The sequence below is a fragment of the Pseudomonas sp. IT-P2 genome, assembly GCF_949767575.1.
Classification (GTDB): domain Bacteria; phylum Pseudomonadota; class Gammaproteobacteria; order Pseudomonadales; family Pseudomonadaceae; genus Aquipseudomonas; species Aquipseudomonas pharyngis.
In genome coordinates this window covers 1-113193 of record NZ_CATKQA010000003.1, presented here as the reverse complement: position 1 = coordinate 113193, position 113193 = coordinate 1, and the positions used below count along the sequence as shown (strand labels likewise).

Genomic DNA, 113193 nt, shown 5'->3' with positions numbered 1-113193 from the left:
TCGCCTGGCGCGACGACATGGCGTTACTCGGTCGCCTGGAACAGGTGCGCGCGCTGCTCGCCGACAGCGACAGCCTCGACGCCCTGCAGGCGCGGCCACGGCTGTACCAGAACATGCTGGGCAACCTCGACAGTCTGCTGCTGGTGCAACGCGCGGACGGCTCGAATGTGATCACGATCAACCCTCGCCAGCGCGCACTGCCGCCCGTGCAGGCCATCCCCCGGGATCAGCCGCCGCAACGCCGTGATGTGCTGACCTGGCAGGCGGCGGACGGTGTCGAGCTGGCCCTGCTGTCAGGTCAGGCCCAAGGGCCGAACGGCGAAGCGCTGACCGTTATCGCCGGCAAGGTCTTGAGCGAGCGCGAGCAGATGCTCGGCAGCTATCGCCTGCGCTTGTACCTGGCCGTCGGCCTTGGTGCCGTGCTCGCTTTCACGCTGGGTCTGGTGCTGTTGCGCCGAGGCTTGCGCCCTCTGCGCAAGCTGAGTGAAGCGCTGCGCGGCATCGACCTGCGCAGCCTCGACCAACGCGTTCCCACCGCCGGCACGCCGGCGGAATTGCTGGAACCGGTGCACGCGCTGAACGGCATGCTGGTGCGGCTGGACGACGGCTTCCAGCGCCTCTCACAGTTTTCCGCCGACCTCGCCCACGAAATCCGCACGCCGTTGCACACCTTGCTCGCCAGCAACGGCCAGGCACTGAATCACCCGCGCAGCAGCGCCGAGTATCAGGAAGTGCTGGCGTCGAATATGGAAGAATTCGAACGGCTCAAGCGCATGGCCGAGAACCTGATGTTTCTCGCTCGCGCCGAGCAGGCTGAGCGAGCGCTCGATCTGCGCACGCTGGAACTGCACGAAATCGGCGATGAGTTGTGCGATTACTTCGAGGCCTTGGCCGATGACCGTGAAATCCGCCTGGAAAACACGCTCAGCGGAGAATTGCTGGCGGATCAGCAACTGCTGCAACGCGCCTTGGGCAACCTGTTGGCCAACGCCGTACGTCATGCCGACGCCGGCTCGGTCATCAGCCTGGGCCGACGCGATGAGCCAGGCCTGTGCTGGCTGCAGGTCCACAACCACGGCCCGGTTATCGCGGATGAGCATCTGGGCAGACTGTTCGACCGCTTCTACCGCGTCGACCCGTCCCGCGCGGAGCCGGGAGATTCCGGTGGGTTGGGGTTGGCGATCGTGCAGTCGATCATGCAGTTGCATGGGGGGCGGGTGCGGGTGAGTAGTGAAGTTAAGGGAACAGTTTTTGAGCTTGGTTTCCCTCTTGATGCACCGAGGAGGGTGAATTCTCATGATTGATTTGATTCGGGGTTTGGAAATCACCGTCGCTGATAGCTCCGTAGGGACACTCGTTCGTGGGCAGTCCGGCATGGAGAGCGTGTTCAGATACTGTGAGGGCGTGAACGCTGAGAATGCTGTTTCGCTAACGATGTCAGCTCGGATGGAAAACTACGGCTGGGAGCGAGGTGTTCATCCGATTTTCGAGATGAATTTGCCAGAAGGGGCATTGCGCGATGAATTGATTCGACGCTTCGGCGAAGCAGTTCGTGACTTCGATGCTTTTGCGTTGCTGGCAATAGTGGGTTCAAGTCAGCTAGGACGGCTGGCAGTAGCCTGCGAATCGTTCACAGATCATCAGCCCGAAACGTTATTGTCCGATCTTTTGATACATGACGGCGTTCATGGTTTGTTTGACGATCTGTTGCACAAACATGGCCAGTATTCCGGTGTTTCAGGCGTGCAGCCTAAGGTGCTGGTACGCGATGGTGTGACAGCCGCTCTTTACCCGATTCACCGAGGCTCCACGCATCTGGTCAAAGCCTTCCGTCCCGAAGAGTTTCCTGAGCTGGCGACCAACGAATACTTCTGTATGCGCGCCGCAGCGCTTAGCGGACTTGAAGTGCCAAAGTTTGAATTGAGTGAGCAGGGCAAGTTTCTGGTGGTCGAGCGTTTTGACCTGACTGAGCATGGCTATCTGGGTTTCGAGGACTTTTGCGTACTCAATGGCTGGCCTTCCAGAGCCAAATACGATGGTTCTTACGAAGGCGCTGCCCGACAGATCAAAGCCTTTGTTTCTCCTGCGCTGTTGAGTCAGGCGCTGGAAGCTTTTTTCAAGATCGTGGCGCTGTCAGCGGGACTGAAAAACGGCGATGCGCATCTGAAGAACTTCGGTGTGCTGTATGACCATTGCGGCGCGCAGGCTTCGATCCGGCTAGCCCCGGCTTACGACATCATCACCACATCGGTTTACATCAGGAACGACAGCCTGGCCTTGCTGTTGGGCGGGTCGAAGGCATGGCCCAAGTACAAGGCGCTGATGCGCTTCGGCCGTACGGCGTGCAATCTCACTGAAGGCCGGTGCAATGAACTACTGCAGCAGGTTGTTCATGGCATGCAGACGGCGATGGCGGAAATGCTTGAGCATTGCCGAACCCATCAGGCGTTCGCCGAGGTAGGTACGGCAATGATCGAGCAGTGGGAATCCGGGATTGAGCGCAGTCTGACCAAGGGTTGAGCGACCCATTTGCGCTCAGCGCAACTGATCCCGAAACTGCCCCGGCGTCATTCCGGTCCAGCGTTTGAACGCACGGCTGAAGCTGCTGGTGTCGGCAAATCCCAACAGGTAACTGACCTCGCTCAGCGAGCATTGCGGATCGCGCAGGTGCAGCAGCGCGAGGTTTTCGCGGCTTTCATTCAGCAGGGTGTCGAAGCGACAACCCTCGTCTGCCAGATGCCGTTGCAGGCTGCGCAGGCTCAGGTGCAGGGCTTGGGCGATGCGTTCGGCGCTGGGTTCGCCTTCGGGCAGTTGTTCTTCGATGGCGTCGCGCACCTTGCGCTCCCAGGTCAGCGGTTTGAGCTGGGCGAGGGTGCGTTTGAGCACCGCTTCGTTGTGCTCGGCCAGTTCCGGGTTGGCGTCGTCCAGGTGGCTGTCGAAGTCGGTGAGGGCGAATTCGATCCGGTCTTCTTCGGCGGAAAAGTGCACCGGCGAGCGGAACACCTTGTGCCATTGATGCGCATCGACCGGTTCCGGACGGCGCAGGTACACCGCCAATGGTGCGTAGTCGCGGCCCAGGCGATTGCGGCAGGTGCGTACGTAGATGGCGGCAAAGGCGTCGATGGCTTCGAAGGCGGGCGCCGGATTGCCGGCCGGGATTTTCAGGCGAAAGCGGTAGCGGTCCTCGGTGCGGGTCAGCTCCAGTTCCAGCGCGTCGCTGACCACCTGGTGATAACGCACGATCCGCTCGAACACTTCCCGCAGGCTGCCGCTGGCCACCAACGCATAGCCCAGTGCGTGAAAGGTGGTGGGGCTGACGAACCGCGACACCCGCAAGCCGATTGCCGGATCGCCGCTGACCTGCACCGCGATTTCCCACAGGCGGGTGGTTGCGGACAACGGATAGCGGGCGTTCGGGTCGTCCATCAGTTGCGGATCGAGCCCGGCCTGCCGGCACAGGGCAGTGCTGTCCAGCCCCAGCGCGTCGAGTTGCTTGCGCAGGGCACGGGTCCAGCTGGCGAGAGAAGTCGGTTCCTTCATGCTGATTGGCGCTTCCGGTCAACAGGTTGGCGTTCTCGGCTACCGCGTTTGGAGTCCGCGCGGGGCAGGATGCGAACATCAATAACCAGAGGATGGAAGCATGGACCGTACTTCTGCAAGCCCCCAGCGACACAATGCTGCCCAGCGATCAGCGCATATTCGCGAAGTGGTGCTGGCCAAGGGCGTGGAGCTGCGCGAGCGCTACCCGATTCTCAAGCATCAGGATGCACTCGGCGCCGGGATTCTCGCCTTTGCCCTGGCCGGAATGATCGGTTCGGCGGCGCTGTATATCAGCGGGCACCTGGCGTGGTGGGCGTGCCTGTTGCTCAACGCGTTCTTCGCTTCGCTGACCCATGAGCTTGAGCACGACCTGATCCACAGCATGTATTTCCGCAAACAGCGGGTGCCGCACAACCTGATGATGGGCCTGGTGTGGCTGGCGCGGCCGAGCACGATCAACCCGTGGATTCGCCGCCATCTGCACCTCAATCATCACAAGGTGTCCGGCACTGAAACCGACATGGAAGAACGGGCAATCACCAACGGCGAACCCTGGGGTTTTGCGCGGTTGCTGATGGTCGGGGACAACGTGATGTCAGCGTTCATCCGCATGCTGCGGGCCAAGACCTGGGCGCACAAGTTCAGCATCATCAAGCGCACGCTGAAGGTCTACGCGCCGCTGGCACTGGTGCATTGGGGGGCGTGGTATGTGTTTCTAGGGTTCCATGCCGCCAACGGGATCGCCTCGTTGATGGGCTCGCCGATTGAATGGTCGGCGACCACGCTTTCAGTGATGCAGGTGATCGATATCGCCGCCGTGGTGATCATTGGCCCGAACGTGTTGCGCACGTTTTGCCTGCACTTCATCAGCTCCAACATGCATTACTACGGGGATGTGGAACCGGGCAATGTGCTGCAGCAATGTCAGGTGCTGAACCCGTGGTGGCTGTGGCCGTTGCAGGCGTTCTGCTTCAACTTCGGCAGCAGTCACGGGATTCATCATTTTGTGGTGAAGGAGCCGTTTTACATTCGCCAGCTGACGGTGCCGGTGGCGCATAAGGTGATGCGGGAGATGGGGGTTCGGTTTAATGATTTCGGGACGTTCGGGCGGGCGAACCGGTTTGTACGCCAAGTGAAGGTATCGGCCGAAGAGGCTCGTACAGCTCAGGCTTGATGGGTGATTGCAACGCTCTCATCGCGAGCAGGCTCGCTCCCACAATTGAATTGTGAATACGATCCAATGTGGGAGCGAGCCTGCTCGCGATGGCAATATTTCAGCCCCCTCAATCCGGCTGAAACGGCGATTCACTCAAAATCACCCCGGTCTCCTCCACATACCGCTGCCAATGCTCGATCAGCGCTTCAAGCCTTTGCGGCTGACTCGACGCCAGGTCATGAATCTCCCCCGGATCACTGCCCAGATCGTAAAGCTGCCAGGTCGCCGGCCCCACCGGCCCGGGAATCCACACCGCCTTCCACTGACCCTGCCGAATCGCCCGGCGCCCGAACAATTCCCAGCCGGTAACGGTGTGTTCGTCATGCACCTGCGCTGTCTCGCCGGACAAAAAGCCCAGCCACGATTTCCCGCGCAACGGCGCCACCGGTTTGCCGTGCCATTGCTTGCCCGGATGGCGCACGCCGGCCAGATCGAGGATGGTCGGCGTGATGTCCATCACCGTGCCGAAACCATGGCTGATCTGTCCCTTCAGCGGCAGTTGCGGATAATGCAGCAGCGCCGGAACGCGAATTCCGCCCTCGGTGGTGAACGCCTTGAACAGGCGTGACGGCGCGGTCGCCACCTGCGCCCAGTTCGGCCCGTACCAGACATAGGAATTGGCGCGGCCGATGTTGTCGAGGCTGTTGTCGTAATGCTGGCTCAGATACGTCATCAGCTCCGGGCCGAATTTCGGAAAGGCTTCCAGCAGCGCACCTTCGGCACCGTTGTCGGACATGAACAGGATGAAGGTGTTGTCGAGCTGGCCCTGCTGACGCAGGTAGTCGACGACGCGGCCGATGTTCCAGTCCATGCGCTCGACCATCGCGGCGTAGACTTCCATCGCCCGGGCGGAAATGCGTTTTTGTTCATCGCTCAGCGCGTCCCATTGCGCGGTCAGCTGGATCAGCGGATGCGGTTCGACATCCGGCTCGATCAGCCCCAGCGACTTGAGTTTTTCCAGACGCTCGAGGCGCAAGACTTCGGGGCCCGCGTCGTAGCGGCCACGGTATTTTTCGACGATGTCGGCGGGCGCCTGCAACGGCCAGTGCGGTGCGGAAAACGGCAGGTAGGCGAAGAACGGCCGGCTCTGATCGCGCTCCTTGAGGTACTGCAACAGCTTGTCGCCGAAGGCGTCGGAGGAATAGAAATCCTTGGGCAATTCGTCAATGAACGTGTCGTCTTCGATGTACAGCGCCGGGGTGGATTTCAGCAGGCCGGGCGTGTGTTCATCGTAGGTGGGTTCGAATCCGTAGTGGTTCGCCGCGCCGGGTAGCAGCGAGAACGAACGCTCGAAGCCTCGGGCGTGGGGCGCCAGTTCGGCGGTCAGGCCCAGGTGCCATTTGCCGCTCATCAAGGTCTGGTAACCCGCTTCGCGCAGCAACTCCGGCAACGCGACGACCCGATCGTTGAGGTAACCCTCGTAGCCTGGTTTGCCGATCAGCTCCGGGGTCAGTGCTTCGGCCATGGTGCCGATGCCGGCGATGTGGTGATCGGTGCCGGTGAGCAGCATCGAGCGGGTCGGCGAACAGGTCGGTGCGGTGTGAAAGTCGGTCAGGCGCAGGCCGTTATTGGCCAGGGCATCGAGGTTCGGCGTGGCGATTTCGCCGCCGAACGCGCCGATGTCAGAGAAGCCGAGATCATCGGCCAGGATCACCAGAAAGTTGGGACGTTGCGGCATCAACAGGCTCCTGTTCAGCAGGCAATGAACGACAGCGGCAGATCGCGGATCTGCACCGGTGCGCTCGGTTGGTAATGATCGTCACTGGTCAGCTCGTGCAGCAGTTCTTCGCGCAGCTGATGGAAGTCGAAACTGCTGCGCTGGCGCGGATGGGGCAGGGCGATGTCCACCACCTGTTTGATCCGGCCGGGGCGCGGTTCCATCACCACCACGCGGTCGGCGAGGAAGATCGCTTCCTCGACATCGTGGGTGACCAGAATCGTGGTGATCTTTGCCCGCTCGCGAATCGCCAGCAATTCGTCCTGCATCTGCTGGCGGGTGAGCGCGTCGAGGGCGCCGAAGGGTTCGTCGAGCAGCAGGATCCGTGGGCTTGCCACCAGCCCGCGAGCAATCGCCACGCGCTGGGCCATGCCGCCGGAGAGTTGATGCGGGTAGGCGCGGGTGAAGTCGCGCAGACCCACAAGCTCGATGAAATCATTGATGCGTTGCTGCTTCTCGGAGGCAGCCAGCGGCTCGTTGACCAGGCCCAGGCCAATGTTGTCCGCCACCGTCAGCCACGGGAACAAACGGTGTTCCTGAAACACGATGCCGCGCTCGCCGCCGATACCGCTGACGGCTTTGCCGTCGACGCTGATCTGCCCGCGAAACTGCGTATCGAGGCCCACCAGCAAACGCAGCAAGGTGGATTTGCCGCAGCCGCTGGAGCCGACGATGGCGACGAATTCGCCCTCGGCGATGTCGAGGTTGAATTCGCGAATCGCCTCCAGTTCGAAACCGTCGACGTCAAAAGATTTGCCTACATGGTTGAAGCTGACAATCGGTGCGTTCATGCGTGTCTCCAGCGGGTGGCGCGGATTTCCAGGCGTTGGCCAATGAGGTTGAGCAGGGCGCCGGTGAGTCCGACCAGCAGCATCCCGGCCATGATCAGGTCCATGCGCAGCAGTTGTTGGGCTCCGATCATCTGGCTACCGATGCCGCCGTTGGACGGCATGAAATATTCGGCGCCGATGGTGCCGAGCCAGGCGTAGATCAGGCTCAGGCGCAGACCGGCGAAAATCCCCGGCGCGGCGCCCGGCAGGACCAGTCGCCGAAGGCGTTGAGCGAGGCTCAGGCGCAGCACCTGCGCGGCTTCGTTGAGTTGTGGCGAGAGGTTGGCGACGCTGCGTTGAGTTGCGACAAACAACGGAAAGAAAGCGGCGAGGGCGACGAACACCCATTTCGCGAGTTCGCCCAGACCGAACCACGCGGTGAGCAGCGGCACCCAGGCGAAAATCGCGATCTGGCGCAGGGCGGCGAAGGTCGGGCCGAGTACGCGTTCGCTGGTGCGCGACAGACCCAGCAATAAACCCAGCCCGAGGCCGAGGCCGCCGCCAATCAACAGGCCACCAAGTGTGCGGCCCAGGCTCAGGGCCATGCCGGAGATCAACGTGCCGTCGAGCAATCCGTTTTTCGTCGCCTCAAGCACCACCCACGGGCTGACCAGAATGTTGGCATCGATCCATTGCTGATCGACCGCCAGTTGCCACAATGCAAACAGCGCCAGCGGCAGCAGCCACGGCTGCACGCGTTGCCAGCCTTCGTAGCGCGGGCCGCGACGAATCTCCGCCGCGGCTGGGTGCGGCCAGTGCACCAGTTTCCTGTCCAGCAGACCGATGCCGCGATCCATCGCCACGCCGATCAGGCCGATCACTACGATGCACACGAAGACAATGTCGAGCATGAACAACTGACGCGCCCAGACCATCAGGTAACCGATGCCTTCGCTGGAGGCCAGCAGCTCGACGGCGAGCAACGAAGTCCAGCCAGCGGCCAGTGCCAGGCGTACGCCGGCCATGAACGCTGGCAGCGCGGCGGGCAGCACCAGTCGGCGGATCAACAGTCGTGGAGGCAAACGTAAAACAGCGGCGGCTTCGCGCAGCTTGGGTTGCGCATCGCGCACGCCGACCAGCGTATGCAAGGTCACCGGAACCACGATGGCCTTGACCAGCACCACCAGTTTCAGCGTTTCGCCGATGCCGAAAAACACCATGAACAACGGAATCCACGCCAGCGTCGGCACCTGGGCCAGGCCGGCGAACGTCGGGAAGATCAGACGTTCGAGGCGACGGCTGAAGCCCAGCGCCGCACCGAGCACTGCGCCGGCGCTAACACCCGCCAGCAGTCCCCAGAACAACCGTTGCAGGCTGATCCACAAGTGACTCCACAATTCGCCCTGGGACAGCTCGATCGCGCTGCTCCACACCAGTGACGGCGCGGGCAGGATCTGTTCGCTCATCCATTGATTGCGCGCCGCCAGCCACCACAGGGCGAACAGGGAGAGGGGCAGCAGCCACGGCAGCACACGCTGGCCAAGGCTTGGCCATGAGCGCAGTGCTTTCAGCGGTGGTGCGGGCAGCGGCAGGCTGAGCAGGGATTGTCGGGCCATGGGTGACCTCCGTTGTCGGGTTGCAGGCAGGCCTGCCTTCATGGAAGTACGGTATGCAAATTTGATATATAAAAATTCAATTCAATGCTATTGGGAGATAAGCCAGACCATTTAAGGCCTCCAGCCCATGCGCATCCAATGCATTCGGAGAATATTTTCGATGCTCTGCATGCATATCGATCTACAGGCCCTGTGCACTCTGGCTTAGCGTTTAAAGCTATAAAAATGTGCTTTTTAAGTATTTAAACGTTGATGCGGAATGTGCCTACTTTCGGCTCCTCAATGCCCGCCGTGATCAGGAGCCGCACCCATGAACCTTCCTTTCAAACGTGTCATCAGTCTGTTTGCCGCGCCGGCGCTGGCGGGGCTGCTGGCGTTCTCTGCCCAGGCCGACGAGCTCAAGGAAATCAGGATTGCCGTGCCTGATCTGAGCGCCGGTACCCAGCACAGCGGCGGGGGCATCGTGGACGTGCTGCGCGATCAGCAGATCTTCGAAAAGGCCTTCGCCGATCAAGGCATCAAGATTCAGTGGAGCTTTTTCAAGGGCGCTGGACCGGTGATCAACGAAGCGTTCGCCAATGGCCAAGTGGACCTGGCCTATCTCGGAGATCTGGCGGCCATCATCGGCAAGTCCAACGGTCTGGATACGCGTCTGCTCAGCGCCAGCGCCCGGGGCGTGAAGCAATACCTGGGCGTGGTGCCGGGTTCGGGGATCAAGACGCTGCAGGATCTCAAAGGCAAGCGCGTAGCGATCTTCCGCGGCACTGCGACCCAGTTGTCGTTCGATGCGGCGCTGGCCAGCGTGGGTTTGAGCGAGAAGGACGTGAAGGTGATCAACCTCGATTTCAACGCAGCGGTAGCGGCGCTGGCGGCGAAGCAGATCGATGCGTCGTGGGGCAGTTCCGGGCTGACCGCGTTGCAGGCCAAAGGCCTGGCCGAGTTGCCTCTGAATACCAAGGATCTCGGTGGCGCCGGCAGTGTGCAGTCGGTGCTGGTGGGAACTGGCAAGTTTGTCGATGGGCATCCGGAAGCCGTGGCAAAACTGCTCAAGGCGCAGCAGCAGGCGGTGGAGTGGTTGACGCAGGACAGCAACAAGGACGCCTATGTGCAGCTTGTGTCGGGGCTGGCGAGCTATCCGCCGGTGATCTTGACCCAGGATCTGAAGGATCAGAACCTGAGCGAAGTGTTCCCGTCGACACTGGATCCGCTGTTCCTTCAGAACCTGCAGGGCAAGGTGGATCTGGCGGCGCAGCAGAAGCTGATTCGCAAGCCGTTCAAGGTGAACGAGTGGGTCGCGCCTGAGCTGGCGGCTGCGAAGCTATGAGTCATGTGGTCATTCCCGCGCAAGGCGTGGGAATGACCCTCATACCGCGATGCTGATCGCCTGTTTATCCACCGCCACCAACGTCTCGATCATCGCCCGCGCTGCCGGTGACAGCCGGAATCCCGTGCGGCTCACGATCCCGCACCGCGCATTCATGCTCTCCAGGTTCTGCGGCAGATTGCGCCAGTGCAGCAGCGCCAGCGAGCCCTGGGCAATGTCCTCGACAAACGCCTCTTCAGTACCGACGCCGATCGCGTTGGATTGCAGCACCACTTTCACCAGCGCCGGAAAGTGCTCGGTCTCGATGGTCGGCGAAAAGTCGATCCGGCCGCTGAGATTCGCCAGCAATTTGCGAATGCCCGGCGGGATCAGCGTGGTCGCCAGCGGGTAGTCGAACATGTCGTTGGTCGACAGGCTTTCCTTGGCCAGCAGCGGATGCCCCGGCCGACAGAAAAACACCCCGCGCTTGGGCGTCAGCGGCTGGGTCTGGAAGTTCGGGTCGGACTCGAAATGGCGGATGTCGGCAATGAAGAATTCGATCTCTTCGCGGCTCAGGGCGCGGCTGAGTTTTTCCCAGTTATCCACCTGAAAACAGGTGCGCACTTTCGGGTGTGCATTGATGAATTGCGCCACCGCGTCCGGCACCAGTTTCACCGCTGGCGCCGGGCCGCAACCGAAGTGCAGTTCGCCGGCGTCGAGCTTGGTCATCTGCGTCACCTCGGCGCTGAGCAACGCCGCGCCTTGCACCAGGGTCAGGGCGTGTTGCAGCACCACCTGGCCTTCGGGCGTGGGGCGCAGATCCTTGTTGCCGCGATCCACCAGCACGCAGCCGAACTCCTGCTCCAGCCCTTGAATGCTGCGGCTGAACGCCGGTTGAGTGATGCCCATGGCGTCGGCCGCGCGGACAAAACTGCGGTGTTCGTTGAGGGCGATGAAGTAGCGCAACTGGCGAAGATCCATATGCTTTTCCGGCATCCTAAAAATAGCTCGAAGGCATTTGCGACGAGGTTGCTTGAGGTTTTAAATGCAAGCTCTTATTCCGTCAACGAAGCATGTGAATATCTATTAGATGTAAATGGAATATAGATAGAGCGTTGTTTCGCTGCCGTCCAACCGCAAGCAGTCGATGAGGGTCTACCCATGAGCAATGCCGCACTCGCTGTAAAACCCGCTGTCCACACGCTGGACATTCATCCGGTGGCCGGCCGTATCGGCGCCGAAATCCGTGGCGTGCAGCTGTCCGGTGAGCTGGATGCCGCGACGGTTGAAGCCATTCAACAGGCGCTGATCCAGTACAAGGTGGTGTTCTTCCGCGAGCAGACCCAGCTCGACGATCAACGTCAGGAAGCCTTTGCGCACCTGCTCGGCGAGCCCGTGGCGCATCCGACCGTGCCGTCCCGCGAGGGTACCCGTTACCTGCTGGAACTGGACGGCGCCGAAGGGCAGCGCGCCAACTCCTGGCACACCGACGTGACCTTCGTCGATGCCTACCCGAAAGCCTCGATCCTGCGCTCGGTGGTGGCCCCGGCGTTCGGCGGCGACACGCTGTGGGCGAACACCGCGACCGCGTACAACGAATTGCCGACCGAGTTGCGCGAGCTGGCGGACAAACTGGTGGCCGTGCACAGCAACGAATACGACTACGCCGCGGTGAAGCCGGACGTGTCGGCGGAGAAGCTCGAGCGCTATCGCAAGATCTTCACCTCGACCGTTTATGAGACTGAACATCCGGTGGTTCGTGTACACCCGATCAGCGGCGAAAAGAGCCTGCTGCTGGGGCATTTCGTCAAACGCATCAAGGGCTATTCCCAGGCCGATTCGGCGCACCTGTTCGGCTTGCTGCAGAGCCATGTGATCCGCCAGGAGAACGTCGTGCGCTGGCGCTGGAAGGCCGGTGATGTGGCGATCTGGGATAACCGTTCGACGCAGCATTATGCGATTGATGATTACGGCACTCAGGATCGTGTGGTGCGTCGGGTGACGCTGAAAGGGGAAGTGCCGGTCGGGGCGAATGGGCAGCGTAGCCAGACCATCAAAGGCGCAGAAATCGTCGGCGTTTGAATGATCGTTCCCACGCTCTGCGTGGGAATGCAGCCCGGGACGCTCCGCGTCCCAAAGCGGACGCAGAGCGTCCATTGAGGCGTTCCCACGCGGAGCGTGGGAACGATCAGCACCTCGGCGGGGGGAGCGATCACTGTCACCAAACGCCGATCTGCACCATCTTCTCGGTCTCCGGCTCCCCATAACGAAACCGCTGCCCGCGCAAATCGATCTCCTGATGACTGATCGTCGTGCGCCGCTTCAACCCGCGCACCCACTCGAACAGATGCCCCGCATGCTCCTCGCGCACCGCCGCATACGCCGGGTCCGCGCCCAGATCCTGCAGCTCCTGCGGGTCATTCAACAGATCGAAAAGCTGCGGCCGGAAGCCGTCATACGCCAGGTATTTCCAGCGCTCGCTGCGCACCATGGTCATGCGGCAACGGTCGATCGGCTGGCCCAGTCGCTCCCGTGCCGGGGCCTGGAAGGCGTAGTCGTATTCGCTGATCGCATAGCGGCGCCAGTCGGGGTTTTCACCGTGCAGCAGCGGAATCAGCGAGCGACCTTCCAGGCGATGCTCGGCGCCCGTCACGCCCAGCGCTTCGAGAAAGGTCGGCACGCCGTCGATGGTTTCCGCCAGGCGTTCGTCCACCGTGCCCCGTGTGATGTCCGCCGCCGCACGCGGGTCGCGCACGATCAATGGAACGCCCACCGCCTGCTCCAGCAAAAACTCCTTCTCACCCAGCCAGTGATCGCCCAGGAAGTCGCCGTGATCGCTGGTGAACACGATCAGCGTGTCCTCCCAGCGGCCGTTGCTTTGCAGGAAATCGAACAGCCGCCCCAACTGATCATCGACCTGTTTGACCAGGCCCATGTACGTCGGGATCACGTTCAGTCGTACCAGATCTTTGGAGAAATTCAGGCTTTCCTCATGCTGGCGAAAGGCCTGATAGACCGGGTGGTCGCTTGGAGAGGCATTACGTACCGGTTCGAGAATCGATTTCGTACTGTACAAAGTGTGGTACGGCGCCGGTACGATGTAGGGCCAGTGGGGTTTGATATAGGACAGGTGTAAAAACCACGGTTTTTCACCTTGCTCACCGATGAAGTCGATGGCTCGATTTGTAGTGTAGACAGTCTCTGAATGTTGCTCGGGAATTCGCGCCGGCAAATGGGCATTGCGCATTTTCCAGCCGCTGAGGATTTCGCCGTTGTCCCCTTCGGCCGCGTTGGCCCAGTCATGCCAGGGGTTACGCCCTTCGAAACCCTGCGCGCGCAGGTAGTGGGTGTATGGCGCGGATTCGCGTTTGTCATCGAACAGCGGGTCGTCGGGAAAGATGCCGTCGTGACGAAAGTACGGCTCGAAGCCGACTTCGTTCAGCACTTCGGCCTGGGCGCTTTCAGGGTTGATCGCCAGCCGCTGCAAGGCATCCACGTTGGCCGTGGCGTGGGTCTTGCCGACCAGCGCGGTACGAATACCGTGGGGGCGCAGGTAGTCGCCGATGGTCAACTCTTCCAGCGGCAGCGGCACGGCGTTCCACGCCACTTGGTGGCTGCTGACATAGCGCCCGGTGTAGGCCGACATCCGCGACGGTCCGCAAATCGTGCCTTGGGTGTAGGCACGGCTAAAGCGCACGCCGGCCGCAGCCAGGCGATCGATGTTTGGCGTGTGCAGGTGCGGGTGGCCGTAGCAGGACAGGTAATCGCGGCGCAGTTGATCGCACATGATGTACAGCACGTTGCGCACGGGGTTTTGCGGGTTGGACATGGGGTTCACCAGTCAGGAAGACAGGCGAGGTTTTTCGCTTTCGGCGAGGGTGTTCGGCAAGTGCATTCGGGGAATGCTTGCCATGCATGAAACGCATGGGCTCAGACGGCGAGGTTCGCCAGTGAACACACTTCTTCATCCACCGCATCAATCGCCTTGATCTGCTCGATCATCGCCTCGGCCAACGGTGACAACCGATATCCGGCGCGGCTGACGATTCCATAACGGGTGTAAAGCTCCTCCAGATCATCCGCCAACCCTTCGACCTTCAAGCACACCAGCTCACCCCGGGCTTGATGCAGTGCATCCGAATAGGCACCGACGATGCCGATCGCATCGGAGCGCAGCACCACGCCGAGCAGGCTGGCGCTGTTCTCGCACTCCACGTTCGGAACGAAATCCGGGCGACCACTGAGGTCGACGATGACCTTGCGCAGATTCGGCGGACGAATGCTCACGGCCAGTGGATAACTCATCAATTGCTCGGCCGTGACCCGATCCGATGCGGCCAGCGGATGCCCGGCGCGGCAGCAGAAATGCCATTTGCGCGGTCGCAACCGGTGGGTCAGATAATCCGGATCTGCCTCGAAGTGCCGAGTATCGGCAACGAAGAATTCGAACTCCTCGCTCAGCAGTCTTTTGCTCAGGCTCTGCCAGTCATCGACCAGGTAATGCACCCGCGCTTTCGGGTAGCGGCCGATGAAGCTGCCGATCGCTCGCGGGATTAATCCCGCCGCCGGCGCCGGGCCGCAACCGAAGCGTAACTCTCCGGCCTCCAGCCCGTTGAACTGGCTGATCTCATTGGCCATCTGCTGCGCACCGCTGACCAGCCGCCGCGCATGTTCAAGCAGCACCTGGCCCTGTTTGGTCGGCGGTAATTCCTTGCGTCCGCGATCCACCAACTGGCAACCGACGCTGTGCTCCAGCGCCTGAATGCTGCGGCTGAACGCCGACTGCGACAGGTTCACCGCCTGCGCGCCGGCGACGAAGCTGCGTTGTTCGGCAAGGGCGATGAAGTGTCTGAGCTGGCGCAAGTCGATATGCATTTTTCACATAAAAAATATCCGGGAAATGCATTGGATATGCATTAGGTCGACTCCTTATAAAGGCAATCTCTTATGCAGTAAATCTTTGTAAAAACATAAATAAATAACTTAAAAGAATATGCGGCACGGAAGATGTCTGCGTGTTTTTTGACCAGGAGCAGTCCCATGAGTCCGTTGAACCTCGCTTCACCGCCGCCGCCACGACGGCTCAAACGCCTGCCTCTGGCCCTGTTGCTGGCGGGGAGTGCCAGTTGGACCCACGGCTACGCCGCTGAGACAGAAACTCCCGCGCCGGCACCGACTGGCAAGACCGCGACCGCCACTTCGCAACTGGAAACCGTGACCGTTACCACCCGCCGTCGCGAAGAAAGTTCTCAGGACGTGCCGACGCCCATGAGCGTGGTCAGCGGCCAGACTCTGGAGACGCAGCGGGTCTACCGGATTCAGGATCTGCAGCAACTGGTGCCCAGCGTCAACGTCGCCTACATGCATGCGCGCCAGTCCAGCGTGTCGATCCGGGGCCTGGGCAACAACCCGGCCAGCGATGGTCTGGAAGGCAGCGTCGGGCTGTACATCGACAACGTTTATCTGGGTCGCCCGGGGATGGCGGTGTTTGACCTGATGGACATCGAACAACTCGAAGTCCTGCGCGGGCCGCAGGGGACGTTGTTCGGCAAGAACACCACCGCCGGCGTGATCAACATCAGCACCCGCGCGCCGAGTTTTACCCCGGAGCGCAGCATCGAGACGTCGGTCGGCGAGGACGGCTATTTCCAGACCAAGGGCACGCTTTCCGGGCCGCTCAACGATGTGCTGGCCGGGCGTTTGTCGGCCTATCGCACCCGCAGCGATGGCGACATCAAGAACGAATTCAACGGCCATGATCTGAACGGCGGCTCCCGCGACGGCTTCCGTGCGCAGTTGCTGTTCAAGCCCAACGAAAACTTCAATCTGCGCTGGATCGGTGACTACAACGAAGAGGATTCCAGCGCCGGCACCCGGGTGCTGTACAACACCGGGCCGACCATCAATGGCGTCAATCTCTACTCGGCCCGCGCCGCCGCTGCCGGCGCGACACTGGTCAACGGCTCGCACCGCAAGGTCAATCTGGACAACGACCAGCACGTCACCGTGCATCAGGGCGGCACATCGGTGGAGGCCAACTGGACCCTGCCGAGCGACTTCACCCTGACCTCGGTCAGCTCCTACCGCTTCTGGAATTTCACCCCGCGCAACGACGATGGCCTCAATGTGCCGGCCACCTACAACGCCGGGGTGTCGGTGGAGGACAAACAGTATTCCCAGGAATTTCGTCTGGCGTCGCCCAAGGGCGAGTTCTTCGATTACGTCCTCGGCGCTTATTACTTCGGCTCGGATCTGGACAACAAATCCTTCGCCTATTACGGCCCGCAGGCAGACATCTGGAACGGCACGCCACGGGGCGCGCTGGCCAACGTCAACAGCGTCGGCCGTGGCCACATAAAGACCGACAGCTTCGCGCTGTTCGCCCAAGGCACCTGGCACCTGACCCCGCGACTGGATTTCACCGCCGGGGTGCGTGGCACCTATGAAGAGAAGAACGCCTGGGTCAATCGTGACGCGCCGGTCGGTGGCGCCGCTGTCACGGGTGCCGCAGCCACTGCGCGACGCGGTCGCACCGGTGCCTACGATTCCGGCGACCTGAATCAGTACAGCTCCAGCCCGTCCGGATTGCTCAACCTCAGCTATCGCTTCACCGATGACCTGCTCGGCTACGCCACTTTGTCTCACGGCGAAAAATCCGGTGGGGTCAACCTTGTGGTCGGCTCGGCCCCGACCGCTGGCGCCGACTCGCTGCTGATCGGCACCGAGCGCGCCAACAACGCTGAACTCGGCTTCAAGAGCACGCTGTGGGATCGGCGTTTGCAGCTCAACGCCAACGTGTTCTGGACTCAGGTCAACGCTTACCAGACCAACGCCTACGACGACGTCAACCGTGTGCAATACCTGACCAACGCCGGCTCGGTGCGCTCGCGCGGGGTGGAATTCGAAAGCACCTTGATCCCGCTGCGCGGCCTGACGCTGAACTTCAACGGCTCGTACAACGACGTCAGCTATCTCTCCTACAAGGACGCGCCGTGCCCGCCTGAAGTCAGCCAGGCACCGGGTGCTCCGGCCTCTTGCGACCTCAGCGGCCATCAGGTGGTCGGCGCCTCGAAATGGATCGGCAATGCCAACGGCAAGTACGAATGGAATCTGGATAACGGTCTGCAACCTTACGTCACCGGCAGCTACGCGTTCCGCTCCAAAGCGGTGGGCACGGTCGAAGATTCCGACTACGGCCAGATCCCGAGTTACGCGGTGGTCAATCTCTCCACCGGCCTGCGCGGCGATTTCAATCAGGGTCAGTGGGACGTCTCGCTGTGGCTGAAAAACGCCTTCGACAAAACCTACTACACGACCCTGTGGACCGGCGGCAACGGCGGCTATGAAGGCCTGCTCGGTACGCCGCGCACCCTCGGCGTCACCGGTCGCTACGACTTCTGATCGATCCTTCAAGGAGCTGCATCATGTTGCGCATCAAAACCGCTTTACCGGTGTTGTTGTCCGGCGCAGTGCTCAGTGCCGGGGCGCTCGCCGCGCCGAGCGTTTATCCCACCGGCGTCACCCGATACGACCCGGCCAAGGCCTTCAATCAGTATGTGATCTTCAGCGGTGCCGACAAGCAGACGCACCTGATCGACATGAACGGCAACGAGGTGAAGAACTGGCCGCAGTCGGGTTTCCCGTCGGCGATCATCGACCCGCAACTGGTCGGTGGCGAGCGTGGCCATGTGTTGTTGCAACTGAGCGAAAAGGATCCGGGCAAGCTCGGTTCCGCTGGCAATGGCCTCGGCAATCAGAGCGTCGGCGAGCTGGACTGGAATGGCAAAGTCGTCTGGCAGTGGGGCGACAAGGCCCCCGGTGGGGCGGCGCAACAGCATCACGATCAGCGTCGCCTGAGCAACGGCAACACCGTGGTGCTGGCGAACAAGGTGCACAAGGTCAAAGGCTTCAAGGTGCCCGAGGTGATCGACGATGTGATCTATGAAGTCAGCCCCGCCGGCGAGGTGAAATGGCAGTGGCTGGCGTCGGATCACTTGAACGAATTCGGCTTCACCGCCGAGCAGTTGAAGCTGGTTCGCGCCAGTGAAAATCCGGATTACCTGCACATCAACAACCTCAGCCTGGTCGGGCCGAACAAGTGGTTCGATGCCGGCGACAAGCGCTTCAATCCGGACAACCTGCTGATCGATTCGCGCAACGCGAACTTCATCGCGATCATCGACAAACACAGCGGCAAGGTGGTCTGGCGCCTGGGGCCGAATCTGCCGTTGGCCAATCCGAAAACCGCGCAGAAAATTCCGCGCCCGGTAGACCAGTTCGTCGGTCAGCATGACGCGCACATCATCCCCGCCGGACTGCCCGGCGCGGGCAATCTGCTGGTGTTCGACAACCAGGGTTCGGCGGGTTACCCGAACGTCACGCTGGGGCTGATTTCCGGTTCGCGGGTGCTGGAGATCGACCCGGTGAAAAATGAAATCGTCTGGCAGTACAGCGCCGCCAATTCAAAGCAGCCGGGGTGGGCGTTTTACAGCTCGTTCATCAGCAGCGCGCGGCGCTTGCCCAACGGCAATACGCTGATCGATGAAGGCATGAACGGGCGGTTTTTCCAGGTGACGGCCAGTGGTGAAAACGTCTGGGAATACGTCAGCCCTTATTTGGGCAAGGCACCGGGCAGCGACGCGATCAGCAACTGGGTCTATCGGGCCCTTCCTGTGAGTTATGACTGGGTGCCGGCAGGAACGCCGCGTTCGGAGACGGCAGTGATTGCGCCGGCCATTGGTGTGCAACAAACCAACGCCAGTCGTTAGTTATTAAGAGTCTTCCGAATCGAAATAAGTTATGAGCGACATGAATAGTGCATATAGCAATTTCGTTGAAAAGTCGCGTGGACAATAAATGAATGTCCAACCATCCTGAGTGTCGTGAGTTTCCAGGAGGAAACTTGCTCTCATCGGAAGACACTTATCCAACGATAAAGGAAATCTCGTTATGTCGAGCATTAATGGCACTTATGTAAATGCCAACTCTGGCGCCAAGCTGGTTATCACCGACGGTAATGATTCCAATGGCAGCTTCAGCGGCACCCTCAGCCAGGGTGGCGTGAATTACGACATCCGTTACGGGAACTATCACTTCCAGAACAGTACCGGCAACCCGACCACAATCGCGGTGCTGGCTCAGAACGGAAATAGTGGTTATCAGACCTGGACGCTGTTTTCGCCTGATCACAACTACGCGAAACTCCGGGCTACCGGCTCCCGCGTGAACTTCGATGGTGAAGTTGTGAACTTGGGTGGTGAGTTTCTGAAGCAATAAGAAATTCCGTAAATCGAAGGCCGATGCATTAAAAATGCATCGGCCTTTTTGTTTGCCTTTTAAAAAGTTCGTCAACTATCACCTTGGTATTAGTTGTCACTGAATCCCGGGTCACCGATAACCCGATGCCTTGGATGAATACTTTTTATGCCGGGAAAGCATGTCGATTCCGGCGAATCGCTGGAAGCCTTGCGGGCCGTGGCTTTGGCGGAAATGACTGTTTTATATATTCCATAAACGTCTATTCATAACATGAAAGATTACTTTCGGAGATAAGCGTCTAGCCCAATGATTGACCCATCGATCACGCCGTGGGGGATTCAACAAGCGGCGAATCGGCTACGCGAAAAAACGCAAAGAGACCGCAGGGAGTAAATCAATGGGCAATGTCCAGACCGCCGCCAGCGCACAGGAGGTGCTGTGGCGCCAGGCGCCGAGCGGCGAGTTGGTCGATCTCGGCCGGCCCCATCGCGTGCCGTTGGGGCAGCTGCGTTTGCAGCGCGCGCCCAAGGGCATTCTGAGCCGCCGCGAAACGATTCTGCTCGGCGTTCTGGCGCTGGTGGTGCACGGCGCGGTGATCTACTGGATCAACCAGCATCCGACACCGGCGCTGCCGATCGTGCCGCCGGAAATTCCGCCGATGACCATCGAGTTTTCGCGCCCGGCGCCACCGGCACCACCTGTAGTTGTGCCGCCGCCACCGGCACCGGTGGTCGAGCCTCCGCCGCCGGTGGAAGACGAATTGGCAACCAAGCCGCCACCGAAGCCGAAGCCGATTGCCAAACCGAAACCGGTCGCCAAACCCGTACCGAAACCAGCGCCAAAAGCCGTCGAGCAACCACCGGCGCCGCCACAACCGGCCGCCCCGGCCGCCCCGGTCGCCGCGCCCGCGCCACCTGCACCACCAGCGCCTGCTCCGGTGACGCCGGCCTCGGCCAACGCCGCGTACCTGAAGAACCCGGCGCCGGAATATCCGTCGCTGGCCCAGCGTCGCGGTTGGGAAGGCACGGTGTTGTTGCGGGTGCACGTGTTGGCCAGCGGCAAACCGGGCGAGATCCAGATTCAGAAAAGCAGTGGCCGGCAACAACTCGACGACGCGGCGCTGGACGCCGTGAAGCGCTGGAGCTTCGTGCCGGCCAAGCAGGGTGATGTCGCCCAGGACGGCTGGGTCAGCGTACCCATCGATTTCAAGATTCATTAAACCGAAACCAATTTCGCGCTAAACGTTTACACGAGGGAACACATCATGACGTTACTGGCATCTCCACTGGAATCCATCGAAAGCGCGGTGATCTGGCTGCTGGTGGTCTTCTCTGTCGCTACCTGGGGCCTGGCATTGCTCAAGGCTGTGCAGTTCGGCCGGTTGAAGGCGCAGGACCGCAAATTTCACAAGCGCTTCTGGGCGGCGTCGAGTCTGGACTCCGCCGCCGAGTTGAGCGAAACCCAGCCCGGCGCGGCAGCGCGGGTGGCACAGGCCGGTTATGCGGCGATACAAGTGGGCGAGGCGCCGCAGGCCAATGACCTGAGCCAGGCGATCAACCATCAAGATCGCCTCGAACGTGCCTTGCGCCAGCAGATCGTCCGCGAGCGTCGTTCGCTGGAGTCCGGTCTGGCAGTGGTCGCGAGTATTGGCAGCACCTCGCCGTTCATTGGTCTGTTCGGTACGGTGTGGGGAATCATGGAAGCGTTGAAAGGCATCAGCGCGGCGGGTTCGGCGAGCCTGGAAACGGTCGCCGGTCCCATCGGTGCAGCTCTGGTCGCCACCGGTGTGGGGATCGCGGTCGCGGTGCCGGCGGTGCTGGTTTACAACTACTTTTTGCGTCGTCTGAAACTGACGGCGGCGGACCTGGACGACTTTGCCCACGACTTCTACAGCCTGGCGCAAAAGAGCTCGTTCCGCGTGCTGATCCACCCGACCGCGCACAAGGCTGCGGCCCACGGCAACGCAACAAAAGTGAAGGAGGCGTCCTGATATGGCCTTCTCCACGCAAGACAGCGACGAGGTGCTGAGCGAGATCAATGTGACGCCGCTGGTGGACGTGATGCTGGTGCTGCTGGTGGTGTTCATCGTCACCGCGCCGCTTTTGACCAACGCAATACCGATCAACCTGCCGAAGACCGAAGCAGTGGCGCCGGTCGAGCAGAAAGACCCGTTGGTGGTGAGCATCGACGGTGCGGGAAAACTGTTTATCAACAAGGACGAAATCCAGCCGGATCTGCTGGAATTCAACCTCAAATCGGCCAAGGCCAAGGACCCGGAAGTGCGCGTGCAATTGCAGGCGGACGACGGGGTGAATTACGGCGAAGTGGCGCGAGCCATGGCTTCGATTGAGCGGGCGGGCATCACCAAGCTGTCGGTGATCACTGCACGATAAGGGTTTCACGTTTTTCCGGGGCCGTCTCCTTGGCAGGGTGCGGCCCCTTTTTTTGCCCAATGCTTGATATTCTTTTCGGGTATTAATAAATAGCTTCTTATTCCTTAACGAATATAAATCCCGTCCCTATACTCGTTCAGGAACAGACACGACGCAGGAGAGCTCCCCCATGCGCAACGAATCAATCCGTTATCTGATTGTGCCGGGCTGGCAAGGATCGCCAGAAGATCATTGGCAAACCCACTGGCAGAACAGCCTGCCCAACAGCGCGCGGGTGGAGCAGGCCGACTGGCTGACGCCGCGTCGTGAAGACTGGGTCGCGGCGCTGGCCGAGGCGATTGCCGCCGACAGCTCGCCGGTGATTCTCATCGCGCACAGCCTGGGCTGCATCACCGTGGCGCACTGGGCGGCCACCGCGCCGCTGCATCACTTGCGTCAGGTGCGCGGGGCGCTGCTGGTTGCGCCGGCGGATGTCGAGCGTCCGGCCTGCGTGCCGGCGCTGCGCAATTTCGCGCCGATCCCGACCGATCTGCTGCCCTTCCCGAGCCAGGTCGTCAGCTCCGACAACGACGCCGCCGTCAGTGCGCCGCGTGCGCTGGAACTGGCGCGCAACTGGGGTGCCGAAGCGGGGATTCTCGCCGGCGCCGGCCATATCAACGTGAAGTCCGGGCATCAACGCTGGGAGCAGGGATTCGCTTATCTGTATCGCCTGCAAAACCGCATGGAACACCACGCCCGGCGCCGTGCCTGACCACTTTTATTTCAACGCCCCCGTCTCCCGGCGATTTGGGGCGGGAGTCTGCCATGAGTTTTGAAACCTTCGGCCAGCCGTTGCTGACCTTTCCCGATGCGGAAAAAAGTCCCCTGAGCATTCGCGCCAAGGCGCTGGTGTTCGTCGATCCACGCTCGCGCCAGTTGCGCGAGGAAATGGCCCAACTCGCACCGCGCTCGATTTCGGTGTTGATTCGCGGCGAGACCGGCACCGGCAAGGAATTGCTCGCCCGCCACATTCACCGTGCCAGTGATCGCAGCGGCTTGTTTGTCTCGGTCAACTGCGGCGCCATCAGCCCGACCTACGCCGATGCCGAATTGTTCGGCTACGCCGCCGGCAGCTACAGCGGATCGGCCAGCAGTCGCGCCGGCTGGTTCGGCTCGGCCAACGGCGGCACCTTGTACCTGGACGAGATCGGCGACCTGCCGCTGCCGATCCAGATCAAATTGCTTTCCGCCCTGGAAAACCACGAAGTCACCCGCGTCGGTGCGCATCAACCGAGCCCGGTGGACGTACGGCTGGTCGCCGCGACCAGCATCGATCTGGCGCAAGCAGTAGCGGCGGGGAAATTCCACGAGCGGCTTTATCACTATCTCAGCGAAGGGCATCTGGAACTGCCGGCGTTGCGTGCACGGGTCGGCGACATTCTGTCGTTGGCCGAGTACTTCCTCGGCATCTACAGCCAGCGCCTGGATCTGCCGGTGCCTTTGATCAGCGAAGCGGCGCAACAGGTGCTCGAGCAACACAGCTGGCCGGGCAACACTCGGGAGCTGGAAAACGTCATTCATTTTGCGTTGCTGGTGAGCACCGGCGACGAAATCCTGCCGGAGCACCTGAACCTGCCCGAGGTGTCTGGGCCGCAGGTTCAGATCGAGCGTCAGGTGGCGAGCGTGAGCCTCAACGGCACCGTCGACGAACGTAAGGCATTGAAAGAATTGCTGTTGAGCCTGAGCGAGGCGTTGTAACCATTTTGTTCAACATGAACAAAATGGAATATGAAGCTGAATAAACGTTATTGTCCGGGAATAAAAAATCCCGGTATTGTCCGCTTCACGCCAGCAGTAGCACATCGCTGGCACACGTATTAATGCCGTCGTCGATGACGACCGATTTTCGATAAGGACACTGCATGAAAAAGGTTCTGTTGTTTACCGCATTGGCGGCTGCTCTGACTGCTTCCCTGGCCCAGGCCGGCGAGAAACTGGTGGTTGCTGCGACGCCGGTACCGCACGCCGAGATCCTCGAACTGATCAAGCCGACCCTTGCCAAAGAAGGTGTGGATCTGGAAATCAAGGTCTTCACCGACTACGTACAGCCGAACGTACAGGTTGGCGAGAAGCGTCTGGACGCCAACTACTTCCAGACCAAGCCTTACCTGGACAGCTTCAACGCCGGCAAATACAAGGACGACAAGGCCAAGTACCTGGTGACCGTGCAAGGCGTGCACGTTGAACCGTTCGGTGGCTACTCGAGCAAGTACAAGACCCTGGCTGAACTGCCGGACGGCGCTACCATCGCCATTCCGAACGAAGGCAGCAACAGCGGTCGCGCACTGATCCTGCTGCAGAAGGCTGGCCTGATCGAGCTGAAAGATCCGAAGAATGCCCTGGCCACGCCAAAAGACATCGCCAAGAACCCGCACAACTTCAAGTTCAAGGAACTGGAGTCGGCCCTGCTGCCGCGTGTTCTGAAAGAAGTCGACCTGGACATGATCAACACCAACTACGCGCTGGAAGCCAAGTTGAACCCGACCAAGGACGCCCTGGTGATCGAAGGCGCGGATTCGCCTTACGTGAACTTCCTGGTCGCCCGTGAAGACAACAAGAACAGCGACGCCATCAAGAAACTGGCCGCTGCCCTGACCAGCCCTGAAGTCAAAGCGTTCATCGAGAAGAAGTACAACGGCGCGGTACTGCCGGCGTTCTGATCCGACGCAACAGCAACCCCCTTCAAGGTTGAAAAAAAACGCCGATGACCAGCGATGGTCATCGGCGTTTTTGTGTGTGCTTCAAAAGCCCCCTCACCCTAACCCTCTCCCGGGGGGAGAGGGGACTGATTGGGGGATGCTGTAGAGGTACGCCGACCTGATTATTCTTCACCGAATCCATAATCGGCTCGGTTTTTCAGGTCGATGTCTGTCGAAAGACAACTCTGTCGGCTCCCTCTCCCAAGGGGAGAGGGCTGGGGTGAGGGGGCTTTTCGCGTTTGATCTACGCGGTGTGTTTCAACGCTCTGCGCAAAGCCACCAGCCATTTCACGAAATCCTGCGGGTCCGGTCGCTGCGGCACTTTTACGTCCATGTTCTCTTCCTTGTTATGGGTTTGGCCGGGGGAGTCTGGCCAAAAGCTGTTCGTCCTTGGAGGGCTTTCATGAAAAAAAGATCCGTCCTACAGCGAAAGGAAAAATAGCCTTCTTATTCTGTCGGGGCAAACCCGCAGGATAGTTTTTTGCGTGATATCAATATGCTTTAACGGTATTTAAATTCTTCTTCTTATGCCTTTAAAGTCGGTGCCTGCCGGACAGTTACCCGCTGTCCATGGACTGCACCACCGTCGCTTACCGAGCGGCGTCAGGATGTTTCATGACCTTCGATTACGCATTTATCCTCAGCACCCTGCCGGCGTTTCTCAAAGCGGTGGGCGTGACGCTGCAGGTCGGTTTGATCGCCATTGGCACCTCACTGCTGGTGGCGTTGCTCAATGCGACGATTCTGGTATTCCGCACGCCTTACCTGCAAAAGCTGGTCGGCCTGTATGTGGAGCTGGCGCGCAACACACCGCTGCTGATCCAGCTGTTCTTCGTCTACTTCGCGCTGCCGGCCCTGGGGATCAAGGTTTCCGGATTCAGCGCCGCGATCATCACCATGACGTTTCTCGGCGGCGCCTACCTCACTGAAGTGCTGCGCGCCGGTGTCGATGCGGTGCCTCAGGCGCAGCTTGAATCGGGCCGCTCCATCGGTTTGTCCCACGGCCAGTTGCTGCGCTACGTGATCCTGCCGCAGGCGGGAATCCTCAGCCTGCCGTCGCTGTTCGCCAATTTCATTTTTCTGCTCAAGGAGACCACCGTGGTCTCGGCCGTGGCGGTGCCGGAAATTCTTTACACCACCAAGAGCTACATCGCGCTCTACTACAAGACCTATGAAATGCTCGCCGTGCTGACGCTGATCTGCGTGCTGCTGTTCCTGCCGCTGTCGCTGCTGTTGAGCCGTCTGGAAAGGAGGCTCCAGCATGGCCAGTTCGGGTCTTGAACTGCTCTGGGTGTCGTTGCCGCAACTGGCCAAAGGCGCCGGGCAAACCCTGTCGATCTCGTTCCTCAGTATCGCCATCAGCACCGTCGGCGGCGTGCTCTACGGCGTGCTGCGCACGCTCAACGTGACGTGGCTGAACGCGCTGCTGCGGATCTATCTGGAGCTGTTCCGGGCGATCCCGGTGCTGGTCTGGTTGTACCTGCTGTTTTTCGGCCTGCCGATTTTCTTCGGTCTGAGCCTGCCGAGCTTCTGGTGTGCGGTGTTGGTGCTGTCGCTGTGGGGCGCCAGCGAGGTTGGCGAAGTGGCGCGCGGTGCGTTGCATTCGTTGCCGCGCGGGCAGCGTGAAGCGGGGCTGTCGATCGGGCTGAACGCGGCGCAGCTCTACGGCTATGTGCTGCTGCCCCAGGCGCTGAAACGCATGACACCTCCGACCATCAACGTCTACACGCGGATCATCAAGACCAGTTCGCTGGCGGTGCTGATTGGCGTGGTGGATGTGATCAAGGTCGGTCAGCAGATCATCGAGCGCACCTACGAATCGGTGCTGATCTACGGCGCGCTGTTTCTGTTTTTCTTTTTTATCTGCTACCCGCTGTCGGCCGCCTCGCGCGTGCTGGAGCGGCGCTGGACGCAAGCATGAGCGCATTGATCGAGTTTCAGGGTTTCAACAAATTCTTCGGCGAACAGCAGGTGCTCAAGGGCATCGACCTGCAAGTGAAATCCGGCGAAGTCATCGTCATCCTCGGCCCCAGCGGCTGCGGCAAAAGCACCTTGCTGCGCTGCCTCAACGGTCTGGAAACCGCCCACAGCGGTCACCTGAAGTTCGCCGGCCGTGAATTGCTGGACAAGGCCACCGACTGGCGCGAAGTGCGTCAGCAGATCGGCATGGTGTTCCAGAGTTATCACCTGTTTCCGCACATGAGCGTGCTCGACAACCTGCTGCTCGGCCCGCTGAAAGTGCAGAAACGCGAACGCCGCGAAGCACAGCAACAAGCCGAAGCGTTGCTCGAACGCGTGGGCCTGGCGGACAAACGCGACGCCTTCCCGCGCCAGCTCTCCGGCGGCCAGCAGCAACGCATCGCCATCGTCCGCTCGTTGTGCATGAACCCGCGGGTCATGCTCTTCGACGAAGTCACCGCCGCCCTTGATCCGGAGATGGTCAAGGAAGTGCTGGAAGTGATTCAGGGCCTGGCCCGCGAAGGCATGACCCTGTTGATCGTCACCCACGAAATGGCCTTCGCCCGCGCGGTGGCCGATCGCATCGTGTTCATGGATGGCGGGCGCATCCTTGAGCAGAACCCGCCCGAGCTTTTCTTTACGAACCCGCAAACCGCACGCGCGCAGCAGTTCCTGGAGAAGTTCTCCTACGTCGAAGCGCTGACTTCAACGACTTCGCCCACAACGTCTCAAACCAAGGAACTGGAACTGCCATGAAAACTGCCAAAGCCTTATTTGCACTACCGCTGATCAGCCTCGCGCTGTTGGCCGGCTGCAACAAGACCGAAGAACCGGCCAAGCCGAAAGTCGCCAGCGAAAGCACCGCGCCGGCCGGTTACCTGGACAAGATCAAGGCCCGCGACAAACTGATCGTCGGCGTGTTCACCGACAAGCCGCCGTTCGGTTTCGTCAACGAAGGGGGGCGTTACGTCGGCTTCGATACCGATATCGGCCGTCAATTCGCCAAGGATCTGCTGGGCGATGAAAACAAGGTCGAGTTCGTGGCCGTGGAGCCGGCGAGCCGCATTCCGTTCCTGCAAAGTGACAAGGTCGACCTGATCCTCGCCAACATGACCGTGACCCCGGAGCGCAAGGAAGCGGTGGAATTCACCAACCCGAACCTGAAGGTCGCGGTGCAGGCGCTGGTGCCCCAGGGCAGCGAGGTGAAAAAACTGGATGACCTGGCGACCCGCACCACCATCGTCACCACCGGCACTACCGCCGATATCTGGCTGACCAAAAACCATCCGGACTGGAAACTGCTGAAGTTCGAGAAAAACTCCGAGTCCCTGCAAGCCCTGGCCAACGGCCGTGGCGATGCCTACGCGCAGGACAATCTGGTGCTGTTCAGCTGGGCCAAGCAGAACCCGGGCTACCGAGTGCTGGATGAAAAACTCGGTGCCGAAGCGCCGATTGCGCCGGCGGTTAAGAAGGGCAACATCGAATTGCGCGATTGGGTGAACGCGGAGTTGGCCAAGCTGGGGGAAGAGAAATACCTGCTCAAGCTGTATGACCAATATGTGCGTAAAGAACTGAGTGATGACACCAAGCCTGAGAGCGTGATTGTCGAAGGCGGGAAGTGGCAGGGTTAACTCCCTGGTAGATGATCGTTGATCGTTCCCACGCTCCGCGTGGGAATGCAGCCCGTGACGCTCCGCGTCACTGGACGCGGAGCGTCCCCAGAGGCATTCCCACGCAGAGCGTGGGAACGATCAGATACGGTGTGGGATCGAGAGTGTGAGACTAATCAGGCCAATTCCACGCCGGCTCATCCAGAACCCTCTGCCCGACGATCCCGGTCTGGCCGAGGGTTTTTTCCAGCACGATGCAATTGCATTCCGGGTCTTCCTGCAACGCCGAAATCAAGCGCCGGGCATGGGACACCACCCACACCTGACACTGCTCCGACACGCGGATGATCAAGCGCGCCAGCGCTGGCAGCAGGTCCGGATGCAGGCTGGTTTCCGGTTCGTTCAGCACCATTAGCGACGGCGGGCGTGGCGTCAGCAGCGCGGCGACCAGCAGCAGATAACGCAACGTGCCATCCGACAGTTCCGCTGCCGACAACGGCCGCAACAACCCTTCCTGAAAGAACTCGATGGCGAAGCGGCCGCCCGCCAGCGGTGCGATGTTCAGCCGCGCGCCGGGAAACGCATCGCTGATTGCCGCCTGCAGCGCCTCGGGATCGCCGATCTCGCGGATGGTCTGCAACGCCGCTGCCAGATCGCGCCCGTCGTGGTGCAGCACCGGCGTGCGCGTGCCCAGTTGCGGCTGGCGCACCGGGGCGTCGGCGTCGCTGCGAAAGTGATCGTAGAAGCGCCAGCGGCGGATGAACTCGCGCATCTGGAACACTTCCGGCGAGGTGCGCAGGCTGCCGACCTGATCGAACAGGCTGTCGAAGTTCGGCGTGTATTGCGCCAGAACATCCCAGCCACGACCTTCACGGGCTCGGATCATCGGCCCGTCGCGATCCACCAGCAGACTGGCCGGACGATAAAGCGGCCCGGCCCAGATGCATTCTTTTTTGATTTCCGGGTCGAGGGAAAAGTACGAGAGGCTTGGCTCCGGCAATCCCAGGGCGATCGAATAGCTGAAATCTTCCCCTGCAAAACCCAGGCGCAGGCGTTTCACGCCCTGGCGCACGGTGGACTGGATCGGCACCTCGCCGTTGCGCATGCGCCGACTGATGGTTTCCGGCCCGGCCCAGAAGGTCGAGTCGAGCCCGCCCTCACGGGCCAGCGCATTGACCACGCCGCCCTGAGCGGTTTCCGCCAACAGCCGCAGCGCCCGGTACAGGTTGGACTTGCCGCTGCCGTTGGGGCCGGTGATCAGGTTCAGACGGCCCAGCGGGATTACCAATTTATTGATCGAGCGGTAATTGGCCACCGCTAGGGTCTTGAGCATGAAAATCCTTCTTGAGTGCCCCGAAATCCGGGTCAGGATACTCGCTGCACAGAAATGCATATATCGCCCGGACGAAGGTTGAACCCTGTTCTAAGCTCACAGTCGTATCGTCACTTGCACGTTCGTACACAGGAAGGAGTCTGCATGGCGAGTCCCGGATTGAAAACAGCGGTCATGCTGAGTCTGTTCGCTTTGTTGAGCGCGTGCGGCGAGAAAAAGGCCCCCGCCGAATACCTGCCCCGGGTCTTCGTGCAGGAGGTCAACCCCGCCAATTACGCCGCCGCCGTGACTCTCACCGGCGACGTCCAGGCCCGCGTGCAGACAGAACTGTCGTTCCGGGTCGGCGGCAAGATCATCCAGCGCATGGTCGATGTCGGTGACCGCGTCTCGGCCAAACAAGTGCTGGCCAAGCTCGATCCGAAGGATTTGCAGACCAACGTCGATTCCGCACAGGCTCAGGTAGTGGCCGAGCAGGCTCGGGTCAAACAGAGCGCCGCCGCGTTCGTCCGCCAGCAGAAACTGTTGCCCAAGGGCTACACCAGCCAGAGCGAATACGATTCCGCGCAGGCTGCATTGCGCAGCAGCCAGAGTGCCTTGAGGGCAGCGCAGGCGCAGTTGGCCAATGCCAAGGATCAATTGAGCTACACCGCGCTGATCGCCGATGCGCCCGGCGTTATAACCGAGCGCCAGGCCGAAGTCGGCCAGGTGGTTCAGGCCACGGCGCCGATATTCAGTCTGGCCCGGGACGGTGACCGCGACGCCGTGTTCAACGTTTACGAATCCCTGCTGGCCGAGCGGCCGGCGGAGCGTTCGATCGTCGTCAGCCTGCTCGACAACCCCGCCATCAAGACCACCGGCACCGTGCGTGAAATCACCCCGGCGGTGTCCGCGCAGTCCGGCACGGTGCAGGTCAAGGTCAGCCTCGACAGCCTGCCGCAGGGGATGCAGCTGGGCTCGGTGGTGAGCGCCACGGCCAAGGGCACCGGCAAGTCGGCCGTTGAATTGCCCTGGTCGGCGCTGACCAAGAACGTCAACGATCCGGCCGTGTGGATGGTCGACGATAAAGGCGAAGCGCAGTTGCACAACGTCACCGTCAGCCGCTACCTGATCGGCAAGGTCATCATCAGCGAGGGCCTCAAGGGCGGGGAAAAAGTCATTGTCGCGGGTGGGCAGTTGCTGCATCCGGGCATGAAGGTCGAAATTGCCGAAAACACCTACAAGGATCTGCAACCGGGAGCACAGCCATGAAGCGTCTGGGGCTGTTATCCATTGGTGTGTTGCTGGCCGCCTGCTCGAAAAGCGAACCACCGCCGGAGCCGGTACGGCCAGTGTTGTCGGTCAAGGTCGAAGCCATGAGCGAGGAAAACCTCGGGCGTTTCGCCGGCAGCATTCAGGCGCGCTATGAAAGCAACACCGGTTTTCGTGTCGGCGGGCGTATTGCCAGCCGTAACGTCGATGTCGGCACCGAGGTGCAGAAGGGCACGCTGCTCGCCACCCTCGATCCGTCCGATCAGCAGAACCAGCTGCGTTCGGCCCAAGGGGACCTGGCCAAGGTTCAGGCTCAACTGATCAACGCCCAGGCCAATGCCCGCCGTCAGCAAGCGCTGTTCGACCGTGGCGTGGGGGCGCAGGCGCAACTGGACATTGCCATGACGGACCTGAAAACCACCCAGGCTTCGCTGGATCAGGCGCGGGCGGCGGTCAACCAGAGCAAGGATCAACTTGATTACACCCAGCTACGCTCCGACCACAAGGCGGTGGTCACCGCGTGGAACGCCGAGGCCGGGCAAGTGGTGACGGCGGGCCAGCAGGTGGTGACCCTGGCGCAACCGGATATCAAGGAAGCGGTGATCGATCTGCCGGACACCCTGGTCGATGAGATCCCGTCCGACGTGGTGTTTCTGGTGGCCGGGCAGCTCGACCCGAGCATCAACACCACGGCCACCCTGCGCGAGATCGAACCCCAGGCACAAAGTGCGACGCGCACCCGCCGCGCACGGTTGACCCTGGCCAATACGCCCGAAGGCTTTCGCCTCGGCACGGCGATCAGCGTCACCCTCAGCTCGGCGATCAAGCCGCGTATCGAATTGCCCGCCACAGCATTGCAGGAGGTCGACGGCAAACCGCGAATCTGGGTCATCGACACCCAAAGCAAAACCGTCAACCCGCGCGACGTCAGCGTGATCAGCCGCACCGACAGCAGTGTTGTACTTGCGGGGGGCGTGAAGAACGGCGAGCGTGTGGTCAGCGCCGGCGTCAACAGTCTCAAACCCGGACAATCCGTGAAACTTGACGAGGACAGTCAATGAAAGGCTCTTTCAATCTCTCCGAATGGGCCCTCAAGCATCAGTCTTTCGTCTGGTATCTGATGTTCGTCGCATTGCTCATGGGTGTGTTCTCCTACTTCAATCTGGGGCGCGAGGAAGACCCGTCGTTCACCATCAAGACCATGGTGATCCAGACCAAATGGCCGGGCGCGACCCAGGAGGAAACCCTCAAGCAGGTCACCGACCGCATCGAGAAAAAACTCGAAGAGCTCGACTCCCTCGACTACGTGAAAAGCTACACGCGCCCCGGCGAATCGACGGTGTACGTGTACCTGCGCGACACCACCAGCGCCAAGGACATTCCGGAAATCTGGTACCAGGTGCGCAAGAAGATCGACGATATCCGCGGGCAGTTTCCTCAAGGGATTCAGGGGCCGGGATTCAACGACGAGTTCGGTGACGTGTTCGGCTCGGTGTACGCCTTCACCGCCGACGGCCTGACCATGCGCCAGTTGCGCGATTACGTGGAACAGGCGCGGGCCGAGATCCGCAATGTCCCGGGGCTGGGCAAGATCGAAATGATCGGCCAGCAGGACGAAGTGATTTACCTGAACTTCTCGACCCGCAAACTCGCAGCGTTGGGCATCGATCAGCGTCAGGTGGTGCAGAGCCTGCAATCGCAGAACGCCGTGACTCCGGCCGGTGTGATCGAGGCGGGTCCGGAGCGGATTTCTGTGCGGACTTCGGGCCAGTTCGCTTCGGAGAAAGACCTGGCCGAGGTCAATCTCAAGCTCAACGACCGCTTCTATCGCCTGGCAGATGTTGCCGACATCACTCGCGGTTACACCGATCCGGCCACGCCGGAATTCCGTTTCGACGGCAAACCGGCGATCGGGCTGGCGATTGCCATGCAGAAGGGCGGCAACGTTCAGGAGTTCGGCAAAGCCCTGCACAAGCGCATCGATGAACTGACCGCGGATCTGCCGGTCGGCGTGGGTGTGCACACGGTGTCCGATCAGGCGGTGGTGGTGGAAGAAGCGGTCGGCGGCTTCACCAGTGCCTTGTTCGAAGCGGTGGTGATCGTGCTGGTGGTCAGCTTCATCAGCCTCGGTGTGCGCGCCGGGCTGGTGGTGGCGTGCTCGATCCCGCTGGTGCTGGCGATGGTGTTTGTGTTCATGGAGTACAGCGGCATCACCATGCAGCGGATTTCCCTTGGCGCTCTGATCATTGCCCTCGGCCTGTTGGTGGACGACGCGATGATCACCGTGGAAATGATGGTCACGCGCCTGGAAATGGGCGAGAGCAAGGAAGAGGCCGCGACATTCGCCTACACCTCGACCGCGTTCCCGATGCTCACCGGTACGCTGGTGACGGTCGCCGGTTTCGTCCCCATCGGCCTCAACGCCAGTTCTGCCGGCGAGTACACCTACACGCTGTTCGCGGTGATTGCCGTGGCGATGATCGTGTCCTGGATTGTGGCGGTGTTTTTCGCCCCGGTGATCGGCGTGCACATTCTCAGCACCAACGTGAAAGCCCATGAGGCTGAGCCGGGACGCGTTGGCCGTGCATTCAACGGCGGTTTGCTGTGGTGCATGCGCAATCGCTGGTGGGCCATCGGCATCACCGTGCTGTTGTTTGTGCTGGCGGTGTTCTGCATGCGATTTGTGCAGAATCAGTTCTTCCCGTCCTCGGATCGACCGGAAATCCTGGTCGACCTCAACCTGCCGCAAAACGCCTCGATCGACGAGACCCGCAAGGCCGTCGACAAGCTCGAGGCCACGCTCAAGGGCGACGCGGACATCGTGCGCTGGAGCACCTACATCGGTCAGGGCGCGATCCGTTTCTACCTGCCACTCGACCAGCAATTGCAGAACCCGTACTACGCGCAACTGGTGATCGTCAGCAAAGACTTTGAAGCCCGCGAGGCTTTGAGCCAACGCCTGCGCGAACGGCTGCACAAGGATTTCGTCGGCATCGGCAGCTACGTGCAGGCGCTGGAAATGGGCCCGCCGGTAGGGCGTCCGATCCAGTACCGGATCAGCGGCAAGGACATCGACCAGGTGCGCAAGCACGCCATCGACCTGGCGACTGAACTGGACAAGAACGAGCACATCGGCGAGATCATTTACGACTGGAACGAGCCGGGCAAGGTCCTGCGCATCGACATCGCTCAGGACAAGGCGCGCCAGCTCGGGCTGTCGTCCGAAGACGTGGCGAACCTGATGAACAGCATCGTCAGTGGTGCGCCGCTGACCCAGGTCAACGACGACATCTACCTGATCAACGTAGTCGGTCGCGCGGTGAGTTCGGAACGTGGTACGCCGGAAACCCTGCAGAACCTGCAGATCGTCACGCCCAACGGCACGTCGATTCCGCTGCTGGCCTTCGCCACGGTTCGTTATGAGCTGGAGCAGCCGCTGGTGTGGCGTCGTGACCGCTTGCCGACCATCACCATCAAGGCGTCGGTGCGTGACGAGATTCAGCCGACCGATCTGGTGAAACTGTTGAAGCCGTCCATCGACGCGTTCGCCGAAAAACTGCCCGTTGGCTACAAGGTCGCCACCGGCGGTACGGTCGAGGAGAGTGGCAAGGCCCAAGGGCCGATTGCGAAAGTGCTGCCGTTGATGCTGTTTTTGATGGCGACGTTCCTGATGATCCAGCTGCACAGCGTGCAGAAGCTGTTTCTGGTGGCCAGTGTCGCGCCGCTGGGACTGATCGGCGTGGTGCTGGCGCTGGTGCCGACCGGCACGCCAATGGGCTTCGTGGCGATCCTCGGGATTCTGGCGCTGATCGGCATCATCATCCGCAACTCGGTGATCCTTGTGACCCAGATCGACGAGTTCGAGCGCAAAGGCTACGCGCCATGGGATGCGGTGGTGGAAGCCACCGAACACCGACGGCGCCCGATCCTGCTCACCGCCGCGGCGGCGAGCATGGGCATGATCCCGATCGCCCGGGAAGTGTTCTGGGGGCCGATGGCCTACGCGATGATCGGCGGGATCGTGATTGCGACCCTGCTGACGCTGCTGTTCCTGCCGGCGCTGTACGTGGCCTGGTACAAGATTCGCGAGCCGAAGAAGGACGCTGCGTCATCGGCACAGTGAGTACGCCTGTTACATATTTGCGAAGGGTCTGACTTACAGCATCGGAGTATTCGGTTACCGTCCCTTCTCCTCCAGGAGAAGGGATGTCTGATGCTTACCGTTACCTTCTGGCTGCGCGTGTTATTGCTGATTGCCGGTTTGAGCCTGCCGTCCCCGTCACAGGCCGATACGGTATTGGAGAACCCGCTTTGGCGCGTGCAACTCGATCCGGCAACGCTGGCTGTTCGTATCACGCCTGCAAACGGTGCGACGGTGCAGGCCTCGGCGGGCGTTGCCGCGCATAAGGTCAGCCACTTGAGCAGACGGGGTGATCACATCGATTGGCAATGGGATGACGGAGCCTGGACCCTCAGTGCCGCGCTCGATCAACGTGATCTGTCCTTCTCGATCACGGCGCGTGAGCCCGCAGAACTGGAATTTTTGCGCCAACCCGCCAGCGCGATGGGCAAGGGACTGATCTGGCCCCTGGCCGAGGGGCACTATGTGCCGCGAGGCGATCGGGTGTGGCAGGCATTCCTTTTGAGTCAGGGCGAATTCAATACCACTCAGGATCTGAGTCTGCCGCTCTGGGGTGTTGAACAGGATGGCTTCAGCCTGCATTGGCTGATGACCAATCCCTTCAACAATCGGCTGTTGTTCAGTGCCCAGGGCAAGGCTTTGGCACTGTCCGCCCGGCATCACTTCACTTCGCTCGATCCGTCCGCGCCATTGACGTTCACGCTGTTTCTCGGGGCGGCGGACCCGCTGGCTGGCGCCAAACGCTACCGGCAATGGCTGATCGATAACGGTCGCTATGAAACGCTGAGCAGCAAATTCGAGAAAACGCCTCAGGCGAAGCGGCTGCCGGGCGCCAGTCATCTGTATCTTTGGGGCAACGATCTGCTGGGGGCCAAGGATGTGCGCAGCTGGCCCGTGCTGCTCGACACGTTGCGCGGCAGCGGCTCACTGGCCCGTGAGCTGAAAACGGGGATGGACCGTGAGGCGTTGCAGATACTTGCCACTGGCGGGGAGTTGAGCGGCTATCAGAAAAAAGTGCTTTTACGCAGTCTCAACCACGCCCTGAATACCCTTGCACGCAAGACCTGGCAGGCCCGAGCGGTGCCGGACATGCAGGCTCTCGTCAAAGGTTACGCTGAAGTACGCGCGAAAGTGGCAGCCGATCTCGGTGACGCATTGATTCCCGAGCCGGAGCGATGGGGCAGCACTCTGTCACTGGACACGATCAAGCAATTGCAGAACGCCGGACTGTCCCGTTTGTGGTTGGGACTTGGTGAGGGCTGGGAAGGCGGCCTCTGGCACCCCGAGACGATCAAGGCGGGCGTGGCGGCGGGCTATCTGATCGCGCCTTACGATTCCTATGAGACGGCGCTGAGCCGCAGTGAAAATCCTGACTGGACCACCGCACACCTGGGGGACAAGGCGAATCTTGAATGCGCAATCGTGAAGAGCGATGGAACGCTGAAAAGCGGCTTCCAGCAATCGGGGCATTACACCGATCCCCGGTGCGTGCGCCCACTGCTTGAGCGACGTGTGACGGCCATTCGGGATGCCGCCGGTTTCAATAGCTGGTTTCTCGATGCCTATGCCACCGGGATGCTGTTCGACAGCTACCGTCCCGGGGCAACGATGACCCAGGCACAGAATGCCGAGGGCAACATCGGAGCATCACGCTGGATCAATGAAGTGCTTAAGCTGCCTGCCGGTTCGGAGGATGGCAACGCAACGACCGCGCAAGGCGTGCTGTTCGCCCATGGAATGCAGACCCCGGTGATCGGTTGGGGCGACGTCGAAATGAGCAAGAACACCAAGTCCAGGTATTTTGCAGGCAAGTGGTATCCGCCTGAGCAGCCAGAGGTTTTCTTCAAACCTGTGCCGATCAAGGAATCTTTGCGGCGTATTCACTTTGATCCGGCCAGTCGTTTGCCGTTGTATCAGGCGGTGTTCCATGGCTCGGTCATCACGTCCCACCATTGGCTGTTCGATAGCCTGAAACTGACCAATGTACGGGCAGATAACGAACTCGCTCAGTTGCTCTACAACGTCGCGCCGCTGTATCACCTCAGTGCCGACACTCTGGCGCAACGAATACCGCTGATTGCCCGTCAGGATGCTTTTTTCCGTCCTTTGCATGAACGTCTGGCGCCACAGGCGCTCACCGGTTTCGAATGGTTGAGCGAAGATCGGCTGGTGCAGCAGACAGCCTTTGAAGACGGCACGCAATTGCTGGCCAATTTTGATGTGCAGGGGCGCGAAGTACAGGGGCTGACATTGCCCGCACGGAGCATCACTGTGCGCTCGCCCGAGCAAGCGCCAGCTTACTTTCAGGTTGAGACAGGGCCCTGAGTCTCAGGTCTTGCGCCAGACACTCGCCAGCCAGGGCTGCTGCTCACGCGGCAGCCCCGCTGGCCGGTAGTAATGCTCCAGCTCGACAAACCCGGCAGCGGTCAACAACCCGCGCCATGCTTGCAGATCGTGATACGAGCCATAACGCGGCCCGTTCCAGCCCTCACGGTTATCCCCGCGCGGATTGGAACTGAACAGCACGCCGCCCGGTTTCAATGTCCCGTGCAGTTGCTTCAAGACCCGGGGCAACTCCTGCAATGGCACATGAAACAGCACCGCGTTGGCGAAGATCCCGTCGAAGCGTTGTGCCGGCAGATCCAGCTTCAGAAAGTCCTGACACCATACTTCACAGCCACTGTCATCCCGCGCCATCTGCGCGAATTTCTCCGCGCCGTCGAGACCGACGGCGACGTGTCCCATCCGGGTGAATGTCTGCAAATCCCGCCCCGGCCCGCAGCCGAAATCGAGGATGGAAAACGGCGCGTCACCCTGGATGTGCCGCAACAGGGCGTCGATGTTCTGGCTGACATCGTGATCGCGGGTGCCTTCACGAAAATCCTCGGCCACCGAATTGTAGTGGCCGAGGGTGGTGGAGGTGATCTGCTCAAGGTCGAGAGGATTCTGTTTCATGGTCGGGCTGCGGTGGCAATCGGGTTATCGGAATATACGCCATGCGTGCGAGGCCTGTGAGACCAGGGATCCGCAATGAGGTCGGTGTCGATGTCATAACTATTTACCGCACGGCGTGTTCGCGCTGCTGCTGAAATAGCGCCCGTGCGATAGATGGCTGTCGCGTTGTCTGCCCTTTTCAATCAGGAGGGACTCACTTGGAAAAACAGGATTTCCCATGATCACGGGTCGCAAAACCACCGTTACCTCACCGCCCCCTCGTTCTGCGACGGACACGACCTTCAACCGCTTGCGGCCTGGCAGGACGCATTCGATCGACGAGCCTGCGGTGAAGGTGTCACGAGTTACACAACCAGTCGCCGACAGTCAGCCCGGGCTCCCGATATTTTCCGATCACATCACGACCAGTCCGCTGCCGCTTGTTGAAAGTGCTTCCATTCAATCGGTGCTGCCATCGCTGAACAACTATCGATTGTCACTTCCAGCTCAATTGCCAGCGGCCGACGCCAAGGGCATCAGGCACTTCAAGGGGCGCCAGTTCGTCGACATCGCACCGGGCGAAGTCGTGCAGATTCGGCAGGACGCGACAACAGGCGAGTATCGCGCCACTTTATCGTCCGAAGGGGTTGCATCAGGACCTGCGCTGGTACTCGATCGTCGGACGATGATCTGGAAGCCGGTGCACGCTTCGATTCTGTCCGACATCAGTAACGTCATGAACACCCGGACAGACGCGCCGGGAAAATTCTACGAGGGCCGCGATGACCGGTTCGAGCAACGGGTTTCCGAGTCCGTAACCATTGTCGCGCGCGGTCTGGGACAGTTTTCCCCCCAGCATTCAGCCATTTTGCGTTCGGAGCTTGGAAGGGCGCAGGGAATGTTCTCCGATGCAAAGGACTGCATCGGGGCGAACTATGTCGAGACCACAGAAGTATTGCAGGGGTACTTCGGTCAGCATTATGAGCTCGTCAGGGAGCGACTCGGCGATTGCCTGTCGCGGGGCGAGGCGCTGTCCAGGGAGTATCAGGGACCGTGGGGGCAGGACAAGTTCGTGGGCGTGGAGTTTGACCCGGATCGCAGGGCCCGGATGTTCACACTCGACTTCCATGGCCGGTTCTTCATCAGCCAGAATCTCATCGAGCCAGGGGGATTTGCGGCTGTTTTGGGCCACGAAATGATGCACACCAACCGGATCAATCGATTCAAGAGCGTAGGGCCCGGTGCAGTGGATTTCTTTTACCTGGATGTCCTGATGGGAAAAGCACTGGATCGTCCCGTCCCTGCCTACGACATTGCCGAGCGCGGTGTGTCCGAGGTCATCATGCAGGGTGGATTGACGGTGGCGTATCTGAACGGCTTCACGAGTGACCATGACAGCTTCATCGCTGGAGTCGCGCAGGCTTTGGGGGTTTCGGATGCGCTGGATGTTCAGAGTGCCGTTGAGCTGTTCAACGCCCATCCGACGGTGCGGACACAGATGGCTTCGAACAATGCCGACAGCATTGTTTATGCTGCGAAAAGCCTGCAGCAATTGCATCTGGCGAGAACGGCCGACAGCCGCTTGATGAGCAGTTTGTTGGTGAGCTGAACCCTTGGCCCGGCAAGGCGCGAAAGCGGACATTTCCGCTTTCGTGCGAGAAATCAGCGCTTGTTCAAACCCCGCGCCAGGCGATCGCCACCCAGCTGAATCACCGCCACCAGTGCCACCAGCAGCACGATCACGGTCAGCATGATCTGGCTGTCGAACCGCTGATAGCCGTAGCGATAGGCGATGTCGCCCAGGCCGCCGGCACCGATCGCCCCGGCCATGGCCGAGGAGTTGATCATCGTCACCAGGGTGATGGTGAAACCGCCGACGATCCCCGGCAGCGCCTCGGGCAGCAGCACATGCCAGACGATGTGCCAGCGCCGACAGCCCATGGCTTGCGCTGCTTCGATCAGGCCGTAGTCGACTTCACGCAGGCTCACTTCGGCGATCCGTGCAAAGAACGGCGTGGCCGCGATGGTCAACGGCACGACTGCCGCCCACACACCGTAGGTGGTGCCGACGATCAGCCGGGTGAACGGAATCAGCGCGACCATCAGGATCAGAAACGGGATCGAGCGAAACAGGTTCACGAACGCACCCAGCGCGCGATTGAGCACTGGCGCTTCGTAAATGCCGCCCTTGTCGCTGGTGACCAGAATCACTGCCATCGGAATCCCGACGAGCAACGCGATCAGCGACGACACGCCAACCATCAGAAACGTGTCGATAAAACCCTGCAGCAAGCGATCAAACCACATAACCCAGCACCTCCGTGCGTTGTGCCCATTGCCCGGCGCGCTCACGCAATTGCTCGGCATTCAGCTGCGAACCCGCGACCGCCAGCAGCAGTTGCCCGAGCGCATGGCCCTGAATCCGTTCCACGCCGCCCTGGAGCAATTTCACCCGGCCACCGAGCGCGGCGAACAGCGCGGCCAGATCCGGTTCGTCCTGTTGGCTGCCAGTGAACTGCAAGCGCAGCACCACGGCCGCATCGGGCGACGACGGTTGCGCCTGCAAACGGCTTTGCAATTCTTCGGGCAAGGCGTGTTGCAGCGGCGCGAGCAAGGTCTGGCTGACCTCGTGCTGTGGGTTGCCGAACACTTCCCAGACCGGGCCCTGCTCGACGATGCGGCCGTGTTCGAGCACGACGACGCGATCGCAGATCTCCCGGATTACTGCCATCTCGTGAGTGATCAGCACGATGGTCAGGCCCAGGCGTTTGTTGATCTCGCGCAGCAGGCCGAGGATCGACTGGGTGGTTTCCGGATCGAGGGCCGAGGTGGCTTCATCACACAACAGAATATCCGGGTCATGCACCAGCGCACGGGCGATGCCGACGCGCTGTTTCTGCCCGCCGGACAGCTGCGCCGGATAAGCCTTGTGCTTGGCTTGCAGGCCCACCAGTTCCAGCAGTTCGCGAACCTTTTTCTCCCGTTGTTCTTTCGGGACACCGGCGACTTTCAGCGGCAGTTCGACGTTCTGCCACACCGTTTTCGCCGACATCAGGTTGAAGTGCTGGAAGATCATGCCGATCCGCCGGCGCAGGGCGACGAGGCGATCCTCGTCGTATTCGCCGATGTCCGCCTGATCAATCAGCACCCGGCCCGAGGTCGGTTGTTCGAGGCGGTTGATGGTGCGGATCAGCGACGATTTGCCGGCGCCGCTGCGGCCGATGATGCCGAACACTTCACCGCGCTGGATCGCCAGGTCGATGCCTTGCAGGGCGGCGACCGGGCCTTGTTTGCCGTCGTAGGTCTTGCCGAGCCCGACGAAGCGCACATGAGCGCGGTTCAGTTCGGGATGCAGTTCGGTGCGCTGTGCCAGCGCGGGTGGCTCTGGAAGATCCAGTCGCCGTTGGATGGCCGCGGTCATCCTCAGCTTTCCCAACCGGCCTGGTAGAGCTTGCCGTGGGCCTTATCCAGTGCGGCGCGAACGGCCGGCGAATGCTGGTAGATGTCGACGAACTTGATCAGGCGCGGGTCGGTCTTGCTCTTCGGCTGGATCACGAACTGAATCACGTATTCCTTGTGGTCGAGGCCGTCGAACAGCAGCGCAGAGCCGGCATCGAAAGTCTTCGCCAGACGGATGTAGGCCGGGTAGCCCTGGACCAGATCGGCGTCATCGTAGGCGCGCACCAGTTGCACGGCTTCGACTTGCAGGATCTTGATCTTCTTCGGGTTGGCGACGATATCGTCTTCGGTGGCCTTGTAGCCGACCCCCGGCTTGAGGGTGATCAGACCGGCCTTGGCCAACAGTTGCAGGCCGCGTCCGCTGTTGATCGGGTCGTTGGCGATGGCGACGCTGGCGCCTTCCGGCAGCTCGTCGAAGCTTTTGTATTTCTTCGAGTACAGGCCGACGTTGTTGATGATCCCTGGCGCGAACGGCACCAGGTCGAAACCGGAGGCGGCCTTGGCGTTTTCCAGGAACGGGATGTGCTGGAAGTAGTTCACGTCAATGTCACCGGCGGCGAGGCTGACGTTCGGTGCGATCCAGTCGGTGAACTCCACCAGTTCGACTTTCAGGCCTTGTTTGGAGGCCTCTTCGACGGCGGCTTCCAGCGGAATCGCGAAGGCGGCGGTGGTGCCGATTTTCAACGGGGCATCTGCGGCGAACACCGCCGAGCTGAACAGGCCGAAGGCCAGGGCCAGTGCTTTGACTGGGTGGGACAGGAGCTTCTTGGTCATGGTGGTTTTCCAGTCAGTGAAATTAGCCTGATTCCCACGCCGAGCGTGGGAACGATGAGTGCCGGGGTTAGTGTCGGTAGTGGGCGCCGGTGTGTTGCTGCGGCAGGTGCGCTTCGCCGTGAAACAGTTTTTCCCGCAGGCTGCCGGTGTCGTACGCGGTCTTGTACGAGCCGCGCCGTTGCAGCTCCGGAATCACCAGATCGATGAAATCCACATAGCTTTCCGGGGTGACGATGCGGGTCAGGTTGAAGCCGTCGAGGCCGGTTTCGGCGATCCACGATTCCAGTTCATCCGCCACTTGCTGCGGTGAGCCGACCACGGTGATGTAGCGCCCGCCCAGAGCGTGCTGGTCGAGCAATTTGCGGCGGGTCCAGTCGTTGTTCTGCAGGTTCTTGGTGGCGGACTGGATCGCGTTGCTCTTCACGTACTGGATCGGTTCGTCGATTTCGTACTGGGAAAAGTCGATGCCAGTGGACGCCGAAAAATGCGCCACGCCCGCTTCGGCGCTGGCGTAGCTCAAGTATTCGGCATGCTTGGCCCAGGCCGCTTCCTCGGTCTCGCCGACGATCACATTGAGGCCCATGAACACCTTGATGTCCTCGGGATTGCGACCCGCTTCGACGGCGCTGGCGCGGACCTTGTCCACCTGCACTTTGGTCGACTGCTTGTTCTGGCCGCTGATGAACACGCACTCGGCATGACGCCCGGCGAACAGCAGACCGCGATCCGAACTGCCGGCCTGGAACAGCACCGGCGTGCGCTGCGGTGACGGTTCGCACAGGTGATAACCCTCGACCTGATAGAACTCGCCCTTGTGTTCGACCTTGTGCACCTTGTCCGGCTGCGCGTAGATCCGCTGCTGCGGATCGTTGAGCACCGCGCCGTTTTCCCAGCTGCCTTCCCAGAGTTTGTAGAGCACTTCGAGGTACTCGTCGGCCTGGTCGTAACGCCGGTCATGTTCGACCTGTTCACTGAGGCCCATGGCCTTGGCGGCGCTGTCCAGATAACCGGTGACGATGTTCCAGCCCACCCGTCCACGGCTCAGGTGATCGAGTGTCGACATGCGTCGGGCGAACAGATACGGCGGCTCGTAGGTGAGGTTGGCGGTCAGGCCGAAACCGAGGTTTTTGGTCACCGCGGACATCGCCGACACCAACAGCAGCGGATCGTTGACCGGTAGCTGAATCGACTCTTTCAGGGTGACGTCTACCGAGTTCTGATAGACGTCGTACACGCCGACGATGTCGGCGATGAACAGCCCGTCGAACAGCCCGCGCTCCAGCAACTGCGCCAGTTCGGTCCAGTATTCGATGGTCTTGTATCGGGTCGAGGTGTCGCGGGGATGGGTCCACAGCCCATGGTTGATGTGGCCGATGCAGTTCATGTTGAACGCATTGAGCAGGATCTTTTTCTTGCTCATCAGATGGTCCCTCGCAGCGGAGGGTTTTCATCGTTGAGGTAGTAATTGCCGACCGCGTGATATTTCCAGCGCACCGGGTCGTGCAGCGTATGTACCCGGGCGTTGCGCCAGTGACGGTCGAGGCCGTGCTCGATCAGGGTGGCCTGGCTGCCGGCCAGTTCGAACAGGGTGCTGCCGGCGGCCAGGGAGATTTCGGTGCTGATCGCCCGTGCTTCGGCGACGGCAATCGAGGCCGCTGCAACCGTCTCTGCGTTGGTCTCGGCCTGGGCAGCGTCGAGGAATTCGCCGGCACGTTCGAGCAGCGCTTCGGTGGCGTGCAGGCGGATGCTCAAGTGGCCGAAGCTCTTGAGGGTCAGCGGGTCTTCGGTGGCCTTGTCGTTGCCCGAATCGATCCATGGCCGGGTCTTGCTGCGCACGAAGTGCAGCGCATCTTCGTAGGCAGCGCGGGCGATGCCGGTGTCGATGGCGGCGTGAAGGATCTGCGCCAGCGGGCCGACCGGGGTCGGGCGCTCGAAAGCGCTCTGGAACGGGATGACATCTTCGGCGGCGACATACACGTCTTCGAACACCACTGAACCGCTGCCGGTGGTGCGCTGGCCGAAGCCGCTCCAGTCGTCGATCACGGTCAGGCCTTTGCTGTCGCGCGGGACGAAGGCCAGTTGCTGCACGCCGTTTTCATCGACCACGGACGTTGGAATGCGTTGGGCGTAAATCGCACCGGTCGCATAGAACTTGCGACCGTTGATGCGATAACCGCTGTCGTCACGTTCGAGGCGGGTGACCCGGTCGTGGGCGGTCCTGGTGCCCAGTTCTGCCAGGGCATTGCCGAAGCGCTGGCCGGCGAGGACTTCGGCGTACAGCCGTTGTTTCTGCTCGTGGCTGCCGTTCACCCGAAGCACTTCGAGGGCATAGAAATGGTTCTGTGGAATCTGCCCCAGCGAGCCATCGGCCCTGGCGATCAAAGCGATGACTTTGGCCAGGGTCACGTTGGACACACCGGCGCCACCGTACTCCTTGGGCACGCTGATGCCCCACAGGCCGGAGCGGGAAAACACGTCGAGTTCCGGCAGCGGCAGCCGGCGTTCGCGGTCGCGCAGGTTGCTGTCGCGCTGGAAATCTTCGGCCAGGTCGCTGGCGACGATCAGGGCTTGCTCGTCGCTGGTGATGAGCGCGACGGGATGGGAAAGAGTCATGTGTTTCTCCAGAGATCTGGTCAAAAGTGTTCGGGTCGTCAGATCCAGGAATGGCGAGCCGGCAACTTGCCGTTGAGGCGATAGGCGCCGACTGCGTGGTACTTCCAGCGCACCGGGTCGTGCAAGGTGTGCACCCGGGCATTGCGCCAGTGACGGTCGAGGTTGAATTCGGCGAGGGTGGCGCGGCTGCCGGCCAGCTCGAAGAGTTTTTCGCTGGCCAGCAGCGAGATCTCGGTGGTCAGCACCTTGGCTTCGGCCACGGCAATCGACGCGCGGGCGGCGGATTCGGCGGTCAGTGGCGAGGCGTGCACCTGATCCAGCACCTGCCCGGCCTTGCGCAACAGCGCTTCGGCAGCGTGCAGTTCGATTTTCAGTTTGCCGATGTCGGCGATCACGTAGAGGTCATCGCTGGCCCGTTCGACGTTGGCGTCGATCCACGGCCGGGCGCGGGTCTTGACGAATTCGATGGCATCATCGATGGCGCCACGGGCGATCCCGGCGTCGATCGCTGCCTGAATCAGCTGCGACACCGCGCCCTGGGTGTTGGGCTTTTCGTTGATCTTCCAGTTGTCCACCACGAGGCCGGCATCGACCCGCACGTTGTTCAACAGGATCGTGCCGCTGGCGGTGGTGCGCTGGCCGAAACCCGACCAGTCATCGACGATGCGCAATCCCGGCGTGCCGCGCCGGACGAAGGCCAGGACTTGCTTGCCGTCATCGTTGAGCGCCTTGACCGCGACCCAGTGGGCGAACAGGGCGCCGGTGGAATAGAACTTCTGGCCGTTGATCACGTAGTCATCGCCGTCAGCGGTGATGCGCGCCTTCAGTTCCAGGGTGTCCTTGGTGCCGCGTTCAGGCCCGGCGTTACCGATGCGCCAGCCTTCGAGCACGCTCTGCAGCAGATGCTTTTTCTGCTGCTCGGTGGCGCTGCCGAGGATCAGGTTGATGATGCCGAACTGGTTCTGCGGGATTTGTCCCAGCGCCGGGTCGGCCGCGGAAATGATCGCGAACACCTCGGCCAAAGTGACGAAGGAAACCTGCGGGCCGCCGTACTCGCGCGGAATCGCGATGCTGCCGAGGCCGCTGCGGGTGAACTGTTCGATTTCCGACCACGGCAGCTTGCGCTGGCGATCACGTTTGGCGGCCTGCACGCGGGCGACCTGCGCCAGCTCATGGGCGGCCTTGATGGCTTGAGCGTCGTTGCGCAGCACTTGCGCGGGCAACAACAGCGGGGCGATGTCCAGGTCACTCTGGACGTTTGCGTCTGCCAGACTGGACATCAGTGCCGCTCCTTGGCTGCACGCAATGCCCTGGCGATCTGCACTGGGGTGATTGTGTTCCGGACCATGCTACCTACCTCACATCTCATGAAAAACGCCGCAAAGGTGCGGCGAACGAAAGAATGTCCGGTGGTCCGGTGCATATACCCTAAGCGCGTATAAAATTTAAATAAACTAACTTTTAGGAATATGTATAGAAGGGGGCGTGGTCTGGCTGGTCAAGCGTGCGGCGACGAGGGACGGCGTCCCTCATCGACCGTTTTGGCTCATTTCTTTTGTGGCTCTGCCGCCTTCAGCGTTTCCTTGAGCGGCACCTTGAGGTAGGGATTCACGCAACCGATCTTCAGCGTTCGCGGCGGTGCCCAGCGCGAGTTGTTGCCGACCCGGTCGAGAATGCAGTAGGTCACGTCCAGCCGCAGATCCTCGCCGGCCTCGGTGATGACTGCCGGCGGCACCCAGACCTGAATCGGCTTGCCGATATCGGCCGGGGTGATGAGTGCCAGATCCATCCGTACATCGCCCCAGCGCAAGGTGATGGCATCGCCTTCGGCCATGTTCAGATACGGCTCGATGGTCAGTGGCACGCCGCGTCTGATCTGGTTTGCGTTGACGCCCTGACGGCGAATGGTCTCGGGCAGGGTCACGGGGGCCAGTTGCTGGTTTTCGTCACCGCACACCGCCGGTGGTTGCCCGCCGGGGCAGTCGAGCTTGGCTGTGACCCGCGCGGCTGCCGACAACGATGGGCCGTGACCTACCCGCATGACCCGATAGTGGATGCATGACGAGCCGCTGGCGATAAAACTCTCCGGCACTCGCAGGCTGACCGGGGTCGCGACGTCCTGCGCTGTCAGCATGTGAGAAGCGACGTAGCAGTTGTTCCAGAACAGTTCGATCAGGTCGCCCGTATCCATGTCCGGGTAGGGCGGCACATTGACCAGCAGCTGAGCCGCTGCCGCGAGGTTGATGCCGTTGTTCTGGGATGGCGCCAGGCTCGGCGCGGCCAGTTCGGGGATAGGCGAAGTGCGGGTCATGAAATCCTCTCCTTGAAGCCTTGCAGCGAAATCCGTTTCTGAAAGTTCAAATGGCCAGAATTGCCCGGTAATAAATACGGGGTCTTTCGGCCAATCGTTATTTGGTCTTTTTGATGTGGCGGGTTGCGATAAGTGACTAGATAAAAGTTCGCCGGAAGTTCTGTCAATGGACGGGGTTGGTTAATTGCAGAATTACGGATTTATCAGAATTCTCCTACAGTGGTAAAGCACTCTACCTATCTGGTATGGCGAATTGAACCACGGTATCTGCCGGGCTTTGCGTGCTCTGGCAGCTATTGGATCGCGCAGTGGGAAATTCGAGGGCGCGCACTTTAATCATGTCGAGTCTGTTGCAGGACGTATATATATATTCTGCAATCGCTTGATCAAGTTTTGTCGGGAGGTGTAAGTAGAACTTCCATCCATGGAAGTTTGTATTCCGGAAAGTTTACAGGTCAGCCGTTATTTCTGAACTTGCTGAGGAACTGTCGAGTGCGTTCTTCTTTCGGATTGGCGAACAACGCTTTCGCTTCACCTTGTTCGACGATCACGCCTTTATCGAAAAACACCACGCGGTTGGCCACATCACGGGCGAACGCCATTTCGTGGGTGACGATCACCATGGTGCGTTTCTCCTCTGCGAGGCCGCGGATGGTCGCCAGCACTTCACCTACCAGCTCCGGATCGAGGGCCGAGGTCGGCTCGTCGAACAGGATCACTTCCGGCTCCATCGCCAGCGCCCGGGCAATCGCCACGCGCTGTTGCTGGCCACCGGACAGGCGCCGTGGGTAGGCGTCTTCCTTGCCCGCCAGGCCAACCTTGGCCAGCAGCTTCTTGCCCAGGGCAATGGCTGCATCGCGGGGCGTCTTCTTGACCACGATCGGGCCTTCGATGACGTTTTCCAGGGCGGTGCGGTGCGGGAACAGGTTGAAGTTCTGGAACACGAAGCCCACATGCTGGCGCAGGTTGCGCACCAGGCTCTGCTGCTGGTTCAACGGGCGGCTGGTATCGATCTCGATCTCGCCGACCTTGATCCGGCCGCTGGTGGGTTCCTCGAGGAAGTTCAGACAGCGCAGGAATGTGGTCTTGCCCGAGCCGCTGGGGCCGATGATTGCCACGACCTCGCCTTCCTTCACCTCCAGATCAATGCCGTTGAGCACGACTTGACCCTTGAACTGCTTTGTCAGTTTTTCCACGACAATCATGGGGTCAGGACTCCTGGTCGTGCCGATTGACCCGCTCTTCCAACTTGTTCTGGAAGTGCGACAGCACCGTGGCCAGAATCCAGTAGATCAGCGCGGCGGCAAGATACATGGTGAAGACTTCGAAAGTCCGGGCGGTAATCAGCTGCGCCTGACGGAACAGCTCCGGCACCTGAATGGTGGCGGCCAGCGCGGTGTCCTTGACCAGCGAAATGAAGCTGTTGCCCAGCGGCGGCAAGGCCGTGCGCATCGCCTGCGGCAGGATGGCCCGGCGCAGGGTCTGCGCGCGGGTCATGCCGATGCTCGCGGCGGCTTCCCACTGGCCGCGTTCGATCGAACCGATCGCGGACCGCAGGATTTCACAGGCGTAGGCGGCCATGTTCAGCGAGAAACCGATCAGCGCCGCCGGCAGCGGGTCGAGTTCCATGCCCAATTGCGGCAAGCCGTAATAGATCACGAACAGTTGCACCAGCAACGGCGTGCCGCGAAAGAACGACACGTAGATGCGGGCCAGCCAGCTGACCGACTTGAAACGCGACAGGCGCATCAACGCCAGGCCAAAGCCCAGCAGCAGGCCGAAAAACATGCCGCCGAGGCTGAGGATTACCGTGTAGTACGCGCCCTTCAACAGGAAGGGCGCGGAGTCCAGTGCGAGTTGGAAAGCTTCTTCCATTATTGGGTGACGTCAGCGTTGAAGTATTTCGTGGACAGCTTCTCAAGGGTGCCGTCGGCACGCAGTTCGTCGAGGGCCTTGTTCACGGCGGCCAGCAGTTCAGGCTCGCCTTTGCGCAGGGCAATACCGGCTTCCTGACGCGAGAAGGCTTCACCGGCGGCGACGGTTTTCGGCGCTTTCTTGGCGTATTCCAGTGCGGCCAGACGGTCGATCAGGATCGCGTCGGTACGGCCGTTGTTCAGGTCGGCGAACTTGGTCGGATCATCGTCGTAGGTGCGCACGTCGGCACCCGGCACGTTGGCGCGGACCCACTGTTCGTAGTTGGTGCCCAGGCCCACGCCGACTTTCTTGCCGGACAGGTCAGCGGCGGATTTGATGTTCAGCGCGGCGGCCTTGTCTTTCAGTACCAGCGCCTGAATCCCGGAAACGGTGTACGGCTCGGAGAAGTCATACTTCTTCTTGCGCTCGTCGGAAATGGTCACCTGATTGACCACGACGTCCAGACGCTTGGATTCCAGGGCCGCGAGGATGCCGTCCCATTTGGTCGGCTGAATCTTGGCCTTCACGCCCAGCTTCTTGGCCAGAGCTTCGGACAGTTCGACTTCGAAACCCGACAGCTTGCCGTCGGCATCGACGAAGCTGAACGGTGGGTAAGTGCCTTCCAGGCCGACGTTGATAACGCCTTTGTCCTTGATCTGTTGCAGTTGTTCACCGGCAACGGCGCTGCTGATCAGACCGGCGCTCAGTGCCAGGCCCAGCGAACCTACCAGCAGATTTCGACGTAGTGCGGAAAGAATCATGACAAGCCCCTGTGTTTTCTTATGGAAGACGCTTAAGGAAAGTTGGCGAATCCGGGAATTGGACGACAGCGCTATCCTGCCTTAAAGCAGCTTATGCGTCTCTCGCGAAATTCGCCTGCGGCGAGACTATATGACGGTTCTTTTAGAATGGAAAATAATGAATTTTCCGTTTGTTATTCATCTGTGGAATATCTGTTTTTCGTATTCCGGGATGCATTCCCACGCAGCGCGTGGGAACGAGCGCGTCAGAGAAAATCCTTGTACGCGAACAACGCCGGGGCGCCGCCGGTGTGCAGGAAGATGATCGGGCCGTCGTCGAAACGCCCGCGACCGATGCCGTCGAGCAACCCGGCCATGGCCTTGCCGGTGTAGACCGGATCGAGCAGCACGGCGTCCTGGCTGGCCAGCAGTTTCACTGCCGACAGCGTTCCGGCATTCGGCTCGCCGTAACGCGGGCCGAAGTATTCGTCCCACAACTCGACCTTGAAGCTGTCCGGCAGCGCCACACCCAACAGATTGGCGGTGCGCTCGGCCAGGCCTTGGACTTTCGGGCGCTGATCTTCTTCGCTGCGCGAGACGGTCACGCCGATCACCGGCAGTTGCGGCAGGGCTTCGCTCAACGCCAGCGCCAGACCGCTGTGGGTACCGGCACTGCCCGAGGCCAGGACCACGGCGGAAAATTGCAGGCCGGTGTCCTTGATCTGCTCTGCCAGCTCCAGACCGGCGCGCACGTAACCCAGCGCGCCGAGGGCGTTGGAGCCGCCGATCGGCACCAGATACGGCTTCTTGCCGTTGCTGCGCAGGCGCACGGCAAGGGCGGCCAGTTGTTCGTCGGCGTTGTCGAGGTTGTCGACCAGCTCGACCTTGGTGTCGAACAGGTCCAGCAGCAGGCGGTTGCCGTTGCCGGTGTAGTTGCTGTCGTCGGTGCCCAGTGGATTTTCCAGCAGCGCTACGCAACCCAGGCCTAGCTTCGCGGCCAGCGCGGCAGTCTGGCGAACGTGGTTCGATTGCAGTGCACCAGCGGTGATCAGGGTATCGGCGCCTTGGGCGAGGGCATCGGCGGCGAGATATTCGAGCTTGCGCAACTTGTTGCCGCCCATGGCCAGCGGCGTCAGGTCGTCGCGTTTGATGTAGACATCGCGGCCGAGCCAGGTGGACAGACGCTCGAGCTTTTCCAGTGGGGTCGGTTGGCCGAGCAGGTCGAGGCGGTTGAAGCGTTGCAGCTGTTGTTTGATCGGTTGTGTGGACATGGTTCCGTACTGGCGGAGGAAGATCACCGGACTATAGGCACGCCGATTTACCGGGGCAACCGTCAATCGCTTATAGCCAAATGTGCTTAGTCCAGCACTATCGGTTCTTAATTCGCCCCGATGGGGTTGCCGTAAAGTAGTCGCCGTTGACGCGGCCAGACAGTCCGGCCGCCCGTGAGGAGTCTTTACCGTGAGCGAGCGTTCCAGCCATTGGCAATTGCAGACCATCGTCAGCCAGCTGCGTACCGCGCGGGATCAGTGGCGGGCACAAAATGGCCGTGCTTCCGGCGAGCAGGGCGGGCGCGAGTTGCCGTCCCGTGACGCGATGGCGCAGATCCTTGAAGCCCTGTGCGGGGCATTGTTCCCGATGCGACTGGGGCCGGTTGATCTGCGTGAGGAGAGCGAGGATTTCTACGTCGGCCACACCCTTGATGTCGCCTTGAATGCACTGCTGGCCCAGGCACGACTCGAACTGCGTTACGTCGCCCGTCACAGTGCCCAGGCCGACACTGAGGTCGAGGCGCAGGCGATCAGGATCATCCAGGATTTCGCCCTCGCATTGCCGGGCCTGCGCAGCTTGCTCGACACCGATGTGCTGGCCGCCTACCACGGCGACCCGGCGGCGCGCAGCGTCGATGAAGTGCTGCTGTGCTATCCGGGGATTCTGGCGGTGATTCACCATCGTCTGGCCCACCATTTGTACCGCGCAGGCCTGCCGCTGCTGGCGCGGATCAGCTCGGAAATCGCCCACTCGGCGACCGGCATCGATATTCATCCGGGCGCGCAGATCGGCCGCAGTTTCTTCATCGACCACGGGACGGGTGTGGTGATCGGCGAGACCGCGATCATCGGCGAGCGCGTCAGGATTTATCAGGCGGTGACCCTCGGCGCCAAGCGCTTCCCGGCGGACGAGGACGGCCAGTTGCAGAAAGGCCATCCACGCCACCCGATCGTCGAGGACGACGTGGTGATATACGCCGGGGCGACGATTCTCGGGCGGATCACCATCGGCAAGGGTTCGACCATCGGCGGCAACGTGTGGCTGACCCGCAGCGTGCCGGCCGGGTGCAACCTGACCCAAGCCAATCTGCAGCATGACGACGGGACGCAGAAGTAACGATTACACCTGATCGTTCCCACGCTCTGCGTGGGAACGCCTCCAGGGTCGCTCCGCGTTCCGGACGTCCCCCGAATTACAGAGTGGCCTGCAATATGACGCGGAGCGTCAAGGGCGGCATTCCCACGCAGAGCGTGGGAACGATCACTTGGGAACGATCGTCCTCGCCACAGCGTCATACCCCCTCTTGAGCTAGCGTACGAAAGGTACCGCTGAGCCCTGCGATTAGTCCTTGGCGCGCTATCCATGTTTAACTTGAACGTTCATTCAAGTTAAACCGGCGGTTCGCTGCCCGCTCACAACAGGAGGCTTGCCTTTGCTGAGTCCGATCATTTCAGCCATTTTCCAACCCCTTGAGGTGCACCGTTCATGAGTGCATCGTCTACCCCCGCCAGCGGTCTGGTGCGCATGAATCCGCCGGTGTTCTGGTTCGCCGCGACGGTGATCCTGCTGTTCGGCCTGACACTCATCGCCATGCCGGAACAGGCCGGCGCCTGGCTTCTCGAAGCGCAAAACTGGGCGGCCAACACGGTCGGCTGGTACTACATGCTCGCCATGACCCTGTATCTGATCTTCGTGGTGGTTACCGCGTTGTCGGGCTACGGCAAGATCAAACTCGGTGCCGACCACGACGAACCCGAATTCAGTTACCTGTCCTGGGCCGGCATGCTGTTCGCCGCCGGGATCAGCATCACGCTGTTTTTCTTCTGCGTGTCCGAACCGCTGACCCACATGCTTCAGCCGCCGCAAGGCGAGGCCGGCACGGCGGACGCGGCGCGTCAGGCGATGCAGATTCTGTTTCTACACTGGGGCCTGCACGGCTGGGGCGTGTTCGCTTTCGTCGGCATGGCGCTGGCGTATTTCGCTTATCGGCACAACCTGCCACTGGCCCTGCGTTCGGCGCTGTATCCGCTGATCGGCAAACGCATCAACGGCCCCATCGGCTACGCGGTGGACGGCTTCGGCATCATCGCCACGGTGTTCGGCCTCGGTGCGGACATGGGCTTCGGCGTGCTCCATCTCAACTCCGGTCTGGACTACCTGTTCGGCATCGCCCACACCCAGTGGATTCAGGTCGGCCTGATCACGCTGATGATGGGCGCGGCGATCATCGTCGCCGTCTCGGGTGTGGATAAAGGCGTGCGGGTCATGTCCGACATCAACATGCTGCTGGCCTGCGCGCTGCTGCTGTTCGTGTTGTTCGCCGGCCCCACCCAGCATTTGCTCAACACCCTGATCCAGAACCTTGGCGACTACCTCGGCGCGTTGCCGATGAAGAGTTTCGACCTCTACGCCTACGACAAACCGAGCGACTGGCTCGGCGGCTGGACGGTGTTCTACTGGGCCTGGTGGATTGCATGGTCGCCGTTCGTGGGCCTGTTCATCGCACGGATTTCCCGTGGCCGGACCATCCGCGAATTCGTCTTCGGCGTGCTGCTGATTCCGCTCGGTTTCACCCTGGCGTGGATGTCGATCTTCGGCAACAGCGCCATCGACCAGGTGCTCAATCACGGTATGTCAGCATTGGGCATGTCGGCCCTCGACAACCCGTCGATGACCCTTTACCTGCTGCTGGAAACCTACCCGTGGAGCAAAACCGTCATCGCGGTAACGGTGTTCATCAGCTTCGTGTTCTTCGTCACCTCCGCCGACTCCGGCACCGTGGTGCTCTCGACCCTGTCGGCCAAGGGCGGCAACCCGGATGAAGACGGGCCGAAATGGCTGCGGGTGTTCTGGGGCGCGATGACCGCGCTGGTGACCAGTGCACTGTTGTTCTCCGGCAGCATCGATGCGTTGAAGTCGGCGGTGGTGCTGACCTCGTTGCCGTTCTCGATGATCTTGCTGCTGATGATGTGGGGCCTGCACAAGGCGTTCTATCTGGAGTCGCAGAAGCAGATCGCGCAACTGCATTCCCTGGCGCCGGTCTCCGGTTCACGGCGTGGCAAGGGCGGCTGGCGTCAGCGTTTGAGCCAGGCTGTGCACTTCCCGTCGCGCGACGAGGTGTACCGCTTCATGGACACCACGGTGAAACCGGCCATCGAAGAAGTGACGGCCGTGTTCGCCGAGAAAGGCCTGAACGTGGTCACCCAACCGGACCCGGCACACGACAGCGTCAGCCTGGAAATCGGTCACGGCGAGCAGCATCCGTTCATCTATCAGGTGCAGATGCGCGGCTACTTCACGCCGTCGTTCGCCCGTGGCGGCATGGGTTCCAAGCAGCTCAACAATCGCCGCTACTACCGTGCCGAGGTGCACTTGAGCGAGGGCAGTCAGGACTACGATCTGGTCGGTTACACGAAAGAGCAGATCATCAACGACATCCTCGACCAGTACGAACGGCACATGCAGTTCCTGCATCTGGTACGTTGATCGGGGCAGGGCGCCGGGACGATTCAGGTCTCGGCGCTCAGCACCATGAACAACACCATCGCCGCCAGCGGCACGCCATACACGGCGCTGCCGATCGCAATTTCCGACCCCAACGGCTGCCCGGCGTGGACCACGCCGACCGCACCATTGATCACCGTCAACGCCAGCCACAACGCCGCGAAACCATAGGCCAGCGTCTGCCGACTGAAGCCGATGCGCTCGCCGATGTAAAACATCAGCGCCAGCAGGATCAGGCCGAAGAAGATGATGATTGCGGTGTGCATGGGGAGGCCTGCGGCATAGTCAGTGTTTGGTCGGGCGCCTTCGCGGTTTCATTTAGAGCATAGCCAAACCCGCCCACGCCATATTCGTCAGGTACTTTCCCGCTCTATGACCGTGCACTGCAGCAGATTCAACCGCTGTACCTCATCGCTCGGCAACACGCCAAGGCTTTCCAGCACCCGCGTCGCTGCCAGTACACCGATCTCCAGCGCCGGCGGTTTGATGGTGCTCAGGCTCGGCAGCAGCATCTCGGCGAACGGGTAGTCGCCGAAACCGAGGACGGCGCAGTCTTCGGGGATCTTGAGGCCGGCGCGTTGTCCGGCCAGCAGGCCGCCGGCGGCGAGGTTGTCGTTGGCGAAGATGATCGCGTCCGGGCGGGGTGAGGCGTTCATCAGCGCTTCCATTGCTTGCTTGCCGGCCTCGAATGGGGCGCGATCGGCGTCCGGTGCGAACACCCACGGTTCCAGGCCCAACTCACGCACGGTCGCCGCATAGCCGTCGCGGCGTTCCAGTGCGCTGAAGTCGCCGGGTGCGCTGTTCTGCACGAAGGCGATGCGTCGATAGCCTTTGTTGTGCAGATAACGAGCGGCGCCGACACCCACTTCAAAGTGCGAAAAACCGATCTGCATCGGCTCGCGATCCGGCTGGTAATCCCAGGTTTCGATCACCGGGATATCCGCTTCGGCAAGCATCTTTTCTGTGCCCGCGCTGTGGAAGTGACTGGTCACCACCAGCGCCGCCGGCGACCAGCCGAGGAAGGCCCGCACGGCGTTTTCTTCCTGTTCAGTGCTGAAGTAACTCGATGCCAGAAGAAGCTGATAACCGTGACGGCTGAGGGTGTCGCTGAAGCCCTGAATGGTGTTGGCGAAGATCGGCCCGGAAATATTCGGGATCACCATGCCGACGATTTTTCCCCGTGCAGAGGCGAGTCCGCCAGCCACCAGATTCGGCACATAACCCAGTTCGGCGACTACCGCCGCGATGCGCTCGCGGCGTTCGGGCGAGACCTGTTCCGGCTGGTTGAAATAGCGCGACACGGTGATCGCCGAAACACCGGCCTGGCGCGCCACCGCGTTGAGGGTCACGCGACCGGCGCCACGGCGTTTGCGGGGCTTTTCTTCGCTCAAGGCTCGATCCTTCTTAAAAACCAAAACGCATATAAAAGTAATTTTTCAGTATTGGACGGTCTATGTCCGGCTTGCCAATACTGGCGATGTTAGCGCTAACAAAGCGCGTTGTCTGCTACTCGCTCGAGCGAATGCCCAAGACACCGAGACAGGCGCTGTCGTCGCAGAACGGCAGCGGTTCAGGGCAACTTTTCGAGCGGGCAAACATGCACAACATTCCTGGGGCGACACACAAACTGGCGCAATCGATCAGCGCTGCGGGCTGGCTACTCACCGGGCTGGCCGCGCTGCCGCTGCCCGTCGCGTTCGCCGCCGACAGCACCGATCAGGAGCCGACACTCAAGTCCGTCACGGTCACCGCCACCCGCCGCGAAGAGTCGCTGCAAAAAGTGCCGGTGGCGGTATCGGTGATCGACGGCGAGCAGCTGGAGCGCGACAACCGCAACAGCGTGGCGAGCATCGTCCAGCAAGTGCCGTCGCTGAATTTCCGCACCGGCGCATCGAACAAGGACACCTCGTTGTTCGTGCGCGGCGTGGGGACGATTTCCACCTCGCCGGGCGTCGAGCCGACCGTGGCCACGGTAATCGATGGCGTGGTCTACGCCCGTCCCGGCCAGTCCACTCTCGATCTGCTGGACCTGGAACGCGTCGAAGTTTTGCGCGGCCCGCAAGGCACGCTGTTCGGCAAGAACGCTTCGGCCGGCGTGCTGAACATCACCAGCAAGGCGCCGACCGCCGAGACCCACGGCTACATCGATCAGTCGTATTACAGCGGCAATGAAAGCCGCACCCGGTTCGGCATCGGTGGCAGCCTGATTCCGGACACGCTCAAGGGCTCGATCAGCACCTTGTTCGGCACTTACGACGGCAACGTCGACAACCAGCACAACGGTCAGGAGGTCAACGGCTACAACCATCGCGGCGTGCGCGGCAAACTGGAATTCACCCCGAACGACGACGTCACCTTCACCCTGATCGCCGACTACATGCAGTCCCACGATGACGGCCCCAACGGCGTCGTGACCAAGTCGTTGACCCCGGCCTTCGCCAATGCGTTGAGCCCGGTCAGTGCCACCAGCCACAATCGCGACATCAACACCGACACCCGCTCCCACGTCGAGGACACCAACAAGGGCCTGTCCGGCCAGCTCGACTGGCAACTGGGCGATTACACCCTGACGTCGATCACCGCGTGGCGTGGCTGGGACAACACCCAGTATCAGGACGGCGACCGCCTCGGCACGGTAACGGCGGCGTTCCCCGGCACGGCGGACAAGGGCGATCTGGCCTTCGACCAGTACTCGCAGGAGCTGCGTCTGGCCTCGCCGAAAGGCGAGTTCCTCGAATACGTTGGCGGCCTGTTCTACATGCACGGCAAGGACGAGGAAACCTATCAGCGCACGCTGACCACCACCACGCGGACTGATCGCGGCGTCGCCGATTACAGCACCACCAGCGACAGCTACGCGGTGTTCGGCGAGAGCACGCTGAATTTCACCTCGGACTTGCGTGGCATCGCCGGCCTGCGCTACACCCACGACGATCTGGAATACGATCACCGTCGCGTTTCCACTTCCGCCACCACCGTCAGCGGCATTCAACCGGCCACCCGCAGCTCCGGTTCGGTGGACGAGGATGGCTGGTCCGGTCGGCTCGGTTTGCAGTACGATCTGAGCGATACCGTCACTACTTATCTGACCTACTCGCGCGGCTACAAAGGCCCGGCCTACAACGTGTTCTTCAACATGCAGCCGCGCGATACCGAAGCGCTGAAACCGGAAACCTCCAACACCTGGGAGGCGGGGATCAAAGCCTCGTCCTGGAACAATCGCCTGACCACCAACCTCGCGGTTTTCCACAGCGACTACGACAACTACCAGGCTAACTTTTTCGACACCGTCGCCGGGCAAGTCGTAACGCGCCTGATCAACGCCGGCAGCGTCAGCACCGAAGGCGTGGAACTTGATTTCGCCCTGCAGGCGACTCAGCAACTGAAGTTCTCCGGCGCGCTGGCCTACACCCGGGCCCGCATCGACGAGTTCGCCTGCCCGGCGGGCGCGGCGGCGTCGTGCAACGTCAACGGCAAACCGCTGCCGTTCAGCCCGGACTGGAAAAGCTACGTGCGCGCCGACTACACCATCCCGCTGGATAACGGCCTGGATATCGAACTCGGCACCGACTACAGCTGGCAGAGCGAAGTGCAGTACGACATCAGCCAGAACGCCGACACCAAGCAGGGCGCCTACGGCCTCTGGAACGCCAGCGTGGCTCTGGCCGATTACACCAACGGCTGGCGCGTGGCGTTGCTCGGCAAGAACCTCACCGACAAGTCCTATTCGCCGCTGCTCGCCAGCGGAGGCAACTACATCTACCGCGCCGTGCCTCGCGACGACGAGCGCTACTTCGGCGTGCAACTGCGCAAGGACTTCTGAGATGAGCAGACAGCTGAAACTCGGCGCGTTCCTCATGGCCACCGGGCACCACGTCGCCGCGTGGCGTCATCCGGACGTTCCGGCCAACGCGGGACTGGATTTCGCCCATTACAAACGCCTGGCGCAGATTGCCGAGGCAGCGAAGTTCGACACCCTGTTCGTCGCCGACAGCGTCGCTGCGCCGACCCAGGACATCGCCAGCCGCATGGCCCGTTCGGATCACTTCGAACCGTTGACCTTGCTTTCGGCCTTGAGCGCGGTGACCGAGCACATCGGCCTGATCGCTACCGCCACCACCAGCTACAACGAGCCGTATCACGTGGCGCGCAAGTTCGCTTCGCTCGATCACCTGTCCGGCGGGCGAGCGGGGTGGAATCTGGTGACCTCGGACAACGCCGCCGAAGCGCAGAATTTTGGCCGCGACGAACACATCGGCCATGTCGAACGCTACAGCCGCGCCCGGGAATTTCATCAGGTGGTCACCGGGCTCTGGGACAGTTGGCAGGACGATGCCTTCATTCGCGACAAGGTCACTGGCGCGTATTACGACCCGGAAAAACTGCATGTGCTGGATCACGTCGGTGAGCACTTCCGGGTCAAGGGCCCGCTGAACGTCGCGCGTTCGCCACAGGGTCAGCCGGTGATCGTGCAGGCCGGCTCGTCGGAAACCGGACGTGAACTGGCTGCACAGACCGCCGAAGTGGTGTTCACCGCGCAGACTTCACTGGCCAGCGCCCAGGCGTTTTACGCCGACCTCAAGGGGCGCTTGCCGAAGTACGGACGCAGTGCCGATTCGCTGAAAATCATGCCCGGCGTATTTGTCGTGGTCGGGCAGACGGAAGCCGAAGCGCAGGAAAAATGTGAAACGTTTCAGCAATTGGTCGAACCCGAGGTTGGCGTCGCCCTTCTTGGGCGTATGCTGGGCAACTTCGATCTGTCGAAGTACCCGCTGGACGGGCCGCTGCCGGAGTTGCCGCTGACTGACAGCGGCCAGCAAAGCCGACAGAAACTGTTGACCGAACTGGCCGGCCGAGAACATCTGACCCTGGCCGAACTGGGTCGCAGAATCGCTGGCGGTCGCGGGCATTACAGCGTCGTCGGCACTCCGGCGCAGATTGCCGACCGCTTGCAGGAGTGGTTCGAGCAGGGCGCGGCGGACGGCTTCAATGTGCTGGTGCCGCACCTGCCCGGCGGGCTCGAAGACTTCGCCAATGGCGTGGTCCCGGAACTGCAACGGCGTGGGCTGTTCAGAATCGAATACGAGGGCCGGACCTTGCGCCAGAACCTTGGCCTGGCCCGGCCCGGCAATAGATTTGCGTAGCAATCGACACCCGATTCAAGACCGACAAGAGAGGATTCGATGACTTACACCGCTGCCGAAAACCGCTATGACTCCATCCCTTACCGCCGCGTCGGACGCAGCGGTCTGGTGCTGCCGGCGCTGTCCCTGGGCCTGTGGCACAACTTCGGCGACAGCACGCCGATCGACACCCAGCGCTCGTTGCTGCGCACGGCTTTCGACCTGGGCATCAACCACTTCGACCTGGCCAACAACTATGGCCCGCCCTACGGCAGCGCCGAGATCAACTTCGGTCGTCTGCTGCGCGAAGACTTCAAGCAGTACCGCGATGAACTGATCATCTCCAGCAAGGCCGGTTGGGACATGTGGCCCGGTCCTTACGGCCAGGGCGGCGGCTCGCGTAAATACGTGCTGGCCAGCCTCGACCAAAGCCTGCAACGCCTGGGCCTGGATTATGTGGATATCTTCTATTCGCACCGCTTCGACCCGGACACCCCGCTGGAAGAAACCGCCAGCGCCCTCGCCACGGCGGTGCAGCAGGGCAAGGCGCTGTACATCGGCATCTCGTCGTACTCCGGAGTGAAAACCCGCGAGATCGCCGCGTTTCTCAAAGAGTGGAAAGTGCCGCTGCTGATTCACCAACCGGCGTACAACCTGCTCAACCGCTGGGTGGAAAAGGACCTGCTCGACACCACCGATGAGCTCGGCACCGGCGTGATTGCCTTCACCCCGCTGGCGCAAGGCCTGCTGACCGACAAATACCTCAACGGCGTGCCGGCGGATGCGCGGGTCAATCGTCCGGGTGGTGGTTCGTTGCAGGCTTCGCATTTGTCCGAGGCGAACATTGCTCATGTGCGGGCGTTGAACGAGATCGCCAAACGTCGTGGGCAGAGCCTGGCGCAACTGGCGTTGGCGTGGACACTTCGGGATCCTCGGGTGACTTCGGCGCTGATTGGCGCGAGCCGACCGGAGCAGATTATCGAGAACGTCGGGGCGTTGAAGAATTTGAGTTTCAGTGCTGAGGAACTGGCGGAGATTGACCGGTTTGCTCAGGAGGGCGGGATTAATCTTTGGGAGAAGCCTTCGACGGCAGAATAACGACACACAGATCGTTCCCACGCTCCGCGTGGGAATTCAGCCCGGGACGCTCCGCGTCCCCTGCCAAGCCGAACGCGGAGCGCCCGTAGAGGCGTTCCCACGCAGAGCGTGGGAACGATCAATCTTGCTCTTGCGTTAAAGGCTCAGCGAAAAAACGGCACATCCCCCAACACCGTAGCCCGCTGCATCACCCGCCGCGCCGGACGGTAGTCATCCACCGCGTAATGCTGCGTCACGCGGTTGTCCCAGAACGCAATGTCATCTTTCTGCCAGCGCCAGCGAATGGTGAATTCCGGCCGCGTCGCATGCGCGAACAAGAACTTCAACACCGCTTCGCTCTCGGTCTCCGACAGCTCATTGATCTTCGACGTGAACCCTTCGTTGACGAACAACGAGCGCCGTCCGCTCACCGGGTGCGTGCGAATCACCGGGTGCGACAGCGGTGGATTCTTGCGCCGTGCCGCTTCCCACTGCGCCAGCGCTTCCGGCGTGTTGCCGTAGCGCTCCAACGGAAAAGAACGGGTGAAATCGTGAGTCGCGGTCAGCCCTTCGAGCAGTGCTTTCATCGGCGCCGACAGCGCCTCATATGCGGCAATCCCGCTGGCCCACAACGTGTCGCCACCGAACTCCGGCAACAGCTTGGCGCTGAGCACCGCGCCCATGGCCGGGGTCGGCAGGAAGGTCACGTCGGTGTGCCAGATCGCGTTGTCGCGCACGTCGGTGACGGCGGTGTCGAGGATCAGCACTTCCGGTTGTTCCGGTACGTTCGGGTAGATCGGGTGAATATGCAGGTCGCCGAAATAGGCGGCGAAGCGCGCCTGTTGCGAAGGCTCGATCGGCTGATTGCGGAAGAACAGCACCTGATATTTGAGCAGTGCCTGCTCGATGGCGTCGCGCTGTTCCAGGTTCAGCGGCTGGCTGATGTCGACGCCGCTGATCTGTGCGCCGAGGGCCGAGCTTAACGGGGTGATGTTCAGGCTGCTCATGGTGGTTCTCTTCAATTCCGGAGCCCCGAAACTGTCGGGGTAGTCAGTGCTGAAAAATCAGTGGGCCTGGCCGTGCCACGGCACCAGTTTGCGTTGCAGGGCGCGCAGGCCCATTTCCATGGCGAAGGCGATCAGGGCGATGACCAGAATCCCCAGCACCACCACATCGGTGACCAGGAACTGCGCAGCCGACTGCACCATGAAGCCCAGGCCGCTGGTGGCCGCGATCAGTTCGGCGGCGACCAGGGTCGACCAACCCACACCCAGGCCAATGCGCACACCGGTCAGAATGTCCGGCAGCGCACTTGGCAAAATCACATGGCGGATCAGTTGCGCCCGGGTGGCGCCCAGCGACTGCGCGGCGCGCAATTTGGCCGGGTCGACGGTGCGCACGCCGGTGGCGGTGGCAATCGCGATCGGGGCAAAAATCGCCAGGTAGATCAGCAGCACTTTCGACAACTCGCCGATGCCGCACCAGATCACGATCAGCGGCAGATAGGCGAGTGGCGGAATCGGCCGGTAGAACTCGATCAGCGGATCGAGCACGCCACGGGCGATGCGGTTGGCGCCGATGGCAATGCCTACCGGTACTGCGGTCAGAATCGCAAAACCGAGGCCCAGACCGATGCGGCTCAGGCTCGCACCCAAGTGCTGCCACAACGTCGAATCCATATAGCCCGTGGTCGCCAGCAACCAGCCTTTTTGCAGCACGGCGGACGGTGGCGGCAGGAACAGCGGCTCGATCAGGCCGGTGGCCGTCACCGCCCACCAGATCACCAGCAACGCGAACAGGGTCAGCAGGCTGATCCAGCGAGTGCTGAGGCTGCGGCGTACGGGAGTCACCACCGACGTGGCGGCGGGTTTCACGGCGGTGGCGGAAACGTCGTAACTGCTCATGCGCGCTCCTGCCGCTGAACGGCGCTGCGTTGCGAGAACACTTTGGCCAGCACGTGTTCGCGGGTTTCGATAAAACGCGGGTCGGATTTGATGGCTCGTGCCGACTCACCGGCGGCGTAACGCTGGCCGAAGTCGAGATGCAGACGCTCAACGATCTGCCCCGGATTCGGCGCCAGCAGAATCAGGTCAGTGGCGAGGAACACCGCTTCTTCAATGTCGTGGGTAATCAGGAATACCGGTTTGGCGGTGCGTTGCCAGACTTGCAGCAACAGTTCCTGCATCTGTTCGCGGGTGAAGGCATCGAGGGCGCCGAAGGGTTCGTCCATCAGCAATACACGTGGGTCGGCGGCGAGAGCGCGGGCCAGGCCAACACGCTGTTTCTGGCCGCCGGACAGCTGCCAGATGCGACGATGTTCAAAACCGGAAAGGTCGACCAGCGCGAGCATTTCCCGGGCGCGCTGTTCGCGTTTGTCCTTGGCCACACCGGCCAGTTCCAGACCGAAAGCGACGTTGGCCAGCACGTCCTGCCAGGGCAACAGGGCGTCGTCCTGGAACACCACGCCGCGTTCGGCGCTCGGACCTTTGACCGGCACGGTGTCGAGGGTGATGCGGCCGGCGCTCGGTTCGACGAAACCGGCAATCAGGTTCAACAGCGAAGTCTTGCCACTGCCGGACGGGCCGAGGGCCACCAGCAATTGCTGCGGGCCGAGGGTCAGGGAAATGTCGGACAGTACCGGTTCCGGGCTGCCGGGATACTGTGCGCTGATGCGCTCCAGCTGTAGCAAGGCCATCGCAATTAACTCCCGATCAGTTGGTGATGTACTTGGCGCTGACGTACGGCGCGTAGTCCGGCAGTACCGCTTCGACCTTGCCTTGCTCCTTGAGGAACGCAGCGGTGTCGGTGATGGCTTTGGTGGTCGGTGCGCCGAGGTCACTGACCTGATCCGCCGCCAGCGGATAGACGTTGCCTTGCAGCAGCAAAGGGATGTCGCTGGCCTTGGCGCCCGAAAGCTTCACAAGCTTGTCGACGTTGCTCTGATTGGCCAGCCAGGCTTTCGGATCCTTGCGATAGTCGGCGTAGGCGTCGAGGGTAACCTTGGCGAAGGCGGTGACGATTTCCGGGTGCTTCTCGGCGAAGTCCTTGCGCACGATCCAGGCATCGAAGGTCGGCGCGCCGAACTTGGCCAGTTCACCGGAAGTGATCAGCACTTTGCCGTTTTCCTTGGCCACACCCAGCGCCGGATCCCAAACGTAGGTGGCGTCGATGTCACCGCGTTTCCACGCGGCAATGATCGCCGGCGGGGCGAGGTTGAGCACGGTGACTTTCGAAGGATCGATGTTCCAGTGCTTCAGCGCGGCCAGCAGGCTGTAGTGACCGGTGGACACGAACGGCACGGCGATTTTCTTGCCGACCAGATCCTGCGGCGTCTTGATGCCCGAGCCGTCACGGGCGACCAGCGCTTCGGCGGCGCCGATCTGGGTGGCGATGAGGAAGGTTTCCACCGGAACTTTGCGGGTGATCGCAGCGGTCAGCGGGCTGGAACCGAGGTAGCCGATCTGCACGTCACCGGAGGCGATGGCGGCAATGATGTCGGCACCGTTATCGAATTTGCGCCAGTTGATGTCAGCCTTGGTGGCTTTCTCGTAGGCGCCGTCGGCCTGGGCGACTTTCGCCGGGTCAACGGTGGTCTGGTAGGCGACGGTGAGGTCGGCGGCCTGAGCCAGGAAACTCGCAGCAGCCAGAGAGGCCACGGCCAGCAGGCGAAGCGGGAAATTCAGTTTCATTCAAGAGCTCCATATCAGGCGACCGAGCGTCGGCGTGAAAGGAGACTAAATGATCTAAGAATCTAAAAATAAATAACTTTTTAGAATGAGCTTATGAGCGGAAAAATCTAAGCCGGGGGTATTTGATAGTTCCCACGCTCTGCGTGGGAATTCAGCTTGTGACGCTCCGCGTCACTGGGACGCAGAGCGTCCCTTGAGGCTTTTTTTGATCGTTCCCACGCTCTGCGTGGGAATGCAGCTCGTGACGCTCCGCGTCACTTGGACGCGGAGCGTCCATTGAGGCGTTACCACGCAGACGGTTCGACGCCTCGACGTGGGAACGATCAAAGAACCTTCTGATGTCAGTTGCTGATCGCCAGAATGCTCGCCTGATACGACCCGACAAACACGTCGAAATCGCCCACCTCGTTCTGCTCCAGCTCCGCCTGTTGCGCCAGCGAAGACCGCGCCAGTTCTTCGAACTTCGCTTGCTCTTCAGCCGCCAACGGCTCGCTGCGGAAGAACTCCGCGTGGGCCTGGCTCTGGCGCAGGGAGAATTGCGCGAAGCTTTCCTTGTGCGTGGCCATGGCCGCCAGCACCTGGGCCGAAGGCGTCAGGGATGAATCCTTGACCTTGGCCAGTTGCGCATCGAGCGCCTTGCTATGGGCATCGCCACCATGGCTTTGATCCAGCATCGCCGCCAGCGGAGCGATTTTTTCCAACAGTTCGGCAGCCCATTCCTTCAGCTCGACCGGTTGGCCGTCGCGCTGCAATTGCAGGCCCGGACGGCGACCTTCCTTGACCACGCTGAGGAAGTTGGAGGTGGCGTTGCCGCAGGAGTTGTTGGTCAGCAGCGGGCTTTCGTTCAGCGCGCAGTACAGCAGGAATGCGTCGAGGAAGCGCGACTCGGTGAGGTCGATGCCCATCGGCAGGAACGGGTTGATGTCCAGGCAGCGCACTTCGACGTACTGAATGCCACGGGCCATCAAGGCCTGGATCGGCCGCTCGCCGGTGTAGGTCACGCGTTTCGGGCGGATGTTCGAGTAGTACTCGTTTTCGATCTGCAGGATGTTGGTGTTCAGTTGCACCCACTCGCCATTCTGGTGCGTACCGATTTCAACGTACGGCGCGTACGGCGTGGCCACCGCTTGGCGCAGGCTGTCGGTGTAGCTCGCCAGATCGTTGTAGCACGGGGTCAGGCCCGCCTGGGCGTTGCTCTGGTAACCGAGGTCGCTCATGCGCAGGCTGGTGGCGTAGGGCAGGTAGAGGGTGTCCGGATCCAGTTGTTCCAACTGGTGCGAGCGACCGCGCAGGAAACCCGCGTCCAGCGCCGGCGAAGCGCCGAACAGGTACATCAGCAGCCAGCTGTAGCGGCGGAAATTACGGATCAGCGCGATATAGGACGACGACTGGAAATCCCGGTCGGTGCCGACGAAGCCTTCGGCTTCTTTCAGCAGCGGCCAGAGCTTTTCCGGCAGGGAGAAGTTGTAGTGAATCCCGGCGATGCACTGCATGGTCTTGCCGTAACGCAAGGCCAGGCCCTTGCGGTAGACGTACTTGAGCTGACCGATGTTGGAGGTGCCGTAATAGGCGATCGGGATGTCTTCCTCGGCCGGCAACGGGCACGGCATCGATGGACTCCACAGGTACTCGTTGCCGAGCTTGCTGTAGGCGAAGCGATGAATCTTGTCCAGGCTGGCGAGGGTATCGGCCGGGTCCGGCAGGGCGGGCGTGATGAACTCCAGCAGCGACTCGGAATAGTCGGTGGTGATCTGTTCGTTGGTCAGCGCGGAACCCAGGGCTTCAGGGTGCGGCGTCTGGGCCAGGCGGCCTTCGCCGGTCACCCGCAGGCATTCACGTTCGATACCGTGAAGGCACTGCTCAAGCAGAGAGAGGTTAGCGCGCTCGCCGAGCAGAGCCAGGCGGCGGTTGAGAAGTTCGCTCAATTTGGATTCCTTCACGCGTCAGTCGCCCCAATATGGGGGTGGGCAGGACGGTCTACAAGGGTGAAGTTGAAACTGGCGTTTTCGCCTGGTTTTCGGGCCATGAAAGCCCCATTGGAAACGCCAACTTCAGTCCCTGAATCTGGCAGACGCGGGCGAGGAAAACTCCGACGCTGCGATCACAGCGCCGAAATTAACTCAAAATGATGAACAACATCTACAGGACAGCGAACGTGCCTTGCGCTTTTGCGACCAGTTTGTCGCCCTGCATCACGTCGGCTTCGACCACCAGCGTGCGCCGGCCCGGGTGGATCACCCGCGCCGTGCACAGCACCTCGCCTTCAGAGACGGCGCGGATGTAGTTGATCTTGCACTCGATGGTTGCGCTCTGCTGGTCGAAACCGTGGGTGCTGGAGCAGGCCAGCCCCATGGCGATATCGACCAGACTGAACAGCGCGCCGCCGTGCAGCTTGCCGCCGCGATTGCGCAGTTCGGGTTCCAGCGCCAGGGCGACTTGCGCCACCCCGGTTTCCAGGCTGTGCAGACGGCAGCCCAACAGCTTGAAAAACGCGCTCTCGACAAGCCCGGCCGGCATTTCCATCAGCGTTTCTTCAACTGCTTGGCGTTGGCGAACAGCGAGGCCATTGCGTTATTCACCGGAGCCGCCGGGGTGCTTTCCTTGCGTGGCGCCGAACCCTGCGACTGGCGTGGCGCCGAGCCCGGACGTGAACCACGGGCACCGTCGATCTTCTCGCCCGGGGTGTCGCTCATGCGCATCGACAGGCCGACGCGTTTGCGCGGGATGTCGACTTCCATGACCTTCACCTTCACCACGTCACCGGCCTTCACCGCCTCGCGCGGATCCTTGATGAACTTCTCCGACAGCGCCGAAATGTGCACCAGACCGTCCTGATGCACGCCGATGTCGACGAACGCACCGAACGCGGTCACGTTGGTCACGACGCCTTCGAGGATCATCCCCAGTTGCAGATCCTTCAGGTCCTCGACGCCTTCCTGGAACTCGGCGGTCTTGAACTCCGGACGCGGGTCGCGGCCCGGTTTTTCCAGCTCTTGCAGGATGTCGGTGACGGTGGGCAGACCGAAAGTCTCGTCGGTGAATTTCTTCGGATCCAGACGCTTGAGGAACGCCGCATCGCCGATCAGCGAGCGGATGTCACGGTCGGTTTCAGCGGCGATGCGCTGCACCAGCGGATAGGCTTCCGGGTGAACGGCCGAGGAGTCCAGCGGGTTGTCGCCGTTCATCACGCGCAGGAAGCCGGCGGCCTGTTCGAAGGTTTTCTCGCCCAGACGCGCGACTTTCTTCAGCGCTGCGCGGGTTTTGAACGCGCCGTGCTCGTCACGGTGGGCCACGATGTTCTGCGCCAGGGTCGCGTTGAGGCCGGAGATCCGCGCCAGCAGCGCCACGGAGGCGGTGTTCACGTCCACGCCCACGGCGTTCACGCAGTCCTCGACCACGGCGTCCAGGCCGCGCGCCAGTTTCAGCTGCGACACGTCGTGCTGGTACTGGCCGACACCGATGGATTTCGGGTCGATCTTCACCAGTTCGGCCAGTGGATCCTGCAGGCGACGGGCAATCGAAACCGCGCCACGGATCGACACGTCCAGATCCGGGAATTCCTTGGCTGCCAGTTCCGAGGCCGAGTACACCGATGCACCAGCTTCGGAAACCATGACCTTGGTCATTTTCATTGCTGGATATTTTTTGATCAGTTCGATGGCCAGCTTGTCGGTCTCACGGCTGGCGGTGCCGTTGCCGATGGCGATCAGGTCGACCGAGTGCTTGGCGCACAGGGCGGCCAGGATGGCGATGGTCTGATCCCATTTGTTGTGCGGCACGTGCGGGTAAACCGTGGCGTGATCCAGCAGCTTGCCGGTGGAGTCGACCACCGCGACCTTGCAGCCGGTACGCAGGCCCGGGTCGAGGCCCAGGGTTGCGCGCGGGCCGGCCGGGGCGGCCAGCAGCAGGTCGTGCAGGTTGTGGGCGAACACGTTGATCGCTTCGGTTTCGGCGCCGTCGCGCAGCTCGCCCAGCAGGTCGGTTTCCAGGTGGGTGTAGAGCTTGACTTTCCAGGTCCAGCGCACCACTTCGCTCAGCCATTTGTCGGCCGGACGGTTCTGGTTCTGGATGCCGACGTGCTGGCCGATCATGCCTTCGCACGGGTGCAGGGTGCCCGGCAGCTCTTCGCCGACTTTCAGCGCTGAGCTGAGAATGCCTTCGTTGCGGCCACGGAAAATCGCCAGTGCGCGGTGCGACGGCATGCTTTTCAGTGGTTCGTCGTGTTCGAAGTAATCGCGGAACTTGGCGCCTTCCTCTTCCTTGCCGGCGATTACGCGGGCACTGAGAGTGGCTTCCTGCTTCAGGTAGGTGCGCAGTTTTTCCAGCAGGTTGGCGTCTTCGGCGAAGCGCTCCATGAGGATGTACTTGGCGCCTTCCAGTGCTGCCTTGGCGTCGGCCACGCCTTTTTCCGCGTTGACGAAGCGCGCGGCTTCGGTTTCCGGGGTCAACGACGGGTCGTTGAACAGACCGTCGGCCAGTTCGCCGAGGCCGGCTTCCAGGGCAATCTGGCCCTTGGTGCGGCGCTTCTGCTTGTACGGCAGGTACAAGTCTTCGAGGCGGGTCTTGGTGTCGGCGAGTTTGATTTCGCGCTCCAGCTCAGGGGTGAGTTTGCCCTGCTCCTGAATGCTGGAAAGAATGCTGATGCGCCGTTCGTCGAGTTCTCGCAGGTAGCGCAGACGCTCTTCCAGATGACGCAGTTGGGTGTCATCGAGGCTGCCGGTCACTTCTTTCCGGTAACGGGCGATGAAGGGAACGGTAGAGCCTTCATCGAGTAGCGCGACGGCCGCTTCGACCTGTTGTGGGCGTACGCCGAGTTCCTCGGCGATGCGGCTGTTGATGCTGTCCATAAAACCACCTGACAAATTGTGAAAGCAGGCTCGCAGGCGCGTGAATTAAGGCCCGGAGTCTGGTGGGGCGGCTTGATGCTGGCCGCTGCCTGGGTCAAAAGGCATCCCATTGACCCGTGAAATCGAACAATTACTGCGGCGCCCATGAAAATAAGGGACGGCCACCTGCGGTAACGATTCAGACGTTGCCTGGCACAAAAGGCCGCGCATTATAACCAGCGTTCTGTCATTCGGGGGCGACGCAGTCTGTAGGCACAAGCCCCGGTTTTCTGGCAGTGAAGGAAAAATCTGCTAACAATGCACACGGTGCGTATAACGGCAGCTACGCCATAATGCGCGCCGAGCTAAAAGGAGCATCCAATGAGCAGCACTGCACAAACTGCTGAAGGCGAAAAAATTCTCATCGTTGACGACGATCCGGGGCTGAGCAGCCTGCTGGAACGCTTTTTCGTCAGCAAGGGCTACCGTGCCCGCGCCGTACCGAACACCGAGCAGATGGATCGTCTGCTGTCGCGTGAAGTGTTCAACCTGGTCGTCCTCGACCTGATGCTGCCCGGCGAAGACGGCCTGACTGCTTGCCGTCGCCTGCGTGGCGCGAACAATCAGATTCCGATCATCATGCTGACCGCCAAGGGCGACGAGCTGAGTCGTATCAAGGGCCTGGAACTGGGCGCCGACGACTATCTGGCCAAACCGTTCAACCCGGACGAGCTGATGGCCCGCGTCAAGGCCGTGTTGCGCCGTCAGGCCGCACCGGTGCCGGGCGCGCCGGGCAGTGAAGAAGAAAACGTCACGTTCGGCGACTACGTGCTCTCCCTGGCCACCCGCGAACTCAAACGCGGCGATGAAGTGCACATGCTCACCACCGGTGAGTTTGCGGTACTCAAGGCTTTGGTGATGAACGCCCGTCAGCCGCTGACCCGCGACAAGCTGATGAACCTGGCCCGTGGCCGTGAGTGGGATGCCCTTGAGCGTTCCATCGACGTGCAGATTTCCCGTCTGCGCCGGATGATCGAACCCGATCCGTCCAAGCCGCGTTACATCCAGACCGTCTGGGGTGTTGGCTATGTGTTCGTGCCGGATGGCAACTCCACCAAGTGATGGGTGATTTGTAGGAGCGAGTCTGCGGGGGACGGTCGGAAACGCCGTCCGCGCAGACTCGCAATCCGCAATATGCGAGCATTGCTCGCTCCTGCAAGTGTGTAGCGGTTATCCATGAAAACCCCCGTCTGGTTCCCCCAAAGTTTCTTCTCCCGCACCCTGTGGCTGGTGCTCATCGTCGTATTGTTTTCCAAGGCATTGACCCTGGTTTATCTCTTGATGAACGAGGACGTGCTGGTGGACCGCCAATACAGCCACGGCGTCGCCCTGACGCTGCGTGCCTACTGGGCCGCCGATGAAGAAAACCGCGCGAAAATCGCCGATGCCGCGACCTTGATCCGGGTGGTCGGCGCCGGTGTGCCGGAAGGCGAACAACATTGGCCCTACAGTGAAATCTACCAGCGGCAGATGCAGGCGGAGCTGGGCGCTGACACCGAAGTGCGCTTGCGCATGCACTCACCGCCGGCCTTATGGGTTCGCGCGCCGAGCCTCGGTGATGGCTGGCTGAAAGTGCCACTGTATCCACACCCGTTGCGTGGCCAGAAAATCTGGAACGTGCTCGGCTGGTTCCTGGCGATCGGGTTGCTGTCCACGGCGTCTGCGTGGATTTTCGTCAGCCAGCTCAACCAACCGTTGAAGCGTCTGGTCTACGCCGCCCGGCAACTCGGCCAGGGCCGCAGCGTGCGCCTGCCGATCAGTGACACCCCCAGCGAGATGGCCGAGGTTTATCGCGCCTTCAACCAGATGGCCGAAGACGTCGAGCAGGCCGGCCGCGAGCGTGAGCTGATGCTGGCGGGGGTCTCGCATGACTTGCGTACGCCGCTGACCCGTTTGCGGCTGTCGCTGGAGTTGATGGGGGACCGCACGGATCTGACCAACGATATGGTGCGCGACATCGAAGACATGGACGCCATCCTCGACCAGTTCCTCGCGTTCATTCGCGATGGTCGGGACGAGTCGGTGGAGGAAGTGGATCTCAGTGATCTGGTGCGTGAAGTCGCGGCACCGTACAACCAGAGTGAAGAGAAAGTGCGCCTGCGCCTGGAGCCGATCCAGCCGTTCCCGTTGCGGCGGGTGTCGATGAAGCGTTTGCTGAACAACCTGATTGGCAACGCGTTGAATCATGCTGGCGGCAGCGTGGACGTCGCGGCCTATGTCTCCGGGGACACGAGTGCGCCGTACGTGGTGCTGAGCGTAATGGACCGTGGGGCGGGAATCGCCCCGTCGGAACTTGAGGCGATTTTCAACCCGTTCACCCGAGGTGATCGGGCGCGGGGCGGAAAAGGTACCGGCCTGGGGCTGGCGATCGTCAAGCGGATTGCTTCGATGCACGGCGGCAATGTTGAACTGCGCAACCGCTCCGGTGGCGGGCTGGAGGCGCGGGTTCGATTGCCGCTGGGGTTGATGCTGCCAAGAGATGCCGTTTAACGGCAGCTACAAGCGGCAAGCGACAAGCCAAAGCTGCTTTTACTCGCCGCTTGCAGCTCGTAGCTCGCCGCTCCCCAGTGCCCCTATCCCTTGCCTTTGGTGCGGGTCATGTTCGGCCCGCCATTCTTCTCAAGGTGTTCGATGATGATCCCCGCCACGTTTTTGCCCGTGGTGGTTTCGATCCCTTCCAGGCCCGGTGACGAGTTCACCTCCATCACCAGCGGCCCGTGGTTGGAGCGCAGGATATCGACACCCGCCACCGCCAGCCCCATGACCTTTGCCGCACGCAGCGCGGTCATGCGTTCTTCCGGAGTGATCTTGATCAGGCTGGCACTGCCGCCACGGTGCAGGTTGGAGCGGAATTCGCCGGGCTTGGCCTGACGCTTCATCGCCGCGATCACCTTGTCGCCGACCACGAAGCAGCGGATGTCGGCGCCGCCAGCCTCCTTGATGTATTCCTGCACCATGATGTTCTGCTTCAGGCCCATGAACGCCTCGATCACCGACTCCGCAGCCGTTGCGGTTTCGCACAGCACCACGCCGATGCCCTGGGTGCCTTCGAGCACTTTGATCACCAGCGGCGCGCCGTTGACCATGTCGATCAGATCGGGAATGTCGTCAGGCGAGTGGGCGAAGCCGGTCACTGGCAAACCGATGCCCCGGCGCGACAGCAACTGCAGTGAACGCAGCTTGTCCCGCGAACGGGCGATGGCTACCGATTCGTTGAGCGGAAAAACCCCCATCATTTCGAACTGACGCAACACCGCGCAGCCATAAAACGTCACCGACGCGCCGATCCGCGGGATCACTGCATCGAAACCTTCCAGCGGCTTGCCGCGGTAGTGGATCTGCGGCTTGTGGCTGGCAATGTTCATGTAGGCGCGCAAGGTGTCGATCACCACCATTTCATGCCCGCGTTCGGTTCCGGCTTCGACCAGACGGCGGGTGGAATACAGACGCGGGTTCCGCGACAGCACAGCGATCTTCATGCAACACCTGTGGAGGAGGTAGATACCGGGAACACCGGCTTGTCTTGTACATATTTGATGCCCGGATTGACCACCAGCTGGCCGTCGATCAGGGCTTTGGAACCGAGCAGCAGGCGATAGCGCATGGACTTGCGGCAGGCGAGGGTGAATTCGATCGGCCAGACCCGATCACCCAGGGCCAGGGTGGTGCTGATCACGTAGCGCACCTGAGCCTGGCCATTCGAACTCTTGATGGTCTTGCGGGCGACCAGCGGCGCTTCGCAGCGTCGATGGCGCAGCTGCACGACGGTGCCCAGGTGCGCGGTGAAGCGCACCCACTTCTCGCCGTCGCGTTCGAACGGCTCGATGTCGGTGGCATGCAGGCTGGAGGTGCTGGCGCCGGTGTCGATTTTTGCCCGAAGGCCGGCGACTCCCAGATCCGGAAGCGCCACCCACTCGCGCAGACCGATAACGGTCAAATGGTCAAATGTCTTCAATGGAAAAAACCAACGATTAACGCGTCCACGCTTCAGGGGACACCTGGGCTAACGCTTTGAATGCGGGTCTGGCGAACCAGTAACCCTGCATCAGAAATATTCCGCAGTCCGCCAGGAAATCCCGTTCACCCGCACTCTCTATGCCTTCGGCGATGACTGTAACGTCCAACTCCGCACAGATTGTGACAATCCCCCGAACGATAGCCTGACGAACACGGTCACGGTCGATATCGCGAATCAGCGCCATATCGAGTTTGATCAGGTCCGGTTGGAAATCGGCCAGCAGATTGAGCCCCGAATAGCCGGCACCGAAATCGTCGATGGCCGTCTTGAAGCCGAATTCGCGGTATTCACGCAGAATATTGGTCAAATGGCGATAGTTATCTACATGCTCGCTTTCCAGTGTTTCGAAAATCAGCCGGTCGATCGGAAAATTGTGTTTCCTGGCGGCCTCCAAGGTGCTGCGAATGCACAACTCTGGACGATAGACGGCGTTGGGCATGAAGTTGATCGACAAGTGTGTCTGCATATTAAGTTCGGCCGCGCCTTCGATGGCGCGAGTCCGGCAGAGCTGGTCGAAACGGTAGCGGTTATCTTCTGTAACCTGATCCAGCACGGTTAATGCGCCTTCACCAGCCGCACCACGAACCAGTGCCTCGTAGGCGTACACCGACTTGTCACGCAGATCCACGATGGGCTGATACGCGAAGGAAAAGTCGAAGCCCAGCGGCTCGCTTTGCTGGCAGCCCAGGCACCCGGATTTGGGCGAGGTCAATGAAGACGGAAATTTGGTCACTCGATCACTCCATGCCGTTGAACCGGCGAAGATCACAGTTTATCTGGAGGGCCGAGTTCTTGCGCCCGACAGAATCGGTAGTACAGTTCCGACTACTGGCTGAACGAGGAATTCATATGGCACAAAAAAGCGAAGAGGACGACAAGGTTCGTCTCGATAAGTGGCTGTGGGCCGCGCGTTTTTTCAAGACTCGCGCCTTGGCCAAAGCCGCCATCGAGAGTGGCAAGGTGCATTGTCGGGGAGAGCGCTGCAAGCCTGGCAAAGAACCACGCATTGGCGATGAATTCGAGATTCGCGCCGGCTTCGACGAAAAGACCGTTGTGGTTCAGGCCCTGTCGATCGTGCGTCGCGGAGCACCTGAGGCGCAGACGCTGTATGCCGAGACCGAGGCCAGCATTGCCAAGCGTGAAGCGGCTGCGGCGATGCGCAAGGCAGGCGCTCTGGGTGTGACCACCGACGGCAAACCGAGCAAGAAGCAGCGTCGGGATCTGTTTAAATTTCGTGGGAACAGTAGCGGCGAATAAAAAAACGCAGCCTGCCGGCCTGGGTGCAAGACCCCGCCGGCGGGTGCGCTTTTTTGTTCAGCAATGTTCGATTATTGCGCGGACACCACACTCATCCGCGAAACCACCGGCAGTTTGCCCAGCAGCCGGAAAACCGGTGCCGTGACCTTCAACCAGAAGTTCGCCGCGTGATAAGCAAACGGCGTGTAGTAACCCCAGCCCAGTGCCCACACCGCCAGCAGCATGCCGCCGATGTAATCGTCCTGGCCCCAATGAGCACCGGCGACCAGACGCGGCAACATGAACAGCAGTGCCAGGCCCCAGATCACCAGAAACTGACCAGCCGTACGGCTGAACACGCCCATGAACAGCGCCCAGATCAGCAGCACCGAGGCGTGGTCACCGGGGAAGCTCTGGCTCGAGCGATCCTTCAGCTCCCAGGTCTTCTCCAGATGCGGGAAGTAATCGCTGATATGCACGGCACCTTCGAGCACCATCGACGGGCTGCTGTGCTGCCAGCCCATGTGATCGGAGAACTTGGAAAACAGCGCGCGGATCACCACCATCAGCAGCAGGATCGAGAAAAAACCGAAAAAGGCGCGGCGCACGTCAATCGCCCTGAACACCCAGTCGCCCTTGATCAGCAGCGTCAGCAGAATCAGGCCGACGACGATGTCGAACGGTCGCAGACTTGCAATTGCCCAGATGTGGAGCCATATGGGGTTGCTGGCCAGCGGTGCGTTGAGTGAGCGGAACAGCCACTCGTCGAAAATCACACACAGCATCTGACCTGTAGGCCATAACCAGAAAGCCAGTAGTGCCAATGGCACAACGTTGCACAGAACCAGCCGGCCGAGGTTCCACCTTGATTGGAACAAACCCGGATTGTTCATAAAATGCCTCCCGTGGCTGAACATCGGCATCAAAAAGGATGCCAGAAGCGCGGGATTTTCATTCTTTGTAACCATTTTGTCATCACATTCAGATACCCAGACCTATGACCGATTTCCTCGATACCGATTACACCCAACGCTTCATCTTCGATGACAGCGACACGCGCGGCGAACTGGTGTCGCTGGAGCGCAGCTACGCCGAAGTGCTCGCCAAGCACCCGTACCCGGAACCGGTTGCGCAATTGCTGGGTGAACTGATGGCCGCCGCCTCGTTGCTGGTGGGCACCCTGAAATTCGATGGCTTGCTGATTCTTCAGGCCCGTTCCGAAGGCCCGATCCCGCTATTGATGATCGAATGCTCCAGCGAGCGAGAAATCCGTGGCCTGGCGCGCTACCACGCCGAGCAGATCCCGGCCGACGCAACCCTCGGCGACCTGATGCCGAACGGTGTCCTGGCCTTGACCGTTGACCCGATCGCCGGCCAGCGCTACCAGGGCATCGTCGACCTCGACGGCGAAACCCTGTCCGACTGCTTCACCAACTATTTCGTCATGTCCCAGCAGGTCGGCACTCGCTTCAAGCTGTGCGCCGACGGCCGTCGTGCCCGTGGTCTGCTGCTGCAGCAACTGCCGGCCGATCGCCTGAAAGACGAAGAAGAACGCGCCGCCAGCTGGCAGCACATCACCGCGCTGGGCAACACCTTGACCGCTGATGAACTGTTGAGCCTGGACAACGAAACGGTTCTGCACCGCCTCTACCATGAGGAGCAGGTTCGTCTGTTCGATGTGCAGAAGCTGCGCTTCCACTGCAGCTGCTCCCGCGAGCGTTCGGGTAACGCACTGGTCAGCCTGGGTCTGGAAGATGCGCAGGCGCTGGTGGCCGAGCAAGGTGGCCAAGTCGAGATCGATTGCCAGTTCTGCAACCAGCGCTACCTGTTCGACGCGGCAGATATCGCTCAATTGTTCGCTGGCGCGGGCGTCGAGACGCCGTCAGATACCCGGCACTAAAACGGTTCAGCGCAGGTAAATTCACTGCTCAACGACGGAATTACGCCGTTACGACGGGAGGGCCCTACTCTTTTTGGGCTTTTCTGGCATAATCCGGCCCACTTTTTTCGCGGTAGTAGTGCACGACTTTCTACTACAAAACGTTTGGAGCACACTCGGCCACTGGCCGACGGGGAACCTCATGACGCAAGCCAATAACGCCGTGTACACCGATCTGAGTGTTGATGATCTGGTAAAAGAAGCCCTGAACCGCGGTGAAGGCGAGCTTGCCGATACCGGCGCTCTGGTTGTTCGCACCGGTCACCGCACCGGCCGTTCGCCAGTCGACCGTTTCATCGTTGAAGAGCCTTCCACCCAGGCTGCCATCGCCTGGGGCCCGATCAACCGCAAGTTCCCGGCCGACAAATTCGACGCGCTGTGGGCTCGTGTTGAAGCATTCAACAACGCGCAAGAGCATTTCGTTTCCCACGTGCATGTAGGCGCGGCCGAAGATCACTACCTGGCCGTGAAAATGACCACCCAGACTGCCTGGCAGAACCTGTTTGGTCGTTGCCTGTTCATCAACCCGGCTCAGTACAACCCGGCCGGTCGCGAAGAGTGGCAAGTGCTGAACGTCGCCAACTTCGAGTGCGTGCCTGAGCGTGACGGCACCAACTCCGATGGTTGCGTGATCATCAACTTCGCCCAGAAGAAAGTGCTGATCGCCGGCATGCGTTACGCCGGTGAAATGAAGAAAGCCATGTTCTCCGTGCAGAACTTCCTGCTGCCGGCCGCTGACGTGCTGCCAATGCACTGCGCTGCCAACATCGGCGAAGAAGGCGACGTGACCCTGTTCTTCGGTCTGTCGGGCACCGGCAAGACCACCCTGTCTGCCGACGAAAGCCGTTACCTGATCGGTGACGACGAACACGGCTGGGGCGAAGGCGTTGTCTTCAACATCGAAGGCGGCTGCTACGCCAAGTGCATCGACTTGTCCGAGAAGAACGAGCCGGTCATCTGGAAAGCCATCAAGCACGGCGCGGTGCTGGAAAACGTCGTGATCGACGATGCCAAGCACGCCGACTACGCCGATGTCAGCCTGACCCAGAACAGCCGCGCGGCCTACCCGCTGGAGCACGTTGCCAAGCGTTCCGAGAAGAACCTGGGCGGCGAGCCGAACGCTGTGATCTTCCTGACCTGCGACCTGACCGGCGTGCTGCCGCCAGTGTCGATCCTCAACGAAGAACAAGCGGCCTACCACTTCCTGTCCGGCTACACCGCACTGGTGGGCTCGACCGAAATGGGTTCGGGCAGCGGCATCAAGTCGACCTTCTCCACCTGCTTCGGCGCACCGTTCTTCCCGCGTCCGGCCGGCGAATACGCTGAACTGCTGATCAAGCGCATCCGCGGCTTCGGCTCCAAGGTCTACCTGGTCAACACCGGCTGGACCGGTGGCGGCTACGGCGTCGGCAAACGCTTCAACATCCCGACCACCCGCGCGGTGATCGCAGCGATCCAGAGCGGCGCGCTGATCGGTGCAGCTACCGAGCACCTGGACACCATCAACCTGGACGTGCCACTGGCCGTACCGGGCGTCGAAACCAACCTGCTCAACCCACGCAACACCTGGGCTGACAAGGCTGCATACGACGAAGCTGCCAAAGCACTGGCCGGTCTGTTCATCGAGAACTTCAAGAAGTTCGAAGTGAGCGACGCGATCAAGGCTGCCGGGCCTAAGTTGTAAGACTTAGTTCTGGTGAATGAAAAAGCCGCCTGTTGAGGGCGGCTTTTTTGTGGGTGACGGGTTGGACTTCATTGTCAGATCAACTGCCATTATTCCCGCAGAATCCGCGTTAAACAGCCAGAATAATGCTACTTAAGGAGCCGCGAACTCCTAAGCATTTTCCCTCCAGCCATCATGGCCATTGCCGTCTGGTATGCAGCACTCGTAGCACTTCCACAACATCAACTTTGACTGTGTAGATGATGACGTAGTTTGGAGTGACGACGATTTCGCGGGTACCTCCCGCGATACCTTTTCGGTACAGGCTGGGTGCTGCCGAGCGCTTTCTCCTTTCAGTTCGAAAGCCTCATCAAGTTCAATCGCTGCAGCGGGATTTTCCTGGCCGATACGCTCCATGATGTTGTCTCGGTCATCCAGCGCTTCTTGGCGCCAGACCAACCTCATCAACGTGCTCGCTGACGAAGGGCATCCCGTTTGGCGGCAAATATCCTGCGAGCGTCTTCATCGCTGACGCTGGGTCTTGGGTCATCAATGCTGATTTGTACCTGTTGCTTGACCCATTCTTCATACGCAGCTGCTTCATGAGCTTGTTTCATCGCTTCGGCGCGATCAGGGCGGGCATAGGTTTTTATCTGAAGAGGGTCATAACTGGAGGCGTCCACATCGAAGTGATTGATGCCCACTCCTTGCAGGTAGGTCACCAGTGTTTCAAGCCGCTTGAACAGACGTACCTGGCCACTGCGTTGTGCGGTCAGTGAGTATTCTTTGCTTCCTTGCTGAATCTGAATCGACCAGCCACCCGGTTTGGCGACGATATGTGCGCTACTGATCGAACCGTTCTCAAACAGCCGCGTGAGAGTGCTGTGATCAATGGTTTCAGTGGTCATGAAGGCAAGCCCTTGGTTGAACAATGGCTCCCATCGTACGCAATCAATAATAGTTTGCAAAATTCTGATCCTTAAGTTTTGCGCCGGAGATGTCAGCGTCAGTGTTCGAGATAGAGGCAGGCAGTTCTAGCCATGAACACGCCTGCCCGAGGAGTCCGTCAGGCCGGCGCTTTCCAGTTGAGCATTCGTTGCTGGGCGACCTGGAGCAGGTCATAGCCGTCTTTGGTGAGAAGGTAGAGCGCGTGGGTGATGTGCGGGATGTCTTCGACATCGGCGTGTTTGAAGCAGAGGCAGTAGAGGGTTTGCAGCAGGTCGCTTGATGCGCGCAGGCGCTGGACGGCGCATTCGAGGATGTCTTGCGGGTTGGCTTCGGTGTCGATGACGAGGGGCTTGGTGTCGGTGAGGTTGGAGTCGAGTGGGCGGTAGCGATTGGAGTGGAGCTCGTTCCATGATTTCATTTTTTAGATCCTCAATTGCTTCGAATGAAGCCACCACATCGTGACCAAGCGACTGGAGGCGACTGTGTTCGGGTTGGTCAACCGGTGAGGATCATGCACATACCCGGCACGCTCGGAAGCGTCCCAAACACAGCCACCATAACGCTGCTGGCAATTGAGTGCCGGCAGCATACAGCGGACGCGAATGCATGTTCCATTCGGGTGACCAAGCCCGAGTCGCTGAATTGGCAGCGACAGTCACAACTATAGGTTTCGGCCCACTGGCGCCGATAGAAGACAAGGCGCCGCCGCGTGTAGGAACGGGATGCAGATTCGGGCAGGCCGTTCCTACAGATCAATCACGGTTTTCAACGAATCGCCCGATACGCCTCAACATCCAGCACACTCGTCGTCAACCCGGTCGCCGGGGTGTAGATCCCGCCTTTCACCGTCGAGAACGGCACGCCTTTGCTGCCCAGCGATACGTAGCGTTCGCCTTGATCCAGTTCGGTGAACCAGGTGTAGGAACACTTTTCCATGGCCTTGTATTTCGCTGCCGCGTTGACGATGGCGGCAGTGTGGTTGCGAAGGTCGGCATCGGTGAGGTTGAGGTTTTTGTCGAGGACGGTGCCCCAGCGTTTCAGGCAGACCTCGGCAAAGTGACGGACGATGAGGCCGGGTTCGGCCAGCACTTTTGGACCACTGTTGCCGTCGGCGGAGGCGTTGCCGACCAGGGTGGCGTGACGGCCGGGCATGGGGAAGATGCTGGTCTTGGTGCCGGTCGCGGTTTGTGGAATGACGCAACTGAAACCCTTGGAGCGCTCATCCCGCGCATAGAAACCCACATATTCTTTTACGTTGCTATTGAGCTTTACCCGGTGTTCCTGAAAGTTACCGATGCCCGGCACCGGGTCGATAGCAAAGATATTCACTGGAATGTTTTTCAGTGCACTGTCGTTGAACATGGCATTGGCCAGCATATGACAACTGATACCGCCGCGGCTCCAGCCCACCAGATTGACTTTTGTTGGAATAACACCGTCCTTGCGAAAGGTTTTGATAATTTGCTCCTGTAACTTCTGTTGCGTGACGCTGCGATCGCCATAGTTATATTTACGCCACAGCCAGGAACCTTCGACTTTTACATCTTCAATCGGAATGCCGGCGGCTTTGAGGCGGTTGTATTCCGCTTCGGTCAGTTGTTCGCGCTGCCAGTCACATTGGCCTTTGATGATGTTCATCGCGTGCTGGACGTTTTCCTCCCAGCCCTTGCCGAACAAGGTGCCACTGAGGCCGTAGTCCTTGGATTGGGTGAACAGTTCATCGGCTTGCAGGTTGCTGGTGCCGGGGCCGTCGACCACGATCCAGTCGGCGAACTCGCGCCCGTTGTGGTGAGAGGCCAGTGTGGACACCAATTCCCCATTCCAATAGTTAACGTGTGCATTATCAAACTTTGTCGAACCTGTACCGCAGAAGAAAATAGTCAGAGTTGTCATGTTATTACTCTTGGTTGATGTAAGAACAGACAGACTAGTTCCGGTTTTTGTTGTAATGGAAGCGATGGGTTGTTGCGAACTTTGTAAGTGTGGCTGGCAGTATTAGTTATTTATTTGTTGTCTGGCAACTTCCAGCAAGTCACAACCGTCTTGCGTCAATAAATAAAGCGCATTGACGATGTTGGGAATATCTTTCACATCGGCCTGTTTGAAACACAAGCAGTAAAGAGTTTCCAGCAGATCGCTGGCGGCGCGCAGACGTTGATCGGCGGCATTGAGCAGGTCGCCCGGTTTTGCTTCGGTGTCGATAACCAATACCGGTTTTTCAATGTCGCAAGTCTTGAGAGGGCGAAAACGGGTATTCAGCGGTTTGTACATATTCATGATCAAGGTGTGTCCCTTACGAAGTCGCTTCGGTGAGCCGACACAGAGTTTTCAGTCGCGCCAGCCACTATAGAAGGGGGCTGACCGCAGGGACAAGACGGCCGCAATGGACAGATTTCGTAAGGGTTTTTTCCACGATATGGGCATTTGCCCTACATGTTTTTTCGGTTTTTCAAAGCCAAACCCTTATTAGCGAATTTTCCGACGTGATTATCAGGCGTTTCAAAGTAAACCTCTGTATGGTGCGCGCCAGAATCCGTAGGGCGTTTCCAAACGTCCGACACAGACTTAAAGGGAATTAGGTATGCAGTGGCTACGAATGGCCTCGATCGTTTTGCTGTGGGTGAGTGGCTGTCGTTTGGCGTTGGCCTCCGACATGGGCAATGGGTTGGTGCTTGCCAACCTGGAGCGCACCGGTTGGCCCGACGCGCTCGCCACTCAGGCTGACATCGACACAGCTGCCCGCGCTGAGGTGCTGGTTTTCGGCAAGGCTCTGCTGGCGAGCGAAGCCCTGGATGAACCGGGACTCACGCAACGACTGGGCGTGCAGCAAATACAGCTCAAGTCGATCAGACAAGTGCGCGACGGTCTGTGGGATCGCTTGCTCAACACCTACCGCAATGCCAGCACTCACTGCGACGAGAAAGCATTTTGCCCCCGGGTGCGCAGCGTTGCCGACTTGCGTCAACTGGCGGCAGCCTTCACCGGCGATATCAGCCCGGCTCATGCACGATGGGCGAGCCAGAGCCTCGATGTGCATGAACGGGTCCTGGATGAGCAATTGCGGGTAGCCGTATTGCGGCCCTGACACAGCGCTTGTGGGGGTTAAGTCGAGGGCGCTGCGGTGACGGTCACGGCGCTGGCCAGGATCGGCGGAAAGTCTTCGGGAGAGGGTGTGCAGCCTCCCAGCAGCAGGGAGGCCAAGATCAGGGCGAGGGGCAGTTTCAAGTTGTTCGACATGTTCACTCCTTGGTAAAAATCCATGCGCATGGGCCGTCCTGGCTCAAGGCGTGACGGACATTACCCTCGGGTCGCTTCACACGGCGATGAACAAAGTGTTTCATTTGTTTGATCCCTTGACCGAGCCGTCGACGCTGTATCATCCCGTATCGATTTGACCCCCGACCTATTCTCGACGCGCTGCGATCGCCCGCTAGGCTGTTGGCATCACAGCGGTCAACGGAGTGACAGCGAATGCACAACACCCTGGAACAGGTTTTCGGTTATCCACAGTTTCGACCCGGTCAGGAGGCCGCGATCAGCGCTGTTCTCGCTGGGCGCTCGGCGGCCGCGATATTTCCCACCGGCTCCGGAAAGTCCCTTTGTTACCAGGTCCCGGCACTCTTGCTGCCACACCTGACGCTGGTGGTCTCACCGTTGCTGGCGCTGATGCAGGATCAGCTCGAGTTCTTGCGCCGGCACGGGATATCCGCAGGCAGCATCGATTCGGCGCAGAGCCGCGAAGATGCCAACGACGTGATGGCCCGCGCCCGTTCGGGTGAGCTGAAGATCCTGATGATTTCCGTGGAGCGTTTGAAGAACGAGCGCTTTCGCAACTTTTTGCAGCAGGTTCCGATCTCGCTGCTGGTGGTGGATGAGGCGCACTGCATCTCCGAGTGGGGCCACAACTTCCGCCCCGACTACCTCAAGCTGCCGGACTACCAGCGCCAGTTCAACATCCCGCAAACCCTGCTGCTGACCGCCACTGCAACGCCAAAAGTCATCGCCGACATGCAAGCGAAATTCGCCATCGCGGCAGACGATGTGGTGACCACCGGTTTCTACCGGCCCAACCTCAATCTGCTGGTCGAGCCGGTGCGTGGGCAGGACAAGCGCCGGCGTCTGGTGGAGTGGATGAACGAGCGCGCAGGTCAGCCGAGCATCGTCTACGTGACCCTGCAGAAAACCGCCGAGCAGATTGCCGAACATCTGGAGCGCAATGGCATTCAGGCCGAGGCTTATCACGCCGGTTTGCCCCATGAGCAACGGGACGCGATCCAGAAGCGCTTCATGGGCGGGCAGTCCGATTGCATCGTCGCCACCATCGCCTTCGGCATGGGCATCGACAAGAGCGACATCCGCAATGTGGTGCATTTCGACCTGCCCAAATCCATCGAAAACTACAGCCAGGAAATCGGCCGTGCAGGGCGTGACGGGCAACCGTCTGATTGTCTGGTACTGGCCAACCGCGACAGCCTCAACGTGCTGGAAAACTTCGTGTATGGCGACACGCCGGAACAGGAGAGCATTCGTCACGTGCTCGACGAGTTGCAGGCCGCCGCGCCCGAAGGCCAATGGGAATTTCTGCTCGGGCCGCTGGCGGATCAGAGCAACATTCGCGCGTTGCCTTTGAAGACGTTGTTGGTGCAGTTGGAGCTGCGAGGACTGATTGCCCCGCGCTACGCGTACTACGCCGAGTACCGTTTCAAATACCTGCTGGAGCCCGAGGCTTTGCTCGAGCGTTTCGAAGGTGAACGCAGGGATTTCGTCGCCGCGATCATCCAGACCTCAAGCCGCGCGCGTACCTGGGCCACGGTGAATTTCGAGGCGATGTACGAGCAGTATTCCGCCGAGCGCAACCGCGTGGTGAAGGCGCTGGATTATTTCCAGGAAAAGGGCTGGGTCGAGCTTGAGAGCAAGCAGATGACCGAGGTCTACAACGTCCTGCGCGGCGATTTCGACAGCCAGGCCTTGAGCGCTGAACTGCATGACTATTTCACCCGCCATGAACAAACCGAAGTGGCGCGGATTCACGCCATGCTCGAGCTGTTCGCCACCGAGCGATGCCTCGGATATCGGCTGGCGGAATATTTTGGCGATCACAATGCGCCGCAGCAGTGCGGCCATTGCTCGGTGTGTCACGGGCACATCGCCCGGCTCCCGGCGCCTCCGGAATTGCCGGCGCTTGTGGATAAAAGTTTTGCGGCGTTGTGTGGGGAATTTATCCATAGGCATCAACAACTGACCGGCAGTGCTCCGTCGGCCGAGCGATTGACCCGGTTTCTGTGCGGAATCAGCGTGCCGTTGTTTACCAAGCTCAAGGCGCGGGCCATTTCCGGGTTTGCGGCGCTTGAGGAATATCCCTACGCCGAGGTCCGGGCCTGGGCTCAGACGCATCTTTGAAGTTCCGAATCCATCTGCTGAATGTCGATCATCACGGCAATGAACTTCAAAAATGCCCGGTGGCTGACTATGGTGATGGCTGTCTTCGGATCGCCAACAAGAGAACAACATGAGCCAGACATCCTTCGCTATTCAGCAGGCCGCCGTGATCGGCGCCGGCACCATGGGCCGCGGCATTGTCATGTGCCTGGCCAACGCCGGCGTATCAGTGCAGTGGGTCGATAACAATCCACAGATGCTCGAACAGGCGCTGTCCACCGTGGCCGATACCTACGCGCACAACGTGCGACAGGGCCGGATCGATCAGGCCGAAGCCGATGCGCGGATTGCCCGTGTCAGCGCGGCGGCGGACTATGTGGCAATCCGCAACGTCGACCTGGTGATCGAAGCGGTGTACGAGAACCTCGAGCTCAAGCAGAAGATCTTCCGCGAGCTCGATGGCGTGTTGAAACCCGAGGCGCTGCTGGCGAGCAATACTTCGGCGCTGGATATCGACGCCATTGCCGCCGCGACACGGCGACCGACTCAAGTGCTAGGCCTGCATTTCTTCAGCCCGGCGCACATCATGAAGTTGCTGGAAATCGTCCGTGGCGCACAAACTTCTCCGGCTGTGCTTGAGGCTGCGCTTGAGCTGGGCAAGCGCATGGGCAAGGTCAGTGTGGTGTCGGGCAACTGCCACGGTTTTATCGGAAACCGCATGCTGCATCCGTATGTGCTCGAAGCGCGCAAGATGTTGCTCGAAGGGGCGTACCCGCATCAGGTCGATGCGGCGTTGCAGAGCTTCGGTTTTGCCATGGGGCCGTTTCGCATGTACGACGTGGTCGGCATCGATCTCGAGTGGCGTGCCCGTGAACTGGCGGGCAAGGGGCAGGATGCACCCGAGGTTCAGGTGGATAACCGTTTGTGCGAACTGGGTCGCTTCGGTCAGAAGTCCGGCAACGGTTATTACCACTACGAGCCGGGCAGTCGTCAGGCCGAGCATGATCCCGAGGTCGATGCGCTGGTTTTGAGCGTCAGCGAAGGCTTGGGGTTTCATCGCCGGGATATTGGCTCGGAGGAGATCCTCGAGCGGTGCCTGCTGGCGTTGGTCAACGAAGGGGCGAAGATCCTGCAGGAAGGGATTGCCGAGTCGGCGCATGACATCGATCAGGTCTATCTGAATGGCTATGGCTTCCCGGCGGAGCGGGGCGGGCCGATGGCCTGGGCGGATGATCAGGGTCTGGCCGACATTCACAAGCGATTGCTGGCGCTGGAGACCCGGCAGGGCGATCACTGGCGGCCGGCGCCATTGATTGGCGAGCTGGCGGCGCGCGGCAAGGGTTTTTATCTTTAGACTGAGCAGATCACTCCAGGAATCGACACTGATGTCCAACCCGATGCCGCAACGCAGCGATTACCCGCACTTCCAGCCGATCACCACGCGCTGGCACGACAACGACGCCTACGGCCACGTCAACAACGTCACCTATTACAGTTTCTTCGACACGGCGGTGAACACCTACCTGATTCAGGTCGGGGGGCTGGATATCCATGACGGCGAGGTGGTGGGGTTTGTGGTGAGTTCGTCCTGCGACTACTTCGCGTCGATCGCTTTTCCGGATCGAATCGAGATCGGCTTGCGGGTAGGCAAGCTGGGTAATAGTTCGGTGCAATACGAGCTGGCGGTGTTCAAGGCCGAAGAAGACGAGGCCTGTGCCGCCGGGCGCTTCGTGCATGTGTTTGTCGATCGGGCGTCCAATCAGCCGGTGTCGATTCCAACCCGATTGCGCGAAGCGCTGGAACGTCTGGCGATGTGACAGGCAAAAAAAATCGCAGCCCGGGGGAGCTGCGATCTGGATGTATCGGCTAAAGAGGCCAGGCCTCAGTCGCGATAGTAGCGGTGATGCTTGCGATGGCCATAGGCATGGCCACGACCTGGGTGACGGTCACGGTAGTAGCGACGATCATCATGGCGACGATCGTAATGACGATCATCGTCATCGCTCTTGTTGCCCATGTAGTTGCCCAGCGCGCCACCCGCGCCGCCGCCGGCTGCTGCGCCGATCAGGCTGCCGGTGGTGCCGCCCATGCTGCGGCCGACCACGTTGCCGCCGGCTGCGCCCAGCGCACCGCCAATGGCTGCTTCACCACGGCTGCGCTTGTCGGCGCCCACCGCACTACCACCCGCGCCGCCCAGGGCTGCGCCGATGGTTGAACCTGTACTGCCGCCTAACGATTGACCGACGACCGAGCCAAGAACCCCGCCCAATGCGCCGCCCACACCTGCTTCGGTGGTGCCTCCGGCAGAAGCGAAGCCACTGACCAGGCCAAGGGACAACAAGAGAATCGAGGAGAACTTCATAGAGGAGCCTCAAAGGGATGACGGCGCGATCCTGAGGCTCTGCAATGGGCGTGACAATCGAAATCCGACGAATAGCACGACCTGTATACAATTCTGCAAGTTGCTGATTTTTGGGCGGAACTTAACGGTTTTTCGCCGGTCTTTAACTACTTCGGACAGGCCGCTTTGATCACAAAGCGGCCTTTTTTGTGGGCGTTCGAAAAGTGCTCGTGCAGGAAAGGATCATTGAATCGGCTGCCGCTTTTCGCGAGCAGGCGCCGTATCAGGCCGACTTGGCCATGATCAACCCCGTTTCACTCGCCGCTTCCAGGCGAATGGCAATGAACTTCGACGTCGGCGTATGGCTGCCATCGCCGGTGCTCTCCAACGGCACCAACGGATTCACCTCAGGGTAATAAGCCGCTGCCTGCCCTGCAGGAATATCGAACGCCAAGAGCGTGAAGCCCTTCACCCGGCGCTCGCGACCATCGTCCCACAGCGATACGATGTCAGCCTTCTGTCCCGGCTTGAAGCCCAGACGGATGATGTCGGCTTCGTTGGCAAACAACACATCGCGCTGTCCCTTCACCCCGCGATAACGATCGTCGAGACCATAAATCGTGGTGTTGTACTGATCGTGAGAGCGCATCGATTGCAGGATCAGATCCGGCAGTTTGCCGGTGGCGCGAGTGCGCTCGTGGATCAGGTCCTTGGGCAGCATGTTCGGCTTGAAGTTGGCCCGACCGGACGTGGTGTTCCACTTGCGTGCACCGGCGCTGTTGCCGAGGTAGAAACCACCCGGGTTCTTGACCTTCTCGTTGAAGTCCTTGAAGCCCGGAATGGTGTCGGCGATCAGTTCGCGGATGCGCCGGTAGTCGGCCACCAGCCAGTTCCAGTCCACCGGTTTGCTGCCCAGGGTCGCGGCGGCGATGCCGGCGATGATCGACGGCTCGGAGCGCATCTGGTTCGACAGCGGCTGCAACTGACCGTTGGAGGCGTGCACCATGCTGAACGAGTCTTCCACGGTGACGGCTTGGGGGCCTTCGGTCTGGATATCGATGTCGGTACGACCCAGGCACGGCAGGATCAGCGCGTCCTTGCCGTGGGCCAGGTGGCTGCGATTGAGCTTGGTGCTGATCTGCACGGTCAGGTCACAGTTGCTCAGGGCCTGGAAGGTGCGCGGGCTGTCCGGCGTGGCCTGGGCGAAGTTGCCGCCCAGACCGATAAACACCTTGGCGCGACCTTCGGCCATCGCGTGAATCGCTTCGACCACGTTGTGCCCGTTGTGACGTGGCACCTTGAACTGGAAGCGGCGTTCAAGGGAATCAAGGAACGCCACCGGCGGACGTTCGTTGATGCCCATGGTGCGGTCGCCCTGCACGTTACTGTGGCCGCGCACCGGGCACAGACCGGCGCCGGGTTTGCCGATGTTGCCGCGCAGCAGCATCAGGTTGGCGATTTCCTGGATGGTCGGCACCGAGTGGCGATGCTGGGTGATGCCCATCGCCCAGCACATGATCACGTTCTTGCCTTTGGCGTACATGCGCGCCGCCTGTTCGATCTCCACCAGGGTCAGGCCGGACTGCTCGACGATCTGCTCCCACGGCGTGTCGTCGACAACACCGAGGTACTCGAGCACGTTGATGCTGTGTTCATTGAGGAAATCGTGATCGAACACGGCCGGTGCGCCAGCCTTCTGCGCATCGCGCTCCCATTGCAGCAGGAACTTGGCCATGCCGCGCAACACCGCCATGTCGCCGCCCAGCGCCGGGCGGAAATACGCGGTGTTGGTCGGCTTGTCGCCGTTGGTGAGCATTTCCAGCGGATGCTGCGGGTGCTGGAAGCGTTCCAGGCCGCGTTCTTTCAGCGGGTTGACGCACACCACCTGGGCACCGCGCTTCACTGCTTCACGCAGCGGTTCGAGCATGCGCGGGTGGTTGGTGCCGGGGTTCTGGCCCCAGACAAAAATCGCATCGGCATGTTCGAAGTCGTCGAAGGTCACGGTGCCTTTGCCGACGCCGACACTCTGCGCCAGGGCCACGCCGCTGGCCTCGTGGCACATGTTCGAGCAGTCGGGGAAGTTGTTGGTGCCGAAGGCGCGCACGAACAGTTGATACAGGTACGCCGCTTCGTTGCTGGCGCGGCCCGAGGTGTAGAACTCGGCCTGATCCGGGCTCGACAGCGCTTGCAGGTGTTTGCCGATCAGCGCGTAGGCATCGTCCCAGCTGATGGGTTTGTAGCGGTCGGTTTCGGCGTCATACACCAGCGGTTCGGTCAGACGACCTTGATATTCAAGCCAGTAGTCGCTCTGTTCCAGCAGCGAGGTGACGCTGTGTTTGGCGAAGAACTTGCCGTCGACCCGACGCTTGGTCGCTTCCCAGTTCACCGCTTTGGCGCCGTTCTCGCAGAATTTGACCATGCCGCTTTCCGGCGAGTCGCCCCAGGCGCAGCCCGGGCAGTCGAAGCCACCGTTCTGGTTGGTCTTGAGCATCATGCGCAGGTTTTTCAGCGCGTTGTCGCTGGTCAGCCAGGCCTGGGCCACGCTGATCAGGGCGCCCCAGCCACCGGCCGGGCCCTTGTAAGGCTTGTAGCGCGGAACGGGTTTCTGGTCGGCTTGATGATGTTGGCTCACGGGTGTTTCTCCATTTCTGGGCTATACACCCGCGGCGCGTTTTTCTGCGGCAGGTGAATGAGATTGAGGTTATGGCGTCGGGCCCATTGCACGGCGAGGCCGGTGGGCGCGGACAGGCTGACCAGGGTCTGAATCCCGGCCCGCAGGACTTTCTGGATCAATTCGAGGCTGCAACGGCTGGTGACAATTGCCAGGCCGCCGGCTGTGGATATCTTTTGCCGGATCAGACCGCCAATCAGCTTGTCGAGGGCGTTGTGCCGGCCGATGTCTTCGCGGCCCAGCAGCAATTTACCGCTGGCGTTCATGAACACCGCCGCGTGCACTGCGCCGCAATGCTGACCCAGCGGTTGGAATGCGCCGATACGCTGACGCAAACCATCGAGCCATTCGGCAGGCGGCAAAGGTGCACCGGGCAAGACCTTGAGGTCAGGCAGCGCCTGCTCCACCGCTTCCACGCCGCACAGTCCGCAACCGCTGGTGCCGGCCAGTTGCCGCCGCTGCTGCTTGAGGTTCCAGAAGGCGCGGTTGGCAATGGTCACTTGCGCATATTGCGCCGAGCCCGAGCCGGTCAATTGCAGGTCGTAGATGTCCGAGGCATCTTCGATGATGCCGCTGCCGAGGCTGAAACCGACGATGAAGTCTTCAAGGTCGGTCGGCGTCACCAGCATCACGGCCTGACTGATGCCGTTGTAGGCAATCGCCAACGCGACTTCTTCGGCCAGCGCGGTGCTGGCCGATTCCGCGAGGGGGAGATCGCTGTAGCTGTAGGTCTGACTGGCGGCTGGCGCGGGCGTTTCGAGAGCAGGCGCCGCGCAGGCCGGGCGCTTGGCGTTCATGGCATCACCGACGGATTGATCAACGTTAAGACTAGGCGCGGCAAGATGTCGCGTCTAATCGCTAGTGTCGATCCCTCGATAGATGCCGTCGATCAAGTGTCCGTGGGTGATTTTTGATAAAGCGCGAAACAGGCTTCGGCCAGCGCCGATCGTGGTGCCCCGCGACGCATGATCAGGCCCAGTCGGGCGAGGGTCTGGGCGTTTTCGATGGGTTGCAGGCGCAGATGATCGGTCAGGTTCTCCAGGCCGCCGTCCAGTGGCATCACCGCACAGCACAAGCCGCCGTGCACCGCTTGCAACAATTGGTGAACGGCGTCGGTTTGCAGTAACGGCTGCGGCGTCAGGCCACGACTGTGGAAGTTATGGTCGATGGACTGGCGAAAGTGCATGCCGCTGGTAAGCATGCCCAGGGGCAGTTCGATCAGCGATTCCCAACTCAACGGTGCCTCACCAAAGTTGAAGAACCGCTGGTCGTAGAGCAGGCCCATCTGCGTTTCGCTGAAGGCCAGGGATTCAAACCGCTCGCCGTCGAGGCGGTCCAGGTAAGACACGCCAATGTCGATGCGGTTGTTCGCCAGTTGCTCCAGAACCTGTTCGGAGCTCAGCGAGGACAGTTCGAAGCGCAGGTTTGGATGTTGTGCGTGCAGGCGTTGCATCAACGGCAGTGCATCGAAACTCGACAACGGCACCACGCCCAGGCGCAGGGTGCCGATCAGATTGCCGCGACAGGCCGCCGCTTCCGCCTGCAAGCCGTCGTAGGCCGCCAGTACCGTGCGTGCCCAGGCCAGCACCCGTTCCCCCGGCGCGGTGAACCCTTCGAAGCGCTGGCCACGGTTGACCAGTGGCAGGTCGAGTTCTTCCTCGAGGCTGCGCAGGCGCATCGACAGGGTCGGCTGGGTGATGTGGCAGCGGGCGGCGGCCTGGCCGAAGTGGCGGGTTTCGTCGAGGGCGATGAGGAATTTCAGCTGCTTGATGTCCATCTTCGCTCCGGGGCGCTGGCAGGGGTGGGCGATTCTACCGCTTGAGTGACGGCAGGGTCATTGGTCGGCTTGGAACCGGGTTTGTCCGGGGTGGTCTAGGCTTGGGCGTCTGGAACCCAAATCAAGGAGTGTGCGCCATGAGTCTTTTGAGCTTTGTGAAAGAAGCGGGTGAGAAACTGCTCGACCTGCTGACCCCCGGCAACGCCAATGCCAGCGAGCAATTGAAGGAACACATCAGCAAGGTCGGGTTGGGTAATCCGAATGTCCAGGCAACCGTGGACGGGGACAAGGTGACCGTTACCGGTGAAGTGGCGAGCCAGGAAGAGAAAGAGAAGATTCTTCTGGCAGTGGGCAACATTGCCGGTGTCGGCAGCGTCGATGACCAGATCACCGTGACCGGGCCGGTTGTGGCGGCGGCGCGTTTTGTGGTCGTGAAGAAGGGCGACACCCTCAGCGCAATTTCCCTGGCGGTGTATGGCAACGCCAACCAGTACAACAAGATCTTCGAGGCCAACAAGCCACTGCTGTCACACCCGGACAAGATTTATCCGGGGCAGACGCTGCGTATTCCCGAGTAACAACATGCCTGCGGGAGCAGCCTTTGGCGGCTCCTGCAGTCTTCAGAGCCCGGCAATCAGAGCCCGGCAATCAAATCCCGATAATCCTCGACCGCCGCAAACTCCCCGGTGTCCTTCGGCCCTTTGCGGCTGTCCGGTTCCTTCACGGCCAACAGATGCGCCACGCCGAAATTCCGTGCACTGCGCAGGATCGGCAAGGTGTCGTCGATGAACAGACTGCGCGCCGGGTCGAAGTCGATGTCGGTCTGCAACGCGTCCCAGAATTGCGGGTTCTCCTTGGGAAAACCGTAATCGTGGGAGCTGATCAGCCGCTCGAAGTACGGCGCCAGTTCGATGCGTTCCAGTTTCAGCGACAGTGAATCGCGGTGTGCGTTGGTGATCATCACCACGCGTTTGCCGGCTCGTTTGATCGCTTCCAGAAAGGTGTCGGCGTCCGGGCGCAGGGCGATCAGGTGGGCGGTTTCCCGTTTCAGTTCGCAAACTGACAGCTTCAGTTCGGCGCTCCAAAAGTCCAGGCAGTACCACTGCAGCTGACCGGCATGGCGCTCGAACAACGGCTGCAATTCCATTTCCGCCATGACCCGGCTCACGCCATGCAGTTCGGCATAGCGCTGCGGCAGGTGTTCCAGCCAGAAGTGATTGTCGAAGTGCAGGTCCAGCAACGTGCCGTCCATGTCGAGCAGAACGGTATCGATGTCGGACCACGGTAATGAAGGCATGGCAACGTCTCGAGCGGTAGAAGGATATCCGACGCAAACAATCGGAAAAGCCGCGTTATAGTAGCGCGTTCACGCCAAGGAGCTTTGCATGCGCCAGAAACCCACCGTACTCGCCCGCGAGATCGTCGCCACCAGCCGGCTGTTCTGCGTCGAAGAGCTGAAGCTGCGTTTCTCCAATGGCGTGGAACGCACCTACGAGCGACTGGTCGGCAAGGGCGCCGGCTATGGCGCGGTGATGATCGTGGCAATGCTCGATGCCGAGCACGCGGTGCTGGTCGAAGAATACTGCGGCGGTACCGACGAATATGAACTGTCGCTGCCCAAAGGCCTGATCGAGCCCGGCGAAGATGTGCTGGCCGCCGCCGAGCGCGAGCTCAAGGAAGAAGCCGGTTATGGCGCGCGACAGCTGGAGCATCTGACCGAATTGTCGTTGTCCCCCGGTTACATGAGCCAGAAAATCCAGGTGGTGCTGGCCACCGACCTGTACGAAGAGCGTCTCGAAGGCGACGAACCCGAGCCGATGCGTGTAGACAAAGTCAATCTGCGACAGCTGTCGGCACTGGCGCAGAATCCGAATTTCAGTGAGGGACGCGCCCTGGCGGCGTTGTACCTGACCCGCGACCTGCTGACCCAGCGCGGATTTTTCCAGTCATGAGTGAGATGCCGATGAATTTTCCCCATCCGTTGATGGCGCCGGTGGTTGAACTGGCACTGCGGGCCGGTGAGGCGATCCTGCCGTTCTGGCGTGCCGATGTGGCCGTCACCGCCAAGTCCGATGATTCGCCGGTGACGGCGGCGGACATGGCCGCTCACCATGTGATCGTGGCGGGCCTGACGGCGCTGGACCCGAGCATTCCGGTGCTGTCCGAGGAGGACGCCGACATCCCGCAAAGCGTGCGCGCAGGCTGGCAGCGCTGGTGGCTGGTGGACCCGCTGGATGGCACCAAGGAGTTCATCAGCGGCAGCGAAGAATTCACCGTCAACATCGCGCTGATCGAGAACGGCCGGGTGGTGTTCGGTGTGGTGTCGATGCCGACCAACGGTCGCTTCTACGTCGGCGGAGCGGGGCTCGGTGCCTGGCGCGGCGACACGGGCGGCACGCCGGTGGCAATTCAGGTTCGTGACGTACCGGGGCCGGGCGAAGCGTTTACCGTGGTCGCCAGCCGTCGTCATTCGAGCCCGGAGCAGGAACGTCTGCTGGCCGGTTTGAGCGCCAGCCTGGGCGAGTTGCAACTGGCCAACATCGGCAGTTCGCTGAAGTTCTGTCTGCTGGCCGAAGGTGCTGCGGATTGTTACCCGCGACTGGCGCCGACTTCGCAATGGGACACGGCGGCGGCGCAGGGCGTTCTGGAAGGGGCGGGCGGTGAAGTGCTCGACCTGAGTGGCGCAGCGTTCTGTTATCCAGCTCGGGAATCTTTGTTGAACAGTTTCTTCCTGGCGTTGCCGGCGAAAGCAGCATGGCGGGCAAAGCTGCTCGAACTTGCCCGCTCGTAAGCGTGTTCAGTTTTCAGCGGTGCAGGACGTACTGCCCGCTGAACGTCACTGCATCCTCATCGCTCCCGGCATTGACGACCCGCGTGTGCAGCGTCAGTCGCGCCCGTCCGTAACGCTGATACATCGTCAGAAATTTCTTCCACTGCGCTGCGCTCGGTGACGGGCAGATCGCAATGGCATCACCGGTCACCGGCAGTGGATAGCTGATCTGCCCTTCCTGAATCACGATGTGACCGTCTTCGATGCCTTCCTCTTTCAAACGCAAATGCAGCCAGCCCCAACCGGCCAGCACCGCGCCGCAATACAGGCTGCCGCCGAACATGGTGCTCTTGTGATTGACGTTGGCGTCCAGCGGCAGGTGCAGGCGCAATTGCTGCTCGTGCCAGTCGAGTACCTTGAGGCCCATGTCCCGGGTCAGCGGGATGTCGTGATGAAGAATGGATTCCAGATAACGACTGTCGTGCTTCATGCCCGGACCTCTTGCGGCAGAAAAGTGAATTGAGTGAAGTTCATTCGGATTCGTCCGAATGGCCGCCGCTGCCCGCGAAATTCAGCCCGTGCTTGCGCAGTTTGTCGTGCAGGGTCTTGCGCGGAATACCCAGGGCTTCGGCGAGACTGCGCACAGAACTGTGAGAGCGTGTCAGTTCGGCGGCGATCAGGGATTTCTCGAAATTTTCCACTTGTTCGCTCAGCCCGCCCGCCGTGATCTCGACGGTGGTGCCGGGGCTGCCATCGGGCTGCGTGTTGTCCAGGGCCAGTTCCAGGCCGAGGGCAAAGCGCTCCGCCGCGTTCTGCAATTCCCGCACGTTGCCTGGCCATGAATGCCGCAGCAGCAACGCCCGTTGCGCCGGTTGCAGTTCGTGAGGTGGCAGTCCGTGGCGGGCACTGGCTTCGTCGGCGTAATGCTGGAACAGCATCAACGCATCTTCGCCCCGTTCACGCAGTGGTGGAATGCGCAGCGGCGCCACGTTGAGGCGGTAATACAGGTCGGCCCGGAAGCGACCTTGATCGGCAGCCTGACGCAGGTCTTCCTTGGTGGCGGCGATAACGCGGATGTCCAGCGGGATCAACTGATTGCCGCCCAGACGCTCGACCACTCGCTCCTGCAACATGCGCAGCAGTTTGACCTGCACGTCCATGCTCATGCTCTCGATTTCGTCGAGGAACAGCGTGCCGCCATTGGCGAATTCGAACTTGCCGATCCGACGCTTTTGCGCGCCGGTGAAGGCGCCGGGCTCATGGCCGAACAATTCGCTTTCGACCACCGACTCGGCCAGCGCCCCGGCGTTGATCGCCACGAACGGGCCGTTACGCCGACTCGAAAGATCATGCAGGGCGCGGGCGACGACTTCCTTGCCGGCACCGGTTTCGCCGAGGATCAAGACATCGGCCTTGGTCGCCGCCAGTGCGCCGATCTGCTCGCGCAGGCGTGACATCGGTGCGGACTGGCCGACCAGCCGCGCGCTCAGCTCGTTGCGATCACTCAGGGCCATGCGCAGGCTGCGGTTGTCCAGCACCAGACGGCGCAGAGCCAAGGCGCGGCGCACGCTGTCGAGCAGGGCGTCGCTGGCGAAGGGCTTTTCCAGAAAATCATAGGCACCGGCGCGCATGGCCTGCACGGCTAGCGGCACATCGCCGTGGCCAGTGATCAGCAGCACCGGCAACTCGGGATCCTGAGCGTGCAACTCGCTCAACAGTTCCAGGCCATCCATGCCGGGCATGCGGATGTCGCTGACCACCACGCCCGGCCAGTCGCGCTCCAGTTGCGCGGCCAGACCCTTGGCCTCGGACAGCGGAAGAATTTTCAGGCCGGCCAGATCCAGAGTCTGGCCAAGGGCCTGACGCAGGTGCGGATCGTCGTCGATCAGCACCACCTGAATGCGGTTGTCGATGGTCATGCGCTTCGATCCTCGGACGGTTGCAGGCTGACCCCGGGCGCGCCGGCGCGCAGCCGCAGGGTGATCAGGGCGCCACCTTGCTTGTGGTTGGCGAACGACAGTTCACCGCCGAAGGCGCGCATCAGGGTTTCGCAAATGGCCAACCCCAGACCGAGACCCTGAGTGCGGGTCTTGGTCGTGTAAAACGGTTCGCTGGCGCGGCCCAGGGCTTCCATGCAGAAACCCGGGCCATTGTCGCGAATGTACAGATTGACGCCTTCGTCGGTGGATTCGGCACTCAGCCACAATTTGCGCGGCGGGCCTTTTTCAGTCAGGGCGTCGAGGGCGTTGGCCAGCAGGTTGCCCAGCACCTGGCGCAGACGGGTTTCCCCGGCCTCGACCCACAGGGTGGCGGCCGGCAGGTCGCGGATCAGTTCGACATCCATGCTCCGGCGACGTTTGGCCAGCAACGCCAGGGCGTCGTCCAGCGCCGGTTGCAGGGCCACGCTTTCCGGGGCGTGGCGGTCGCGGCGGGCGAAGGCGCGCAGGTGGGCGATGATCGAGGCCATGCGCCCGGTCAGCTCGCTGATCAGTTTGAGGTTGCCTCGTGCGTCTTCGGTGCGTTCGTGGTCGAGCAGCACTTCGGCGTTTTCGGCGTAGCTGCGGATCGCCGCCAGCGGCTGGTTGAGTTCGTGGCTGATGCTCGCCGACATCGTCCCCAGCGCCGACAGCTTGCCAGCCTGTACCAGATCGTCCTGGGCGCGCACCAGTTCCTGCTGGGCCTGTTCGCGTTCAAGCACTTCCTGTTTCAGTCGGCGGTTGAGGCCTTCGAGATCACTCGTGCGCTCGGCAACCCGGCCTTCGAGTTCCCGTCGGGCCTTGGCTTCGAAGGCGATTCGCTCCAGGTAATGACGACGACGCTGCATCATCAGGCCCAGCAACAGCATCACCACCAGCAAGGTGGCGCCGCCGATCGCCACGACCGTGCGCACAGGTCGGTCGATCAACGTACGCGGGGCGAGGATGCTGACGCTCCAGCCGGTTTCCGCGATCTCCTGGGTCTGCGGCAGCCACGCGGTCGGGCTCAGGTTCAAGGGCCGTGGCTCGCGGGTCGGGTAGGGCTGGATCGCGGCGATCGCCGCGCGCTCGGCATCACTGAGGGTGCGGGTCGCGCGAAAACGCCATTCCGGGCGCGAGGTGAGGATGACCACGCCGTTGTGGTCGGTCACCAGCAGTTGTTCCGGGGTTTTGCCCCACAGGCTTTCGGTGTGGTCGAGGTCAACCTTGATCACCAGCACGCCGATGATTTTTTCGCCGTTGCGCACCGCTGCGGCGAAGAAATAGCCGCGCTTGGCGGACGTGGTGCCCAGACCGAAGAAGCGCCCGAGGCGGCCGGCCATGGCTTCGCTGAAGTACGGCCGGAAAGAGAAATTACGCCCGACGAAGCTGTCGTGTTTGTCCCAGTTCGACGCCGCGAGCGTCTGGCCGCTGGTGTCCATCAGGTACATGACTTCGGCGCCGGTCTGCGCGGCGATGTTTTTCAACAGGCGGTTGGCGTTGCCTTGGGTCACGCCGTCGTCCGGCGCCCCGAGTACCGCGCGCAGCGCGGGCAGGTCGCCGAGGATTTGCGGCAGCACTTCATAGCGATGCAGCGTGCCCAACAGGTTGGCGACGTAGAGGTCGAGGGTCTGGCGATTCTGACCGGCCAGCTCGCTGCGGTAATAGCGCTCGGCCAGGTGTTCCAGCGGCCACAGCAACGGTGCCAGGCACAGGGCCAGCAGGGCGAGGCTGCGCCAGCGAGGGCGGCGGGGAAGGGTCGGAGTCATGAGCATCGAGCGCCTGTGGGTACAGGCGCATTATGCCTAGGCTTGCAGGCGCAGTCTGCGCACCCGTGGCCGGGTGTGCAGCGGCGCTGAAGATTCACACAGGACTTCAGGAAAAGACGTCGGCGTCCTTGAGTAGGCCGGCTGCCTGATCCTTGGCCGACAGTTTTGGCGCTTCGTCCAGCTGCCAGTCGATGCCCAGATCCGGATCGTCCCAGCGAATGCTGCGCTCGGACGACGGGTTGTAGTAGTCGGTGGTCTTGTAGAGGAACTCGGCGAACTCGCTCAGCACCACGAAACCGTGGGCGAAACCTTCCGGTACCCACAGTTGGCGATGGTTGTCGGCGGACAGGTGCACGGCCACCCACTTGCCGAAATGCGGCGAGCTGCGGCGGATATCCACGGCGACATCGAGGACTTCGCCGGCGGTGACGCGGACCAGTTTGCCCTGGGTATTTTCCAGCTGGTAATGCAGCCCGCGCAGCACTCCTTTCTGCGAGCGCGAGTGGTTGTCCTGCACAAACTGCGTGTCGAGGCCGGTGGCGTCCTGAAAGGCCTTGGCATTGAAACTTTCGTAAAAGAACCCGCGCTCATCACCAAACACCTTGGGTTCGATGATCAGGACACCAGGCAGGTCAGTGGGGATTACATTCATGGGTATTCCGGTGGCAGGTTTGAATGGCCGACATTCTTGCGCAAAGTACCGGTGGGTGCGAGAGGGGCATGCAAATCCCCCTGCTTCGCAACCTGTCGGGGGACGGATGGTCTGGGGGTTGCTTATCGCCTGAAGCAATGGCGATATAGGCGCCTAATAAAATTTCAGGGGTCGTTCCATGTCGTTCGCCACGTTGATTCATCGCGCCAGTTTGCCCAGCCCTCAGGTTTCGCTGGAGCAGGCCCGGCATCTGCTGGCGCAGCATTACGGCTTGAACGGCACGTTGCAGGCCCTGGGCAGCCAGCAGGATCTCAATTACCGGGTTGACAGTGAACGTGGGCGGTTCGTGTTGAAGATCTGCCGGGGCGATTATTCGCTGGTCGAGCTGCAAGCCCAGCATGCGGGCCTGAAATATCTGGCTGAACACTGCGATGTCCACGTTCCCCGGGTCATCCCGGCCAGGGACGGCCAAGACCTGCTGACCCTGGACGTCGAGGGCGAATCGGTGCATGTGCGGCTGCTCGATTACATCGAGGGCCAGCCACTGACGGCTCTCGATCATCTTGGCCATGAGGTTGTTGCCGGGTTCGGCCGGCTCTGCGGCGAAATGGATCTGGCCCTGGCCGGGTTCGACCATCCGGGGCTCGAGCGCACATTGCAATGGGACGCGCGCCACGCCAGTTCACTGATCGAGCACCTGCTGCCGGTCATCGAAGACGAACGCCAACGCACGCTGATCGCCGAGGCTGCCGAACAGGCCAGGCTTCGTTTGCAGCCGCTGCTGGAAAAGCTGCCGGTACAGGCGATCCACATGGACATCACCGACGACAATGTGGTCTGGCAGCGTGACGCCCGACGGCACTGGCAGTTGCAGGGCGTTATCGATTTCGGCGACCTGGTGCGCACCTGGCGCATCACCGATCTGTCGGTCACCTGCGCCGCATTGCTGCATCACGCCGCCGGCGACCCGTTCGTGATCCTGCCGGCCGTGCAGGCCTATCACGTGGTCAATCCGCTGCAACACGAAGAACTGCTGGCGCTGTGGCCGCTGATCGTGGCGCGGGCCGCGGTGCTGGTGCTCAGCGGCGAGCAACAGGTCAGCATCGATCCGGGCAACACCTACAGCCGCGACAACCTGACCCATGAATGGGAGATCTTCCGGGTCGCTACCTCGGTGCCGCTGGCGTTGATGGAGGCGGCGATTCTCACGGCGGTCGGCCAGGCATTGCCGGCCATCGACAGTGAAGGTTTTGCGCCGTTGTTGCCCGATCTGGTCGGGCGCGAATTCGCGTTGATCGATCTGGGTGTGTTGAGCGCCCACTTCGAGGCGGGCAACTGGGAGCAGCCTGGCATTGATCAGCGTCTGTTGAGCGAGGCCGCTTCCATGCACGGTCTGGCGGCCAGTCGATACGGACAATACCGGTTGTCGCGCACTCGGCCCGACAGCGCCGATGAGCCAGAGACTTTCCCGCTGCACGTTGAATTGCATGTGCCCCAGGGTTCTACGGTGGAGGCGCCGTTCGCTGGCATACTGCACCTGTCGGCCGACGGCGCACTGCGACTCGACGGCCCGCAACTGAGCCTGCGTCTGTGGGGCGTGAAAGCTTCGTTGCACGGCGGCGCGGCGCTGGTGAAAGGTCAGGTGCTGGGTTTGGTGGACGGTCCGTTGATCGTGCAATTGATTCGCGGCGCACAGCTGGAAGCGCCGCTGTTCTGTACACCATCACGCGCGTTGGCGTGGCAGGCGTTGTCCCCCTCGCCGGCCGCACTGCTGGGCCTGGCCTGCGACGCCGAACCCGAGCTGGACGCAGCGACTCTGCTGGCGCGCCGCGACGCCAGTTTCGCCCGCACCCAGAAACACTATTACGTCGACCCGCCGCGTATCGAGCGCGGCTGGCGCAATCACCTGATCGACATGCAGGGCCGCTCCTACCTCGACATGCTCAACAATGTCGCGGTGCTCGGCCACGGTCACCCGCGCATGGCGGCGGTCGCGAGCCGGCAGTGGTCGCTGCTCAACACCAACTCGCGGTTCAACTATGCGGCCGTCGCCGAGTTCTCCGAACGCTTGTTGAAGCTGGCGCCGGAGGGCATGGATCGGGTGTTCCTGGTCAACAGCGGCAGCGAGGCCAATGACCTGGCGATCCGCCTGGCGTGGGCCGCCAGCGGTGGCCGCGACATGATCAGCGTGCTGGAGGCCTATCACGGCTGGACGGTCGGCGCAGACGCGGTCTCGACCTCGATTGCCGATAACCCGCAAGCCCTGAGCAGTCGCCCGGACTGGGTGCATGCGGTGACTGCTCCGAACACCTATCGCGGCGAGTTTCGCGGCGCGGATTCGGCGCCGGATTATGTGCGCAGCGTCGAGCATCATCTGGCGAAGCTCGATGAGCAGAAGCGGCAACTGGCCGGGTTCATCTGCGAGCCGGTCTACGGCAACGCGGGCGGGATTTCGCTGCCGCCGGGTTATCTGAAAAAGGTTTATGAATTGGTGCGCGCCCGTGGCGGTGTGTGTATCGCCGATGAGGTGCAGGTCGGATACGGCCGCATGGGCCATTTCTTCTGGGGTTTCGAAGAGCAAGGCGTGGTGCCGGACATCATCACCATGGCCAAAGGCATGGGCAACGGCCAGCCGCTGGGCGCGGTGATCACCCGCCGGGAAATCGCCGAGGCGCTGGAGGCCGAGGGCTATTTCTTCTCGTCCGCCGGCGGCAGTCCGGTGAGCTGCCAGATCGGCATGGCGGTGCTCGATGTCATGGAAGAAGAAAAGCTCTGGGAAAACGCCCAGGTGGTCGGCGCTCATTTCAAGGCGCGGCTGGAAGCGCTGATCGATCAATATCCGTTGGTCGGCGCAGTGCACGGTTCGGGGTTCTATCTGGGGGTCGAGCTGATCCGCAATCGGGAAACCCTGGAGCCGGCAACCGAGGAAACCACGCTGTTGTGTGATCGCCTGCGCGAGCTGGGGATCTTCATGCAGCCGACCGGCGATTACCTGAACGTTCTGAAGATCAAACCGCCGATGGTCACCTCGCGTCAGAGCGTGGATTTCTTTGTCGACATGCTGGCGAAGGTGCTGGAAGAAGGGCTTTGAAACGATCCGCAACCTTCGAATACCGATTTGTATCGGTATTTGAAGGGGCTAATTCAGATTGTTTTTTATTATTGGCTTCTAAAGCCGATATTTATCGTTTATAAAGTCGCCATAGTCCGTCGTCCATCCCTGTACGGCGCGTTGAAAACCCTCGACGGTTCCCTGGAGTCTGATCGACATGACCACATTGAAAAGCACACCACGCGCCGATGGCTTCTACATGCCGGCCGAATGGGCACCGCAAACCCAGACCTGGATGATCTGGCCCGAGCGTCCGGACAACTGGCGTCTGGGCGGCAAGCCGGCCCAGGCTGCCCATGCCGCTGTGGCCAAGGCCATCGCGCGTTTCGAGCCGGTCACCGTGGCGGTGTCCGCCGGCCAGTACGAAAACGCTCGCGCTCGCCTCGACGTGCCGAATATCCGCGTGGTCGAGATGTCCAGCGATGACGCCTGGGTTCGCGATAGCGGACCGACCTTCGTGATCAACAACAGCGGCGAAGTGCGCGGCGTGAACTGGGACTTCAACGCCTGGGGCGGTTTTGACGGTGGCCTGTATTCGCCGTGGAATCGCGACTCCCAGGTCGGCGGCAAGATCCTCGAAATCGAGCGCAGCCCGCGTTATCGCACCGAAGGCTTCGTGCTCGAAGGCGGCTCGATTCACGTCGACGGCGAAGGCACCCTGATCACCACCGAAGAATGCCTGCTCAACCGCAATCGCAACCCGCACCTGGGCCGCGAAGAAATCGAAGCGGTGCTCAGTGAAAACCTGTCGGTGGACAAGATCATCTGGCTGCCGGATGGCCTGTTCAACGACGAAACCGACGGCCATGTGGATAACTTCTGCTGCTACGTGCGTCCGGGCGAAGTGCTGCTGGCCTGGACTGACGATCCGCAGGATCCGAACTTCCCGCGCTGCCAGGCCGCGATGAAAGTGCTGGAAAGCAGCACCGACGCCAAGGGCCGCCCGTTCACGGTGCACAAGATGCCGATTCCGGGGCCGCTGTTTGCCACCGAAGAAGAGTGCGCGGGCGTGGATCCGGTGGACGGCACTCAGGAGCGCAACCCGAGCGTGCGTCTGGCCGGTTCCTACGTGAACTTCCTGATCGTCAACGGCGGCATCATCGCGCCGAGCTTCGACGATCCGATGGACGCCCCGGCCCGGGAGATCCTGCAGAACCTGTTCCCGCAACACGAAGTGGTGATGGTGCCGGGGCGCGAACTGTTACTGGGCGGCGGCAACATTCACTGCCTTACCCAACAGCAACCCGCACCGCACAAAGAGTGAGTGCGGATGTAACAGCTTGAGTTGATTAGGAAATCGACCGGGCAGTCATTTGTTGCCCACGCTTGAAGAGAAACCCGCAGCCCGTCAGGACTGCGGGTTTCTTTATGTCCGCTGGTCGACAATTGCCAGACATTGGCATAGCTCTTGTATCGCTCATGGTGCACTAGGGAGGGGGGAGAACTTCAACAGTTCTGTCATAAACCTTGGATAACGTAGCCGCTCATGAACGGGGAGAGAGCGCTGAAATGAACGCCGAAGTGAACGTAATCAGCGAGCGGACGATGCATCCCATGGCTGTAAATAGTGAGTCGCTCCAGATTGTCGCGCACTGGTTGAAATCCAATGGAACGCGTCAGATCAGGGAACCTGATCCGCGCCGGATGATGATCGAGCGTTACCCCGCTGGCCTGTTCAGCGAGGCCGAACTGGAAGCACTCTGGGATGTGATGGAAGGATAAGAAGAACAAACAGGGATTGTAAAAAGCGCTGCCGGGATGGCAGCGCTTTTTTTATGGGCGCGATATCAGAAGCTTTAGGTGTCAATGCCCACCGGGTTGTCTGCCTGACCTGGAAGTGGCGGCTGCCGGTCTCGATTTGACCGATTGCCGAAACACACTGAAAGCCATTCCGGCGTTTTTCCGCAACGACCGAGGGACTAATGTGCCGACATCATTCCCCACCTTCCAGCCGGAGCATTTCGATGACCCTTCACTACATTTACGACCCGTTGTGCGGCTGGTGCTATGGCGCCAAACCGCTGGTACAGGCCGCACAGCAAGTGCTGCCAGTGATCGCCCACGCCGGCGGCATGATGACGGGTGCCAACCGCCAGAGCGTTTCGCCGCAACTGCGCAATTACGTAATGCCCCATGACCGGCGCATTGCTGAATACACGGGTCAGCCATTCGGCGGCGCTTATTTCGAAGGCCTGTTGCGCGATCACACCGCGGTGTTTGATTCGGCACCGCCGATTGCCGCTGTGCTGGCAGCGGAAAAAATCGACGGCCGTGGCCTGGAACTGCTGGGGCGTTTGCAGACGGCGCACTATGTCGAGGGGCGCCGAATTGCCGACGAAAGCGTGCTGTTGGAATACGCGGTGCAGCAGGGTTACGACGCCGCTACTTTCTTGAACGCCAAGCAGTCCGTCGACACCGAGCAACATATGAAGAACAGCCGCGCTCTGTTGGCGAAACTCGGCGGGCAGGGTTTTCCGACTCTCGCACTGGAGCAGGATGGTCAGTTCACAGTGGTGGATATCGGCCCGTGGCTCGGTAAACCGCAGGCCTTCGCACAATGGTTGAGCGAGTCGTTTACGCCTGCGACAGCGGCGCATGCCTTGCCGGTCTGTAGCCTCGACGGGTGTGCGTGACCCGGCATCAAAATCCCTGATTACAGGCGTTTCCCTGCACGAAGCCACCGCAAAATTTACTTTTTTTAGACGTTTTTCGCCTATTTAAAGACGATTCTTGAAATTGACACATTGTTGAGGGCGCGGCTACGATTCGGCCCAACGCCTGTGGCTAACCGCCATGACTCAAAATCAGGAGCAGGCCCGCCATGACATTGTCTTGAGCGGGTCTTTTTGTTTCGGGGTGAATAAAAGAGTGCAATAAGCGCCGTTTCAGCCGTTCGACACAGCGCGTTTCAACCCGTAATAAGGAAAACAAAATGTTGAACAAGCGAATCAGTTTGATCGCACTGGGGATGTTGAGTGCCACTTCGGCCATGGCTAACGACCAGGCCGAGTCCAAGGGTTTTGTTGAAGACAGCAGCCTCAAAGTGCTGCTGCGCAATGCCTACATCAATCGTGACTACAAAGATGGCAACCAGGACAAAGCCGAATGGGGCCAAGCGGCCATCGGTACGTTCTCGTCCGGTTTCACTCAAGGCACCGTGGGTGTGGGTGTGGATGCCTTCGGTCTGTATGCACTGCGCCTGGACGGCGGCAAGGGCCGCAGCGGTGCCGGTGGTATCGACTTCTTCAAACAGGGTGATAGCGGCAACGCGGCTGACGACCTGTCGAAGGGTGGCGCAGCGGTAAAATTCCGTATCTCCAACACCGTACTGACTTACGGTGACCAGATGCCGGCCCTGCCGGTGCTGAGCTACGACAACGTGCGTCTGCTGCCGGAAAGCTACACCGGTACTTTGATCACTTCCAAAGAGATCAAGGGCCTGGAACTGAACGCCGGCCGTTTCACCGCCGAATCGCGCAAGAGCGCTGAAGGCCGTGACAGCGGTGGTCTGAAATCGATCAACGTGTTGGGCGGTAGCTACCAGTTCACCGAACAGTTCAAGGCAGCGCTGTACGCTTCCGACGTCGAAGACGTGCTGAAGAAGCAATACGTGAACGCCAACTACGTGTTCCCGATCGACAAGGATCAGTCCCTGACCCTGGACTTCAACGGTTACCGCACCAAGCTGGACAACTCCTACGTCCGCGAAAACGGTGTGACCGGCGACGACAACAAGATCTGGAGCCTGGCAGCGACCTTCGCCACCGGCCCGCACTCGTTCACCGTGGCGCACCAGCGCTCCACCGGCGACAGCAACCTGGGTTACGCCTACGGCGGTTATCAGAAAGGTCAGGGTCGCGTGGGTGACGGTGGCAACACCATCTACCTGGCCAACTCCTACTGGTCCGACTTCAACGCTGAAGACGAGCGCAGCTGGCAGTTGGGCTACGGCCTGGACTTCAGCGCATTCGGCGTACCGGGTCTGAGCTACAACTTCGCGTACGTGCGTGGCGACAACATCACCACGTCCACCAGCGAAGGCGGCACCGAGCGTGAAATCTTCAACCAGTTCAAGTACGTCGTGCAAAGTGGCCCGGCCAAAGACCTGAGCATCAAGCTGCGTAGCTCGATCCTGCGTGTTTCGCAGAAATCCAGCGAATACAACGTCAGCGGCAACGAACTGCGTGTGTTCGTGGATTACCCGATCAACATCTTCTGATGATCGGTTGAGCCCGCGAAGCGCGACAGAAAAACCCCGACTGGTTCGGGGTTTTTTTTTTGACGTTTTTTGCGAAAACAGCATAAAAACCCGTGTTTTTGTCATTTGAAATGCACTTTCAAGCCGTTTCAAATCGCGTTTCAAACAGGGCTTTAAATGCCTGAAATTCTTTCTCATGGACGCAAATTCTCCACCTAATAGATTAGGCCGCTCAATGCAGCGGAGAATTTGGTAATGATCGTTTTAACCAGAGAAGTGGGCGAATCGCTACGGCGCGACAAGTACGCCAATGTGCAGGGTGCTGACTTCAATCTCTACGGTCATTTCGCCGACTTCGTCAGACTGACCAAAAGTTGGGAAAACATGGAGCCTGACAGTTACTACGGTCAGGCCGAAGCCGGCATGCGTTACCGTCGTTACAGCGACTTTGAGTACAACCCCAAGACTCGCGAACTGAAGCAACTGGAACATCGCGCGTACGTGCAGTCCAAGGCCAACAACAGCTATGTGGGCGGCGTGGTGCGGCACTTCCAGGACTTCTCGGACGAAGTCATCAGCTCGCCGGTAATGCGCAGCCTGATCGACACCGATTTTGAAGTGTACAAAAGCGTGTTGCCGGAAGAGCTGCACGATGAAATCTGGCAGTGCCAGATCCATCAGATCCGCATCGAGATCAAACCCGGCAAACAACTGGAAATCACCCCGGAAGGCATTCACTGCGACGGTTATCCGTTCAGCGGCGTGCACTTCTGGGGTCGCAACAATGTCGAGGGCGCGGAGAGTCGTTTGTACGACATCCACGAGCAGCAACTGGCGTCGACCACTTACCAGGAAATCCTCGACACCACCTATTTCCTCGACCGTGATATGCGCCACTACGTGACACCGGCACGCAACACTCACTCCCATGCCATGGCGTACCGGCAGATCCTGGCGATTTCCTTCTCGCGGCCCGGGACCGCTTTCGACATTGTTCGCTAATCAGATCACCCCAATCGACGGCGTCGAATGCTCGACGCCGGTGGTGCTGCGGCGCGCGACGGCCAAGGACGCGCAGCGCATGGAGCGTTTCTTCCGTCAGTTCGACGAAGTGTCGTTCTGTGAATGGCAGGACGCCAAATGCCTGCGCGGCGTGTTGATCCAGAAAACCACCACGGCCTATCTTGCCTTCGACGTCGAAGGCGAGATCGTCGGCGCGGTGCTGGGCGGCATGCTCGGCAGTCGTGGCACGATCAACCATCTGGCGGTCAGCCTGCGCTATCGCAGCCAGGGCGTGGGCCAGCGGCTGGTGGAAGCGGCGTCGGCCGACATGAAACGGGTCGGAGTGCTGCGGATGTTCCTGTTCGTCGATGATGCTAACCTCGCGGGCAAGCGTTTCTGGACGGCCCAGGGTTTTTGCGAACCTCACGGCGAGCGGACATTTGAGAGGGATCTATGAATGAAACATCCGGCAGTGCGCCGCTGATGGTCGACCGTCAGCCATCGCGCACCTTTGCCGAAGCCAGCCCGGTGGTCGCTGGTTACTTTACCGTGTCGTTCGTGTTCGGGCTGATGGCGGTCAATGCCGGGCTGCCACTGTGGCTGCCGGTGGCGATGTGTCTGTTCGTGTATGCCGGGGCTTCGCAGTTTGCGGCGCTGGCGCTGATCAGCAGTGGGGCGTCACTGACCACCATCGTGCTGACCACGTTTCTGATCAACGCGCGGCACATGCTGATGTCGGTCTACATGGCGAAAGCCTTGCGGGCACTGGGCCTGAGCCGCATGGAACGCTGGTGCTACGCCGGCGGGCTGACCGATGAGTCGTTCGCCTTTCACAGCGTCAAACTGGGCACCGGGGCACCGGTGAACGTTCGCTACCTGATCGGCTTCAACCTGTTCTGCCACACCTCCTGGGTGATCGGCGGATTGCTCGGCGCCCTCTGCGCGCAGTACGCGTCGCACCTGATCAAATACCAGCTCGATTACGCGCTGACCGCGATGATGCTCTACGTGCTTGTCTCGCTCTGCAATACCCGCAACAAACTCATCGCCGCTATGGCTGCAGTGGTCTGCATGGGCGCACTGAGTCTGGTGGGCAGTTCGCCGTTCAACGTTTTCATCGCCACGTTTGTGGGCTGCGGAGTGGGTGTATGCCTGACCAAACGTTCCTGATCCTGGTGGTCGCGCTGATGATGGCCGTGACCTTCCTGCCACGGGCCTTGCCGCTGCAGGTCAACACCGAGCACTGGCCGCCCTTCGTCGCCCGCGCGCTGGAGTACCTGCCGGTGGCGATCGTCGCTGCGATCAGCCTGACACCCTTGTTGATCAAGGATCAGCACATACAGCTCGATCGCCCGGAATTCTATGCAGCGATTCCGACGCTGTTATGTGCGTATTTCAGCAAAAACCTCTTTCTCAGTGTGGCGGTTGGGACGGCTGCGTACATTGCGCTCGGCTCGTTCATGTAGCGGCAGATCGACCACGTCGTTCAACGCCTGACCGGACAGATCCGGGTTGTTCACCGCCAGGCGCACTTCAAGGAAATCCTCGAACCCGGGGAAGATCGTCAGGCCGTTCTTCTGCGCGGCCTCGCGGGAGACCATGCCGACCGCATCCATTTGGGTGATGAGCGACAGGGTCAGCGTTTCGCTGCAGGAATAAATCGTGCGCTGGCTGTTCTCGTGATTGCCCAGCCCGGCGTCGAGAAAACGCAAAAAGCTGTGGGAATACGGACAATCTTCTGCGGGACGCACCTGAAACTTGTTGCCAAGCAAGGTCAGCGGATCGTTCTCCTGACCACAGTGCGCGCCGACCACCTGCACCTGTACTTCAGGCAGGACAATGCTCGGCAGACCCGGACGCTGCGGACCGATCAGCACCGCAAGGTCAAAGTCCTCGTTCTTCAGCTTGCTGAGGTTTTCCATCGACTCGGCGTAGCTGAATTCCATCTGGTAATCGGGAAACACCTCGATCAGGCGCCCGATCAGTCGCCGGTTGAAATCCGGGTCCAGCGTGGTGTTCAACGCCACTTTCAACGTGCGCTGTCCCGGCACCTTCAACGCTTCGACTTTCTCTTCCATCTGCCGCGTGGCAATCAGCACTCTGTCCATATAGGGCGTCAGCTCGGTGCCTTGCGGCGTCAGCGTCAGCCCCTTGTTGGATCGTCTAAACAAGCGGAAACCGAACTGCTCTTCGACCTTGTTCAACTGTGCGGCCAAGGCCTGCACGGTCAGGCACGAATGCTCGGCTGCTGCCGACAACGAGCCGGTCTGCACGATGCGCATGAGGTTGCGTAAGGTTCTGCTATCCATGGGTAATGCCCTCTGAAGTGGGCTGGGTATTGTTGTGTACGTGACGGCCTGAACGGCGCCATTTGCCGGCTATATTCCTGTACCTGAGCATAGTTGTCGCGCAATTAGTAGCGAATCGATGTCTCCGCCGATGGCTGGAGGCTGACACAGGATCGGGGTTTTTGGCGACGTGGGGGTGATAGGGATCAAAAAAAGTGCCCGACTCGAAGGAGTCGGGCACTTTTTTTGTGCGGTGGGGTTACAGCGGCTGGGACAGTTTCGTACAGCCATTTCGCGCTGTTCAGCGTTGATGCCGGAAGCCTCCTATTGAAAGACAAGAACGGGCTGATTTATTACCGCAGCACAAGTGGCTGAAATATCAGGCAGTTAATTTCGGGACATTTTCAGTCCGAGGCCATTGGATATCCAGGCAATGCCGGCATCCGCGAAGCTAGCGAGAGGATGCCAATGAGCGTGCCTGGGAGCAGGGCGTTACCTGAACAAAAGAACTGGAAGGATCTTGGTTTACCGGACATTCGGGACATTGATTCCGAGTTGCTGACTTCTGCAATCAGAGAATGTCCGGGTGCCGAGAGTCTGGAGGCTGCATGGGAGCAAGTTGCCAAAGGCTTCGGACTTCATGACGGCCTCAATTCAACAGTGATTGAGACACCCATTTGCCCTGTTCTGGTGAGGCGCGAGCACTTGTTGCACATTGTGGAAAAACGCCCGAATGCTCGGGAGCGCTTCACAGACTTCGCGCAAGACACCCTGAAAAAGCCGTTAGAGATCTGGAAGATTTCCTACGATGACGACTCTTTCCGACTGACATACATCGGTGTCTACAACACGAAATACCAGATGCTGGTCGTGATCCATATCGATCACGGCAACGTACTCTGGAACTTCATGAACTGTGACAAAAAGGGACTGAACAAGCATCGGCATGGAGAGCTGCTGTTTCAAAGTTACCGATGGCCCAAACAAAAAGGGCAGCCTTAACAGGCTGCCCTTCACGAAAAAGTTGCTTGATATTGTGCTCCCTCAAGCAGGGGAGAAGAGGTCTCACCCGAACGCTGATTTTCAGGTCATCAACGGGGTTCCTAACGCCGACTATCGCCACCTGATGGCAGTCGGTTTCGCGCTCTTGGGGCCGATTCTCGGCCACTGAATCAGATGTGTCAACCTACGACTTCAATGGGTAAACGGTAGCGACATGGGTGTATCAATTCATTACACCGCATCACAAATGAAGTACCCCACCCCTACTTTTTCCCCTCCCGGCACACGCCTACATTGAGCTCCAACACCTGACCATCATCCCGAGGGCAGGTCACTGGAGTAGTCGTCATGCCATTTGTCAGCGTACGCATCACCCGCGACGGCGTTACCCGTGAGCAGAAAGCTCAGGTGATCGCCGAAATCACTGAAACCCTGGAACGTGTCCTCAACAAACGCCCGGACCTGACCCACATCGTGATCGAAGAAGTCGACACCGATAACTGGGGCTACGCCGGCATCACTACCACCGAGTACCGCCGACAGCTGGCGGAACGGGGTCAGTCATGACCCCGACCGTGACCATCGATTTCATTTCCGACGTGGTGTGCCCCTGGTGCGCACTCGGGGCGACAGCGCTGGAGCAGGCGATCGGCAATCTGGCCGGCGAGGTTTCGGTGGAGCTGACCTACAAGCCCTTCGAACTCAACCCGGACATGCCCGCCGAAGGCGAGCCGGCCGTGCAGCACCTGATGCGCAAATACGGCCGCACCGCCGAAGACGTCGCTGCCGGCAAGAAGATGCAGATCGAGCGCGGCAAGGCCATCGGTTTCGAGTTCGACCTGGAGAAACGCACGCACTTTCACAACACCTTCGACGCCCATCGCTTGTTGATGTGGGCAGCGCAGGAAGGGCGGCAGGTCGCGCTGAAAAAGATCCTGCTGCGCGCTTACTTCCGCGACGGCGACAACCCCAACGATCACCCGACGCTGATCCGTCTGGCGACCGAAGCCGGGCTGGATGCCGCGAGGGCCCGCAAGGTGCTGGCCAACGATGAATTCGCCAGCGAAGTGCGGCAACTGCAGGCGTTCTACCGGCAGCACGGGATCAACTCGGTGCCCGCGCTGATCCTGAACGGCAAGCACCTGGTGTCCGGTTCGCAATCGGTCGAGTACTACGAACAAATGCTGAAAAAACTGGCTGCGGCCTGATTCAACACTTACTTATTGATTGAGGATTTCATCATGAGCAACTCGAAAAAAACCGTCGTTATCACTGGCGCCTCCCAAGGTCTGGGCGAAGGCATGGTCAAGGCCTTCCGCGAACTGGGCTACAACATCGTCGCCACCTCGCGCTCGATCAAACCGTCGAACGACCCGCAAATCCTGACCATCGCCGGCGACATTGGCGACTCGGCCACCGCTCAACGCGTGATCAGCGAAGGCGTGGCCCGCTTCGGCCGCATCGACACCCTGGTCAACAACGCCGGCATCTTCGTCGCCAAACCGTTCACCGCCTACACCCCGGAAGACTACTCCGCAGTGCTGTCGGTCAACCTCAATGGCTTCTTCTACATCACCCAACTGGCCATCGCCGAGATGGAAAAACAGGGCAAGGGCCACGTGGTCAACATCACCACCAGCCTGGTCGACCACGCCATCGACGGCGTGCCCTCGGTCCTCGCTTCCCTGACCAAGGGCGGCCTCAACGCCGCCACCAAATCCCTGGCCATCGAATACGCCAAGCGCGGAATCCGGGTGAACGCGGTATCGCCGGGCATCATCAAGACACCGATGCACGGCGAGGAAACCCACGCGGCACTGGGTGCGCTGCATCCGGTTGGACACATGGGCGAGATCGACGACATTGCGCAGGCGGTGGTGTATCTCGATAACGCGAATTTTGTGACCGGCGAGATTCTGCATGTGGATGGTGGTCAAAGCGCTGGGCACTGATTGATCCGGTAACACAAAGCCCTCGCCGCGATGCGAGGGCTTTTTTGTGGGCGACGGTTTACGGATCGGGGCTCAGCACTTTGACCGCATCATCGACCAGCGCCTTGCTCAACTCCTGCAAGTATTGCGAGGCGCAGGCGTGGAGTTCCGGGTCGTTGGCGGCAGAAGTATCTGATGTGAGCAGTTTGGAAATGTGCAGTAGGTGGGATGCGTGGGAGAGGGCGGTGACGACAGGTACGCCGGAGTTGGTGCGGAAGAGTGCGTGGTTGGATTGGAAGGAAAAATGGGTGAGGCCGAGGGTTTTTAGGTCGTGGGGGTTGGTCATGGCTTCACCTACCTTTTGTTGGGAGGTGGAAGGGGCAGACTTTGGACGGATCGATGCTGATCATTTGTGAAACTCCCTGTATCAAATGAGGGCTGCCAATTCGTTCTCAGGCGAAAGGGTGGCAGCTATGCGCAGGCTGAGAAACCGGAGATACAGGAACCCGGCAGGCCCGAAAGCCTCCCACGCACAGCCGCCATTGCACGGAAATGCAGGCACAAAAAAACGCCGGCAAACGTGGGTTGGGGGCGCTGGTGCGCCTGCATCTTACGCGGGTTCTCAGGCCCGGTCGCTGGATTGGCAGCGACGGGTTTGACGGTAGCGTGGGGGAGGGGAAGAGCGCAATCGTGGCCAGGTGGTGGCGGGGCTGATGTCGTTGGAAGAAACCTATACCCTTTTATCACCCAGCAACTGAAGGAGGAAATCAGCGATGGTCAATGAACTGGAGCAATTCCAGCAGGACTTGCTGGACTCTGTCCGCCAAACGAAGGCGGGAAAACCTGCTCGTGTGACAGAGGTGCCACTTTCGGCGGCTGCTGAAGCGCGAGCCAAGGTGGGTGTTTCGCAGAGTGCGTTCGCCAAGTTGATCGGTGTGAGCCTGCGGACGTTGCAGGATTGGGAGCAGGGTCGCAGGCAGCCGACAGGTGCGGCACAGACATTGTTACGTGTTGCTAGCCAGCATCCGGAAGCATTGCGGGATTTGCAGCCAGCCTGAGGTGAAATCGTCTACGGATTGTTCCGATTAGAACTGGCAACGCGGTTGCCGATGATCGGAGTGTGGACGAAATGTGGACACTCCAGAAACAACAAAGCCCCTGCATTTCTGCAGGGGCTTTGTTTTGTATCGTGCCGGCACTAGGAATTGAAAATAGATCTGTCCCCATTCCCGTCTGTCCCCATTCCCCGTCCCCATTCCCTCCAAACGCAACCTGCTGCTGCGTGATTTCATCCCGTCTGCCGGATGCAGTGCGCAGAAAATGGGGCGAGCTGCGCTGGATTTTATGGTGTTCGGTGAGGGGTACTTTCAGCGCAAGCGCAATGTGATTGGCCAGGTGCTGGAG

General features: G+C 60.8%; 104 protein-coding genes and 1 pseudogene (1 of these 105 only partly in view). 55 read left to right on the top strand and 50 right to left on the bottom strand.

All coding sequences use genetic code 11. The features are described from left to right. Both ACM6JM_RS02545 and ACM6JM_RS02540 read left to right on the top strand, forming a co-directional pair. Nucleotides 1–1304: the 3' portion of a heavy metal sensor histidine kinase gene (locus tag ACM6JM_RS02545; protein WP_414881277.1), read on the top strand. It extends 109 nt beyond the left edge of the window; only the last 1304 of its 1413 coding nucleotides appear in the window; its start codon lies beyond the left edge, outside the window; the stop codon is at nt 1302–1304. Continuing rightward, nucleotides 1297–2520, top strand: a complete 1224-nt coding sequence (locus ACM6JM_RS02540; protein ID WP_039772965.1) for a type II toxin-antitoxin system HipA family toxin — start codon at nt 1297–1299, stop codon at nt 2518–2520. The genes ACM6JM_RS02545 and ACM6JM_RS02540 overlap by 8 nt, the downstream gene beginning before the upstream one ends. A 15-nt stretch (nt 2521–2535) precedes the next feature. Here ACM6JM_RS02540 and ACM6JM_RS02535 read toward each other — a convergent pair whose 3' ends face one another. Then, nucleotides 2536–3540, bottom strand: coding sequence for an AraC family transcriptional regulator (locus tag ACM6JM_RS02535; protein WP_064592655.1), 1005 nt, complete (start codon nt 3538–3540; stop codon nt 2536–2538). 100 nt (nt 3541–3640) lie between these two features. Between ACM6JM_RS02535 and ACM6JM_RS02530 the strand changes: the two genes are divergently transcribed. Continuing rightward, nucleotides 3641–4714 (top strand): fatty acid desaturase, encoded by a 1074-nt coding sequence (locus ACM6JM_RS02530; RefSeq protein WP_210710049.1) that lies wholly within the window; start codon nt 3641–3643, stop codon nt 4712–4714. 109 nt (nt 4715–4823) lie between these two features. On the opposite strand, the gene ACM6JM_RS02525 is transcribed toward ACM6JM_RS02530, so the two are convergent. The 3 genes from ACM6JM_RS02525 to ACM6JM_RS02515 are packed head-to-tail and all read right to left on the bottom strand — an operon-like array spanning nt 4824 to nt 8859. Then, nucleotides 4824–6434, bottom strand: coding sequence for an arylsulfatase (locus ACM6JM_RS02525; RefSeq protein ID WP_414881274.1), 1611 nt, complete (start codon nt 6432–6434; stop codon nt 4824–4826). Between the two features lie 14 nt (nt 6435–6448). Further along, nucleotides 6449–7264 carry an ABC transporter ATP-binding protein gene (locus tag ACM6JM_RS02520; RefSeq protein WP_414881272.1) on the bottom strand — a complete coding sequence of 272 codons (816 nt, stop codon included), beginning with the start codon at nt 7262–7264 and terminating at the stop codon, nt 6449–6451. Next, on the bottom strand, nt 7261–8859 hold the full coding sequence (locus tag ACM6JM_RS02515; protein WP_414881270.1) for an ABC transporter permease: 1599 nt from the start codon (nt 8857–8859) through the stop codon (nt 7261–7263). The genes ACM6JM_RS02520 and ACM6JM_RS02515 overlap by 4 nt, the downstream gene beginning before the upstream one ends. A gap of 310 nt (nt 8860–9169) precedes the next feature. Between ACM6JM_RS02515 and ACM6JM_RS02510 the strand changes: the two genes are divergently transcribed. Next, complete coding sequence (locus tag ACM6JM_RS02510; RefSeq protein ID WP_085647921.1) at nt 9170–10183, top strand: ABC transporter substrate-binding protein; 1014 nt, start codon at nt 9170–9172, stop codon at nt 10181–10183. A gap of 39 nt (nt 10184–10222) precedes the next feature. Here ACM6JM_RS02510 and ACM6JM_RS02505 read toward each other — a convergent pair whose 3' ends face one another. Then, nucleotides 10223–11143, bottom strand: coding sequence for a LysR family transcriptional regulator (locus ACM6JM_RS02505; RefSeq protein ID WP_414881268.1), 921 nt, complete (start codon nt 11141–11143; stop codon nt 10223–10225). A gap of 180 nt (nt 11144–11323) precedes the next feature. Here ACM6JM_RS02505 and ACM6JM_RS02500 point away from each other — a divergent pair, with 180 nt between their 5' ends. Beyond that, entirely contained in the window at nt 11324–12244 is a 921-nt protein-coding gene (locus ACM6JM_RS02500; RefSeq protein WP_103385555.1) for a TauD/TfdA dioxygenase family protein, read from the top strand. Between the two features lie 136 nt (nt 12245–12380). On the opposite strand, the gene ACM6JM_RS02495 is transcribed toward ACM6JM_RS02500, so the two are convergent. Both ACM6JM_RS02495 and ACM6JM_RS02490 read right to left on the bottom strand, forming a co-directional pair. Continuing rightward, nucleotides 12381–13991 carry an alkaline phosphatase family protein gene (locus ACM6JM_RS02495; RefSeq protein ID WP_039764500.1) on the bottom strand — a complete coding sequence of 537 codons (1611 nt, stop codon included), beginning with the start codon at nt 13989–13991 and terminating at the stop codon, nt 12381–12383. Between the two features lie 101 nt (nt 13992–14092). Next, the gene (locus tag ACM6JM_RS02490) at nt 14093–15037 is read right to left on the bottom strand and encodes a LysR family transcriptional regulator (RefSeq protein WP_210710045.1); all 945 of its coding nucleotides are present in this window, start codon (nt 15035–15037) and stop codon (nt 14093–14095) included. A gap of 165 nt (nt 15038–15202) precedes the next feature. Between ACM6JM_RS02490 and ACM6JM_RS02485 the strand changes: the two genes are divergently transcribed. From ACM6JM_RS02485 to ACM6JM_RS02425, 13 genes are all read left to right on the top strand, one after another. Then, nucleotides 15203–17563 (top strand): TonB-dependent receptor, encoded by a 2361-nt coding sequence (locus ACM6JM_RS02485; RefSeq protein ID WP_414881265.1) that lies wholly within the window; start codon nt 15203–15205, stop codon nt 17561–17563. Nucleotides 17564–17586: 23 nt separating this feature from the next. Then, nucleotides 17587–18930 carry an aryl-sulfate sulfotransferase gene (locus ACM6JM_RS02480; RefSeq protein WP_103385558.1) on the top strand — a complete coding sequence of 448 codons (1344 nt, stop codon included), beginning with the start codon at nt 17587–17589 and terminating at the stop codon, nt 18928–18930. A gap of 181 nt (nt 18931–19111) precedes the next feature. Next, on the top strand, nt 19112–19438 hold the full coding sequence (locus ACM6JM_RS02475) for a hypothetical protein (protein ID WP_039764506.1): 327 nt from the start codon (nt 19112–19114) through the stop codon (nt 19436–19438). Between the two features lie 379 nt (nt 19439–19817). After that, complete coding sequence (locus ACM6JM_RS02470; protein ID WP_039764508.1) at nt 19818–20639, top strand: energy transducer TonB; 822 nt, start codon at nt 19818–19820, stop codon at nt 20637–20639. Between the two features lie 45 nt (nt 20640–20684). After that, nucleotides 20685–21410: a MotA/TolQ/ExbB proton channel family protein gene (locus ACM6JM_RS02465; RefSeq protein ID WP_414881263.1), complete on the top strand. Its 726-nt coding sequence runs from the start codon at nt 20685–20687 to the stop codon at nt 21408–21410. Between the two features lies 1 nt (nt 21411). Further along, nucleotides 21412–21813 (top strand): ExbD/TolR family protein, encoded by a 402-nt coding sequence (locus ACM6JM_RS02460; RefSeq protein ID WP_003220570.1) that lies wholly within the window; start codon nt 21412–21414, stop codon nt 21811–21813. 169 nt (nt 21814–21982) lie between these two features. Continuing rightward, nucleotides 21983–22564: an alpha/beta hydrolase gene (locus ACM6JM_RS02455; RefSeq protein ID WP_007952774.1), complete on the top strand. Its 582-nt coding sequence runs from the start codon at nt 21983–21985 to the stop codon at nt 22562–22564. A gap of 53 nt (nt 22565–22617) precedes the next feature. Further along, nucleotides 22618–23550 (top strand): sigma 54-interacting transcriptional regulator, encoded by a 933-nt coding sequence (locus ACM6JM_RS02450; RefSeq protein WP_039764514.1) that lies wholly within the window; start codon nt 22618–22620, stop codon nt 23548–23550. A gap of 164 nt (nt 23551–23714) precedes the next feature. Continuing rightward, on the top strand, nt 23715–24512 hold the full coding sequence (locus tag ACM6JM_RS02445; protein WP_011331930.1) for a MetQ/NlpA family ABC transporter substrate-binding protein: 798 nt from the start codon (nt 23715–23717) through the stop codon (nt 24510–24512). Nucleotides 24513–25166: 654 nt separating this feature from the next. Next, nucleotides 25167–25832, top strand: a complete 666-nt coding sequence (locus ACM6JM_RS02440; protein WP_074689410.1) for an amino acid ABC transporter permease — start codon at nt 25167–25169, stop codon at nt 25830–25832. Beyond that, on the top strand, nt 25813–26472 hold the full coding sequence (locus ACM6JM_RS02435; protein WP_007952770.1) for an amino acid ABC transporter permease: 660 nt from the start codon (nt 25813–25815) through the stop codon (nt 26470–26472). Before ACM6JM_RS02440 ends, ACM6JM_RS02435 begins: the two co-directional genes overlap by 20 nt. Further along, the gene (locus ACM6JM_RS02430; protein WP_103385561.1) at nt 26469–27266 is read left to right on the top strand and encodes an amino acid ABC transporter ATP-binding protein; all 798 of its coding nucleotides are present in this window, start codon (nt 26469–26471) and stop codon (nt 27264–27266) included. Before ACM6JM_RS02435 ends, ACM6JM_RS02430 begins: the two co-directional genes overlap by 4 nt. Next, complete coding sequence (locus ACM6JM_RS02425) at nt 27263–28141, top strand: transporter substrate-binding domain-containing protein (protein ID WP_085667645.1); 879 nt, start codon at nt 27263–27265, stop codon at nt 28139–28141. The genes ACM6JM_RS02430 and ACM6JM_RS02425 overlap by 4 nt, the downstream gene beginning before the upstream one ends. A 151-nt stretch (nt 28142–28292) precedes the next feature. Here ACM6JM_RS02425 and ACM6JM_RS02420 read toward each other — a convergent pair whose 3' ends face one another. Beyond that, on the bottom strand, nt 28293–29453 hold the full coding sequence (locus tag ACM6JM_RS02420; protein ID WP_108559060.1) for an AAA family ATPase: 1161 nt from the start codon (nt 29451–29453) through the stop codon (nt 28293–28295). Nucleotides 29454–29597: 144 nt separating this feature from the next. Between ACM6JM_RS02420 and ACM6JM_RS02415 the strand changes: the two genes are divergently transcribed. The 4 genes from ACM6JM_RS02415 to ACM6JM_RS02400 all read left to right on the top strand — a co-directional run bounded on the left by ACM6JM_RS02415 (nt 29598) and on the right by ACM6JM_RS02400 (nt 37167). After that, on the top strand, nt 29598–30701 hold the full coding sequence (locus tag ACM6JM_RS02415; RefSeq protein ID WP_414881260.1) for an efflux RND transporter periplasmic adaptor subunit: 1104 nt from the start codon (nt 29598–29600) through the stop codon (nt 30699–30701). Beyond that, the gene (locus ACM6JM_RS02410; RefSeq protein ID WP_414881258.1) at nt 30698–31762 is read left to right on the top strand and encodes an efflux RND transporter periplasmic adaptor subunit; all 1065 of its coding nucleotides are present in this window, start codon (nt 30698–30700) and stop codon (nt 31760–31762) included. The genes ACM6JM_RS02415 and ACM6JM_RS02410 overlap by 4 nt, the downstream gene beginning before the upstream one ends. Next, nucleotides 31759–34824 carry an efflux RND transporter permease subunit gene (locus ACM6JM_RS02405; protein ID WP_414881256.1) on the top strand — a complete coding sequence of 1022 codons (3066 nt, stop codon included), beginning with the start codon at nt 31759–31761 and terminating at the stop codon, nt 34822–34824. The genes ACM6JM_RS02410 and ACM6JM_RS02405 overlap by 4 nt, the downstream gene beginning before the upstream one ends. A gap of 90 nt (nt 34825–34914) precedes the next feature. Further along, entirely contained in the window at nt 34915–37167 is a 2253-nt protein-coding gene (locus tag ACM6JM_RS02400) for a glycoside hydrolase (protein ID WP_414881254.1), read from the top strand. Between the two features lie 3 nt (nt 37168–37170). Here the strand turns inward: ACM6JM_RS02400 and ACM6JM_RS02395 are convergent, their stop codons facing one another. Next, entirely contained in the window at nt 37171–37797 is a 627-nt protein-coding gene (locus ACM6JM_RS02395; RefSeq protein ID WP_414881253.1) for a class I SAM-dependent methyltransferase, read from the bottom strand. Between the two features lie 217 nt (nt 37798–38014). Here ACM6JM_RS02395 and ACM6JM_RS02390 point away from each other — a divergent pair, with 217 nt between their 5' ends. Continuing rightward, nucleotides 38015–39385 carry a hypothetical protein gene (locus tag ACM6JM_RS02390; RefSeq protein WP_414881251.1) on the top strand — a complete coding sequence of 457 codons (1371 nt, stop codon included), beginning with the start codon at nt 38015–38017 and terminating at the stop codon, nt 39383–39385. 53 nt (nt 39386–39438) lie between these two features. Here ACM6JM_RS02390 and ACM6JM_RS02385 read toward each other — a convergent pair whose 3' ends face one another. The 11 genes from ACM6JM_RS02385 to ACM6JM_RS02335 form a co-directional block, all read right to left on the bottom strand. Further along, on the bottom strand, nt 39439–40083 hold the full coding sequence (locus ACM6JM_RS02385) for a methionine ABC transporter permease (RefSeq protein ID WP_039764534.1): 645 nt from the start codon (nt 40081–40083) through the stop codon (nt 39439–39441). Continuing rightward, complete coding sequence (locus ACM6JM_RS02380; RefSeq protein ID WP_414881249.1) at nt 40073–41197, bottom strand: methionine ABC transporter ATP-binding protein; 1125 nt, start codon at nt 41195–41197, stop codon at nt 40073–40075. Before ACM6JM_RS02380 ends, ACM6JM_RS02385 begins: the two co-directional genes overlap by 11 nt. 2 nt (nt 41198–41199) lie before the next feature. Continuing rightward, on the bottom strand, nt 41200–42009 hold the full coding sequence (locus ACM6JM_RS02375) for a MetQ/NlpA family ABC transporter substrate-binding protein (RefSeq protein ID WP_007952748.1): 810 nt from the start codon (nt 42007–42009) through the stop codon (nt 41200–41202). A gap of 67 nt (nt 42010–42076) precedes the next feature. Continuing rightward, nucleotides 42077–43429: an LLM class flavin-dependent oxidoreductase gene (locus tag ACM6JM_RS02370; RefSeq protein ID WP_074689426.1), complete on the bottom strand. Its 1353-nt coding sequence runs from the start codon at nt 43427–43429 to the stop codon at nt 42077–42079. Next, nucleotides 43429–44622, bottom strand: coding sequence for an SfnB family sulfur acquisition oxidoreductase (locus ACM6JM_RS02365; RefSeq protein ID WP_210710038.1), 1194 nt, complete (start codon nt 44620–44622; stop codon nt 43429–43431). Before ACM6JM_RS02365 ends, ACM6JM_RS02370 begins: the two co-directional genes overlap by 1 nt. A 38-nt stretch (nt 44623–44660) precedes the next feature. After that, nucleotides 44661–45902: an SfnB family sulfur acquisition oxidoreductase gene (locus ACM6JM_RS02360; protein ID WP_414881247.1), complete on the bottom strand. Its 1242-nt coding sequence runs from the start codon at nt 45900–45902 to the stop codon at nt 44661–44663. Nucleotides 45903–46168: 266 nt separating this feature from the next. Next, entirely contained in the window at nt 46169–46933 is a 765-nt protein-coding gene (locus ACM6JM_RS02355; RefSeq protein WP_414881246.1) for a hypothetical protein, read from the bottom strand. Between the two features lie 455 nt (nt 46934–47388). Continuing rightward, nucleotides 47389–48138, bottom strand: coding sequence for an L-cystine ABC transporter ATP-binding protein TcyN (gene tcyN, locus ACM6JM_RS02350; RefSeq protein WP_064382730.1), 750 nt, complete (start codon nt 48136–48138; stop codon nt 47389–47391). 4 nt (nt 48139–48142) lie between these two features. Continuing rightward, nucleotides 48143–48808 (bottom strand): cystine ABC transporter permease, encoded by a 666-nt coding sequence (gene tcyL, locus ACM6JM_RS02345; protein ID WP_007952735.1) that lies wholly within the window; start codon nt 48806–48808, stop codon nt 48143–48145. Beyond that, entirely contained in the window at nt 48808–49608 is an 801-nt protein-coding gene (gene tcyJ / locus ACM6JM_RS02340) for a cystine ABC transporter substrate-binding protein (protein ID WP_064592710.1), read from the bottom strand. Before tcyJ ends, tcyL begins: the two co-directional genes overlap by 1 nt. A gap of 245 nt (nt 49609–49853) precedes the next feature. Next, entirely contained in the window at nt 49854–50858 is a 1005-nt protein-coding gene (locus tag ACM6JM_RS02335) for a D-cysteine desulfhydrase (protein ID WP_039764555.1), read from the bottom strand. Nucleotides 50859–51048: 190 nt separating this feature from the next. Here ACM6JM_RS02335 and epsC point away from each other — a divergent pair, with 190 nt between their 5' ends. Both epsC and betT read left to right on the top strand, forming a co-directional pair. Beyond that, a complete protein-coding gene (epsC, locus tag ACM6JM_RS02330) occupies nt 51049–51975 on the top strand; it encodes a serine O-acetyltransferase EpsC (protein ID WP_007952730.1) in 927 nt (308 codons plus the stop codon). Nucleotides 51976–52383: 408 nt separating this feature from the next. Next, nucleotides 52384–54345 (top strand): choline transporter BetT, encoded by a 1962-nt coding sequence (gene betT, locus ACM6JM_RS02325; RefSeq protein ID WP_414881308.1) that lies wholly within the window; start codon nt 52384–52386, stop codon nt 54343–54345. A 23-nt stretch (nt 54346–54368) separates the two neighbouring features. Here betT and ACM6JM_RS02320 read toward each other — a convergent pair whose 3' ends face one another. Both ACM6JM_RS02320 and ACM6JM_RS02315 read right to left on the bottom strand, forming a co-directional pair. After that, nucleotides 54369–54629: a hypothetical protein gene (locus ACM6JM_RS02320; RefSeq protein WP_007952727.1), complete on the bottom strand. Its 261-nt coding sequence runs from the start codon at nt 54627–54629 to the stop codon at nt 54369–54371. An 87-nt stretch (nt 54630–54716) separates the two neighbouring features. Continuing rightward, nucleotides 54717–55754, bottom strand: a complete 1038-nt coding sequence (locus ACM6JM_RS02315; RefSeq protein WP_414881245.1) for a LacI family DNA-binding transcriptional regulator — start codon at nt 55752–55754, stop codon at nt 54717–54719. A gap of 206 nt (nt 55755–55960) precedes the next feature. Here ACM6JM_RS02315 and ACM6JM_RS02310 point away from each other — a divergent pair, with 206 nt between their 5' ends. The 3 genes from ACM6JM_RS02310 to mgrA are packed head-to-tail and all read left to right on the top strand — an operon-like array spanning nt 55961 to nt 60584. Then, nucleotides 55961–58186, top strand: coding sequence for a TonB-dependent receptor (locus ACM6JM_RS02310; RefSeq protein ID WP_414881244.1), 2226 nt, complete (start codon nt 55961–55963; stop codon nt 58184–58186). Nucleotide 58187: 1 nt separating this feature from the next. Next, entirely contained in the window at nt 58188–59507 is a 1320-nt protein-coding gene (locus ACM6JM_RS02305) for an LLM class flavin-dependent oxidoreductase (RefSeq protein WP_103385571.1), read from the top strand. 39 nt (nt 59508–59546) lie between these two features. Beyond that, the gene (gene mgrA, locus ACM6JM_RS02300; protein WP_039764563.1) at nt 59547–60584 is read left to right on the top strand and encodes an L-glyceraldehyde 3-phosphate reductase; all 1038 of its coding nucleotides are present in this window, start codon (nt 59547–59549) and stop codon (nt 60582–60584) included. A gap of 143 nt (nt 60585–60727) precedes the next feature. Here the strand turns inward: mgrA and tauD are convergent, their stop codons facing one another. From tauD to ACM6JM_RS02265, 7 genes are all read right to left on the bottom strand, one after another. Beyond that, nucleotides 60728–61570, bottom strand: coding sequence for a taurine dioxygenase (gene tauD / locus ACM6JM_RS02295; protein ID WP_074689444.1), 843 nt, complete (start codon nt 61568–61570; stop codon nt 60728–60730). 57 nt (nt 61571–61627) lie between these two features. Then, entirely contained in the window at nt 61628–62467 is an 840-nt protein-coding gene (tauC, locus tag ACM6JM_RS02290) for a taurine ABC transporter permease TauC (protein WP_039764566.1), read from the bottom strand. Beyond that, nucleotides 62464–63258 carry a taurine ABC transporter ATP-binding subunit gene (gene tauB / locus ACM6JM_RS02285; protein WP_414881243.1) on the bottom strand — a complete coding sequence of 265 codons (795 nt, stop codon included), beginning with the start codon at nt 63256–63258 and terminating at the stop codon, nt 62464–62466. Before tauB ends, tauC begins: the two co-directional genes overlap by 4 nt. A gap of 16 nt (nt 63259–63274) precedes the next feature. Then, the gene (gene tauA, locus ACM6JM_RS02280) at nt 63275–64252 is read right to left on the bottom strand and encodes a taurine ABC transporter substrate-binding protein (RefSeq protein ID WP_007952702.1); all 978 of its coding nucleotides are present in this window, start codon (nt 64250–64252) and stop codon (nt 63275–63277) included. A 341-nt stretch (nt 64253–64593) separates the two neighbouring features. Further along, a complete protein-coding gene (gene gshA, locus ACM6JM_RS02275) occupies nt 64594–66177 on the bottom strand; it encodes a glutamate--cysteine ligase (RefSeq protein WP_221398490.1) in 1584 nt (527 codons plus the stop codon). A 214-nt stretch (nt 66178–66391) separates the two neighbouring features. Then, nucleotides 66392–66775 carry a PaaI family thioesterase gene (locus ACM6JM_RS02270; RefSeq protein WP_052266506.1) on the bottom strand — a complete coding sequence of 128 codons (384 nt, stop codon included), beginning with the start codon at nt 66773–66775 and terminating at the stop codon, nt 66392–66394. Next, on the bottom strand, nt 66775–69099 hold the full coding sequence (locus tag ACM6JM_RS02265; RefSeq protein ID WP_074689448.1) for a Tex family protein: 2325 nt from the start codon (nt 69097–69099) through the stop codon (nt 66775–66777). The genes ACM6JM_RS02270 and ACM6JM_RS02265 overlap by 1 nt, the downstream gene beginning before the upstream one ends. Nucleotides 69100–69459: 360 nt before the next feature. Between ACM6JM_RS02265 and ompR the strand changes: the two genes are divergently transcribed. Both ompR and ACM6JM_RS02255 read left to right on the top strand, forming a co-directional pair. Beyond that, nucleotides 69460–70200, top strand: a complete 741-nt coding sequence (ompR, locus tag ACM6JM_RS02260; RefSeq protein ID WP_007952694.1) for a two-component system response regulator OmpR — start codon at nt 69460–69462, stop codon at nt 70198–70200. 114 nt (nt 70201–70314) lie between these two features. Then, complete coding sequence (locus ACM6JM_RS02255; RefSeq protein WP_039764576.1) at nt 70315–71628, top strand: ATP-binding protein; 1314 nt, start codon at nt 70315–70317, stop codon at nt 71626–71628. A gap of 83 nt (nt 71629–71711) precedes the next feature. Here ACM6JM_RS02255 and rimK read toward each other — a convergent pair whose 3' ends face one another. Genes rimK through ACM6JM_RS02240 form a run of 3 tightly spaced genes read right to left on the bottom strand, consistent with a single transcriptional unit; the run spans nt 71712 to nt 73889 of the window. Then, nucleotides 71712–72617, bottom strand: a complete 906-nt coding sequence (gene rimK, locus ACM6JM_RS02250; RefSeq protein ID WP_007949201.1) for a 30S ribosomal protein S6--L-glutamate ligase — start codon at nt 72615–72617, stop codon at nt 71712–71714. Continuing rightward, nucleotides 72614–73060, bottom strand: a complete 447-nt coding sequence (locus tag ACM6JM_RS02245; protein WP_170844915.1) for an ATP-dependent zinc protease — start codon at nt 73058–73060, stop codon at nt 72614–72616. The genes rimK and ACM6JM_RS02245 overlap by 4 nt, the downstream gene beginning before the upstream one ends. 49 nt (nt 73061–73109) lie before the next feature. After that, a complete protein-coding gene (locus ACM6JM_RS02240) occupies nt 73110–73889 on the bottom strand; it encodes an EAL domain-containing protein (protein WP_273897937.1) in 780 nt (259 codons plus the stop codon). Between the two features lie 116 nt (nt 73890–74005). Here ACM6JM_RS02240 and ACM6JM_RS02235 point away from each other — a divergent pair, with 116 nt between their 5' ends. Then, nucleotides 74006–74413: an RNA-binding S4 domain-containing protein gene (locus ACM6JM_RS02235; RefSeq protein WP_011331966.1), complete on the top strand. Its 408-nt coding sequence runs from the start codon at nt 74006–74008 to the stop codon at nt 74411–74413. 71 nt (nt 74414–74484) lie between these two features. Here ACM6JM_RS02235 and ACM6JM_RS02230 read toward each other — a convergent pair whose 3' ends face one another. Continuing rightward, nucleotides 74485–75285: a phosphatase PAP2 family protein gene (locus ACM6JM_RS02230; protein ID WP_064592738.1), complete on the bottom strand. Its 801-nt coding sequence runs from the start codon at nt 75283–75285 to the stop codon at nt 74485–74487. A 104-nt stretch (nt 75286–75389) separates the two neighbouring features. Here ACM6JM_RS02230 and hslO point away from each other — a divergent pair, with 104 nt between their 5' ends. Continuing rightward, entirely contained in the window at nt 75390–76292 is a 903-nt protein-coding gene (gene hslO, locus ACM6JM_RS02225; RefSeq protein WP_011331968.1) for an Hsp33 family molecular chaperone HslO, read from the top strand. A gap of 181 nt (nt 76293–76473) precedes the next feature. Next, a complete protein-coding gene (locus ACM6JM_RS02220) occupies nt 76474–78015 on the top strand; it encodes a phosphoenolpyruvate carboxykinase (protein ID WP_007952682.1) in 1542 nt (513 codons plus the stop codon). Nucleotides 78016–78187: 172 nt separating this feature from the next. Here the strand turns inward: ACM6JM_RS02220 and ACM6JM_RS02215 are convergent, their stop codons facing one another. The 5 genes from ACM6JM_RS02215 to ACM6JM_RS02195 form a co-directional block, all read right to left on the bottom strand. Beyond that, nucleotides 78188–78283 carry a type II toxin-antitoxin system RelE/ParE family toxin gene (locus ACM6JM_RS02215; RefSeq protein ID WP_414881307.1) on the bottom strand — a complete coding sequence of 32 codons (96 nt, stop codon included), beginning with the start codon at nt 78281–78283 and terminating at the stop codon, nt 78188–78190. A gap of 175 nt (nt 78284–78458) precedes the next feature. Continuing rightward, complete coding sequence (locus ACM6JM_RS02210) at nt 78459–78902, bottom strand: hypothetical protein (protein ID WP_039764743.1); 444 nt, start codon at nt 78900–78902, stop codon at nt 78459–78461. A gap of 158 nt (nt 78903–79060) precedes the next feature. Beyond that, nucleotides 79061–79360: a hypothetical protein gene (locus tag ACM6JM_RS02205; RefSeq protein ID WP_039764593.1), complete on the bottom strand. Its 300-nt coding sequence runs from the start codon at nt 79358–79360 to the stop codon at nt 79061–79063. Nucleotides 79361–79707: 347 nt separating this feature from the next. Further along, nucleotides 79708–80835, bottom strand: coding sequence for a hypothetical protein (locus tag ACM6JM_RS02200; protein WP_085667658.1), 1128 nt, complete (start codon nt 80833–80835; stop codon nt 79708–79710). A 102-nt stretch (nt 80836–80937) separates the two neighbouring features. Further along, nucleotides 80938–81219 carry a hypothetical protein gene (locus ACM6JM_RS02195; protein ID WP_039764597.1) on the bottom strand — a complete coding sequence of 94 codons (282 nt, stop codon included), beginning with the start codon at nt 81217–81219 and terminating at the stop codon, nt 80938–80940. Nucleotides 81220–81523: 304 nt separating this feature from the next. On the opposite strand from ACM6JM_RS02195, the gene ACM6JM_RS02190 reads away from it, so the two are divergent. After that, nucleotides 81524–82027, top strand: coding sequence for a polysaccharide deacetylase (locus tag ACM6JM_RS02190; RefSeq protein ID WP_085667659.1), 504 nt, complete (start codon nt 81524–81526; stop codon nt 82025–82027). Nucleotides 82028–82044: 17 nt separating this feature from the next. On the opposite strand, the gene ACM6JM_RS02185 is transcribed toward ACM6JM_RS02190, so the two are convergent. Then, nucleotides 82045–82179: a hypothetical protein gene (locus ACM6JM_RS02185; RefSeq protein ID WP_256574501.1), complete on the bottom strand. Its 135-nt coding sequence runs from the start codon at nt 82177–82179 to the stop codon at nt 82045–82047. 234 nt (nt 82180–82413) lie between these two features. Here ACM6JM_RS02185 and ACM6JM_RS02180 point away from each other — a divergent pair, with 234 nt between their 5' ends. The 3 genes from ACM6JM_RS02180 (at nt 82414) to ACM6JM_RS02170 (ending at nt 86138) form a co-directional block, all read left to right on the top strand. After that, a complete protein-coding gene (locus ACM6JM_RS02180) occupies nt 82414–84342 on the top strand; it encodes an ATP-dependent DNA helicase RecQ (protein ID WP_414881242.1) in 1929 nt (642 codons plus the stop codon). Between the two features lie 109 nt (nt 84343–84451). Continuing rightward, a complete protein-coding gene (locus ACM6JM_RS02175) occupies nt 84452–85675 on the top strand; it encodes a 3-hydroxyacyl-CoA dehydrogenase (protein ID WP_085667661.1) in 1224 nt (407 codons plus the stop codon). A gap of 31 nt (nt 85676–85706) precedes the next feature. Next, complete coding sequence (locus tag ACM6JM_RS02170) at nt 85707–86138, top strand: acyl-CoA thioesterase (RefSeq protein ID WP_039764604.1); 432 nt, start codon at nt 85707–85709, stop codon at nt 86136–86138. Nucleotides 86139–86203: 65 nt separating this feature from the next. Here ACM6JM_RS02170 and ACM6JM_RS02165 read toward each other — a convergent pair whose 3' ends face one another. The 4 genes from ACM6JM_RS02165 to ACM6JM_RS02150 form a co-directional block, all read right to left on the bottom strand. Further along, nucleotides 86204–86683, bottom strand: coding sequence for a YMGG-like glycine zipper-containing protein (locus ACM6JM_RS02165; protein ID WP_011331978.1), 480 nt, complete (start codon nt 86681–86683; stop codon nt 86204–86206). Between the two features lie 262 nt (nt 86684–86945). Continuing rightward, nucleotides 86946–89294 (bottom strand): FdhF/YdeP family oxidoreductase, encoded by a 2349-nt coding sequence (locus tag ACM6JM_RS02160; protein ID WP_103385577.1) that lies wholly within the window; start codon nt 89292–89294, stop codon nt 86946–86948. Then, nucleotides 89291–90130, bottom strand: coding sequence for a formate dehydrogenase accessory sulfurtransferase FdhD (fdhD, locus tag ACM6JM_RS02155; protein WP_163973852.1), 840 nt, complete (start codon nt 90128–90130; stop codon nt 89291–89293). Before fdhD ends, ACM6JM_RS02160 begins: the two co-directional genes overlap by 4 nt. A 92-nt stretch (nt 90131–90222) precedes the next feature. Further along, nucleotides 90223–91110, bottom strand: a complete 888-nt coding sequence (locus ACM6JM_RS02150) for a LysR family transcriptional regulator (protein WP_085611192.1) — start codon at nt 91108–91110, stop codon at nt 90223–90225. Nucleotides 91111–91247: 137 nt separating this feature from the next. Between ACM6JM_RS02150 and lysM the strand changes: the two genes are divergently transcribed. Then, nucleotides 91248–91688: a peptidoglycan-binding protein LysM gene (lysM, locus tag ACM6JM_RS02145; RefSeq protein WP_039764611.1), complete on the top strand. Its 441-nt coding sequence runs from the start codon at nt 91248–91250 to the stop codon at nt 91686–91688. A 56-nt stretch (nt 91689–91744) separates the two neighbouring features. On the opposite strand, the gene yrfG is transcribed toward lysM, so the two are convergent. Then, on the bottom strand, nt 91745–92407 hold the full coding sequence (yrfG, locus tag ACM6JM_RS02140; RefSeq protein WP_414881241.1) for a GMP/IMP nucleotidase: 663 nt from the start codon (nt 92405–92407) through the stop codon (nt 91745–91747). An 88-nt stretch (nt 92408–92495) separates the two neighbouring features. Between yrfG and nudE the strand changes: the two genes are divergently transcribed. Both nudE and cysQ read left to right on the top strand, forming a co-directional pair. Further along, nucleotides 92496–93062 carry an ADP compounds hydrolase NudE gene (nudE, locus tag ACM6JM_RS02135; protein ID WP_085667664.1) on the top strand — a complete coding sequence of 189 codons (567 nt, stop codon included), beginning with the start codon at nt 92496–92498 and terminating at the stop codon, nt 93060–93062. A gap of 5 nt (nt 93063–93067) precedes the next feature. Beyond that, complete coding sequence (gene cysQ / locus ACM6JM_RS02130) at nt 93068–93901, top strand: 3'(2'),5'-bisphosphate nucleotidase CysQ (protein ID WP_414881306.1); 834 nt, start codon at nt 93068–93070, stop codon at nt 93899–93901. A 13-nt stretch (nt 93902–93914) separates the two neighbouring features. On the opposite strand, the gene ACM6JM_RS02125 is transcribed toward cysQ, so the two are convergent. The 4 genes from ACM6JM_RS02125 to rfbC form a co-directional block, all read right to left on the bottom strand. Continuing rightward, nucleotides 93915–94370, bottom strand: coding sequence for a thioesterase domain-containing protein (locus ACM6JM_RS02125; RefSeq protein ID WP_074689473.1), 456 nt, complete (start codon nt 94368–94370; stop codon nt 93915–93917). Between the two features lie 40 nt (nt 94371–94410). Continuing rightward, a complete protein-coding gene (locus ACM6JM_RS02120; protein WP_085667666.1) occupies nt 94411–95799 on the bottom strand; it encodes a sigma-54-dependent transcriptional regulator in 1389 nt (462 codons plus the stop codon). Beyond that, a complete protein-coding gene (locus ACM6JM_RS02115) occupies nt 95796–97604 on the bottom strand; it encodes a sensor histidine kinase (RefSeq protein ID WP_414881240.1) in 1809 nt (602 codons plus the stop codon). The genes ACM6JM_RS02120 and ACM6JM_RS02115 overlap by 4 nt, the downstream gene beginning before the upstream one ends. 106 nt (nt 97605–97710) lie before the next feature. Next, on the bottom strand, nt 97711–98256 hold the full coding sequence (rfbC, locus tag ACM6JM_RS02110) for a dTDP-4-dehydrorhamnose 3,5-epimerase (protein ID WP_085667667.1): 546 nt from the start codon (nt 98254–98256) through the stop codon (nt 97711–97713). A gap of 178 nt (nt 98257–98434) precedes the next feature. On the opposite strand from rfbC, the gene ACM6JM_RS02105 reads away from it, so the two are divergent. From ACM6JM_RS02105 to ACM6JM_RS02065, 9 genes are all read left to right on the top strand, one after another. Continuing rightward, entirely contained in the window at nt 98435–101347 is a 2913-nt protein-coding gene (locus ACM6JM_RS02105) for an aminotransferase (protein ID WP_414881239.1), read from the top strand. A 178-nt stretch (nt 101348–101525) separates the two neighbouring features. After that, nucleotides 101526–102632 carry an agmatine deiminase gene (aguA, locus tag ACM6JM_RS02100; protein ID WP_074689481.1) on the top strand — a complete coding sequence of 369 codons (1107 nt, stop codon included), beginning with the start codon at nt 101526–101528 and terminating at the stop codon, nt 102630–102632. A 245-nt stretch (nt 102633–102877) separates the two neighbouring features. Next, on the top strand, nt 102878–103090 hold the full coding sequence (locus tag ACM6JM_RS02095) for a hypothetical protein (RefSeq protein ID WP_414881238.1): 213 nt from the start codon (nt 102878–102880) through the stop codon (nt 103088–103090). 242 nt (nt 103091–103332) lie between these two features. Further along, a complete protein-coding gene (locus tag ACM6JM_RS02090) occupies nt 103333–104001 on the top strand; it encodes a DsbA family protein (protein ID WP_414881237.1) in 669 nt (222 codons plus the stop codon). Nucleotides 104002–104300: 299 nt separating this feature from the next. After that, the gene (locus tag ACM6JM_RS02085) at nt 104301–105587 is read left to right on the top strand and encodes an OprD family porin (protein WP_064592776.1); all 1287 of its coding nucleotides are present in this window, start codon (nt 104301–104303) and stop codon (nt 105585–105587) included. Nucleotides 105588–105821: 234 nt separating this feature from the next. Further along, a complete protein-coding gene (locus ACM6JM_RS02080) occupies nt 105822–106568 on the top strand; it encodes a 2OG-Fe dioxygenase family protein (protein WP_011331995.1) in 747 nt (248 codons plus the stop codon). Between the two features lie 79 nt (nt 106569–106647). Further along, nucleotides 106648–107025, top strand: a complete 378-nt coding sequence (locus tag ACM6JM_RS02075; RefSeq protein WP_007952618.1) for a GNAT family N-acetyltransferase — start codon at nt 106648–106650, stop codon at nt 107023–107025. Then, on the top strand, nt 107022–107738 hold the full coding sequence (locus tag ACM6JM_RS02070) for an AzlC family ABC transporter permease (RefSeq protein WP_074689485.1): 717 nt from the start codon (nt 107022–107024) through the stop codon (nt 107736–107738). Before ACM6JM_RS02075 ends, ACM6JM_RS02070 begins: the two co-directional genes overlap by 4 nt. Further along, nucleotides 107717–108034 carry an AzlD domain-containing protein gene (locus tag ACM6JM_RS02065; RefSeq protein WP_007952614.1) on the top strand — a complete coding sequence of 106 codons (318 nt, stop codon included), beginning with the start codon at nt 107717–107719 and terminating at the stop codon, nt 108032–108034. Before ACM6JM_RS02070 ends, ACM6JM_RS02065 begins: the two co-directional genes overlap by 22 nt. On the opposite strand, the gene ACM6JM_RS02060 is transcribed toward ACM6JM_RS02065, so the two are convergent. Continuing rightward, on the bottom strand, nt 107951–108877 hold the full coding sequence (locus tag ACM6JM_RS02060; RefSeq protein WP_085647967.1) for a LysR family transcriptional regulator: 927 nt from the start codon (nt 108875–108877) through the stop codon (nt 107951–107953). The two genes, ACM6JM_RS02065 and ACM6JM_RS02060, sit on opposite strands and share 84 nt — an antisense overlap. A 447-nt stretch (nt 108878–109324) precedes the next feature. Here ACM6JM_RS02060 and ACM6JM_RS02055 point away from each other — a divergent pair, with 447 nt between their 5' ends. The 4 genes from ACM6JM_RS02055 (at nt 109325) to ACM6JM_RS02040 (ending at nt 111810) form a co-directional block, all read left to right on the top strand. Beyond that, nucleotides 109325–109858 carry a PBECR2 nuclease fold domain-containing protein gene (locus ACM6JM_RS02055; protein ID WP_039764637.1) on the top strand — a complete coding sequence of 178 codons (534 nt, stop codon included), beginning with the start codon at nt 109325–109327 and terminating at the stop codon, nt 109856–109858. Between the two features lie 348 nt (nt 109859–110206). Beyond that, complete coding sequence (locus tag ACM6JM_RS02050; protein WP_007952610.1) at nt 110207–110425, top strand: tautomerase family protein; 219 nt, start codon at nt 110207–110209, stop codon at nt 110423–110425. Continuing rightward, nucleotides 110422–111066 (top strand): DsbA family oxidoreductase, encoded by a 645-nt coding sequence (locus ACM6JM_RS02045; RefSeq protein WP_039764640.1) that lies wholly within the window; start codon nt 110422–110424, stop codon nt 111064–111066. The genes ACM6JM_RS02050 and ACM6JM_RS02045 overlap by 4 nt, the downstream gene beginning before the upstream one ends. A 33-nt stretch (nt 111067–111099) precedes the next feature. Continuing rightward, nucleotides 111100–111810 (top strand): SDR family NAD(P)-dependent oxidoreductase, encoded by a 711-nt coding sequence (locus ACM6JM_RS02040; RefSeq protein ID WP_414881236.1) that lies wholly within the window; start codon nt 111100–111102, stop codon nt 111808–111810. Nucleotides 111811–111868: 58 nt separating this feature from the next. Here the strand turns inward: ACM6JM_RS02040 and ACM6JM_RS02035 are convergent, their stop codons facing one another. After that, on the bottom strand, nt 111869–112135 hold the full coding sequence (locus ACM6JM_RS02035) for a DUF3077 domain-containing protein (RefSeq protein ID WP_039764643.1): 267 nt from the start codon (nt 112133–112135) through the stop codon (nt 111869–111871). A gap of 427 nt (nt 112136–112562) precedes the next feature. On the opposite strand from ACM6JM_RS02035, the gene ACM6JM_RS02030 reads away from it, so the two are divergent. Together ACM6JM_RS02030 and ACM6JM_RS02025 are read left to right on the top strand one after the other, a co-directional pair. Further along, nucleotides 112563–112847: a helix-turn-helix domain-containing protein gene (locus ACM6JM_RS02030; protein WP_414881235.1), complete on the top strand. Its 285-nt coding sequence runs from the start codon at nt 112563–112565 to the stop codon at nt 112845–112847. 157 nt (nt 112848–113004) lie between these two features. Next, a pseudogene (locus ACM6JM_RS02025) lies at nt 113005–113193 on the top strand (hypothetical protein); the annotation flags it as partial.

Bases quoted from the DNA above. Each gene is read 5' to 3' on its own strand.
- ACM6JM_RS02540 (WP_039772965.1), top strand. From the start codon at position 1,297: ATGATTGATTTGATTCGGGGTTTGGAAATCACCGTCGCTGATAGCTCC.
- ACM6JM_RS02535 (WP_064592655.1), bottom strand. From the start codon at position 3,540: ATGAAGGAACCGACTTCTCTCGCCAGCTGGACCCGTGCCCTGCGCAAG.
- ACM6JM_RS02530 (WP_210710049.1), top strand. From the start codon at position 3,641: ATGGACCGTACTTCTGCAAGCCCCCAGCGACACAATGCTGCCCAGCGA.
- ACM6JM_RS02525 (WP_414881274.1), bottom strand. From the start codon at position 6,434: ATGCCGCAACGTCCCAACTTTCTGGTGATCCTGGCCGATGATCTCGGC.
- ACM6JM_RS02520 (WP_414881272.1), bottom strand. From the start codon at position 7,264: ATGAACGCACCGATTGTCAGCTTCAACCATGTAGGCAAATCTTTTGAC.
- ACM6JM_RS02515 (WP_414881270.1), bottom strand. From the start codon at position 8,859: ATGGCCCGACAATCCCTGCTCAGCCTGCCGCTGCCCGCACCACCGCTG.
- ACM6JM_RS02510 (WP_085647921.1), top strand. From the start codon at position 9,170: ATGAACCTTCCTTTCAAACGTGTCATCAGTCTGTTTGCCGCGCCGGCG.
- ACM6JM_RS02505 (WP_414881268.1), bottom strand. From the start codon at position 11,143: ATGGATCTTCGCCAGTTGCGCTACTTCATCGCCCTCAACGAACACCGC.
- ACM6JM_RS02500 (WP_103385555.1), top strand. From the start codon at position 11,324: ATGAGCAATGCCGCACTCGCTGTAAAACCCGCTGTCCACACGCTGGAC.
- ACM6JM_RS02495 (WP_039764500.1), bottom strand. From the start codon at position 13,991: ATGTCCAACCCGCAAAACCCCGTGCGCAACGTGCTGTACATCATGTGC.
- ACM6JM_RS02490 (WP_210710045.1), bottom strand. From the start codon at position 15,037: ATGCATATCGACTTGCGCCAGCTCAGACACTTCATCGCCCTTGCCGAA.
- ACM6JM_RS02485 (WP_414881265.1), top strand. From the start codon at position 15,203: ATGAGTCCGTTGAACCTCGCTTCACCGCCGCCGCCACGACGGCTCAAA.
- ACM6JM_RS02480 (WP_103385558.1), top strand. From the start codon at position 17,587: ATGTTGCGCATCAAAACCGCTTTACCGGTGTTGTTGTCCGGCGCAGTG.
- ACM6JM_RS02475 (WP_039764506.1), top strand. From the start codon at position 19,112: ATGTCGAGCATTAATGGCACTTATGTAAATGCCAACTCTGGCGCCAAG.
- ACM6JM_RS02470 (WP_039764508.1), top strand. From the start codon at position 19,818: ATGGGCAATGTCCAGACCGCCGCCAGCGCACAGGAGGTGCTGTGGCGC.
- ACM6JM_RS02465 (WP_414881263.1), top strand. From the start codon at position 20,685: ATGACGTTACTGGCATCTCCACTGGAATCCATCGAAAGCGCGGTGATC.
- ACM6JM_RS02460 (WP_003220570.1), top strand. From the start codon at position 21,412: ATGGCCTTCTCCACGCAAGACAGCGACGAGGTGCTGAGCGAGATCAAT.
- ACM6JM_RS02455 (WP_007952774.1), top strand. From the start codon at position 21,983: ATGCGCAACGAATCAATCCGTTATCTGATTGTGCCGGGCTGGCAAGGA.
- ACM6JM_RS02450 (WP_039764514.1), top strand. From the start codon at position 22,618: ATGAGTTTTGAAACCTTCGGCCAGCCGTTGCTGACCTTTCCCGATGCG.
- ACM6JM_RS02445 (WP_011331930.1), top strand. From the start codon at position 23,715: ATGAAAAAGGTTCTGTTGTTTACCGCATTGGCGGCTGCTCTGACTGCT.
- ACM6JM_RS02440 (WP_074689410.1), top strand. From the start codon at position 25,167: ATGACCTTCGATTACGCATTTATCCTCAGCACCCTGCCGGCGTTTCTC.
- ACM6JM_RS02435 (WP_007952770.1), top strand. From the start codon at position 25,813: ATGGCCAGTTCGGGTCTTGAACTGCTCTGGGTGTCGTTGCCGCAACTG.
- ACM6JM_RS02430 (WP_103385561.1), top strand. From the start codon at position 26,469: ATGAGCGCATTGATCGAGTTTCAGGGTTTCAACAAATTCTTCGGCGAA.
- ACM6JM_RS02425 (WP_085667645.1), top strand. From the start codon at position 27,263: ATGAAAACTGCCAAAGCCTTATTTGCACTACCGCTGATCAGCCTCGCG.
- ACM6JM_RS02420 (WP_108559060.1), bottom strand. From the start codon at position 29,453: ATGCTCAAGACCCTAGCGGTGGCCAATTACCGCTCGATCAATAAATTG.
- ACM6JM_RS02415 (WP_414881260.1), top strand. From the start codon at position 29,598: ATGGCGAGTCCCGGATTGAAAACAGCGGTCATGCTGAGTCTGTTCGCT.
- ACM6JM_RS02410 (WP_414881258.1), top strand. From the start codon at position 30,698: ATGAAGCGTCTGGGGCTGTTATCCATTGGTGTGTTGCTGGCCGCCTGC.
- ACM6JM_RS02405 (WP_414881256.1), top strand. From the start codon at position 31,759: ATGAAAGGCTCTTTCAATCTCTCCGAATGGGCCCTCAAGCATCAGTCT.
- ACM6JM_RS02400 (WP_414881254.1), top strand. From the start codon at position 34,915: ATGCTTACCGTTACCTTCTGGCTGCGCGTGTTATTGCTGATTGCCGGT.
- ACM6JM_RS02395 (WP_414881253.1), bottom strand. From the start codon at position 37,797: ATGAAACAGAATCCTCTCGACCTTGAGCAGATCACCTCCACCACCCTC.
- ACM6JM_RS02390 (WP_414881251.1), top strand. From the start codon at position 38,015: ATGATCACGGGTCGCAAAACCACCGTTACCTCACCGCCCCCTCGTTCT.
- ACM6JM_RS02385 (WP_039764534.1), bottom strand. From the start codon at position 40,083: ATGTGGTTTGATCGCTTGCTGCAGGGTTTTATCGACACGTTTCTGATG.
- ACM6JM_RS02380 (WP_414881249.1), bottom strand. From the start codon at position 41,197: ATGACCGCGGCCATCCAACGGCGACTGGATCTTCCAGAGCCACCCGCG.
- ACM6JM_RS02375 (WP_007952748.1), bottom strand. From the start codon at position 42,009: ATGACCAAGAAGCTCCTGTCCCACCCAGTCAAAGCACTGGCCCTGGCC.
- ACM6JM_RS02370 (WP_074689426.1), bottom strand. From the start codon at position 43,429: ATGAGCAAGAAAAAGATCCTGCTCAATGCGTTCAACATGAACTGCATC.
- ACM6JM_RS02365 (WP_210710038.1), bottom strand. From the start codon at position 44,622: ATGACTCTTTCCCATCCCGTCGCGCTCATCACCAGCGACGAGCAAGCC.
- ACM6JM_RS02360 (WP_414881247.1), bottom strand. From the start codon at position 45,902: ATGTCCAGTCTGGCAGACGCAAACGTCCAGAGTGACCTGGACATCGCC.
- ACM6JM_RS02355 (WP_414881246.1), bottom strand. From the start codon at position 46,933: ATGACCCGCACTTCGCCTATCCCCGAACTGGCCGCGCCGAGCCTGGCG.
- tcyN (WP_064382730.1), bottom strand. From the start codon at position 48,138: ATGATTGTCGTGGAAAAACTGACAAAGCAGTTCAAGGGTCAAGTCGTG.
- tcyL (WP_007952735.1), bottom strand. From the start codon at position 48,808: ATGGAAGAAGCTTTCCAACTCGCACTGGACTCCGCGCCCTTCCTGTTG.
- tcyJ (WP_064592710.1), bottom strand. From the start codon at position 49,608: ATGATTCTTTCCGCACTACGTCGAAATCTGCTGGTAGGTTCGCTGGGC.
- ACM6JM_RS02335 (WP_039764555.1), bottom strand. From the start codon at position 50,858: ATGTCCACACAACCGATCAAACAACAGCTGCAACGCTTCAACCGCCTC.
- betT (WP_414881308.1), top strand. From the start codon at position 52,384: ATGAATCCGCCGGTGTTCTGGTTCGCCGCGACGGTGATCCTGCTGTTC.
- ACM6JM_RS02320 (WP_007952727.1), bottom strand. From the start codon at position 54,629: ATGCACACCGCAATCATCATCTTCTTCGGCCTGATCCTGCTGGCGCTG.
- ACM6JM_RS02310 (WP_414881244.1), top strand. From the start codon at position 55,961: ATGCACAACATTCCTGGGGCGACACACAAACTGGCGCAATCGATCAGC.
- ACM6JM_RS02305 (WP_103385571.1), top strand. From the start codon at position 58,188: ATGAGCAGACAGCTGAAACTCGGCGCGTTCCTCATGGCCACCGGGCAC.
- mgrA (WP_039764563.1), top strand. From the start codon at position 59,547: ATGACTTACACCGCTGCCGAAAACCGCTATGACTCCATCCCTTACCGC.
- tauD (WP_074689444.1), bottom strand. From the start codon at position 61,570: ATGAGCAGCCTGAACATCACCCCGTTAAGCTCGGCCCTCGGCGCACAG.
- tauC (WP_039764566.1), bottom strand. From the start codon at position 62,467: ATGAGCAGTTACGACGTTTCCGCCACCGCCGTGAAACCCGCCGCCACG.
- tauB (WP_414881243.1), bottom strand. From the start codon at position 63,258: ATGGCCTTGCTACAGCTGGAGCGCATCAGCGCACAGTATCCCGGCAGC.
- tauA (WP_007952702.1), bottom strand. From the start codon at position 64,252: ATGAAACTGAATTTCCCGCTTCGCCTGCTGGCCGTGGCCTCTCTGGCT.
- ACM6JM_RS02270 (WP_052266506.1), bottom strand. From the start codon at position 66,775: ATGGAAATGCCGGCCGGGCTTGTCGAGAGCGCGTTTTTCAAGCTGTTG.
- ACM6JM_RS02265 (WP_074689448.1), bottom strand. From the start codon at position 69,099: ATGGACAGCATCAACAGCCGCATCGCCGAGGAACTCGGCGTACGCCCA.
- ompR (WP_007952694.1), top strand. From the start codon at position 69,460: ATGAGCAGCACTGCACAAACTGCTGAAGGCGAAAAAATTCTCATCGTT.
- ACM6JM_RS02255 (WP_039764576.1), top strand. From the start codon at position 70,315: ATGAAAACCCCCGTCTGGTTCCCCCAAAGTTTCTTCTCCCGCACCCTG.
- rimK (WP_007949201.1), bottom strand. From the start codon at position 72,617: ATGAAGATCGCTGTGCTGTCGCGGAACCCGCGTCTGTATTCCACCCGC.
- ACM6JM_RS02235 (WP_011331966.1), top strand. From the start codon at position 74,006: ATGGCACAAAAAAGCGAAGAGGACGACAAGGTTCGTCTCGATAAGTGG.
- ACM6JM_RS02230 (WP_064592738.1), bottom strand. From the start codon at position 75,285: ATGAACAATCCGGGTTTGTTCCAATCAAGGTGGAACCTCGGCCGGCTG.
- hslO (WP_011331968.1), top strand. From the start codon at position 75,390: ATGACCGATTTCCTCGATACCGATTACACCCAACGCTTCATCTTCGAT.
- ACM6JM_RS02220 (WP_007952682.1), top strand. From the start codon at position 76,474: ATGACGCAAGCCAATAACGCCGTGTACACCGATCTGAGTGTTGATGAT.
- ACM6JM_RS02210 (WP_039764743.1), bottom strand. From the start codon at position 78,902: ATGACCACTGAAACCATTGATCACAGCACTCTCACGCGGCTGTTTGAG.
- ACM6JM_RS02205 (WP_039764593.1), bottom strand. From the start codon at position 79,360: ATGAAATCATGGAACGAGCTCCACTCCAATCGCTACCGCCCACTCGAC.
- ACM6JM_RS02200 (WP_085667658.1), bottom strand. From the start codon at position 80,835: ATGACAACTCTGACTATTTTCTTCTGCGGTACAGGTTCGACAAAGTTT.
- ACM6JM_RS02195 (WP_039764597.1), bottom strand. From the start codon at position 81,219: ATGAATATGTACAAACCGCTGAATACCCGTTTTCGCCCTCTCAAGACT.
- ACM6JM_RS02190 (WP_085667659.1), top strand. From the start codon at position 81,524: ATGCAGTGGCTACGAATGGCCTCGATCGTTTTGCTGTGGGTGAGTGGC.
- ACM6JM_RS02185 (WP_256574501.1), bottom strand. From the start codon at position 82,179: ATGTCGAACAACTTGAAACTGCCCCTCGCCCTGATCTTGGCCTCCCTG.
- ACM6JM_RS02180 (WP_414881242.1), top strand. From the start codon at position 82,414: ATGCACAACACCCTGGAACAGGTTTTCGGTTATCCACAGTTTCGACCC.
- ACM6JM_RS02175 (WP_085667661.1), top strand. From the start codon at position 84,452: ATGAGCCAGACATCCTTCGCTATTCAGCAGGCCGCCGTGATCGGCGCC.
- ACM6JM_RS02170 (WP_039764604.1), top strand. From the start codon at position 85,707: ATGTCCAACCCGATGCCGCAACGCAGCGATTACCCGCACTTCCAGCCG.
- ACM6JM_RS02165 (WP_011331978.1), bottom strand. From the start codon at position 86,683: ATGAAGTTCTCCTCGATTCTCTTGTTGTCCCTTGGCCTGGTCAGTGGC.
- fdhD (WP_163973852.1), bottom strand. From the start codon at position 90,130: ATGAACGCCAAGCGCCCGGCCTGCGCGGCGCCTGCTCTCGAAACGCCC.
- ACM6JM_RS02150 (WP_085611192.1), bottom strand. From the start codon at position 91,110: ATGGACATCAAGCAGCTGAAATTCCTCATCGCCCTCGACGAAACCCGC.
- lysM (WP_039764611.1), top strand. From the start codon at position 91,248: ATGAGTCTTTTGAGCTTTGTGAAAGAAGCGGGTGAGAAACTGCTCGAC.
- yrfG (WP_414881241.1), bottom strand. From the start codon at position 92,407: ATGCCTTCATTACCGTGGTCCGACATCGATACCGTTCTGCTCGACATG.
- nudE (WP_085667664.1), top strand. From the start codon at position 92,496: ATGCGCCAGAAACCCACCGTACTCGCCCGCGAGATCGTCGCCACCAGC.
- cysQ (WP_414881306.1), top strand. From the start codon at position 93,068: ATGCCGATGAATTTTCCCCATCCGTTGATGGCGCCGGTGGTTGAACTG.
- ACM6JM_RS02125 (WP_074689473.1), bottom strand. From the start codon at position 94,370: ATGAAGCACGACAGTCGTTATCTGGAATCCATTCTTCATCACGACATC.
- ACM6JM_RS02120 (WP_085667666.1), bottom strand. From the start codon at position 95,799: ATGACCATCGACAACCGCATTCAGGTGGTGCTGATCGACGACGATCCG.
- ACM6JM_RS02115 (WP_414881240.1), bottom strand. From the start codon at position 97,604: ATGACTCCGACCCTTCCCCGCCGCCCTCGCTGGCGCAGCCTCGCCCTG.
- rfbC (WP_085667667.1), bottom strand. From the start codon at position 98,256: ATGAATGTAATCCCCACTGACCTGCCTGGTGTCCTGATCATCGAACCC.
- ACM6JM_RS02105 (WP_414881239.1), top strand. From the start codon at position 98,435: ATGTCGTTCGCCACGTTGATTCATCGCGCCAGTTTGCCCAGCCCTCAG.
- aguA (WP_074689481.1), top strand. From the start codon at position 101,526: ATGACCACATTGAAAAGCACACCACGCGCCGATGGCTTCTACATGCCG.
- ACM6JM_RS02095 (WP_414881238.1), top strand. From the start codon at position 102,878: ATGAACGCCGAAGTGAACGTAATCAGCGAGCGGACGATGCATCCCATG.
- ACM6JM_RS02090 (WP_414881237.1), top strand. From the start codon at position 103,333: ATGACCCTTCACTACATTTACGACCCGTTGTGCGGCTGGTGCTATGGC.
- ACM6JM_RS02085 (WP_064592776.1), top strand. From the start codon at position 104,301: ATGTTGAACAAGCGAATCAGTTTGATCGCACTGGGGATGTTGAGTGCC.
- ACM6JM_RS02080 (WP_011331995.1), top strand. From the start codon at position 105,822: ATGATCGTTTTAACCAGAGAAGTGGGCGAATCGCTACGGCGCGACAAG.
- ACM6JM_RS02075 (WP_007952618.1), top strand. From the start codon at position 106,648: ATGGAGCGTTTCTTCCGTCAGTTCGACGAAGTGTCGTTCTGTGAATGG.
- ACM6JM_RS02070 (WP_074689485.1), top strand. From the start codon at position 107,022: ATGAATGAAACATCCGGCAGTGCGCCGCTGATGGTCGACCGTCAGCCA.
- ACM6JM_RS02065 (WP_007952614.1), top strand. From the start codon at position 107,717: ATGCCTGACCAAACGTTCCTGATCCTGGTGGTCGCGCTGATGATGGCC.
- ACM6JM_RS02060 (WP_085647967.1), bottom strand. From the start codon at position 108,877: ATGGATAGCAGAACCTTACGCAACCTCATGCGCATCGTGCAGACCGGC.
- ACM6JM_RS02055 (WP_039764637.1), top strand. From the start codon at position 109,325: ATGAGCGTGCCTGGGAGCAGGGCGTTACCTGAACAAAAGAACTGGAAG.
- ACM6JM_RS02050 (WP_007952610.1), top strand. From the start codon at position 110,207: ATGCCATTTGTCAGCGTACGCATCACCCGCGACGGCGTTACCCGTGAG.
- ACM6JM_RS02045 (WP_039764640.1), top strand. From the start codon at position 110,422: ATGACCCCGACCGTGACCATCGATTTCATTTCCGACGTGGTGTGCCCC.
- ACM6JM_RS02040 (WP_414881236.1), top strand. From the start codon at position 111,100: ATGAGCAACTCGAAAAAAACCGTCGTTATCACTGGCGCCTCCCAAGGT.
- ACM6JM_RS02035 (WP_039764643.1), bottom strand. From the start codon at position 112,135: ATGACCAACCCCCACGACCTAAAAACCCTCGGCCTCACCCATTTTTCC.
- ACM6JM_RS02030 (WP_414881235.1), top strand. From the start codon at position 112,563: ATGGTCAATGAACTGGAGCAATTCCAGCAGGACTTGCTGGACTCTGTC.